The sequence below is a fragment of the Sphingomonas sp. GW821-FHT02B09 genome (genome assembly GCF_059421875.1).
This window is the reverse complement of the sequence record NZ_JBWKVV010000002.1, coordinates 1,065,085-1,173,962: the sequence shown is the minus strand read 5'-3', so window position 1 is coordinate 1,173,962 and position 108,878 is coordinate 1,065,085. Positions and strand designations below refer to the sequence as shown.

The 108,878-nt window shown below is 68.2% G+C and carries 123 protein-coding genes and 2 tRNA genes (2 of these 125 only partly in view); 66 read left to right on the top strand and 59 right to left on the bottom strand.

The genetic code is table 11. The annotated features are described in order from the left end of the window. Window positions 1-927: the 3' portion of a chorismate synthase gene (gene aroC, locus AC07U4_RS13575; RefSeq protein ID WP_495195712.1), read on the top strand. The gene continues 144 nt to the left of window position 1, outside the view; the window shows 927 of its 1,071 coding nt (coding positions 145-1,071); the start codon falls outside the window, past its left edge; its stop codon occupies window positions 925-927. Between the two features lie 69 nt (window positions 928-996). Continuing rightward, window positions 997-1,464: a hypothetical protein gene (locus tag AC07U4_RS13570; protein WP_495195711.1), complete on the top strand. Its 468-nt coding sequence runs from the start codon at window positions 997-999 to the stop codon at window positions 1,462-1,464. A gap of 63 nt (window positions 1,465-1,527) precedes the next feature. On the opposite strand, the gene AC07U4_RS13565 is transcribed toward AC07U4_RS13570, so the two are convergent. Next, complete coding sequence (locus AC07U4_RS13565) at window positions 1,528-2,817, bottom strand: adenylosuccinate synthase (RefSeq protein ID WP_038662727.1); 1,290 nt, start codon at window positions 2,815-2,817, stop codon at window positions 1,528-1,530. A gap of 262 nt (window positions 2,818-3,079) precedes the next feature. Continuing rightward, complete coding sequence (locus AC07U4_RS13560) at window positions 3,080-3,277, bottom strand: hypothetical protein (protein WP_495195710.1); 198 nt, start codon at window positions 3,275-3,277, stop codon at window positions 3,080-3,082. A gap of 23 nt (window positions 3,278-3,300) precedes the next feature. Between AC07U4_RS13560 and AC07U4_RS13555 the strand changes: the two genes are divergently transcribed. Beyond that, on the top strand, window positions 3,301-4,494 hold the full coding sequence (locus AC07U4_RS13555; RefSeq protein ID WP_495195709.1) for a hypothetical protein: 1,194 nt from the start codon (window positions 3,301-3,303) through the stop codon (window positions 4,492-4,494). Between the two features lie 13 nt (window positions 4,495-4,507). Here AC07U4_RS13555 and AC07U4_RS13550 read toward each other — a convergent pair whose 3' ends face one another. From AC07U4_RS13550 to AC07U4_RS13540, 3 genes are all read right to left on the bottom strand, one after another. After that, window positions 4,508-5,611 (bottom strand): ATP phosphoribosyltransferase regulatory subunit, encoded by a 1,104-nt coding sequence (locus AC07U4_RS13550; protein ID WP_495195708.1) that lies wholly within the window; start codon window positions 5,609-5,611, stop codon window positions 4,508-4,510. 84 nt (window positions 5,612-5,695) lie between these two features. Further along, window positions 5,696-7,273 (bottom strand): phosphoglycerate dehydrogenase, encoded by a 1,578-nt coding sequence (serA, locus tag AC07U4_RS13545; protein WP_495195707.1) that lies wholly within the window; start codon window positions 7,271-7,273, stop codon window positions 5,696-5,698. A gap of 125 nt (window positions 7,274-7,398) precedes the next feature. Beyond that, window positions 7,399-8,556, bottom strand: coding sequence for a phosphoserine transaminase (locus AC07U4_RS13540; RefSeq protein ID WP_495195706.1), 1,158 nt, complete (start codon window positions 8,554-8,556; stop codon window positions 7,399-7,401). Window positions 8,557-8,734: 178 nt separating this feature from the next. On the opposite strand from AC07U4_RS13540, the gene AC07U4_RS13535 reads away from it, so the two are divergent. Both AC07U4_RS13535 and AC07U4_RS13530 read left to right on the top strand, forming a co-directional pair. Beyond that, window positions 8,735-9,355 (top strand): extensin family protein, encoded by a 621-nt coding sequence (locus AC07U4_RS13535; protein ID WP_495195871.1) that lies wholly within the window; start codon window positions 8,735-8,737, stop codon window positions 9,353-9,355. A 43-nt stretch (window positions 9,356-9,398) separates the two neighbouring features. Then, complete coding sequence (locus AC07U4_RS13530; RefSeq protein ID WP_038662739.1) at window positions 9,399-10,274, top strand: LOG family protein; 876 nt, start codon at window positions 9,399-9,401, stop codon at window positions 10,272-10,274. A gap of 256 nt (window positions 10,275-10,530) precedes the next feature. On the opposite strand, the gene AC07U4_RS13525 is transcribed toward AC07U4_RS13530, so the two are convergent. After that, window positions 10,531-11,229: a c-type cytochrome gene (locus AC07U4_RS13525; protein WP_038662742.1), complete on the bottom strand. Its 699-nt coding sequence runs from the start codon at window positions 11,227-11,229 to the stop codon at window positions 10,531-10,533. 115 nt (window positions 11,230-11,344) lie between these two features. On the opposite strand from AC07U4_RS13525, the gene AC07U4_RS13520 reads away from it, so the two are divergent. Next, a complete protein-coding gene (locus AC07U4_RS13520) occupies window positions 11,345-12,235 on the top strand; it encodes a prephenate dehydratase (RefSeq protein WP_495179784.1) in 891 nt (296 codons plus the stop codon). A 37-nt stretch (window positions 12,236-12,272) separates the two neighbouring features. Here AC07U4_RS13520 and AC07U4_RS13515 read toward each other — a convergent pair whose 3' ends face one another. After that, window positions 12,273-13,037: a hypothetical protein gene (locus AC07U4_RS13515; protein ID WP_038662744.1), complete on the bottom strand. Its 765-nt coding sequence runs from the start codon at window positions 13,035-13,037 to the stop codon at window positions 12,273-12,275. An 89-nt stretch (window positions 13,038-13,126) separates the two neighbouring features. On the opposite strand from AC07U4_RS13515, the gene AC07U4_RS13510 reads away from it, so the two are divergent. Beyond that, complete coding sequence (locus AC07U4_RS13510) at window positions 13,127-13,828, top strand: HAD family hydrolase (RefSeq protein ID WP_495195705.1); 702 nt, start codon at window positions 13,127-13,129, stop codon at window positions 13,826-13,828. Between the two features lie 3 nt (window positions 13,829-13,831). On the opposite strand, the gene AC07U4_RS13505 is transcribed toward AC07U4_RS13510, so the two are convergent. The 7 genes from AC07U4_RS13505 to AC07U4_RS13475 form a co-directional block, all read right to left on the bottom strand. Then, window positions 13,832-14,581, bottom strand: a complete 750-nt coding sequence (locus tag AC07U4_RS13505) for a nucleotidyltransferase family protein (RefSeq protein WP_495195704.1) — start codon at window positions 14,579-14,581, stop codon at window positions 13,832-13,834. After that, window positions 14,578-15,492, bottom strand: coding sequence for a hypothetical protein (locus AC07U4_RS13500; RefSeq protein WP_495195703.1), 915 nt, complete (start codon window positions 15,490-15,492; stop codon window positions 14,578-14,580). The genes AC07U4_RS13505 and AC07U4_RS13500 overlap by 4 nt, the downstream gene beginning before the upstream one ends. Next, a complete protein-coding gene (locus tag AC07U4_RS13495; RefSeq protein WP_495195702.1) occupies window positions 15,489-16,547 on the bottom strand; it encodes a diacylglycerol/lipid kinase family protein in 1,059 nt (352 codons plus the stop codon). Before AC07U4_RS13495 ends, AC07U4_RS13500 begins: the two co-directional genes overlap by 4 nt. 120 nt (window positions 16,548-16,667) lie before the next feature. Beyond that, the gene (locus AC07U4_RS13490) at window positions 16,668-18,020 is read right to left on the bottom strand and encodes a lipopolysaccharide biosynthesis protein (RefSeq protein WP_495195701.1); all 1,353 of its coding nucleotides are present in this window, start codon (window positions 18,018-18,020) and stop codon (window positions 16,668-16,670) included. Further along, window positions 18,017-19,138: a CDP-alcohol phosphatidyltransferase family protein gene (locus AC07U4_RS13485; RefSeq protein WP_495195700.1), complete on the bottom strand. Its 1,122-nt coding sequence runs from the start codon at window positions 19,136-19,138 to the stop codon at window positions 18,017-18,019. Before AC07U4_RS13485 ends, AC07U4_RS13490 begins: the two co-directional genes overlap by 4 nt. A gap of 386 nt (window positions 19,139-19,524) precedes the next feature. Beyond that, window positions 19,525-19,600 (bottom strand) — tRNA-Ala (locus AC07U4_RS13480). An 83-nt stretch (window positions 19,601-19,683) separates the two neighbouring features. Then, complete coding sequence (locus AC07U4_RS13475; protein ID WP_037534617.1) at window positions 19,684-20,004, bottom strand: TIGR02300 family protein; 321 nt, start codon at window positions 20,002-20,004, stop codon at window positions 19,684-19,686. A 108-nt stretch (window positions 20,005-20,112) separates the two neighbouring features. On the opposite strand from AC07U4_RS13475, the gene aroA reads away from it, so the two are divergent. From aroA to AC07U4_RS13430, 9 genes are all read left to right on the top strand, one after another. Beyond that, complete coding sequence (gene aroA / locus AC07U4_RS13470) at window positions 20,113-21,444, top strand: 3-phosphoshikimate 1-carboxyvinyltransferase (RefSeq protein ID WP_495195699.1); 1,332 nt, start codon at window positions 20,113-20,115, stop codon at window positions 21,442-21,444. Beyond that, the gene (locus AC07U4_RS13465; RefSeq protein ID WP_495195698.1) at window positions 21,441-22,103 is read left to right on the top strand and encodes a (d)CMP kinase; all 663 of its coding nucleotides are present in this window, start codon (window positions 21,441-21,443) and stop codon (window positions 22,101-22,103) included. Before aroA ends, AC07U4_RS13465 begins: the two co-directional genes overlap by 4 nt. Window positions 22,104-22,178: 75 nt before the next feature. Continuing rightward, window positions 22,179-22,496, top strand: coding sequence for a type II toxin-antitoxin system RelE/ParE family toxin (locus tag AC07U4_RS13460; RefSeq protein ID WP_495195697.1), 318 nt, complete (start codon window positions 22,179-22,181; stop codon window positions 22,494-22,496). Then, window positions 22,496-22,780, top strand: coding sequence for a helix-turn-helix domain-containing protein (locus AC07U4_RS13455; RefSeq protein WP_137899157.1), 285 nt, complete (start codon window positions 22,496-22,498; stop codon window positions 22,778-22,780). Before AC07U4_RS13460 ends, AC07U4_RS13455 begins: the two co-directional genes overlap by 1 nt. Window positions 22,781-23,059: 279 nt before the next feature. Next, on the top strand, window positions 23,060-24,781 hold the full coding sequence (rpsA, locus tag AC07U4_RS13450; RefSeq protein ID WP_038662762.1) for a 30S ribosomal protein S1: 1,722 nt from the start codon (window positions 23,060-23,062) through the stop codon (window positions 24,779-24,781). A 132-nt stretch (window positions 24,782-24,913) separates the two neighbouring features. Beyond that, window positions 24,914-25,192, top strand: a complete 279-nt coding sequence (locus AC07U4_RS13445; RefSeq protein WP_052075619.1) for an integration host factor subunit beta — start codon at window positions 24,914-24,916, stop codon at window positions 25,190-25,192. A gap of 63 nt (window positions 25,193-25,255) precedes the next feature. Beyond that, window positions 25,256-25,339: transfer RNA gene (locus AC07U4_RS13440), tRNA-Leu, on the top strand. Between the two features lie 5 nt (window positions 25,340-25,344). Continuing rightward, complete coding sequence (locus tag AC07U4_RS13435) at window positions 25,345-26,775, top strand: ABC transporter substrate-binding protein (RefSeq protein ID WP_495195696.1); 1,431 nt, start codon at window positions 25,345-25,347, stop codon at window positions 26,773-26,775. A 5-nt stretch (window positions 26,776-26,780) separates the two neighbouring features. Next, window positions 26,781-27,209, top strand: coding sequence for a DUF4112 domain-containing protein (locus AC07U4_RS13430; protein WP_495195695.1), 429 nt, complete (start codon window positions 26,781-26,783; stop codon window positions 27,207-27,209). Window positions 27,210-27,212: 3 nt separating this feature from the next. Here the strand turns inward: AC07U4_RS13430 and AC07U4_RS13425 are convergent, their stop codons facing one another. From AC07U4_RS13425 to nadC, 3 genes are all read right to left on the bottom strand, one after another. Then, window positions 27,213-27,929 carry a ribonuclease T2 family protein gene (locus AC07U4_RS13425; RefSeq protein ID WP_495195694.1) on the bottom strand — a complete coding sequence of 239 codons (717 nt, stop codon included), beginning with the start codon at window positions 27,927-27,929 and terminating at the stop codon, window positions 27,213-27,215. Beyond that, window positions 27,923-28,390, bottom strand: coding sequence for a hypothetical protein (locus tag AC07U4_RS13420; RefSeq protein ID WP_052075621.1), 468 nt, complete (start codon window positions 28,388-28,390; stop codon window positions 27,923-27,925). Before AC07U4_RS13420 ends, AC07U4_RS13425 begins: the two co-directional genes overlap by 7 nt. A 62-nt stretch (window positions 28,391-28,452) precedes the next feature. Then, entirely contained in the window at window positions 28,453-29,301 is an 849-nt protein-coding gene (gene nadC / locus AC07U4_RS13415) for a carboxylating nicotinate-nucleotide diphosphorylase (RefSeq protein WP_495195693.1), read from the bottom strand. 77 nt (window positions 29,302-29,378) lie between these two features. Here nadC and AC07U4_RS13410 point away from each other — a divergent pair, with 77 nt between their 5' ends. After that, window positions 29,379-29,525 (top strand): hypothetical protein, encoded by a 147-nt coding sequence (locus tag AC07U4_RS13410; protein WP_169742543.1) that lies wholly within the window; start codon window positions 29,379-29,381, stop codon window positions 29,523-29,525. 4 nt (window positions 29,526-29,529) lie between these two features. On the opposite strand, the gene nadA is transcribed toward AC07U4_RS13410, so the two are convergent. The 8 genes from nadA to AC07U4_RS13370 form a co-directional block, all read right to left on the bottom strand. After that, window positions 29,530-30,543, bottom strand: coding sequence for a quinolinate synthase NadA (nadA, locus tag AC07U4_RS13405; protein WP_038662770.1), 1,014 nt, complete (start codon window positions 30,541-30,543; stop codon window positions 29,530-29,532). A 45-nt stretch (window positions 30,544-30,588) separates the two neighbouring features. Next, window positions 30,589-31,323: a DUF4230 domain-containing protein gene (locus tag AC07U4_RS13400; protein WP_495195692.1), complete on the bottom strand. Its 735-nt coding sequence runs from the start codon at window positions 31,321-31,323 to the stop codon at window positions 30,589-30,591. Beyond that, window positions 31,320-32,177 (bottom strand): MBL fold metallo-hydrolase, encoded by an 858-nt coding sequence (locus tag AC07U4_RS13395; RefSeq protein WP_495195691.1) that lies wholly within the window; start codon window positions 32,175-32,177, stop codon window positions 31,320-31,322. The genes AC07U4_RS13400 and AC07U4_RS13395 overlap by 4 nt, the downstream gene beginning before the upstream one ends. 254 nt (window positions 32,178-32,431) lie before the next feature. Beyond that, the gene (locus tag AC07U4_RS13390) at window positions 32,432-33,958 is read right to left on the bottom strand and encodes a M56 family metallopeptidase (protein ID WP_495195690.1); all 1,527 of its coding nucleotides are present in this window, start codon (window positions 33,956-33,958) and stop codon (window positions 32,432-32,434) included. Then, window positions 33,955-34,323 (bottom strand): BlaI/MecI/CopY family transcriptional regulator, encoded by a 369-nt coding sequence (locus AC07U4_RS13385; protein ID WP_038662781.1) that lies wholly within the window; start codon window positions 34,321-34,323, stop codon window positions 33,955-33,957. Before AC07U4_RS13385 ends, AC07U4_RS13390 begins: the two co-directional genes overlap by 4 nt. 256 nt (window positions 34,324-34,579) lie before the next feature. Beyond that, window positions 34,580-34,906 (bottom strand): Grx4 family monothiol glutaredoxin, encoded by a 327-nt coding sequence (grxD, locus tag AC07U4_RS13380; protein ID WP_038662784.1) that lies wholly within the window; start codon window positions 34,904-34,906, stop codon window positions 34,580-34,582. 11 nt (window positions 34,907-34,917) lie between these two features. Next, window positions 34,918-35,148, bottom strand: a complete 231-nt coding sequence (locus tag AC07U4_RS13375; RefSeq protein ID WP_038662786.1) for a BolA family protein — start codon at window positions 35,146-35,148, stop codon at window positions 34,918-34,920. After that, window positions 35,148-35,477 (bottom strand): DUF1476 domain-containing protein, encoded by a 330-nt coding sequence (locus tag AC07U4_RS13370; RefSeq protein ID WP_038662790.1) that lies wholly within the window; start codon window positions 35,475-35,477, stop codon window positions 35,148-35,150. The genes AC07U4_RS13375 and AC07U4_RS13370 overlap by 1 nt, the downstream gene beginning before the upstream one ends. A gap of 172 nt (window positions 35,478-35,649) precedes the next feature. Here AC07U4_RS13370 and AC07U4_RS13365 point away from each other — a divergent pair, with 172 nt between their 5' ends. Then, window positions 35,650-35,787 (top strand): hypothetical protein, encoded by a 138-nt coding sequence (locus tag AC07U4_RS13365; RefSeq protein ID WP_169742544.1) that lies wholly within the window; start codon window positions 35,650-35,652, stop codon window positions 35,785-35,787. Between the two features lie 3 nt (window positions 35,788-35,790). Here AC07U4_RS13365 and AC07U4_RS13360 read toward each other — a convergent pair whose 3' ends face one another. From AC07U4_RS13360 to AC07U4_RS13300, 13 genes are all read right to left on the bottom strand, one after another. Beyond that, window positions 35,791-36,789: an NADPH:quinone oxidoreductase family protein gene (locus AC07U4_RS13360; protein ID WP_495195689.1), complete on the bottom strand. Its 999-nt coding sequence runs from the start codon at window positions 36,787-36,789 to the stop codon at window positions 35,791-35,793. Continuing rightward, window positions 36,752-37,381 (bottom strand): 3-isopropylmalate dehydratase small subunit, encoded by a 630-nt coding sequence (gene leuD / locus AC07U4_RS13355; protein WP_038662792.1) that lies wholly within the window; start codon window positions 37,379-37,381, stop codon window positions 36,752-36,754. The genes AC07U4_RS13360 and leuD overlap by 38 nt, the downstream gene beginning before the upstream one ends. 115 nt (window positions 37,382-37,496) lie before the next feature. After that, window positions 37,497-38,936, bottom strand: a complete 1,440-nt coding sequence (gene leuC / locus AC07U4_RS13350; RefSeq protein WP_495195688.1) for a 3-isopropylmalate dehydratase large subunit — start codon at window positions 38,934-38,936, stop codon at window positions 37,497-37,499. 67 nt (window positions 38,937-39,003) lie between these two features. Then, window positions 39,004-39,690 (bottom strand): glutathione S-transferase family protein, encoded by a 687-nt coding sequence (locus AC07U4_RS13345; protein ID WP_038662799.1) that lies wholly within the window; start codon window positions 39,688-39,690, stop codon window positions 39,004-39,006. Window positions 39,691-39,750: 60 nt separating this feature from the next. Then, the gene (locus AC07U4_RS13340) at window positions 39,751-40,107 is read right to left on the bottom strand and encodes a nucleotidyltransferase domain-containing protein (RefSeq protein WP_052075622.1); all 357 of its coding nucleotides are present in this window, start codon (window positions 40,105-40,107) and stop codon (window positions 39,751-39,753) included. Beyond that, a complete protein-coding gene (locus tag AC07U4_RS13335; RefSeq protein WP_495195687.1) occupies window positions 40,100-40,498 on the bottom strand; it encodes a nucleotidyltransferase substrate binding protein in 399 nt (132 codons plus the stop codon). The genes AC07U4_RS13340 and AC07U4_RS13335 overlap by 8 nt, the downstream gene beginning before the upstream one ends. 32 nt (window positions 40,499-40,530) lie before the next feature. Continuing rightward, window positions 40,531-41,181, bottom strand: coding sequence for a CoA transferase subunit B (locus AC07U4_RS13330; RefSeq protein ID WP_038662805.1), 651 nt, complete (start codon window positions 41,179-41,181; stop codon window positions 40,531-40,533). After that, window positions 41,181-41,504 carry a DUF5076 domain-containing protein gene (locus AC07U4_RS13325; RefSeq protein WP_038662809.1) on the bottom strand — a complete coding sequence of 108 codons (324 nt, stop codon included), beginning with the start codon at window positions 41,502-41,504 and terminating at the stop codon, window positions 41,181-41,183. Before AC07U4_RS13325 ends, AC07U4_RS13330 begins: the two co-directional genes overlap by 1 nt. Beyond that, window positions 41,501-42,448, bottom strand: coding sequence for an HAD family acid phosphatase (locus AC07U4_RS13320; protein ID WP_495195686.1), 948 nt, complete (start codon window positions 42,446-42,448; stop codon window positions 41,501-41,503). The genes AC07U4_RS13325 and AC07U4_RS13320 overlap by 4 nt, the downstream gene beginning before the upstream one ends. Continuing rightward, window positions 42,445-43,152 carry a CoA transferase subunit A gene (locus tag AC07U4_RS13315; protein ID WP_495195685.1) on the bottom strand — a complete coding sequence of 236 codons (708 nt, stop codon included), beginning with the start codon at window positions 43,150-43,152 and terminating at the stop codon, window positions 42,445-42,447. Before AC07U4_RS13315 ends, AC07U4_RS13320 begins: the two co-directional genes overlap by 4 nt. Before the next feature lie 152 nt (window positions 43,153-43,304). Further along, entirely contained in the window at window positions 43,305-45,962 is a 2,658-nt protein-coding gene (gene ppdK, locus AC07U4_RS13310; protein WP_495195684.1) for a pyruvate, phosphate dikinase, read from the bottom strand. 76 nt (window positions 45,963-46,038) lie between these two features. Beyond that, window positions 46,039-48,231 (bottom strand): glycine--tRNA ligase subunit beta, encoded by a 2,193-nt coding sequence (gene glyS / locus AC07U4_RS13305; RefSeq protein WP_495195683.1) that lies wholly within the window; start codon window positions 48,229-48,231, stop codon window positions 46,039-46,041. Beyond that, window positions 48,231-49,100, bottom strand: a complete 870-nt coding sequence (locus AC07U4_RS13300; protein ID WP_171009503.1) for a glycine--tRNA ligase subunit alpha — start codon at window positions 49,098-49,100, stop codon at window positions 48,231-48,233. The genes glyS and AC07U4_RS13300 overlap by 1 nt, the downstream gene beginning before the upstream one ends. 95 nt (window positions 49,101-49,195) lie before the next feature. Here AC07U4_RS13300 and AC07U4_RS13295 point away from each other — a divergent pair, with 95 nt between their 5' ends. The 8 genes from AC07U4_RS13295 to AC07U4_RS13260 all read left to right on the top strand — a co-directional run bounded on the left by AC07U4_RS13295 (window position 49,196) and on the right by AC07U4_RS13260 (window position 53,991). After that, on the top strand, window positions 49,196-50,116 hold the full coding sequence (locus AC07U4_RS13295) for a TraB/GumN family protein (RefSeq protein ID WP_495179150.1): 921 nt from the start codon (window positions 49,196-49,198) through the stop codon (window positions 50,114-50,116). Window positions 50,117-50,407: 291 nt separating this feature from the next. Continuing rightward, on the top strand, window positions 50,408-51,091 hold the full coding sequence (locus AC07U4_RS13290) for a 50S ribosomal protein L25/general stress protein Ctc (RefSeq protein WP_038662828.1): 684 nt from the start codon (window positions 50,408-50,410) through the stop codon (window positions 51,089-51,091). Between the two features lie 222 nt (window positions 51,092-51,313). Beyond that, the gene (gene pth, locus AC07U4_RS13285; RefSeq protein WP_495195682.1) at window positions 51,314-51,883 is read left to right on the top strand and encodes an aminoacyl-tRNA hydrolase; all 570 of its coding nucleotides are present in this window, start codon (window positions 51,314-51,316) and stop codon (window positions 51,881-51,883) included. After that, window positions 51,880-52,482: a TIGR02466 family protein gene (locus tag AC07U4_RS13280; RefSeq protein WP_495195681.1), complete on the top strand. Its 603-nt coding sequence runs from the start codon at window positions 51,880-51,882 to the stop codon at window positions 52,480-52,482. Before pth ends, AC07U4_RS13280 begins: the two co-directional genes overlap by 4 nt. A gap of 6 nt (window positions 52,483-52,488) precedes the next feature. Further along, window positions 52,489-52,866 (top strand): 5'-nucleotidase, encoded by a 378-nt coding sequence (locus tag AC07U4_RS13275; protein ID WP_495179153.1) that lies wholly within the window; start codon window positions 52,489-52,491, stop codon window positions 52,864-52,866. Between the two features lie 57 nt (window positions 52,867-52,923). Next, the gene (locus AC07U4_RS13270) at window positions 52,924-53,076 is read left to right on the top strand and encodes a hypothetical protein (protein WP_495195680.1); all 153 of its coding nucleotides are present in this window, start codon (window positions 52,924-52,926) and stop codon (window positions 53,074-53,076) included. Window positions 53,077-53,161: 85 nt separating this feature from the next. Then, window positions 53,162-53,467, top strand: coding sequence for a glycine zipper 2TM domain-containing protein (locus AC07U4_RS13265; protein ID WP_495195679.1), 306 nt, complete (start codon window positions 53,162-53,164; stop codon window positions 53,465-53,467). Between the two features lie 98 nt (window positions 53,468-53,565). Continuing rightward, on the top strand, window positions 53,566-53,991 hold the full coding sequence (locus AC07U4_RS13260; protein ID WP_495195678.1) for an OsmC family protein: 426 nt from the start codon (window positions 53,566-53,568) through the stop codon (window positions 53,989-53,991). A gap of 43 nt (window positions 53,992-54,034) precedes the next feature. Here the strand turns inward: AC07U4_RS13260 and AC07U4_RS13255 are convergent, their stop codons facing one another. Beyond that, the gene (locus AC07U4_RS13255) at window positions 54,035-54,256 is read right to left on the bottom strand and encodes a hypothetical protein (RefSeq protein WP_038662840.1); all 222 of its coding nucleotides are present in this window, start codon (window positions 54,254-54,256) and stop codon (window positions 54,035-54,037) included. A gap of 109 nt (window positions 54,257-54,365) precedes the next feature. Here AC07U4_RS13255 and AC07U4_RS13250 point away from each other — a divergent pair, with 109 nt between their 5' ends. From AC07U4_RS13250 to AC07U4_RS13220, 7 genes are all read left to right on the top strand, one after another. After that, complete coding sequence (locus AC07U4_RS13250; RefSeq protein ID WP_495195677.1) at window positions 54,366-55,085, top strand: hypothetical protein; 720 nt, start codon at window positions 54,366-54,368, stop codon at window positions 55,083-55,085. Window positions 55,086-55,204: 119 nt separating this feature from the next. Beyond that, on the top strand, window positions 55,205-56,281 hold the full coding sequence (locus AC07U4_RS13245; protein WP_495195676.1) for an extracellular catalytic domain type 1 short-chain-length polyhydroxyalkanoate depolymerase: 1,077 nt from the start codon (window positions 55,205-55,207) through the stop codon (window positions 56,279-56,281). A 287-nt stretch (window positions 56,282-56,568) separates the two neighbouring features. Beyond that, window positions 56,569-56,958 (top strand): fluoride efflux transporter CrcB, encoded by a 390-nt coding sequence (crcB, locus tag AC07U4_RS13240; protein ID WP_495195675.1) that lies wholly within the window; start codon window positions 56,569-56,571, stop codon window positions 56,956-56,958. Beyond that, on the top strand, window positions 56,955-58,082 hold the full coding sequence (locus AC07U4_RS13235) for an RluA family pseudouridine synthase (RefSeq protein ID WP_137899368.1): 1,128 nt from the start codon (window positions 56,955-56,957) through the stop codon (window positions 58,080-58,082). Before crcB ends, AC07U4_RS13235 begins: the two co-directional genes overlap by 4 nt. 447 nt (window positions 58,083-58,529) lie before the next feature. Next, window positions 58,530-59,183, top strand: coding sequence for an HAD-IA family hydrolase (locus AC07U4_RS13230; RefSeq protein WP_038662851.1), 654 nt, complete (start codon window positions 58,530-58,532; stop codon window positions 59,181-59,183). Then, window positions 59,180-59,398, top strand: coding sequence for a hypothetical protein (locus AC07U4_RS13225; protein ID WP_137899366.1), 219 nt, complete (start codon window positions 59,180-59,182; stop codon window positions 59,396-59,398). Before AC07U4_RS13230 ends, AC07U4_RS13225 begins: the two co-directional genes overlap by 4 nt. Beyond that, a complete protein-coding gene (locus AC07U4_RS13220; RefSeq protein ID WP_495195674.1) occupies window positions 59,395-60,087 on the top strand; it encodes an ATP12 family chaperone protein in 693 nt (230 codons plus the stop codon). Before AC07U4_RS13225 ends, AC07U4_RS13220 begins: the two co-directional genes overlap by 4 nt. Here the strand turns inward: AC07U4_RS13220 and gmk are convergent. The 4 genes from gmk to fumC form a co-directional block, all read right to left on the bottom strand. Further along, window positions 60,071-60,727 (bottom strand): guanylate kinase, encoded by a 657-nt coding sequence (gene gmk / locus AC07U4_RS13215; protein ID WP_038662860.1) that lies wholly within the window; start codon window positions 60,725-60,727, stop codon window positions 60,071-60,073. The two genes, AC07U4_RS13220 and gmk, sit on opposite strands and share 17 nt — an antisense overlap. Window positions 60,728-60,828: 101 nt before the next feature. After that, window positions 60,829-61,026 (bottom strand): hypothetical protein, encoded by a 198-nt coding sequence (locus AC07U4_RS13210; RefSeq protein WP_038662863.1) that lies wholly within the window; start codon window positions 61,024-61,026, stop codon window positions 60,829-60,831. Continuing rightward, complete coding sequence (locus AC07U4_RS13205) at window positions 61,023-61,238, bottom strand: hypothetical protein (RefSeq protein ID WP_495179161.1); 216 nt, start codon at window positions 61,236-61,238, stop codon at window positions 61,023-61,025. The genes AC07U4_RS13210 and AC07U4_RS13205 overlap by 4 nt, the downstream gene beginning before the upstream one ends. A 95-nt stretch (window positions 61,239-61,333) precedes the next feature. Further along, window positions 61,334-62,722 (bottom strand): class II fumarate hydratase, encoded by a 1,389-nt coding sequence (fumC, locus tag AC07U4_RS13200; protein WP_495195673.1) that lies wholly within the window; start codon window positions 62,720-62,722, stop codon window positions 61,334-61,336. 64 nt (window positions 62,723-62,786) lie between these two features. Here fumC and AC07U4_RS13195 point away from each other — a divergent pair, with 64 nt between their 5' ends. Continuing rightward, complete coding sequence (locus AC07U4_RS13195; RefSeq protein ID WP_495195672.1) at window positions 62,787-63,362, top strand: hypothetical protein; 576 nt, start codon at window positions 62,787-62,789, stop codon at window positions 63,360-63,362. Window positions 63,363-63,415: 53 nt separating this feature from the next. On the opposite strand, the gene AC07U4_RS13190 is transcribed toward AC07U4_RS13195, so the two are convergent. Both AC07U4_RS13190 and AC07U4_RS13185 read right to left on the bottom strand, forming a co-directional pair. Beyond that, window positions 63,416-63,829, bottom strand: a complete 414-nt coding sequence (locus AC07U4_RS13190; RefSeq protein ID WP_495195671.1) for a GNAT family N-acetyltransferase — start codon at window positions 63,827-63,829, stop codon at window positions 63,416-63,418. A 2-nt stretch (window positions 63,830-63,831) separates the two neighbouring features. Continuing rightward, window positions 63,832-64,317, bottom strand: coding sequence for an SspB family protein (locus AC07U4_RS13185; protein ID WP_038662873.1), 486 nt, complete (start codon window positions 64,315-64,317; stop codon window positions 63,832-63,834). A 75-nt stretch (window positions 64,318-64,392) separates the two neighbouring features. Here AC07U4_RS13185 and hisB point away from each other — a divergent pair, with 75 nt between their 5' ends. The 10 genes from hisB to AC07U4_RS13135 all read left to right on the top strand — a co-directional run bounded on the left by hisB (window position 64,393) and on the right by AC07U4_RS13135 (window position 70,601). Further along, window positions 64,393-64,980, top strand: coding sequence for an imidazoleglycerol-phosphate dehydratase HisB (gene hisB / locus AC07U4_RS13180; RefSeq protein ID WP_038662876.1), 588 nt, complete (start codon window positions 64,393-64,395; stop codon window positions 64,978-64,980). Beyond that, complete coding sequence (locus AC07U4_RS13175) at window positions 64,977-65,294, top strand: YciI family protein (protein ID WP_495195670.1); 318 nt, start codon at window positions 64,977-64,979, stop codon at window positions 65,292-65,294. The genes hisB and AC07U4_RS13175 overlap by 4 nt, the downstream gene beginning before the upstream one ends. Beyond that, window positions 65,291-65,896: an imidazole glycerol phosphate synthase subunit HisH gene (gene hisH / locus AC07U4_RS13170; protein ID WP_495195669.1), complete on the top strand. Its 606-nt coding sequence runs from the start codon at window positions 65,291-65,293 to the stop codon at window positions 65,894-65,896. Before AC07U4_RS13175 ends, hisH begins: the two co-directional genes overlap by 4 nt. Then, window positions 65,893-66,630: a 1-(5-phosphoribosyl)-5-[(5-phosphoribosylamino)methylideneamino]imidazole-4-carboxamide isomerase gene (gene hisA / locus AC07U4_RS13165; RefSeq protein ID WP_495195668.1), complete on the top strand. Its 738-nt coding sequence runs from the start codon at window positions 65,893-65,895 to the stop codon at window positions 66,628-66,630. The genes hisH and hisA overlap by 4 nt, the downstream gene beginning before the upstream one ends. Before the next feature lie 166 nt (window positions 66,631-66,796). Beyond that, window positions 66,797-67,567, top strand: a complete 771-nt coding sequence (gene hisF / locus AC07U4_RS13160) for an imidazole glycerol phosphate synthase subunit HisF (RefSeq protein ID WP_038662889.1) — start codon at window positions 66,797-66,799, stop codon at window positions 67,565-67,567. Window positions 67,568-67,601: 34 nt separating this feature from the next. Further along, the gene (locus tag AC07U4_RS13155; protein WP_495195667.1) at window positions 67,602-67,976 is read left to right on the top strand and encodes an STAS/SEC14 domain-containing protein; all 375 of its coding nucleotides are present in this window, start codon (window positions 67,602-67,604) and stop codon (window positions 67,974-67,976) included. After that, a complete protein-coding gene (locus AC07U4_RS13150) occupies window positions 67,973-68,134 on the top strand; it encodes a hypothetical protein (RefSeq protein WP_169742546.1) in 162 nt (53 codons plus the stop codon). The genes AC07U4_RS13155 and AC07U4_RS13150 overlap by 4 nt, the downstream gene beginning before the upstream one ends. A gap of 31 nt (window positions 68,135-68,165) precedes the next feature. Beyond that, window positions 68,166-68,474: a phosphoribosyl-ATP diphosphatase gene (locus AC07U4_RS13145; RefSeq protein ID WP_495195666.1), complete on the top strand. Its 309-nt coding sequence runs from the start codon at window positions 68,166-68,168 to the stop codon at window positions 68,472-68,474. Between the two features lie 8 nt (window positions 68,475-68,482). Further along, window positions 68,483-68,860, top strand: a complete 378-nt coding sequence (locus AC07U4_RS13140) for a histidine triad nucleotide-binding protein (protein WP_137899359.1) — start codon at window positions 68,483-68,485, stop codon at window positions 68,858-68,860. A 148-nt stretch (window positions 68,861-69,008) separates the two neighbouring features. Then, window positions 69,009-70,601, top strand: coding sequence for an amino acid permease (locus AC07U4_RS13135; RefSeq protein WP_038662902.1), 1,593 nt, complete (start codon window positions 69,009-69,011; stop codon window positions 70,599-70,601). Window positions 70,602-70,859: 258 nt separating this feature from the next. On the opposite strand, the gene AC07U4_RS13130 is transcribed toward AC07U4_RS13135, so the two are convergent. Further along, the gene (locus tag AC07U4_RS13130) at window positions 70,860-71,858 is read right to left on the bottom strand and encodes an adenosine kinase (protein ID WP_495195665.1); all 999 of its coding nucleotides are present in this window, start codon (window positions 71,856-71,858) and stop codon (window positions 70,860-70,862) included. Window positions 71,859-71,964: 106 nt separating this feature from the next. Here AC07U4_RS13130 and AC07U4_RS13125 point away from each other — a divergent pair, with 106 nt between their 5' ends. After that, entirely contained in the window at window positions 71,965-72,651 is a 687-nt protein-coding gene (locus AC07U4_RS13125) for an EI24 domain-containing protein (RefSeq protein ID WP_495195870.1), read from the top strand. Next, window positions 72,648-73,013, top strand: coding sequence for a hypothetical protein (locus AC07U4_RS13120; RefSeq protein ID WP_038662910.1), 366 nt, complete (start codon window positions 72,648-72,650; stop codon window positions 73,011-73,013). The genes AC07U4_RS13125 and AC07U4_RS13120 overlap by 4 nt, the downstream gene beginning before the upstream one ends. A 201-nt stretch (window positions 73,014-73,214) precedes the next feature. Here AC07U4_RS13120 and AC07U4_RS13115 read toward each other — a convergent pair whose 3' ends face one another. After that, window positions 73,215-74,057: an energy transducer TonB gene (locus AC07U4_RS13115; RefSeq protein WP_495195664.1), complete on the bottom strand. Its 843-nt coding sequence runs from the start codon at window positions 74,055-74,057 to the stop codon at window positions 73,215-73,217. Between the two features lie 500 nt (window positions 74,058-74,557). After that, window positions 74,558-75,607 carry a tRNA epoxyqueuosine(34) reductase QueG gene (gene queG, locus AC07U4_RS13110; RefSeq protein ID WP_495195663.1) on the bottom strand — a complete coding sequence of 350 codons (1,050 nt, stop codon included), beginning with the start codon at window positions 75,605-75,607 and terminating at the stop codon, window positions 74,558-74,560. Window positions 75,608-75,694: 87 nt separating this feature from the next. Here queG and AC07U4_RS13105 point away from each other — a divergent pair, with 87 nt between their 5' ends. From AC07U4_RS13105 to msrB, 4 genes are all read left to right on the top strand, one after another. Continuing rightward, window positions 75,695-76,615 (top strand): ABC transporter ATP-binding protein, encoded by a 921-nt coding sequence (locus tag AC07U4_RS13105; protein ID WP_495195662.1) that lies wholly within the window; start codon window positions 75,695-75,697, stop codon window positions 76,613-76,615. Then, window positions 76,612-77,838: an ABC transporter permease gene (locus tag AC07U4_RS13100; protein WP_495195661.1), complete on the top strand. Its 1,227-nt coding sequence runs from the start codon at window positions 76,612-76,614 to the stop codon at window positions 77,836-77,838. The genes AC07U4_RS13105 and AC07U4_RS13100 overlap by 4 nt, the downstream gene beginning before the upstream one ends. 135 nt (window positions 77,839-77,973) lie before the next feature. Then, window positions 77,974-78,975: an endonuclease/exonuclease/phosphatase family protein gene (locus AC07U4_RS13095; protein ID WP_495195660.1), complete on the top strand. Its 1,002-nt coding sequence runs from the start codon at window positions 77,974-77,976 to the stop codon at window positions 78,973-78,975. A 231-nt stretch (window positions 78,976-79,206) separates the two neighbouring features. After that, on the top strand, window positions 79,207-79,701 hold the full coding sequence (gene msrB / locus AC07U4_RS13090; protein WP_038662923.1) for a peptide-methionine (R)-S-oxide reductase MsrB: 495 nt from the start codon (window positions 79,207-79,209) through the stop codon (window positions 79,699-79,701). 191 nt (window positions 79,702-79,892) lie between these two features. Here msrB and AC07U4_RS13085 read toward each other — a convergent pair whose 3' ends face one another. Next, entirely contained in the window at window positions 79,893-80,453 is a 561-nt protein-coding gene (locus AC07U4_RS13085) for a CHAP domain-containing protein (RefSeq protein ID WP_495195659.1), read from the bottom strand. A gap of 513 nt (window positions 80,454-80,966) precedes the next feature. On the opposite strand from AC07U4_RS13085, the gene AC07U4_RS13080 reads away from it, so the two are divergent. Beyond that, window positions 80,967-82,112 carry an acyl-CoA dehydrogenase family protein gene (locus AC07U4_RS13080; protein WP_495179178.1) on the top strand — a complete coding sequence of 382 codons (1,146 nt, stop codon included), beginning with the start codon at window positions 80,967-80,969 and terminating at the stop codon, window positions 82,110-82,112. 196 nt (window positions 82,113-82,308) lie between these two features. Continuing rightward, complete coding sequence (locus AC07U4_RS13075) at window positions 82,309-83,097, top strand: SDR family oxidoreductase (RefSeq protein ID WP_495195658.1); 789 nt, start codon at window positions 82,309-82,311, stop codon at window positions 83,095-83,097. Between the two features lie 124 nt (window positions 83,098-83,221). On the opposite strand, the gene AC07U4_RS13070 is transcribed toward AC07U4_RS13075, so the two are convergent. After that, window positions 83,222-85,480: an NADP-dependent malic enzyme gene (locus AC07U4_RS13070; protein ID WP_137899347.1), complete on the bottom strand. Its 2,259-nt coding sequence runs from the start codon at window positions 85,478-85,480 to the stop codon at window positions 83,222-83,224. Between the two features lie 87 nt (window positions 85,481-85,567). Between AC07U4_RS13070 and AC07U4_RS13065 the strand changes: the two genes are divergently transcribed. From AC07U4_RS13065 to AC07U4_RS13050, 4 genes are all read left to right on the top strand, one after another. Continuing rightward, window positions 85,568-85,756 (top strand): hypothetical protein, encoded by a 189-nt coding sequence (locus tag AC07U4_RS13065; protein ID WP_038662940.1) that lies wholly within the window; start codon window positions 85,568-85,570, stop codon window positions 85,754-85,756. Next, a complete protein-coding gene (locus AC07U4_RS13060; RefSeq protein WP_495195657.1) occupies window positions 85,749-86,021 on the top strand; it encodes a type II toxin-antitoxin system RelE/ParE family toxin in 273 nt (90 codons plus the stop codon). The genes AC07U4_RS13065 and AC07U4_RS13060 overlap by 8 nt, the downstream gene beginning before the upstream one ends. 28 nt (window positions 86,022-86,049) lie before the next feature. Beyond that, entirely contained in the window at window positions 86,050-88,629 is a 2,580-nt protein-coding gene (mutS, locus tag AC07U4_RS13055; RefSeq protein WP_495195869.1) for a DNA mismatch repair protein MutS, read from the top strand. 229 nt (window positions 88,630-88,858) lie between these two features. Beyond that, window positions 88,859-91,603, top strand: a complete 2,745-nt coding sequence (locus AC07U4_RS13050) for a [protein-PII] uridylyltransferase (RefSeq protein WP_495179181.1) — start codon at window positions 88,859-88,861, stop codon at window positions 91,601-91,603. Between the two features lie 83 nt (window positions 91,604-91,686). Here the strand turns inward: AC07U4_RS13050 and AC07U4_RS13045 are convergent, their stop codons facing one another. From AC07U4_RS13045 to AC07U4_RS13030, 4 genes are all read right to left on the bottom strand, one after another. Then, window positions 91,687-94,521, bottom strand: a complete 2,835-nt coding sequence (locus AC07U4_RS13045) for a TonB-dependent receptor (RefSeq protein WP_495179182.1) — start codon at window positions 94,519-94,521, stop codon at window positions 91,687-91,689. Window positions 94,522-94,727: 206 nt separating this feature from the next. Next, window positions 94,728-95,261, bottom strand: a complete 534-nt coding sequence (infC, locus tag AC07U4_RS13040) for a translation initiation factor IF-3 (protein WP_037534495.1) — start codon at window positions 95,259-95,261, stop codon at window positions 94,728-94,730. Between the two features lie 273 nt (window positions 95,262-95,534). Next, a complete protein-coding gene (gene thrS, locus AC07U4_RS13035) occupies window positions 95,535-97,526 on the bottom strand; it encodes a threonine--tRNA ligase (RefSeq protein ID WP_495195656.1) in 1,992 nt (663 codons plus the stop codon). Between the two features lie 205 nt (window positions 97,527-97,731). After that, complete coding sequence (locus AC07U4_RS13030) at window positions 97,732-98,547, bottom strand: LD-carboxypeptidase (protein WP_495179184.1); 816 nt, start codon at window positions 98,545-98,547, stop codon at window positions 97,732-97,734. A 65-nt stretch (window positions 98,548-98,612) separates the two neighbouring features. Between AC07U4_RS13030 and AC07U4_RS13025 the strand changes: the two genes are divergently transcribed. The 10 genes from AC07U4_RS13025 to AC07U4_RS12980 all read left to right on the top strand — a co-directional run bounded on the left by AC07U4_RS13025 (window position 98,613) and on the right by AC07U4_RS12980 (window position 104,771). Beyond that, window positions 98,613-100,040 carry a glutamate ligase domain-containing protein gene (locus tag AC07U4_RS13025; protein ID WP_495195655.1) on the top strand — a complete coding sequence of 476 codons (1,428 nt, stop codon included), beginning with the start codon at window positions 98,613-98,615 and terminating at the stop codon, window positions 100,038-100,040. A gap of 24 nt (window positions 100,041-100,064) precedes the next feature. Then, on the top strand, window positions 100,065-100,301 hold the full coding sequence (locus tag AC07U4_RS13020; RefSeq protein ID WP_495195654.1) for a DUF6356 family protein: 237 nt from the start codon (window positions 100,065-100,067) through the stop codon (window positions 100,299-100,301). A gap of 74 nt (window positions 100,302-100,375) precedes the next feature. Beyond that, window positions 100,376-100,789: a hypothetical protein gene (locus AC07U4_RS13015; RefSeq protein WP_495195653.1), complete on the top strand. Its 414-nt coding sequence runs from the start codon at window positions 100,376-100,378 to the stop codon at window positions 100,787-100,789. Then, window positions 100,786-100,989, top strand: a complete 204-nt coding sequence (locus tag AC07U4_RS13010) for a helix-turn-helix transcriptional regulator (protein ID WP_137899507.1) — start codon at window positions 100,786-100,788, stop codon at window positions 100,987-100,989. The genes AC07U4_RS13015 and AC07U4_RS13010 overlap by 4 nt, the downstream gene beginning before the upstream one ends. A gap of 200 nt (window positions 100,990-101,189) precedes the next feature. After that, entirely contained in the window at window positions 101,190-101,903 is a 714-nt protein-coding gene (locus AC07U4_RS13005; RefSeq protein WP_495195652.1) for an alpha/beta fold hydrolase, read from the top strand. After that, window positions 101,900-102,688, top strand: coding sequence for a tetratricopeptide repeat protein (locus tag AC07U4_RS13000; protein WP_495195651.1), 789 nt, complete (start codon window positions 101,900-101,902; stop codon window positions 102,686-102,688). Before AC07U4_RS13005 ends, AC07U4_RS13000 begins: the two co-directional genes overlap by 4 nt. Before the next feature lie 98 nt (window positions 102,689-102,786). After that, window positions 102,787-103,236: a VOC family protein gene (locus AC07U4_RS12995; RefSeq protein ID WP_495195650.1), complete on the top strand. Its 450-nt coding sequence runs from the start codon at window positions 102,787-102,789 to the stop codon at window positions 103,234-103,236. A gap of 1 nt (window position 103,237) precedes the next feature. Then, window positions 103,238-103,966: a hydroxyacylglutathione hydrolase gene (gloB, locus tag AC07U4_RS12990; protein WP_495195649.1), complete on the top strand. Its 729-nt coding sequence runs from the start codon at window positions 103,238-103,240 to the stop codon at window positions 103,964-103,966. Window positions 103,967-104,001: 35 nt separating this feature from the next. Further along, window positions 104,002-104,418, top strand: coding sequence for a hypothetical protein (locus tag AC07U4_RS12985; protein ID WP_495195648.1), 417 nt, complete (start codon window positions 104,002-104,004; stop codon window positions 104,416-104,418). Next, entirely contained in the window at window positions 104,415-104,771 is a 357-nt protein-coding gene (locus AC07U4_RS12980; RefSeq protein WP_245640709.1) for a hypothetical protein, read from the top strand. Before AC07U4_RS12985 ends, AC07U4_RS12980 begins: the two co-directional genes overlap by 4 nt. 200 nt (window positions 104,772-104,971) lie before the next feature. Here the strand turns inward: AC07U4_RS12980 and hslU are convergent, their stop codons facing one another. The 5 genes from hslU to sdhA form a co-directional block, all read right to left on the bottom strand. Beyond that, window positions 104,972-106,264, bottom strand: a complete 1,293-nt coding sequence (hslU, locus tag AC07U4_RS12975; protein WP_495195647.1) for an ATP-dependent protease ATPase subunit HslU — start codon at window positions 106,262-106,264, stop codon at window positions 104,972-104,974. A gap of 84 nt (window positions 106,265-106,348) precedes the next feature. After that, a complete protein-coding gene (gene hslV, locus AC07U4_RS12970; protein WP_495195646.1) occupies window positions 106,349-106,894 on the bottom strand; it encodes an ATP-dependent protease subunit HslV in 546 nt (181 codons plus the stop codon). 345 nt (window positions 106,895-107,239) lie between these two features. Then, entirely contained in the window at window positions 107,240-107,500 is a 261-nt protein-coding gene (locus tag AC07U4_RS12965; RefSeq protein ID WP_495179197.1) for a 3TM-type holin, read from the bottom strand. Next, window positions 107,497-108,036, bottom strand: coding sequence for a glycoside hydrolase family 108 protein (locus AC07U4_RS12960; RefSeq protein WP_495179198.1), 540 nt, complete (start codon window positions 108,034-108,036; stop codon window positions 107,497-107,499). The genes AC07U4_RS12965 and AC07U4_RS12960 overlap by 4 nt, the downstream gene beginning before the upstream one ends. A gap of 206 nt (window positions 108,037-108,242) precedes the next feature. Then, window positions 108,243-108,878 carry the 3' end of a succinate dehydrogenase flavoprotein subunit gene (sdhA, locus tag AC07U4_RS12955; RefSeq protein ID WP_038663000.1) on the bottom strand. The gene runs 1,167 nt beyond the window's last position, so only the last 636 of its 1,803 coding nucleotides appear in the window; its start codon lies beyond the right edge, outside the window; it ends in the stop codon at window positions 108,243-108,245.

The following is a 108,878-nucleotide window of genomic DNA, read 5'->3' as shown; positions in this document are numbered from 1 at the left end:
CGTCCCGGCACGTCGCGCTTCACCACGCAGCGCCGCGAGCCGGATCAGGTGCGCATCCTGTCGGGCGTGTTCGAGGGCCGCACCACCGGCACGCCGATCAGCCTGATGATCGAAAACGTCGACCAGCGGTCGAAAGATTATTCCGAGGTCGCGCTCGCCTATCGCCCCGGCCATGCCGATTACGCCTATGACGCCAAATACGGGTTCCGCGACTATCGCGGCGGCGGACGCTCGTCGGCGCGCGAGACCGCGTCGCGCGTCGCGGCGGGCGCGGTGGCGCGCGCGGTGATCCCGCAGGTGCGCATCCGCGGCTGGGTCGAGGCGATCGGCGGCGACGCCATCGATTATGCCGCGTTCGACGATGCCGCGATCGACGCCAATCCCTTCTTCTGCCCCGATCCCGCCGCCGCCGCGCGCTGGGAGGCGCTGGTCGATGGCGCACGCAAGGCGGGATCGTCCCTCGGCGCGGTCGTCGCCTGCGAGGCGACGGGCGTTCCCGCCGGCTGGGGCGCGCCGCTTTATGCCAAGCTCGACGCCGAGCTGGCGCACGCCTGTATGGGCATCAACGCGGTCAAGGGCGTCGAGATCGGCGACGGCTTCGCCGCCGCGGCGCTGACCGGCGAGGCCAATGCCGATGCGATGCGTCCGGGCGCGGACGGCCCCGATTTCCTCGCCAACCATGCCGGCGGCATCACCGGCGGTATCGCCACCGGCCAGCCGATCCGGCTGCGCGTCGCGTTCAAGCCGACCAGTTCGATCCTGATCCCGGTCGAGACGATCGATCGCACCGGCCAGGCTGCGGATATCGTCACCAAGGGGCGCCACGACCCCTGCGTCGGCATCCGCGGCGTGCCCGTGGTCGAGGCGATGACGGCATTGGTGCTTGCCGACCAGGCGTTGCTGCATCGGGGCCAGACGGGACGCTAATCGTTAACCAAATGGAACACTCTCTAACCCAACCCGTTGGGGCCGTGCAAGAATTTGCAGGAGAGAACGATGCGTAAGATCATTCCAATCATGGCAGCAGCCATGCTGATCCCCGCCGCAGCCTATGCACAGACGACGACGGGTGGCACCGCAGGCGGAACGATGGGCGGCACGACATCCGGCAGCCCCACGGGAACGATGGGCGGCGCGATGGGCGGTCAGACGACGACCTCGCCGACCGATTCGTCGGCTACGTCGGGCAGCATGACGCAGAGCCGTTCGGCCAAGAAGTCGCGCAGCAGCCGTAGCGGCCGCTCGACCGGCACTGGTTCGACGTCGACCACCGACAGCGGCTCGACGACGGGCACGATGGGCGGCTCGACCGACACGATGGGCGGCACCACGGGCACCGGCACGGGTTCGACCACCGGCACGATGGGCGGCGGCACGACCGGCACCATGGGTGGCACCTCGACCACCGGCACGATGGGCGGCACGGCCGGGTCGACCACCGGCGGCACCCCGACGCCGCAATAAGCATCCTGACCGATGAAGAAAAAGCCGGGCGGGTCACACCGCCCGGCTTTTTCGTGTCTGTCGTCAGTCGGCGAAGGGATCACGGACGAGGATCGTATCCTCGCGCTCGGGACTGGTCGAAACCAGCGCCACCGGGCAGCGGATCAGCTCCTCGACGCGACGGATATACTTGATCGCCTGCGCCGGCAGGTCGGCCCAGCTGCGCGCACCCGCAGTCGATTCCTGCCAGCCTTCCATGACTTCGTAGATCGGCTCGACCGCCGCCTGATCTGCGGCATGCGCCGGGAAATAGTCGAGCTCCTGACCGCGGAGGCGATAGCCGGTGCAGATCTTCACCTGCTCGAAGCCGTCGAGCACGTCGATCTTTGTCAGCGCGATCCCGGTGATGCCGCCGACCGCCGCCGACTGGCGCAGCAGCACCGTGTCGATCCAGCCGCAGCGCCGCTTGCGCCCGGTCACCGTGCCGAATTCGTGACCACGCACGCCGAGCCGCTCGCCCGTTTCATCCTCCAGCTCCGTCGGGAAGGGTCCCGAGCCGACGCGGGTGGTATAGGCTTTGGCGATGCCGAGCACGAAGCCCACCGCCGCCGGCCCCAAGCCCGACCCGCCTGCCGCGGTGCCGGCGATCGTGTTGGACGAGGTGACGAACGGATAGGTGCCGTGATCGACGTCGAGCAGCACGCCCTGCGCGCCCTCGAACAGGATGCGCTTGCCCGCGGCGCGCGCTTCGTTGAGGTCACGCCACACCGGCTTGGCGAAGGGCAACACGAAGCCGGCGATGTCGCGCAGTTCGGCGATCAGGCCCTCGCGGTCGATCGCCGGCGAGCCGAAGCCGGCGCGCAACGCGTCGTGATGCGCGAGCAGCCGGTCGAGCTGTGGGCCGAGATCGTCGAGATGCGCGAGATCGCAGACGCGGATCGCCCGGCGGCCGACCTTGTCCTCATAGGCGGGGCCGATGCCGCGCCGCGTGGTGCCGATCTTGCCGGCGCCCGACGCATCCTCACGCAACCCGTCGAGATCGCGGTGCAGCGGCAGGATCAGCGCGCAATTGTCGGCGATGCGCAAAGTTTCCGGCGTCGCCGAGACGCCCTGCGCCGCCAGCCGCTCGATCTCCGCCTTGAGCGCCCAGGGGTCGAGCACGACGCCGTTGCCGATCACGCTCGGCGTGCCGCGGACGATGCCCGAGGGCAAAAGCGACAATTTATAGACGTTGTCGCCGACGACGAGCGTGTGGCCGGCATTATGCCCACCCTGGAAACGCACCACCATATCAGCACGCTCAGCGAGCCAATCGACGATCTTGCCCTTGCCTTCGTCGCCCCATTGCGCGCCGATGACTGCTACATTGGCCATGGATACAGGTCTCCGCCTGCCGGCGTTGATCCGTGCGCCCTTCGACAGGACTCGGCACACGAACGGTCCTGAGATGCGAAGGCGCGCCTAACGGGGTGCGCCCGCAGGGTCAACCGTTAGGCGGACGATTGTCATCGCGACGCGGGTTCGCTATAAACGTGATGCCGAACGACATGGCTTTGCCATTGGATGAACCCCCGTCATTGCCGTGACGGGGGTTCTTTCGTTTGGGGACGCGTTGCCGCGCGCCCCCGCCCGTGGCCTACCGGTGACGCGCCACCTCGACAACCTTCAGCAGAAGGGTACCGAAGCCGAACAACGCCCCCAGGAAAAGGCACAAGTCGCCGAACGACATGATGCTCGCCATCGGATCGACGGCAGGATCGCCGCCGCCGACAGGATAAGCGACGCCTCCCCTCGTCTCTAAGTGCCGTTTCGGATACGAAACAATGTCGCGCACAAGGGTGTTCCCTCTATAATCTGATGATGCTCTTGCGTCTTTTCGCCGCCCTCGTGCTGCTCGTCAGCCCCACCCTCGCCGCCGCGCGCAGCGACGACGACCGACCATTGAGTCGACATGATGCCGAGGCTGCGATCGTCCGGATCGCGGCGGAACGTCGGCACGACGGCGAGACCGTATGGCGCGCGCTGCTCGCGGCGAAGGCGGTCACGCTCGGCGACAAGACCATGCGTTTCGAGACGCGCACCTACGGCGAGGCGCCGCCGCATGGCCATAGCCTGTGGATCTCGCTGCATGGCGGCGGCAACGCCCCTGCCGAGGTCAACGACCAGCAGTGGCGCAATCAGGTCGATCTCTATCGGCCGGCGGAGGGCATCTATCTCGCACCGCGGGCGCCGACCAATACGTGGAACCTGTGGCACGAGGGGCATATCGATCCGATGCTCCAGCAACTGATCGACGCGGAAGTGGCGATCAACGGCGTCGATCCTGATCGCGTATACCTGATGGGCTATTCGGCTGGTGGCGACGGCGTATGGCGGCTCGCGCCGCGGCTTGCCGACCGCTTTGCGGCGGCGGCGATGATGGCGGGGCATCCGGGCGATGTGTCGCTGCTGCCGCTGCGCAACCTGCCCTTCGCGCTGTTCGTCGGCGGCGCGGACAGCGCCTATGATCGCAACAAACTCGCCGTCGAGAAAACGCAGGAACTGGAACGGCTGCACACGGCCGACCCAGACGGATATGTGTATCTGTCGCGTATTTATCCAGAGTCGCCGCATTGGATGAACCGACGCGATGCGGAAGCGGTGCCGTGGATGGCGCAATTCACCCGCAATCCCTGGCCCCGTCGCGTCGTCTGGCGGCAGATCAAGAATTGGGTGCAGGACGATCCACTGCACGAACGCTTTTACTGGCTGCAGCTTCCCAGTATCGATCCGGGCAGTTCAGATTTCGCGATCGTCGCACAGGTCGAGGGCCAGCAAATTCGGCTCGACGGCAATATTCCGAATGGGTTGGAGCTAAGACTGTCCGATCGCCTGATCGATCTCGATCGACCAATAACCATAAAGGTGAATAATTATCTTTGCTTCCACGGGCGCTTGCAACGAAAGCTCGCGTTGATACGCGACTCTCTTGCCGACCGGTTCGACCCAGCGAGCGTGCAAACCGCAAGTTGGGTCATGCCCGAACCCCGGAAGCGTCGTTGCACTCACTAAGTTCTCCCCCCGCTTAGTCCCGCGCCCGCGCCTTGCCGTCGACGTAGAGGTGCGTGCAGAGCTGCGCTTCGGGCGTGTCGGCGGGCGTCAGCGCGGCGACCGCGACCCAGCCGGCGGCACGCATCGCGGTGCCCGCCTCGGGCGGCGTGCCGAACGGCAGGAACAGCCGGCGGCGATCGACGGCGCCCGCGGTCGCGAGGATCGCATCGGCATAGAGCGAGAAACCGGTCGCCGCCTCTTCCGCGCCATCCTCGTGCATCACCGCATAGGTACCACCGCGGCCGACCTCGCGCGCCGCGCCGGCGATGAACAGCGAAAAGCCGAGCCACGACTGATACTCGAAGCCATGCCGCTCGGTCGGGTCGAGCGTCAGCGCGACGCCCTCCCCCAGGCCCGCGGCGATCGCGGCGAGCCCGTCGAGCCGGCTGGCGAGCACCTGCCCGGTATCGAAGGCGCGCAACCGTGCGATCGCGCTGTCGAACGGACCCGCCGCCTCGATCAGCGGCAGATAGCCGGGCGCGATCGCCGCGACCGCGCCGGCATCCTTGGCGTCGAGCCGGTCCTGCAACAACGCGATCCGATCGGCGGCGACCGGCAACGGCCCCGCCGCCAGCGTATCCACCAGATCGGGCAAGGTGAAATCGATCGAGAGGCCGGTCGCCCCCGCCGCAGCCAGCGCCGAGACGGCCACCGCAACCACCTCCTGCGCGGCGGGGATCGAATCGAGGCCGATCAGCTCGCAGCCAATCTGCCGCCATTCGCGCGCCGGCGCGAGTTCGGGGCTGCGCAGCTTGAGCACCGGGCCGGCATAGGACAATCGCACCGGCCGCGGGTGGTGGCCCATGCGCGTCGCCGCGATCCGCGCGATCTGCGCGGTGACGTCGGGACGGATCGCGAGCGTACGCTGCGACACCGGATCGACGTAGCGCACCGCATCGGTCAGCGCGCCGTCCTTGAGCCGCGAGCCCAAGGCATCGGCATATTCGACCAGCGGCGGATCGGCGCGCTCATAGCCGTAGAGGCGCGCCGCTTCGAGCACGCGCGTCTCGACGGCGGCGGCGGCATCGGCGTGCGGCGGCAATCGGTCGCGAAAGCCTTCGGGAAGCAGGGGTGTCATCGTGCGCCTCCCCTATCCATGGGCGGGAACGGGGGCAACGCCGTATCGCGACGGCGTCGCCCCTGCCCCGTCAGCATCGAGCGATCAGAACGTCAGGCCCATCGCGGTCTTGACGCCGGGCAGCGCCTTGACCTTGGCGAGGAGTTCGCCGTCCACCGACTCGTCGACCGAGAGCAGCAGCACCGCCTCGCCGCCCGCCGAGCGGCGGCCGAGGTGGAAGGTGCCGATATTGACCCCCGCCTCGCCCAGCGCGGTGCCGAGCCGGCCGATGAAGCCCGGCGCATCCTCGTTGACGACATAGAGCATCGGCCCGACCAGATCGGCCTCGACCTTGATGCCGAACAGTTCGACGAGGCGCGGCGCCTGATCGCCGAACAGCGTACCCGCGACCGAGCGCTCGCCGTCGGCAGTCTTTACCGAGACGCGCAGCAGCGTGTGGTAATCGCCCTCGCGCTCGGTGCGCACCTCGCGCACCTCGACGCCGCGGTCGCGCGCCAGCAGCGGCGCGTTGACCATGTTGACCGTGTCGGTCTGGTTGCGCAGGAAACCGGCCAGCACCGCGCTGGTGATCGGCTTGGCGTTCAGTTCCGCCGCCGCGCCCTCGGTATGGACCGAGATGCGCGTGATCGCGCCGGTGGTGAGCTGGCCGACGAGGCTGCCGAGCTTTTCGGCGAGCGCCATATAGGGCTTGAGCTTGGGCGCTTCCTCCGCCGAGAGGCTCGGCATGTTGAGCGCGTTGGTGACGCCGCCCGAGACGAGGAAGTCGGCCATCTGCTCGGCGACCTGGATCGCGACGTTGACCTGCGCCTCGGTGGTCGACGCGCCGAGATGCGGCGTGCTGACGAAATTGGGCGTACCGAACAGCGGCGAGGCCTTGGCCGGTTCCTCGACGAACACGTCGAGCGCGGCGCCGCCGATATGGCCGCTGTCGAGCCCTGCCTTGAGCGCCGCCTCGTCGATCAGGCCGCCGCGCGCGCAGTTGATGATCCGCACGCCCTTCTTGGTCTTGGCCAGCGCCTCGGCGGAGAGGATGTTGCGCGTCTGGTCGGTCAGCGGCGTGTGCAGCGTGATGAAGTCGGCGCGCGCCAGCAATTCGTCGAGCGTCACCTTCTCGACGCCCATCTCCACCGCGCGCTCGGGGGTGAGGAACGGATCGAACGCCACCACCTTCATCTTGAGCCCGCGCGCGCGGTCGGCGACGATCGAGCCGATATTGCCCGCGCCGATCAGGCCGAGCGTCTTGGCGGTCAGCTCGACGCCCATGAAGCGGTTCTTCTCCCACTTGCCCGCCTGGGTCGAGGCATCGGCCTCGGGGAGCTGGCGGGCGAGCGCGAACATCAGCGCGATGGCATGTTCGGCGGTGGTGATCGAATTGCCGAACGGCGTGTTCATCACCACCACGCCCTTGGCGCTGGCGGCGGGGATATCGACATTGTCGACGCCGATGCCGGCGCGGCCGACGACCTTCAGATTGGTCGCATGTTCGAGGATCGCCTTGGTCACCTTGGTCGAGCTGCGGATCGCGAGGCCGTCATACTGGCCGATGATCGCGATCAGTTCGTCAGGGGTCTTGCCGGTGATCTCGTCGACCTCGACGCCACGCTCGCGGAAGATCTGCGCGGCCTTGGGGTCCATTTTGTCGCTGATGAGGACTTTGGGCATGGGTAATTCCTTCAAACAACGATCGTCATCCCCGCGAAGGCGGGGATCCATAGCCGCTGACGTTGCGGCTCCTTCGACGACCTGCGTGTATGGATCCCCGCCTGCGCGGGGATGACGGTTTGGCGTTAGGCCGCAGCCTTGGCGGTGGCGTAGGCCCAGTCGAGCCACGGGCCGAGCGCCTCGATATCGGCGGTGTCGACCGTCGCGCCGCACCAGATGCGCAGGCCCGGCGGCGCGTCGCGATAGCCGGCGACGTCATAGGCGGCGCCTTCCTTCTCGAGCGCCGACGCCATCGCCTTGATGAACGCCTCGTCGGCGCCTTTGACGGTGAGGCAGACGCTGGTCTTCGACCGCGTCGCCGGATCGGCGGCGAGATGGCCGAGCCAGTCGCGCTCCGCCACGATCTTGTCGAGCGCCGCGGCATTGGCGTCCGAGCGGCCGATCAGGCCGCGTTCGCCGAGCGACTTCGCCCATTCGAGGCTGACGATGACGTCCTCGACCGCGAGCATCGACGGCGTGTTGATCGTCTCGCCCTTGAACACGCCCTCGGTCAGCTTGCCCTTGGAGACGAGGCGGAACACCTTCGGCAGCGGCCAGGCCGGCGTATAGCTTTCCAGCCGCTCGACCGCACGCGGGCCGAGGATCAGCACGCCATGGCCGCCCTCGCCGCCCAGCACCTTCTGCCAACTGAACGTCGCGACGTCGATCTTCGCCCAGTCGATGTCATAGGCGAACACGCCCGAGGTCGCGTCGGCGAAGCTGAGGCCCTCACGGTCCGCCGGGATCCAGTCGGCGTTCGGCACGCGCACGCCGCTGGTGGTGCCGTTCCAGGTGAACAGCACGTCGTTCGACCAGTCGACCGCGTTCAGGTCGGGGAGCTGGCCGTAATCGGCGCGGATGACGGTGGGATCGATCTTGAGCTGCTTGACCGCATCGGTCACCCAGCCCTCGCCGAAGCTCTCCCAGGCGAGCGTCGTGACCGGCCGTGCGCCCAGCATCGTCCACATCGCCATTTCGAACGCGCCGGTGTCCGAGCCGGGGACGATGCCGATCCGGTGCGTGTCGGGCAGACCGAGCGTCTCGCGCATCAGGTCAATGGCATATTGGAGGCGCTGCTTGCCGATCTTCGAGCGATGCGAGCGGCCGAGCGAGTCGGTGGCGAGCTGCGACGCGTCCCAGCCGGGTGGCTTGGCGCAGGGACCGGAGCTGAAAAAGGGACGAGCCGGCTTCGTGGCTGGCTTGGACGCACCCCGGACGTCGGGGGCGGTAACAGAATCCGTCAATGTATCTCTCCTCACAGAGAGCACGCGCCGCGTTGGGGCGGCGTGGCCCGTCGACCGCCCTAGAGACGGTCGGTGCATCGTGCAAGCCGGGATCGTGCCGGGCCGGGCTTGTTTGTAGCGGACCGTCTGGCGCATGATTGCAGCCGTGTTCCAGTATTTGCGTCTCATCGGCACCGTGATGGTGCTGACCCTGCTCGCCGCCTGCGGCCGGACCGAACGTCCCGCCCCGACGCGCGAATCGATCGTCACCGTCTCCGCGCGGCAGACCGCGCAATGCCTCGCCGACCTGCGCACGATGGGGGTCGGCTATCGTTCGCTGCCCGACAAGGATTTCGGCAACGGCTGCGGCCTGTCGGGGGCGGTGCAGTTGCTCGACATCGGCGTGCCGGTGACCGGCATCACCGCGATCCGCTGCGGCGAGGCGCGTGCCTTTTCCGGCTGGGTGCGCAACGCGCTGGCGCCGGCGGCGTATCAGATCCTCGGGAGCGAGCTCGCCAGCGTGCAGGGTATGGGCAGCTATGCATGCCGCAACGTCATCGGCACGCGCCGTGGTGGCGACCGGCGGTCGGGCCATGCGATCGCCAATGCGGTCGACGTCGGCGGCGTCACGCTCAAGGACGGGCGGCGGGTGACGATCCTCAATGACTGGACCTCGCCCGACCCGCAGGTGCAGCGCTTCCTGTCGACGATCCACGCCTCGGCCTGCAAGCGCTTCGGCACGGTGCTGTCGCCGGCCTATAATGCGGCGCATCGCAACCACTTGCACCTCGAGGACGATCGTGCCGGAATGTGCCGCTGAATCGGGCGTTGAGCCCCTTCGGGCTTTGCTCTAACGCCCGCGGATGACCGATACACGCCTTCCCGAACGGGTCTTCCCCCGCGCCAGCCAGGACGCCGCCAGCGCGCAGCAGGCGATCTCGACGCCGCAGACAGAACATCCCGCCTACAAGCTCGCCTTCCAGGACATGGACTTCCTGTTGCGCGAGGATTTGCGTCCCGTCCGCTTCCAGCTCGAGCTGCTCAAGCCCGAATTGCTGCTCGAGGAGGCGAAGATCGCCTCGACCTTCGTGATGTACGGCTCGGCGCGCATCCCCGAGCCGGCCAAGGCGCAGGCGATGCTCGACATCGCCAGCGACGACACCGCGCGCGCGATCGCCGAGCGGCTCGTCGCCAAGAGCCGCTATTACGACGTCGCGCGCGAACTGGCGCAGATCGCCAGCCGCGTGCCGCGCGACCAGCACGGCATGCGCCAGTTCGTCGTCTGCTCGGGCGGCGGCCCGTCGATCATGGAGGCCGCCAACCGCGGCGCGACCGACGTCGGCGCCGAATCGATCGGCCTGAACATCGTCCTGCCGCACGAACAGGCCCCCAATCCGTACGTCACGCCGTCGCTGAGCTTCCAGTTCCACTATTTCGCGCTCCGCAAGATGCACTTCCTGCTGCGCGCCCGCGCGCTCGCGGCGTTCCCGGGCGGCTTCGGCACGTTCGACGAGCTGTTCGAACTGCTGACGCTGATCCAGACCGGCAAGATCAAGCCGATTCCCGTGCTGCTGTTCGGTCGCGAATTCTGGGAGAAGGTCGTCAACTTCCAGGCGCTGGTCGACGAGGGCGTCGTCAGCCAGCGCGACCTCGGCATCTTCACCTATGTCGAAACCGCCGAAGAGGCATGGGACGTGGTCCGCGCCTTCTACGAGGAACAGGCGAAGAAGGACGGGTAAGCGGGACGCCTACCCCCACTAGGTCATCCCCGCAAAGGCGGGGATCCAGACGCGCGGGTCGGGCTTCGGCCGCATCGTCAGCGTGTATGGATCCCCGCCTCCGCGGGGATGACGATCAAGTGGGCGCCGTCACCTCCGTCTCGCCCCGCCCTCACCCCTCGGCGCTACGCGCCTTCCCCTCTCCCAGCGGGAGAGGGGACTAGACGACGAAGCCGGCGCGGGGTCGGAACGCGTGGTGGATCAGCGATGACCCCGCTTACTTCCCCGCCTTGGCGCCTTCCTTGGCGGCGTTGGGATCGACCGACGGTGCGCCCGACGCCGGCGTGCCGGTGTTGCCGAGGTTGTTGACCGCATCGGTGTTGGTCACCGAATCCTTGCCTTCCGGCGCCTTGGCGTCGGGCTTGGCCGCGGCAGCCCCGGCCGCCGGCGCCGCGGGCAGCGGCAGGTTCGAACCCTGCGAATTGAGATAGGCGATCACGTTGGCGCGATCCTGCGGATTGCCGAGGCCGGCGAAGGTCATCTTGGTGCCGGGCGCGAACTTGCGCGGGCTGGTCAGCCACGCGTTCATCTTGTCGAAGTCCCAATTGCCGCCGACGCCCTTCAGCGCGTCGGAGAAGGCGAAGCCACCCTTGCCCTGACCGATGCCCTCGCCGAGCGTACCGTACAGGTTCGGGCCGATGCCATTGGCGCCGCCCTGCGTCACGGTGTGACAGGCCGCGCACTTCTTGAACACTTCCGCACCCTTGGCGACGTCGGCGGTCGGCAGCAGCGTGGCGATCGGCACTTCGGCGGCAGCACCGCCCGCCCCGCCCTCGGCCTCGACGCCTTCGATGGCATAGCCGGGCTTTTCGGGGCGTTCGCTGTGGAAGGCCATGCCGCCGACGATCGACAGACCGAGCGCAATCCCGCAGGCTGCCAGCGTCCACCCGGCGATCGTGTTGGTGCGGTTATCCATCTGCCTAACGCTGCCCCTATTTTTTGCTATGCGCCGTGATCCCATAGGAAACGGCGGGTTGCTCCGCAAGCGCGCGCTTGCTGGCCGGCGGCCGGGGCTTTACCGGCTCGGCGCGATGGAGACCTACGCCGCCCCCGCCCGCCCGATCGTCGCCGCGATGACCGCCGCCGCCGCAGCAGCCCCCGAGCGCGCGGTCGCCTTCCAGGGCGCGCCCGGCGCCAACAGCCATGTCGCGGTCGCCGAGGCCTTCCCCGACGGCCTGCCGCTGCCTTGCTTCACCTTCGAGGATGCGATCGACGCGGTGCGCGACGGCCGCGCCGATTGCGCGATGATCCCGATCGAGAATTCGCTGCACGGCCGCGTCGCCGACATCCATTTCCTACTGCCGGAATCGGGGCTGGTCATCACCGGCGAGCATTTCCTGCCGATCCGCCACGCGCTGATGGGCTCCGGCAGCCGCGACGAGGTCGAGGAGGCGATGAGCCATCCGCAGGCGCTCGGCCAGTGCCGTCACTGGCTGAAGGCGCACGGCATCCATCAGGTGTCCTATCCCGACACCGCCGGCGCCGCGGCCTATGTCGCCGAGCGCGGCGACCCGCGCATCGCCGCGCTCGCACCACCGGGCGCGGCGGCGCTGTACGGGCTCAACCTGCTCGGCGTCGACATCGCCGACGCGGACCACAATACGACCCGCTTCGTCGTGCTGGCGCGCGGCGGCAAGCCGCCGGTCGGCGACGGCCCGTGGATGACGACGCTGATCTTCGAGGTGAAGAACGTCCCTGCCGCGCTGTACAAGGCGATGGGCGGCTTCGCGACCAACGGCGTCAACATGACCAAGCTGGAAAGCTACCAGCGGTCGGGGACGTTCGCCGCGACCGAATTCTACGCGGACATCGAGGGCAAACCCGGCGATCCCGCGGTCGACAATGCGCTGGAGGAACTGGGCTTTCACTCCAAATGGCTGCGGCTGCTCGGCACGTACCGCCGCGCGCGGGAGCGGGGGTGACGAATACCTCCCTCGCGAAGCGGGGCACCTGGGACGCTCACTTCGTAAAGCTGATCCGAATGCGCACCCAGGCGCCGATCTGCGGCTTGCCGTTGATCCGCGGCGGGCGGACCTTGAACTGCCACGCCGCCTCGCGGATGCTGCGCGCCAGCCCCGATCCCGGCTGCGAATCGCCGAGCTGGACGCAATCCTCCACCGCATATCGCGCGGCGGTGCGGCAGGCGATCTCCGCCCAGGCGCCTTTGGGGACGTTGGGCGGCAGATAGGGCGAGAGCTGCGACTGCGCCGGCTCGACATACCATTCGGCGTTGTAGAGCCGCTGACCACCCGGCCCGACCCCCGCCGCCGCGCTCGAATCGCCCGCATCGCCGTCACCCGCGCCATCCGCCGCGGCGAGCTGCTTGCCGGCGCTGCCGCCCGATTTGCGCGACGGCAGCTTGCCGACATCCGACGCGGCGAAATCGTTCTTGTTGAGCACCAGATAGCCGGGGAACGGCGTATCGACCGGCGGCGGCACGGAGGTGTCGGGCGCCGGCGTCTTGGGGGCGGCGGGCGGTTCGGGCGCGGTGCGGCGGCTCGCCTTGGCGGCGGCGCGCGCGGGCGCCTTGGTCGACTTGGTCGCGGTCGATTCATTGTCGCCGACCGGCAGCATGTTGACGGTCAGCGACCGCCCCGGCTCCTTGGTCTGGTCGAACACCGGCGCGAGCTGCCACAGCAGGAACGCGATCAGCAGATGCGCGGCGATCGTCAGCGCGAGGGAAATTGCCCGGCGACGGTCCGACGAAGGCTGATAGGACCGCATGGGACGCTGCGCGTAGCGCGCGGATCGGCGCGCCGCAACCGCTTCCGCGCCGCCATGCCAATGCCACCTTCGCTTGTCATCGCAACGTCATGCAGCCGACAGTCTACCCTCCTGAAACGCTTCGACGAATCGCGATCTACGACCTCGACCGGACGATCACCCGCGCGCCGACCTGGACGCCGTTCCTGCTCCATGCCGTGCTGCGTCACGCGCCATGGCGGCTGGCGCTGCTGCCGGTCGTGCTCGGCGCCGCCGCGCTCAAGGGCGCGGGGCTGATCCACCGCGACCGGCTGAAGCAGGTGATGCACCGCGCCGCGCTCGGCACGCTGTCACCGGCGCGGGCGGAGCGGCTCGCGGCGGACTGGCTCGTCCGCTTCGGTCCGGCGCAGATCCGCCGCAAGGCGCGCGCGCAGATCGCCGCCGACCGCGCCGCCGGCTATCGCATCGTCGTCGCCACCGCCGCCTATCGCTTCTATGCCGAGGCGATCGCGCGCGACATCGCCGCCGACGCGCTGATCGCCACCGCCACCGCGATCGACGCGCGCGGCCACCTGCTGCCGCGGATCGCGGGCGGCAATTGCTACGGCCCCGCCAAGCGCGCGATGATCGAGGCCTGGCTGGCGGCGGAGGGCATCGACCGCGCCGCCGCATACGTCCGCGTCTATTCGGACCATATCTCCGACGTGCCCAGCTTCGACTGGGCGGACGAGGCGATCGTGGTCAACCCGCATGCGGCGCTGCACCGCGTCGCCGAGGAGCGCGGCTGGCGGATCGTCGACTGGAACGACTGAGCGTCAGCTCCGCTCGACCAGCCCGCGCACCAGATCGAGGTCCGCCGGCTTGTCGACGTCGACCGCGGCCAGCCCGTGCCGCGCCGCCACCGCCGCCGCCCGCACCCCGACCAGCGCGCCCAGCCGCCCCAGCGCCGCATCGAGCGTCAGCCGCCCGGTGACATAGCGCAGCAGCGTCCCCGACCCCAGCCGCCGGACGATCCGCCACGGCCGCTTGCGATCCCGCTCGACCGACATCCACAGGCCGACCGCCGCCTCCGCCGCGGGAGTGCGCAACAGGAACAGGTTGCACCCCGACCAGCCGCCATCGGCGAAGCGCAGATAGGTGCGCCGCGTCGGCGGTGCGTCGCGTTCGACCGTGTCGCGTCGCGCGAGCAGCGCGGCGGCATCCGCGTCGGCCGGCGCATCGGCGAGGAAGTCGGTGATCCATTCGGGCCGCAGCAGAGCATGGTCGGCAGTGGTGACCAGCAACGGCGCGCCGAGCGCGCGCAGCCCCTGCAACGTGCTGAGGCTCGGCCCCGCCGCCGCATCGATCGGCTCGGCGCCCAGCCGCAGCGCCTCCGCCCGCACCGCCGGGGCATTGGCGGACACCGCGATCTGCGCCGCGCCCGCCGCGCGCAACGCGACGATCACGCGTTCCAGCATCGTCGCGCCGCCGATCCGGATCAGCGTCTTGTCCGTCACGCCGGCATAGTCCGCCAGCGGATCGACGCCGCCACGCGATCCCGCCAGTACCAGGGCGTTGAAGCTCATGACGCGCGCGTCTGCCACACCCGCCACATCACGCCGGGCGCAGCGAGAATGGGATGCCGCTCGCGCCAGCGCGTCAGCGGCAGGTCGACGCCGGTATGGCGCTGCAGCTTCCATAACCCGTACCGGCCCGCGCCTTCGAAGGTGAACGCGGCCTTCATCAGCCGCGCCACGTTGAGCCATTTGCCGAGCCGTTGGCGCAGCCACCAGGCGGCGAGCGTCGCACGCACGTCGCGCTCGGCGACGACGGGCGCATATTCTCCGCCCCGCCGCTCGTGGCCGATCCCCGCCCCCTGCCACGCCAGCGGCAGCAGCGCGTCGAACCGGTCGGGCACGAAGGCGAGGATCTGCCGCTCGCGCCCCGGCGCCTCGACGCGCAGCTCGGCCGAATAGGTCTGGCGGAACAGTGCCAGCCAGAAATCGGCCGGCCGGCCGTGCTGCGGCCCGAGCACCGCGGCGAATCGCGCCGCGGTCGCCGTCGCATAGGTCACCGCGCGCACCACCCGCGCCTGCACCAGCGGATCGGCCGCCCAGACCAACGCGGCAGGCTGCGCGAAGCGCGTCCAGATCGTCGTGTCGATCGTCCGCCCCTCGACCGCGCGGCAGAAGGTGTCGAGCGGCATCGCCGCCACCTTGGCGCGGATCACCCGCGTGCCCAGCGTGATCTCGTGGAAGCTGACGTCGGGCCACAGCGTCCGCGTCGCCCAAGCCCGCAGGCCCCAGCCGCGCACCGGCGGGGTCAGAACGTAGAAGTCGAGCACACCGTCCAGATCGCCGGTGCGCAGCACCGATCCGTAGAACAGCACCGCGACGCCGCCGAGCCGCCGCGTCACCTCACGCGCGGCGGCGGCGATCGGCGCGCTCACCGCCGCCTCCAGCTCGTCGGCGACGAACGACAGCAGCGTCTGCGTCACGGGGCGGCGAACCGGATCGACGCTCCCGCCCGGATGGTCAGGTCGCCGCCGGTGAACAATTCGCCGTCGAGGATGAAGCCCTCGTCCGCGGTGACGCGGAGCTGGTGCGGATCGGTGCGCGCGAAGCCCTTGGCGACCGCCGGACTGCCCGGCGTGCCGGTCAGGATCGGCGACAGCATCCGGAACAGGTGGCGCGGTGGCGCGTCGACCGTCAGCAGCTTGAGCCCGGGCCGCGGCCGCCCGAACGGCTTCAGCCCGACCGGCATCCGCTCCAGCGTCGAGGCGAGCAGCAGATAGAGCTGCCGCGTCACCGGCGCACGACCGTCCTCGCCGATGCGGATCGTCGTGCCGCGTCGCCATTCGTTGTCGGCACCGCCGAACATCGTCTGCGCCATGCTCCAGCCGAGCGACAGCGCCACCGCGACGCCGTTGAACGCGCCGACGCGATGCGTGCTCTGCGCCAGCTCGGTGGCGCGGACGAAGCCGCCCATGCCGAGCAGGAAACCGCGCGCCGCGGGCCGTTTGTCCTGCCCCCGCAGGATCTCGACCGGCGCCCGCTGCACGAAGCGCCCGGCGCGTGCCGCCGCGATCGCGTCGCGCACCGTCCAGTCGTCGGGAATGCCGAGGTCGAGCGCCAGCGCATTGGTTTTGCCCGACGGGATGATCGCCATCGCCGGCAGCGTCTCGAACACCCGCGCCGCCGCGGTCATCACGTCGCGCAACGTGCCGTCGCCGCCATTGACCACCAGCAGCCCGATGTCGCGCGCCGCATAATCGCGCAGCGTCTCTTCCAGCGCCTCGAACGTGTCAGGCGCGGCATAGGAGACGTCGGGCCAGTGATCGAGCCGCATGCCCTGCTTGAGGTTGCGATGGCTCCGCCCGTTGGCGATCACGCCGACGCGCAGCGGCGCGGGCGCGGGGACCGGCGCGCGGGGCGTCGGCAGGCGACCGGTGCGCGGCGCATCCGCCAGCGCATTGCGGCGGCACAGCACGTCGCCGACGCGGCCCGCCAGCGTCTGCCCGACCGGCAATCGTCCATCAATCCGAGTCGCCAACCTGCGCCCTTCCGTCACGAGTTCTTCATCAAACTGTCACAGAGGAAATGGGCAGGATTGCGGCCCCAACAAGAAATTGAGCCGATATTTACGGTATTTCGCTCGGGCAGCCTGTCGCGATCAAACTCGCGCCCGATCGGTTGGTTTCACTCGCAGCAGGGATTGCGTCGCCAGCCCGAGCAGGATCGCGACGACCAGCGCGTTGACCAGCACCGCGATCGACACGCCGATCACCTCCAGTGATGGGCTCAGCCAGAAGCTCACCGCGAACAGCGCGACGATGCCGACGACGCGCGCGATGAAGGTCGCGCCGATCCGGTTGGCGGCGAGCAGCAGCGGCTCGAAGCCGACGGTGACGAGATCGATACACCCCGCCGCGGCGAGCCACAGCAGGATCGGATAGGCGCGGCCGAACTCCTTGCCGCCCATCAGCGTCAGCACCGGATGGCCGAGCAGCACGACGAGCAGGAAGGCAACCGCGCCGACGATGGTCGCCATCAGGAAAGAGCGCAGGATCATCCGCCGCACCCGCGCGAGCCCCCCCGCGGCGACCGCGCGCACGATCTCCGGAAAGGCGGCGCGGGCAAGCAATTGCGACACCTTGGTCAGCGCCTGCGCCAGTTGCAGCGCGAGCCGGAACGCGCCCGCCGAGGCGGTGCCGACGGTGCCGCCGACCAGCAGCAGCGGGATCTGCTTGCTCGACAGGCCGAGCGACGAACTGGCGTTGGTGGCGAGCGAGAAGCGGATGATGCCGGGATGGTCGACGACGACGTCGCGCACCCCGACGCCACGCGCGAACAGCAGTTTGAGGTCGCCGGTCCGCGCCAGCGCCGCCCAATAGGCCGCGGCGGTCAGCACCTCGGCCAGCCCCCAGGCGACGAGGAAGCCGCTGACTGAGGGGACGAAGATCGCCGCGGTGGCCGCGCCGAGCAGCCGCATCACCGGTGTCACGCTGTCCGCCGCAGCGGCGAAGGAGAAGCGGTCGCGCAGCCGCAGGATGCCGAGCGGGGTCGAGCGGATCGACAGCAATTGGGCGATCGTGAACAGCATCGTCGCGCGCATATGGACCGGGCGCACGCCGAGCGGCTCGCCCCAGATGCGGATGATGATCGCGGCGAGGATCACGCCGAGGATCGCGCTGGCGAGATCGAGCAGCCCGCACGCCTTGAACAGCCGCGCCAGCCGCGTCTCGCCGCCTGGGGCGAGATGCTCGGTGCCGTAGCGGACGATGATCTGCCACGTCTGGAAGCCGACGACGGTGGCCAGCGCCTGGCTCGCGCCGGTGATCAGCGCGAAGCGGCCGAATCCCGACACGCCGAGCGTGCGTGTGACGATCGCCAGATAGACGAGGCTGAGCACCGCGAGCACGCCGCGGCTCGCCAGCATCCAGCCGAGGTTGCGCGCGATCGCGCGCATCGGCCCGCCGGGGAACATGCCCGCCTCGATCCCGGCATCCGGTATTTCGGGACTCATGCCAGCCAGCTCACGATCCTCCGCCCGCGCGCCCTGGCCGCCATCGCCTGCCCCAGTCGGACGAGATGGACGACGAGCGACAGCATCGTCCACACCGCCACCGCGACGATCCCCCAGTCGGGCCGCCCGATCAGCAGCCCGGCGAACAGGATCACCATATTCGGGTTGCGCCGCGCGGTGACGAGCCGGAAGCGGCTATCGAACCGCTCCCAGACGTGGATATGCATCCCGAATTTGGCGATGAACGCCCCCTCGATCAGCCGCTGCGCGACATAGCCGAACAGCATCGCCGCGATCACCGCGACGAACGTGTCATGATCGAGCGGCCGGCCGTAGGCGGCGCACCCCGTCGCCCAGGCCCACCACCAGAAGGGCGGATGGACGAGGTCGACGCCATGGTCCCAGGCGTTGCCCAGCGCGGACGAGGTGATCGTGCAGCGCGCCAGTTTGCCGTCGACGGTGTCGAGCACCATGAAGACGAGGCCGATCGCCAGCCCGCTCCAGAACCAGCCGTACCAGAAGGCGACCGTCGCGATGATGCACAGCACCGAACCGATCGCGGTCACCTGATTGGGCGAGATGCCGGCGCGCGCGCACAGCCGGGTCAGCCATAACGCCCATTCGGGCCAGAGATATTTGGTGAGGAGGTCGGTCACGCCCTTGTAGGCGCCGGTATAGCTCGCGCGTTCGATCGCGGGGACGCTGGCCGGGGTCAGCCGCTCGGCGAACGGCCGTTCGCGCTTGCGCAAGGCCTCGTTGAAGATACCGTTCTCGTCCTCCGCCTCGATCACCGCCAGCCCCTCCGCCGCGAGCGGTCGGTCGGCCAGCATCGCCGCCCGCACCCGGTCGGCCTGATCGGCGGCGACATGGGCGAGGACCGGCACGCCCGCGCGGGTCATCACCGTCCCCGGCAGGCCGAGCAGATGCGGCAGCCACGACGGATCGAAGGCGAAGGCGAGATTGGCGAGCAGCACGTCGCCGCCGGCAGCCTCTCCGAACGGCAGCTTGCGCGCGACGGCCATCCGCCGCAGCCGTTCGGCATTGGTCATGCCCCAGATCGGCACGGGATTGTCGCCGACCGGGACGACGGTCGGCGGGGTCGAGAGATTGGCAACCATCCCCGCCGGATAGCGTCACCCGCGCGATCCGGATAGCCGTTGGTGGTCGCAGCGTTCCGGTTCATGCAGCGCCGGCAAGCCGCTTTTGATCTGCGCGAAGGCGTGGAGGCACAAGAAGGCCGTCACGTCACCTGCTCCGTCATCCCGAACATGGCTCGGGGCCCCTCTCCAGCGATGTCCAAGCGGGAAAGGAAGACGCACCCTCGCGGCCCGTTGCCCCACGACAACAGGTCGAAACCACGACGAAGGCTTGAAGTAAGCCGGCAACGACCGGCACGGCGCAAGACGAGCCTAAACAGAAACGGCGCCCGTCACCGGAGTGACAGTCGCTGGACCAACCCGATGCTTTGGGATTTCTACCGCCCGCAGCGGCAGAACGAAACGAATGGTGGAGCCGAGGGGGATCGAACCCCTGACCTCTGCAATGCCATTGCAGCGCTCTCCCAGCTGAGCTACGGCCCCATTCGTTTCGGGAGGCGCCCCACTAGCGGGGGCACCGGGGCATGGCAAGCGCTGAATCGATGCCTGCCATGCCTTTTTTCAGATCAATGTTCGTCTTCGTCGTTCGGCGCTTCCACGCCCAGATCGTCGTCGCCACCGAGATCGACTTCGTCATCGGCCGAGGGCTCTTCCTCTTCGCCCAGCGCTTCCAGATCCTCGTCCTCGCCTTCCAGGTCGCGATCGGCTTCCTTGGTGTCGGGCTTGGCCTGCTCGAACGGCAGCGGCTGCTTGGATTTCAGGATCGGCTCCGGATTCCACGTCGTGCCGCAATTGATGCAGGTGACGGGGTCGTCCTTCTCGAGGTCGTAGAAGCGCGTGGCGCATTTCGGGCACGTACGCTTCGTGCCCCATTCCGGCTTGATCATGCCGTGTTGTGCCTTTCGGAATTGGGTGTCGCAGGCAAAGGTTGCCCCAGCCCGTGACTTGGTGGGCGCCTTGCCATAGCGCAAGGTGGCTGTCAAAGCCCTCGACCCATGGCGCACTCCCTTCCCCAGGAACTGAGCGTGGCCCCGCGCGGGCCCCTCACCGGCACCCTCCAGGTCCCCGGCGACAAGTCGATCAGCCACCGCTCGCTGATGTTCTCGGCGCTGGCGGTCGGCACCAGCCACATCACCGGCCTGCTCGAAGGCGAGGACGTGCTCGCCACCGCCGCGGCGCTGCGCGCGATGGGCGCGACGATCGAGCGGACCGGCGACGGCGCGTGGCGCGTCGACGGCGTCGGCGTCGGCGGCCTGCTGCAACCCGCGACCGCGCTGGAGATGGGCAACAGCGGCACCTCGACGCGGCTGCTGATGGGCCTCGTCGCGAGCCATCCGATCACCGCCACCTTCACCGGCGACGCCTCGCTGTCGGGCCGGCCGATGGGCCGCGTCATCGAACCTTTGTCGCAGATGGGCGCCGACGTCACCGCCAGCCCCGGCGGCAAGCTGCCGCTGATGCTGCGCGGCATGTGCCCGGCGGTGCCGATCACCTATACGCTCCCGGTTGCCTCGGCGCAGGTCAAGTCGGCGGTGCTGCTCGCCGGGCTCAACACGCCCGGCATCACCCGCGTCATCGAGCCGGTCGCGACCCGCGACCATAGCGAGCGGATGCTGCGCGGCTTCGGCGCCGACATCACCATCGAGGAGAGTGACGCCGGCCGCATCATCGCGATCCGCGGCGAGGCCGAACTCAGGCCGCAGACGATCACCGTCCCCGGCGATCCCTCCTCGGCCGCCTTCTGGCTAGTCGCCGCGTCGATCGTCCCCGGCTCCGACCTCGTCGTCCGCAACGTCGGGCTCAACGTCACCCGCACCGGACTGGTCGCGGCGCTGCGGCTGATGGGCGCGGACATCACCGAACTCGACCGGCGTGAGGTCGGCGGCGAGCCGGTCGCCGACCTGCGCGTCCGCCACGCCCCCCTCACCGCGATCGATGTGCCGCCCGATCTCGCGCCGAGCATGATCGACGAATATCCGGTGCTGTTCGTCGCCGCCGCCTTCGCCAAGGGCCGCACCGTCGCGCGCGGCGCACACGAGCTGCGCGTCAAGGAATCCGACCGGATCGCCGCGATGAAGGCGGCGCTGGAGGCCTGCGGCGTCCCGTGCGAGGAATATGAGGACGGTCTCGCGATCACCGGCACCGGCGGCGACGCCATCCCGGGCGGCGGCCGCATCGCCTCGCAGCTCGATCACCGCATCGCGATGAGTATGACGGTCGCCGGCCTGCATGCGGCACGTCCCGTCACGATCGACGACGTCGCGCCGGTGGCGACCAGCTATCCCGTCTTCTATAAGACATTGGACGAAGTGTCGGAGGAAGCATGATCATCGCAGTGGACGGCCCAGCAGCGTCGGGCAAAGGCACCATCGCCAGGGCGCTCGCGCAGCATTACGGCCTCCCGCACCTCGACACCGGACTGCTCTATCGTGCCGTGGCGTTCAACGTGCAGCGGATGGAGCTCAACCCCGCCAGGGAAGCCGATGCAGTCGCCGCCTGCGATTTCGACGAGGCGCTGCTCGACGATCTCGTGCTGCGCACCGACGACATCGGCCAGCTCGCCTCGATCGTCTCGGTCCATCCGCTGGTGCGCGCCTCGCTGCTGCAGCGCCAGAAGCGCTTCGCCCGCCAGCCCGGCGGCGCGGTGCTCGACGGTCGCGACATCGGCACGGTGATCGCGCCCGACGCCGACGCCAAATTGTTCGTCAAGGCGACCCCGCAGATCCGCGCGCAGCGCCGCCACAAGGAATTGCTCGGCAAGGGCATCGACGTCACCTTCGTCAAGGTACTGATGGACATCCGCGCCCGCGACACGCGCGACAGCGCCCGTTCCACCGCGCCGCTCAGCATGGCCGCCGACGCCGCTTTGCTCGACACCAGCCAGATGACGATCGAGGCGAGCATCGCCCGCGCGATCGCCATGGTCGACGCCCGCACCGCCACCCGCGCCCGCCAGCAGCCGAGCGCCGGCGCCAGCCCGGTCTGACGACGCCGGCACTCCTCGCGGCAACCCGGTTCCGACGTCATTGCCGGCATGTATCGTTTCTGATACACCATCACCGTGAAACCGATCACCTTCGTCGGCGACAGTCTCGATCGTCTTCGGGAATTCCCGGAGGATGCACGGGCCTCGGCGGGGCACCAGCTTCACCAAGTACAGCAGGGCCGCCTGCCGGACGACTGGAAGCCGATGACGACGATCGGCCAAGGCGTCTGTGAAATCCGGATACGCGAGCAATCGGGTGCGTTCCGCGTGATCTACCTTGCAACCTTGCCGGATGCGGTGCTCGTCCTCCACGCCTTTCGGAAGAAGACCCAGAAAACGCCGCAGCGCGATATCGACCTTGCCAGACACCGCTTGAGCCTATGGAGGTCATGATGACCGAAGCGCAGACATTCGACAGCGTGTTCGACGCACTGGCCGATACCCCGGCAGAAGCGGCGAATCTCCAGGCCCGATCCGAGCTGCTGTCGACGTTGAAGAGCCATATCCGGTCCTGGAACGTCGCGCAGGACATCGCTGCCGCCCGGCTCGGCATCACCCGTCCGCGCCTCAACGACCTGTTGCAGGGCAAGATGGCCAAATTCTCGCTCGACGCGCTCGTCAACATCGCCACGGCGGCGGGCCTGACCGTCCACATCCACGTCGCTAGGGCTGCCTGACGCGCCACGACCCGCCGCCGGACGCGTCCGTGCCGTTACCTTGCCAAAACGCGGGCTTTCGATTATGGCCCGCCGGTCCTGCGAGCTGATGTTCGTGGAGGTAGGCGCGTCCGGCCGGGCCGTTCGCGCCCTTTTCGCAAGCAGCGCATCGCATTCCTCCGCCTGCCGACGCTTAATGGATGCCGCGACCGGCATGGGGTCGCCGCGGCGTTTTCAGCCAAGACCAGCGGATCCAACCGCTTGGCCGGAAACAGATAAACCCGAGGACACTCTAACCCTATGGCTACCCAGCCCACTCCTACCCGCGACGATTTCGCCGCAATGCTCGATGACATGTTCGGCGGCGCCGACAGCTTCGAGGGCCGTGTCGTTCACGGTACCGTCACCGCGATCGAGAACGACCTTGCCGTCATCGACGTCGGCCTGAAGTCCGAAGGCCGCGTGCCGCTGCGCGAATTTGCCGCACCGGGCCAGAAGGCCGACCTGAAGGTCGGCGACGAGGTCGAGGTCTATGTCGACCGCGTCGAGAACATGCATGGCGAAGCGATGCTCAGCCGCGATCGCGCCCGCCGCGAAGCCGCCTGGGACAAGCTCGAGCTCGAGTTCAGCAAGACCGCGCGCGTCGAGGGCGTGATCTTCGGCCGCGTCAAGGGCGGCTTCACCGTCGACCTGTCGGGCGCCGTCGCGTTCCTGCCGGGCAGCCAGGTCGATATCCGCCCCGTCCGCGACGTCACGCCGCTGATGGACATCCCCCAGCCGTTCCAGATCCTCAAGATGGACCGCAAGCGCGGGAACATCGTCGTGTCGCGTCGCGCGGTGCTGGAAGAGACCCGCGCCGAGCAGCGTTCGGGCCTGATCCAGAGCCTCGCCGAGGGTCAGATCATCGACGGCGTCGTCAAGAACATCACCGATTACGGTGCGTTCGTCGACCTCGGCGGTATCGACGGCCTGCTCCACGTCACCGACCTCAGCTACAAGCGCGTCAATCATCCGTCCGAGATGATCGCGATCGGCGACACGGTGAAGGTGCAGATCATCCGCATCAACAAGGACACGCAGCGCATCAGCCTCGGCATGAAGCAGCTCGAGTCGGATCCGTGGGACGGCGCGAGCGCCAAGTATCCGATCGGCGCCAAGCTGTCGGGCCGCGTCACGAACATCACCGAATATGGTGCGTTCGTCGAGCTGGAAGCGGGCATCGAAGGCCTCGTCCACGTTTCGGAAATGTCCTGGACCAAGAAGAACGTCCATCCAGGCAAGATCGTCTCGACCTCGCAGGAAGTCGATGTCGTCGTGCTCGAGGTCGACGAGGACAAGCGTCGCATCAGCCTCGGCCTCAAGCAGGCGCAGAACAATCCGTGGGAAGCGTTCGCCGCCGCCCATCCGATCGGTTCGACCGTCGAGGGCGAAGTCAAGAATGCGACCGAATTCGGTCTGTTCATCGGTCTGGACAACGACGTCGACGGCATGGTCCACATGTCGGACATCGCCTGGGGCGTGTCGGGTGAGGATGCCCTCAACCTGCACCGCAAGGGCGAGACCGTGCAGGCGGTGGTGCTCGACATCGACGCCGAGAAGGAGCGCATTAGCCTCGGCATGAAGCAGCTCGAGCGCGGCGGCCCGTCGGCCGGCGGCATCGCGGCATCGGGCGATCGCCTGAACAAGAATGCGATCGTCACCGTGACCGTCCTCGAAGTCCGCGACGCGGGCCTCGAAGTGCAGCAGGGCGACGATGGCGCGACCGGCTTCATCAAGCGCACGGATCTGGGTCGCGACCGCGACGAGCAGCGTCCGGAGCGTTTCCAGGTCGGCCAGAAGTTCGACGCGATGGTGACCGGCTTCGACCGGTCGAAGAAGCCTACCTTCTCGATCAAGGCAATGCAGATCTCCGAAGAGAAGCAGGCGGTTGCGCAGTACGGTTCGTCCGACTCGGGCGCGACGCTCGGCAACATCCTCGGCGAGGCCCTCAAGGCCCGCGTCGCGGACGCCGACAAGAAGTAAGACGGCTCGGGCTGGAGTGGTTTCGTACCGCTCCAGCCCAAGTTTCTATGTTTAAGTTCATTTTGGCCCTATACGCGGACCCCATTGATCTCTATCAAGCCACGGTTGCATCAACCGGGGGGGAGTTTTGCGATGATCCGTTCTGAACTTGTTCAAAAATTGTGTGAGCTGAACCCGAACCTGTCGGGAGCCGAGGTCGACGCCATCGTCTCGACCTTCTTCGACGAGATCGCACGGCGCCTCGCCTCCAACGGCCGCGTCGAGCTGCGTGGCTTCGGCGCCTTTTCCACCCGCGCCCGCGATGCCCGCATCGGCCGCAATCCGCGCACCGGCGAGACCGTTGAGGTCGAGGCCAAGCGCGTCCCCTATTTCAAGCCCGGCAAGGAAATGCGCGCGCGCCTCAACGTCTGATCGCGCTTCCCGCCCGTAGCGGGTTGACGGTCGGCGCTGGTTGCGCTTGTCGTGCAACCGTGTGCGGACGTGGCGAAATCGGTAGACGCTTCCGACTTAAAATCGGCTTCCTTTGGAGTACGGGTTCGAGTCCCGTCGTCCGCACCATCCTGTTGCTGCTGGGGATCGGCGCGTCTGCGCTGGCCGGCTGCGACCAGCGCCCCGATTCGGGGCCGGTGATCGTCAGCGCGATCGGCGCACCGCCACGCCCGGCCGATCCCGCCCGTACCCGGCTCGACACGCCGTCGCGGCTGCTGCTCGATGCCACGGCCGAGGGGCTGGTGCGGTTCGACGGCAGCGGCCAGATCGAACCCGGGCTCGCCGAACGCTGGATCGTGATCGATCAGGGGATGAGCTACATCTTCCGGCTGCGCGAGGCGCAGTGGAGCGACGGCAGCAAGGTCGATGCCGATCAGGTCGTCGCGCAATTGCGCCATCAGCTCGCGCGGGGATCGCGCAACCCGCTCCTGCCCTTCCTGACGGCGGTCGACGAGATCGTGACGATGACGCCGCAGGTCATCGAGGTGCGGCTGCTGCGCCCGCGACCCGACCTGCTCAAGCTGTTCGCCCAGCCTGAACTGGCGCTGTGGCGCAGCGGCACCGTCGGCGGCGCCGGACCGATGCGCATCGTCCGCGGCACGCGCAGCCCCTTGCTTCGCCCCGCCTTCGATCCCGGCCGCGCCGATCCCGACGATCAGCGCCGGACGCGCCCCGAACAGGACGTCCGCCTGATCGGCGAGCGCGCCGCCCGCGCCATCGTCCGCTTCGCGGCGCGCGACTCCGATTATGTCGCCGGCGGCACCTTCCTCGACTGGCCGCTGATCGGCCTGGCGTCGATCGCCCCCGCCAACGTCCGTCTCGATCCCGCCGCCGGGCTGTTCGGCTTCGCGATCCTCAAGCGCGACGGCTTCCTCGCGGACGCCGGCAACCGCGCCGCACTCAGCGGCGCGATCGACCGCGCCGCGGTCACCGCCGCGGTGATGCCCAATTGGGAACCGGCCGAACGCCTCCTGCCCGACATGCTCGATTCGACCGCGCCGCCGGCGCTGCCCGGCTGGTCGCTGCTCACCCCCGAACAGCGCGTCGCCGCCGCGCAGACGCGCGTCGCCGACTATGGCGCGCCGGTCGTGCTGCGCATCGCGCTGCCGCGCGGGCCGGGTGCGACGCTGGTCTATGCGCAGGTCGCCGCGTCGCTGCTCACCGTCGGCATCACGCCGCAGCGCGTCGGCCCCGACGACGACGCCGAATTGCGGCTGGTCGATCAGGTCGCCCCCTATGACAGCGCACGCTGGTATCTCGCCAATGCCTGCGTCGTCTGCGTCGAGGCCGCACAGGGCGCGCTGGTCGCCGCCCGCGCGGCACCGACGCTCGCCGAACGCTCGCGGCTGATCGCGGTCGCCGATGCCGCGCTGGCGACGGATACGCCGTTCATTCCGATCGCGCGGCCGCTGCGCTGGTCGCTGGTCGCGATGCGGCTGCGCCAATGGCGTCCCAACGCCCGCGCCTGGCACCCGTTGAACCGGCTGCGCGACGACACCAATTAAGGTGGATGACCACCACTCGCCCTCGCCCGCTGCACGCGCGTCCGCTGCTCGACTCCTTGCCGGTCGGCCGTGACGCAGCCTCGGTCCGCATCCGGCTCGAAGCGATGGAGCGGGTGATGGAGGGGCTGTTCACCATCCCCGGTACCAACCGCAAGCTCGGGCTCGACGTGATCCTCGATCTCGTGCCGGTCGTCGGCACCACGATCGCCGCGCTCATCGGGTCGTGGCTGGTATGGGAAGCCCGCAATCTCGGCATGTCGAAGCTGCAGATGGCGCGGATGTTCGGCAACGTCGGTATCGACTGGGCGCTGGGCATCATCCCCTTCGTCGGCGCGGTCCCAGATTTCTTCTTCCGGTCGAACACCCGCAACCTGCGGATCATCCGCCGCCACCTCGACAAGCATCATCCGGCGACGGCGACGATCATCGGCTGACGTTCAGCGGCCGCCGCGCCAGATTTTCACCGTCGCGTCGGCGGAAAGACCGCCTTGGTGCGCCGGACAGCGTTGATAGCGGAACGTCTTGTCGAGGCAGATCCAGATCTCGTCGAGCCAGCCCTGTTTGGTCGCCGTCACCCGCATCATGTCCGGCCCGAGCCCCGGATTGCTGCGCGACACCGCCGCCGCCAGCCCGCCGGCGGTCAGCGGCCCGCGCGACAAGGCATCCATGTCGGGATAGCGCAGCCTGCCGTACAGGCGGGTCGAGGTGGCGAAATAGCGGTCGGGCTTGTAGCCGGCCATGCAGGTGCCGTGCTTCGACCATTCGTGCTGCATCAGCTGCGCCGACGGCGTGCTGCAGATATGCTTCTGGATCACCGCACGCGGCAGCAAGGGGGTCGCCTGGCAATATTGCGGCCAATCCTTGCCGATGCCGTCGGGCCACAGCCCGTGCAGCGTGAAGCCGAAGCGGTTGCCCGCCGCGCACTGGAAGCGCGCGCCGCCGTCGCGGTCGTGATCGCGGCAATATTGCGGAGCCCAGGTGATCGCCAGCGTATAACCGCCGATCGGCAGCAATCGCCGCGGCTGGCTGTCGCTCGGCAGGTCCGGGTGCGGCCGTTCGAGGCTCGTCGGGGCGGCGCATTGATAGGCCTGCGCCTGCACCGCGGCGGGGGTCGCCGCGAGCAGCGCGACGAGCGCGAACCGCGCGATCACCATCGCGGCGCGTCCGGCGTTTCGACCACGTCGAGATCGTCGTCTTCGTCCAGCCCTTCGCCGAACCACGCCTTGGCGTCCGGCTTGAACAGCATCACCGCCGCGGCGACGTAGAGGATGTTGGCGACCAGTCCGAGCGCGAGCTGCGCGTTGATCGCCGACCGGCCCAGTGCGATCAGCACGATCGCCGAGAGGACAGCGAACACGCCGAAGGCTGCGAACACCACCTGCACCCATTTCGCCACCACGCTCGGGCGGCGGACGATGAAGAACCAGATCAGCACCGTGATCGCGAGCCCGAGCACCTGCATCGCCGGCAACAGCCACGACATGCTCGCGAGCATCGGATTGGAGGCCAAAGCGGCCTGCGACGTGCGCCAGTTCAGCCCGGTATTGATCAGGCCGAGGATCACCGACGCCCAATAGAATTGCTCGAAGCGGACGATGGATGGCGGTTTGGTCACGACAACTCCCCTTGCTGCTCGATCTCAGCCTAGCCGTCCCGACGGGGCGTGCAAGCCGCCGCTCATATCACCGTGAAATCGAGGCCGATATCCGCCGCGGGCGCCGATTGGGTCAGCCGCCCGACCGAGACGTAGGTGACGCCGCTCTCCGCGATCGCCCGGACCGTGTCGAGCCGCACTCCGCCCGAGGCCTCGGTCGGCACGCGTCCGCCGACCAAGGCCACCGCCTCGCGCAGCAGCGCCGGCGGCATGTTGTCGAGCAGCAGATGCGTCGCCCCCGCGTCCAGCGCGGACGCGATCTGGTCGAGCCGGTCGACCTCGACGATGATCCGCGCGATCCCCGCCGCGACCGCCCGCTGCACCGCCGGTGCGATGCCGCCGGCGACCGCGACGTGATTGTCCTTGATCATCGCCGCATCCCACAGGCCGAGCCGGTGGTTCTGCGCACCGCCGGTACGCGTCGCGTATTTCTCCAGCCGGCGTAGCCCCGGGATCGTCTTGCGCGTGTCGAGCAGCACCGCGCCAGTCTCCGCGATCGCATCGACATAGGCGCGGGTCAGCGTCGCGATTCCCGAGAGATGCTGCACCGTGTTGAGCGCCGAACGCTCGGCGGTGAGCAGCGCCCGCGCCGATCCCTCCAGCCGCATCAGCTCGCTATGCGCCGCCACCCGGGCGCCATCCTCGACCAGCCGGGTGATCCGCACCGCCGGGTCGAGCGCGCGGAAAAACGCTTCCGCGATGCCGAGCCCGGCGACGACGATCGCGTCGCGCGTGTCCATCACCCCGGTGAAGCGCGCCTCCGCCGGAATCACCGCCGCCGAAGTGATGTCGCCGCCTTCGCCCAGATCCTCCGCCAAAGTCGCGGCGACGAAGCCGTCGAGGTCGAATCCGTCTAGAGTAAAGCGCGACATACGTATACGATCCTGTCATATGGCGTCGCGGACCCTATTGTCATGGGTCCGCCGCCGAATCACGGGGAAGCAGGGCGATGACCGAACGCGAGGCCTTGGAGGAGCTCCACCAGTTGCTCGCCGCCGCGTTGCAGAAGGCGGACGAGCTGGAGCTGATCCTGGTCGGCATCCACATCAACGAAGCCCGTCACCTGCTCGCCCCGACCACCGCGACCTCGCACTGACGGATCAGTCGCCGGTGACCGGCACCACGCGGAACGGCGTCGGGCCGAGATCGCCCTGCCCGACCGTCGCCGAGGCCATCGACAGCATCGCGTCGAGGCTCTTCTTCGCCTTGACGCGCAGGCCCTCCTCGATCTCGATGCGCGGCGTCAGGTCGCGCAGCGCGACGTAGAGCTTCTCCATCGTATTGAGCGCCATATACGGGCAGATGTTGCAGTTGCAGTTGCCGTCCGCCCCCGGCGCGCCGATGAAATTCTTCAGCGGCATCGCCTTTTCCATCTGGTGGATGATGTGCGGCTCGGTCGCGACGATCAGCGTCTCGCCGGGCATGGCATTGGCGAATTCGAGGATGCCGCGCGTCGATCCGACGTAATCGGCATGGTCGAGGATCACCGCCGGACATTCGGGATGCGCGGCGACCGGCGCACCGGGGTTCTGCGCCTTCAGCTTCATCAGCTCGGTTTCGCTGAACGCCTCGTGGACGATGCACACGCCCGGCCACAGCAGCAGCTCGCGCCCGGTCTTGCGCTGGAGATAGCCGCCGAGATTGCGGTCGGGGCCGAAGATGATCTTCTGGTCGCGCGGCAATTGCGCCAGGATCGTCTCCGCCGACGACGAGGTGACGATGACGTCGCTCAGCGCCTTTACCTCGGTCGAGCAGTTGATGTAGGTCAGCGCGATATGATCGGGATGCGCGGCGCGGAACGCGGCAAACTGGTCGGGCGGGCAACTGTCCTCCAGGCTGCAACCGGCATCCATGTCGGGCAGCACGACGATCTTGTCGGGGCTTAGGATCTTCGCGGTCTCCGCCATGAAGCGCACCCCGCAAAAGGCGATCACGTCGGCATCGGTCGCCTGCGCCTTGCGGCTGAGGTCGAGGCTGTCGCCGACGAAATCGGCGAGGTCCTGCAACTCCGGCTTCTGATAATAATGCGCGAGGATCACCGCGTTGCGCTCCTTGCGGAGGCGCTCGATCTCGGCGCGCAGGTCGAGCCCGGCGAAGCTGTTGGTCAGTTCCATAACGCCCTCGTTAGGCGATTGCGCGCCGCCCCTCAACGCCCGCCGTCATCGAGAATTGCCAAGCACTTCCGCCAGCGACCGGCTCGCGTCCCAGCGCTCGGTCGCGGCGGTGGGATCGTCGGCGAAAGTCACCTTGACGCTGGCGTCGATCCCGGCGGCGCGCAGTGGCATGACGAAGCTGTTCTCGACCGCGCGCCGGGTCGCGTCGCGCGCAAGCTTCATCGGCGTCGCATCGCGCGCCTGCCGCACCAGCTCGGCCTGTCCGGCGCGGCGATTCGCGGTGTCGAGCGCGGTGTCGGCGTCGGTCAGCCGCGACAGGATGCCGCCGCTGCCATATTCGCGGATCGCGGTGAGATCGACCTGCGGCCCGTCGAGCTCGATCGGCGGCAACCGTACCGACAGCGTCCGGCTGTCGGGGTCCCAGGCGACGTCGCGCTGGGTCAGCTTGCCGAGGTCGACCTCGTAGCGGACGAGACCGGGCATGATCAGCGTCTTCTCGGTCGACAGGCCGAGCTGCGACTGGCGCGACGTGCTCACCGCGACGAAGCGCGCGGCGAAGGCGGACAGGCGGTTCTGTTCGCGCAGCCCTTGCAGGCTCGCGCTGGCGACGGTGGTCGGATCGGGCGACAGCCGGCGCTCGACGTAGCGCTGCACGCCCCACAGGCCGATCAGCACGGCAAGCGCGAGCAGCACGATGATCCCCGCCGCCTTGCCGAGGAACGAACCGGTCGACGACCGGACCGCCGGCGTCGCGGGGGCGTCGGGCATGGGATCGCTCATTCGCTGCTCCGCCATACGTCACCCTCCTCGCTCACCCGTTGCCGTCTTTGCAGATCATAGAGGTGCGCGAGCACCGATCGTTGCGCCGCCGGGATCAAACGCGGGTCGAGCCCGACGTACATCCGCCGCGTCATCTCCTCCAGCGCCAGCGGCGCCTCGCGCACCAGCCGCAGGATCTGCCCCTCGCGCTGCTTGCGATGCCCCAGCATGCCGCGCACCAGCCGCTGCGGCTGGTCCACCGCCTCGCCATGGCCGGGATAATAGATGCGATCGTCGCGGCCGAGCAGCTTGTCGAGGCTCGCCATATACTGCCCCATGTCGCCGTCGGGCGGCGAGATCACGCTCGTCGCCCAGCCCATTACGTGATCGCCGGAGAACAGCGCCTTCGTCTCGGGCAGCGCGAAGGCGAGATGGTTCGACGTATGGCCCGGCGTCGCCAGTGCGGTCAGCGTCCAGCCGTCGCCGGCGACGCTCTCGCCCTCGGCCAGCACGCGATCAGGCGCATAGGCCGCGTCGAACGCCGCATCCAGCCCGGGCGTCTCGCTGGCAACATGCACCGGCGCGGCACCGACGATCGGCGCGCCGGTCGCGGCGGCGAGCGGCCGGCTGGCGGGACTGTGGTCGCGATGATGATGGGTGATGACGATCGCACGGACCGGCCGGCCGGCGATCACCCGCAGCAGCGTCTCGACGTGCGCGGCATCGTCGGGTCCCGGATCGATCACCGCAAGATCGCAGCCGCCGACGACATGCGTCTGCGTACCGCCATAGGTATAAGGCGACGGATTGGGCGCGAGCACACGGGTGACGAGCGGCTCGAGCTGGATCGGGATACCGGTCGGATGCTCGGCCATTGGGTCGGATGTGGCGCGATGCGCCGCGGAGCGCAAGAGGCGATGACCGGTGGGGGTGCCACCCGGCGGCGGCGGTCGCCCCGAACACGCCGCCACGCGGCGGCCGAATCCGCCTGCCCGGATAATGGCGAGACCTGTGTAAAACTGTCCCAGTGCTCCCGCGAAGGCGGGAGCACAGGAGTCCCATACGCGATCGGACATCGCTCTGCCTGGCCCCGGGTTCCCGCTTTCGCGGGAACACCGGATGGGCCGCATCAATCCTTGTCGGGCGAAGCCATTTCCGCGCGCAATTCCGCCAGTGCCGAATCCATCTCGGCCAGCGCCTCCTTGCGCCCGCTGGCGGGGATGAGCTGGTTGGCGGCGATGCTGGCCCGCGAGGCCTCGACGCTCGCCAGCGCGCTCGCCATCGCGTTGCGGCGGATTTCGGCGGCATTGACCGTGGCGGCAGCGCTGGCGGCGGTCGCAACGCGGATACGGTTGGTGCAGATCACCATCGTCCGCTTTCCGCCCTTCCGGCCCTGCACGACGAATTGCTGCGCCTCGCCATCCCGGCCGAGGCTGCAATTGCGCTCGCTGACCTCGGGCACGGTCCGCATCGACCGGTCGACCATCGCCTGGAGCTCGCGAGCGTCAGGGTGGCCGTTCTCCGTCGTGCTATGCGTGCTGCTGTCCGTGGTGGTCCGCTTGACGACGATGCGGCGGACGCTCGGTGCCGGCTTCGCGGCATCCGCCATCGCCGGCATGGCCGGCATTGCCGGCATCTCCGGCGTTTCCGGCGTTTCCGGCATCTCGGGCATGTCGAGCGCGGCCGACGCCGCCTGCAGGTCGATCCCCATCGTGTTGCCGACCCGATGGCTGATCGCCGCGGCGGCGCTGGTGCCCGAGGCGGTCACGCCGAGCCCGCCGAGCACGACGGTCGAGACCAGCGCACCACCCAGAACGAGGCGGCGGCGCGAACGCGGCGAGGTGGACAGCATGCGGAGTCTCCCTTTCAGATCGTCGATGGTGTGCAGATGACAGGCCGCGGAGACCGCGCCGCCATGCGCCGCCTTGACGATGGCGCAGGCATAAGCGTGGCGGTCGATCGTCGATCGGCCGGCGAGGACGCGGGCATCATTGGCGAGTTCCTGATCGGCGCGGAAGGCGCGAAACGCACGCCAGGCGACCGGATTGAACCAGTGCAGCGCCAGCACGCCGAGCGCGATCCAATTGGCGATCAGGTCGCCGCGCTGGTGGTGGCCGATCTCATGCTCCAGCGCCAGCTCCCGCTCGTCGGCGTCGTAGCGGTCGGCGAAGTCGAGCGGAAAGGCGACGTAGCGGCGCATCACGCCGAAGGCGAGCGGCCCGGCCGCCGCCTCGCTGGCGATGATGTGCACGCCGCGCACCTCCTCGATGCTCGCCGCGGTGCCGAGCAGGCGGCGGCAGTGGCGCCGATGGCTGGTCAGGTGCCAGACGAGGAAGCCGAGCGCGCCAGCCGCCCACAGCAGGCCGACGATCCAGCCGATCGCCGGCGCGGCGACCGCCACCGGCGCCACCGTATCGTTCGCGGCGCCATCGGCGACGAGGATGGTGAGCGTGTCGCTGGCGCGGCTGATCGGCGTCGCCGCCACCTCCTGCCACGCCGCGGGCAGCGGTGGCAGCAGCAGGCGCAGCAATGGCAGCGCCCACAGGGCATAAGCGACCTGCGGCCCGAAGGCGTTGCGCACCGGCGCGCGCACCAGCATGACCAGCGCCATCAGGAGCGTGGAGGCGATCAGCGCCTCGACCAGCCAGCCGATCACTGCTTGAGGTCCTTCAACAGCGCCTCGATCTCGGCGATGTCGGTCGCGGTGAGTTCGTCGCGCTCGGCGAGATGCGCGACCAGCGGCGTCAATTTACCGCCGAACAGGCGGTCGATCAGCCGCTTAGATTCGCCCGAAACGTAATCGCCACGCGCGACAAGCGGGCGATAGAGATAGCGGCGGCCATCCTCCTCATGCGCGATCGCGGTTTTGGCGAGCAGCCGGCCGAGCAGCGTCTTGACGGTGTTGGCGCTCCACCCGCGGGCGGGATCGACGCGTTCGGCCACGTCCTGCGCGGTGAGCGGCGCCTCGTCCCACAGCACCTCCATGACCGCATGTTCGGCATCGCTGATTCGTTCGACCACGGCTACGCTCCTGTTGGACTACAGGTGTAATCGTACCGTTTACGGACGTAGTCAAGAGGGGTGCGGCGATGTCGGGATTGCTTACAGGTCGGTGCGGCACGAGACGGCCGTTAACCGTATAATCAACGGAAACCTGCGGCTCCGCACGATTGGCACGGCGTCTGCATATCGAGAGCCAGCCGAGCGTCACGACGCTTCAGCAGGGTGGGGTCATCGCTTTTCCGCGTCTCGCGACCCCACCCGCACCCGGCACCGGTCAGGCTGCGGCCGTATCGCCCTTCAACAGCGTCGCCAGTTCGCCGCTCTCATACATCTCCATCATGATGTCCGATCCGCCGACGAATTCGCCGCCGACGTAAAGCTGCGGGATCGTCGGCCAGTCCGAATAGGCCTTGATGCCCTGGCGGATGCCCTGGTCCTGCAGCACGTCGACGCTCTCATAGTCGACGTTGAGGTGGTCGAGGATCGCGACCGCGCGGCTGGAGAAGCCGCATTGCGGGAACAGCGGGCTGCCCTTCATGAACAATACCACGGCATTGTTCTTCACGACGGCGTCGATGCGGGCGTTGGTGTCGTCAGTCATGGTCATCATCCTCAGGCGGCGGCGGTCTTGAGCTGCAGGGCGTGGAGTTCGCCGCCCATGCGCTGGCCGAGCGCCGCATATACGGCTTGGTGTTGCTTGCGGAGCGGCAGACCGGCGAAGCTCGCCGATACGACGCGGGCGGCATAATGATCGCCGTCGCCGGCGAGGTCGGTGATCTCGACCTCGGCGTCGGGGATGGCGGCGCGGATCAGCGCGGCGATGTCGTCGGCGGCCATCGGCATCAGCCCTGCTCCGCCTGGATCAGCTGCCGCCGCGCCTCGATCATCTTCTCGGCGAGCGCGCGGCGCACCGCGGCATCGTCGGTCTCGACGCCGGCGGCGGTCAGGTCGCCCAACAGCTTGCGCACGACGTCCTCCTCGCCCGATTCCTCGAAGTCCGCCTGGACCACCGCCTTGGCATAGGAATCGGTCTCTTCGGGGGTCAGCCCCATCTGCGCCGCGGCCCATTGGCCGAGCAGGCGATTGCGGCGCGCAGTGATGCGAAACGCCATCTCCTCCTCACGCGCGAACGCCGCCTCATGGGCGCGCTCACGGTCGTCGAACATGGACATCGTCACTCACCCCGTTTTTTGCTCCTCCGCACATAGGGGCGCGTCTGCGCACGCGCAACGGATGCCCGGAACCGCAAGCCCCATGCCGGGCATAAGTCGTTCGGAACAAAAGAGTTAACGATGCGATAACTATGTGAGGGCGAGCACCCCGCTCGACCGCAGGAGAAGGATCATGATCAAGAGGCCCGTCCCCGCCGGAGGCCATTCGCAGCCCACCCGCGCCGCGCCGCTCACCGGCATCGTCGTCGGATCGGCGATATCGCTGTTGCTCTGGGCGTTGATGCTCGCGATCTTCTTCGCGATCCGCTGACCGTCAGCCGACCGCGACCACCAGCTTCCCGATCGCGCCGCGCGCCGCCATCTTCGCGATCGCGTCGCCGCCGCGCTCCAGCGGAAAGGTCTCGGTCACCTTCGGCGCGATCTTCCCGTCGCGCCACAATTCGAACAGCCGCGCGACATGCGCCGCATTGGCCTGTGGATCGCGTGCCGCGAAAGCGCCCCAGAACACGCCGCAGACGTCGCAGCTCTTGAGCAACGTCAGATTGAGCGGCAGCTTCGGGATGCCGGCCGGAAAGCCGACGACGAGATAGCGCCCTTCCCAGCCGATCGCGCGCAGCGCCGGCTCGGCATAATCGCCGCCGACCGGATCGTAGATCACATCGAACCCGCCGCGCCCGCCCGCCGCCTTGAACCGTTCGGCGAGCGCCTTCGACGCCTCCTTGTCGAACGGCGCGCGACCGTAGACGACCGTCTCGTCCGCGCCAGCGGCGGTCGCCGCCGCCGCCTTCTCCTCCGACGACACCGCCGCGACGACGCGTGCGCCATAGGCCTTGCCGAGTTCGATCGCCGCCAGCCCGACGCCGCCGGCCGCACCGAGCACCAGCAGCGACTGGCCCGCCTGCAACCGCCCGCGGTCGAGCAAGGCATGGATCGTCGTGGCATAGGTGAGGATCAGCGCCGCGCCCTCGGCGAAGTCGCGCTCGGCGGGCAGGCGATAGAGCCGCTGCGGCTCGGTGACGATGCTGGTGGCGAGGCCGCCATGGCCGATCACCCCCATCACGCGGTCGCCGACCTGCCAGTCGCTGACGCCCTCGCCGAGCGCGTCGATCACGCCGGCGATCTCGCCGCCCGGCGCGAACGGGCGCGGCGGCTTGAACTGATATTTGTCCTCGATGATCAGGACGTCGGGATAGTTGATCGCGCAGGCCTTGACCGCGACCCGTACCTGCCCCTTGGCCGGCGCCGCATCGGGCAGCTCGGTGAGTTCTAGAGTGTCAGGTCCGCCCGACGCCGTCGACAGCAATGCCCGCATAACCGCTCCTGCTCGCGATCCAGGGGCGATGTTGATCCACCGCGCCCTCGAATTTCGAAATCGCGGTATCCCTTGCCATCGTCAGGCCGATCTCGTCCAGCCCCTCCATCAGGCATTGCCGGCGGAACGGATCGAGGTCGAAGGCGAAGCGGTCCTGATAGGGCGTCGTCACTGTCATCGTCTCGAGATCGACGGTGACCGGCTGGTCCTTCGCCACCTCGACGAGACGATCCACCGCCTCCTGCGGCAGCACCACCGGCACGATGCCGTTCTTGAACGCATTGCCCGAGAAGATGTCGGAAAAGCTCGGTGCGATCACCGCGCGCACCCCCATGTCGGCGAGCGCCCAGGCGGCATGTTCGCGACTCGACCCGCAACCGAAATTGTCGCCGGCGATAAGGATCGGCGCACCGGCATAGCGCGGATCGTCGAAGACGTTGCCCGGCTGCGCGCGCACCGTCTCGAACGCGCCGCGCGCCAGCCCCGAGCGCGTGATGGTCTTGAGCCAATGCGCCGGGATGATGATGTCGGTGTCGATATTCTTGGCACCCCAGGGGTAAGCGGTGCCGGTAACGGTCGTGACGGGCTGCATGTCGGCGCCTTCTAGCGTTCGGTCTTGACCGGATGCGCGAGGACGCGCGCGCCCGCGACATAGGCGGCGACGCCGCTCATCATCGCGCCCGCCACCAGCAATACCAATACCTTCTTCATCGCGTCGCTCCCATCAGATCCCGTACGTCGGCGAGCCGCCCGGTCACCGCCGCCGCCGCCGCCATCGCCGGCGACAACAGGTGTGTGCGCGCGCCAGGTCCCTGTCGACCCACGAAATTCCGGTTCGACGTGGACGCACACCGCTCCCCCGCAGGCACCTTGTCGGGGTTCATCGCGAGGCACATCGAACAGCCCGGCTCGCGCCATTCGAACCCGGCCTGCACGAACACCCGGTCGAGCCCCTCGGCCTCCGCCTGCCGCTTGACCAGCCCCGATCCCGGCACGACCATCGCGCGCACGCCGTCGGCGACGTGCCGCCCCTCGGCGACCGCGGCGGCGGCGCGCAGATCCTCGATCCGGCTGTTGGTGCAGCTGCCGATGAAGACGTGCTGGACGGGAACGTCCTGCATCGCCGTCCCCGGCGTCAGCCCCATATAATCGAGGCTGCGCTGCGCCGCCGCGCGCTTGGCGGGATCGGCGAAACTCTCGGGCTCCGGTACGACGCCGGTGATCGGCACGACGTCCTCGGGGCTCGTCCCCCAGGTCAGCGCCGGCGCGATATCGGTCGCGTCGAGCGCCACGCTCTTGTCGTAGGTCGCGGCGGGATCGGTGGCGAGGCTGCGCCACCAGGCGACGGCCTTGTCCCACGCCTCGCCCTGCGGCGCCATCGGCCGCCCCTTCAGATAGGCGAAGGTCACGTCGTCGGGCGCGACCAGCCCGGCGCGCGCGCCGCCCTCGATCGACATGTTGGCGACGGTCATCCGCCCCTCGATCGACATGGCGCGGATCACCTCGCCGGTATATTCGATGACATGGCCGGTGCCGCCCGCCGCGCCGATCCGCCCCATGATCGCGAGGATCACGTCCTTGGGGCTGACGCCGAAGCCGAGCGTGCCGTCAACGCGCACCTCCATCGTCTTCGACTGGCTGAGCAGCAGCGTCTGCGTCGCGAGCACATGCTCGACCTCGCTGGTGCCGATGCCGAACGCCAATGCGCCCAAGGCGCCATGCGTCGAGGTATGGCTGTCGCCGCACACCAGGGTCGTGCCGGGCAGCGTGAAGCCCAGTTCCGGCCCGACGACATGGACGATGCCCTGCTCCGCCGCGGTCGCATCGATATAGTCGACACCGAATTCGGCGGTATTGCGGCGCAGTGCATCGAGCTGCTGCGCGCTTTCCGGATCGGCGATCGGCAGCATCCGCCCGGCGGCATCGACGCGCGGCGTCGTCGGCAGGTTGTGATCGGGCACCGCGAGCGTCAGCTCGGGCCGCCGCACGCGCCGGCCAGCGACACGAAGCCCCTCGAACGCCTGCGGGCTGGTCACCTCATGGACGAGGTGCCGGTCGATGTAGATGAGGCAGGTGCCGTCGTCGCGCCGTTCGACGACATGAGCAGCCCAGATCTTTTCGTACAGCGTTTGCGGTCGGGAAGCCATGATGCGCGCCCGTTAACGGAAATGATGCGCGAGCGAAAGCCTGTGCGACAGATTGTTGCCTGTGATATTAAAGCGCGCGATGATCTTCGAAGATCGTGCCGCACGCGCGCATCTCGTCTTCATGCGCCGGCTCGCGCCATGTTTCCGTCAGCGCCGCCGCTTCCCATGCCTTGATCGCGGGATGCGCGAAAAGGCTTTCGCACCAGCGACTTCCGGCATCGCCAACGTCGATCCCGAAGGTCCGCACGCGAAACGCGACCGGCGCGTAAAAGGCCTCGACCGCGGTGAAGCGATCCCCCGCCAGCCACGGACCGCCGAAGCGATCGAGCCCTTCCGCCCATAATTCCTTGACCCGCGCAACATCGCGATCGAGCGCCGGCGACGCCGGATGCGGAGCCGCGCGGACGCCGATGTTCATCATCCGCTCGTTGCGCAGCGCCGAAAAGCCGCCATGCATTTCGGTCACCGCACACATCGCCCAGGCGCGCGCCGCCGCGTCCCGCGGCCAGACGCCGTCGTGCCGTTCGGCGAGATACAATGTGATGCCGAGCGAGTCCCAGACCGTGCGATCGCCGTCGACCAGCACCGGCACCTGCCCACTCGGCGAAAAGGCGCGGAACGCCTCCCAGTTATTTGCCGCCGTAAAGGGTTCGATCCGATCCTCGAACGGAATGCCGAGCGCCGTCATCAACGCCCACGGCCGCAGCGACCAGCTCGAATAATTGCGATTGGCGGTGATCAGCACGTAACCCATGGCTGCAGGTCCCATCTCGACTATCTATTCATAGCGGGGAATCGTCCGACCGGCTGCTGCCTAGCCCCTGATTCCGGTCTGAACGACCTCGGTCCGAAGATCGGCACGTATGAAAAGCGTCTTGGCTACCCGGTCGATATGCCGTCGCAACGCTGCGGCCAGTTCGGGACCATAAAGGATCACATCCACCGATACGGCGAGGCTGCTTTCACCGAACAATGTCGCCAATCGTGCCAAAGTCCTGCCATCGATATCGCCCCATAATATGAGATCGATATCGGACGCCGGACGCGCGGTCCCGAGCGCCCGCGATCCGAACACGCCGACCCGATCGATCCGATCGGCGAAGGGCGCGAGCACGGACCGTACGATGGCCCGGTCCCGTTCCGACATCACGATGCCGTCCGCGTCAGCCAAGCTTTGCCCGTTCGAGCATCAGCATCAGGTGCAAATCTTCGAATCGCTCGAGGAAGCGCGCCCGGATATCAGCGACCACCCGCTCGAACGCCTGCCGGCGGTAGACGTGCGACATTTCGTTACGCGCATCCAGCGCGTCCATCCAGATCGGCCCTTCCTCGATATAGCCGAAGGCGAATGCCGTGCGGAGCACGTCGCCGGGTCCGCTGCGCTCCAGCGTGACCTTACGCCAGACCAGAAAGTCCTTCAGCGTCTTCCAGGCGAGTTCGAACGTATATTCGAACCGCTGGATAACCCCCTCCTGCACGATCGGGTGAACATCGCCGTCGAGCAGCTCCACGCCCTCCCGCAGCAACACCAAAGCCCCGTCGAAATTGGCGAACCGCTGCACCCAGCGGGGCGTATCGGGGGCGCCGAGATCCATTACCGGTCGAACCGCGCCGTCGTCTTCGCCGCCACCTCATCCGCGGTCACGCCCGGCGCCAGCTCGATCAGCCGGAACGGCGATTGGTGATCCGGCCGCCGGAACACCGCGAGGTCGGTGACGATCATGTCGACCACGTTCTTGCCGGTCAGCGGCAGCGTGCAGGCGGGGATGAACTTGGGGCTGCCGTCCTTGGCATTGTGATCCATCACGACGATGATCTGCTTGACCCCGGCGACGAGGTCCATCGCGCCACCCATCCCCTTGATCATCTTGCCGGGGATCATCCAGTTGGCGATGTCGCCGCCCTCGCTCACCTCCATCGCGCCGAGCACCGTCAGGTCGATATGCCCGCCGCGGATCATCGCGAAGCTCTGCTCGCTGCCGAAATAGGCGCTTTGCGGCAATTCGCTGATCGTCTGCTTGCCGGCGTTGATGAGGTCGGGGTCGACCTCGTCGTCATAGGGAAACGGGCCGATGCCGAGCATGCCGTTCTCCGACTGCAAGGTCACCGTGATCCCGGCGGGGATATTGTTGGCGACCAAAGTCGGGATGCCGATGCCGAGGTTGACGTAATAGCCGTCACGCAGCTCCTGCGCGGCGCGCGCCGCCATCTGGTTGCGGTCCCAGCCCTTCGCTTGCGTGGCCATCAGTTCAGTCCTCCGGGATGGTTGGCGATCGTCGCGACGGCGTCGGGATCGAGGTCGGGGCGCGCGCCGTCGAGGCCGCGCCAGATCAGCGCCGCGGCTTCCGCCTCGGCCATGCCGAGCGCCTGCGCATGCGCCTTGGCGGCGTGGCCGATCGTGTCGGCCATCAGCACGCCGAACATCTCGGCGTCGCCGAGCACGCCGGCATCGATCACCACGGTCGAGCCCGACCGGTCGGTGATCCAGATCCGCGCGACCTCGGCCGATCTGGCGCCGAGATTGGGGATGGCGGACAAGGGGATGGCGCGCGGCTTCGACGGTTTCACGGCGTATCGCTCCAGCGTTTGTCGAGGGGAAACACCTCGTCGAACCCGCCCTTGAGCCCGCTGCCGTAGACCGGGTTGGGCAGCACGAACCAGCCGTTGCCCCACAGATCGGCGATCGCGCCGCTGTCGGCGACACGGCGGCGCTCGGCGGCGGAGGGGATCGCGTTGAACAGGTCGCTGAAATCGCCGAGCTGGTCGCCCGCCATCGCGACGACGCAATAGCGCGCGGCGATCGCGCTGCGGCGCGCGTCCTTGCCGCTCGGCCCGTCGCGCAGGAACAGGTCGGTGCCGGGGGTGAAATCGCCCAGCCCCGCCGCCTTCAGCCCGGCGACCGTGCCCGCGGCGGTGGCGGCGCCGCGATTGCTGTTGATGATGACCGTGATGTTGGCGGCACGCAGCGCGGCGAACGCCTCGACCGCGCCCGGCACCGGCGCGACCGCCTTGGCGCCGGTCCGCTCCCAGCGCGCCCATTGCGCCGGATCGAACGGCGCGGCGGGATCGCGCGCCGCCAGCGCCTCGATGCCGAGGTTGAGCACCACCGTCTCGTCCGCGTCGAACACCGCCGCGCGCGGCTTGCCCTCGCACGCCTGCCATTGCGGCGCGGCGAGCGTCGCGCCCGGCCTGAGCACGACGCTGTCGCCCGCCGCGCGGCGATAGCTGGCATAGGATACGAGCGCGCGGAACGCCTGCCGGCTCAGCGCCGCCGCCTCCGCCGAACCGTAGAGATACTGGAATTGCGGCGGCACCGCCCGCGTCTCCGCAGCCGCGCCCGCGACCGCGCCGGTCGGCGGTGGCAGCGCGGTCAGCCCGGTGATCCGCACCAGCCTGCCGTCGGCGGTATAGGTCTGGCCCGGCGCCGGCAGCGTCGCGACAGGCGTGCGCTTGCCGCCGCAGCCCGCCAGCAGCGCCGCCGCCGCCAGCGCGAACCCCGCCCGCCGCATCACGCCGCCTCGCGCGCCCGCACCGTGCGGAATTCGATCTTCTTGTCGTAAGGGCTACCGACGATCATCCGCTTCACATAGATGCCGGGCAGATGGATGTGATCGGGATCGAGGCTGCCGACCGGCACCACTTCCTCGACCTCGGCGACGCAGACCTTGCCCGCGGTCGCCATCGGCTGGTTGAAGTTGCGCGCGGTCTTGCGGAAGATGAGGTTGCCGCTTTCGTCCGCCTTCCAGCCCTTGATGATGCTGAGGTCGGCGCGGATGCCGCGTTCGAGGATATAGTCCTCGCCGTCGAAGCTCTTCACCTCCTTGCCCTCGGCCACCAGAGTGCCGACGCCGGTCTTCGTGTAGAAGCCGGGAATGCCCGCACCACCGGCGCGGCAGCGTTCGGCGAGCGTGCCCTGCGGGCAGAATTCCACCTCCAGCTCACCGCTCAGATATTGCCGCTCGAACTCCTTGTTCTCGCCGACATAGCTCGAGATCATCTTCCTGACCTGCCGCGTGCGCAGCAGCTTGCCGAGCCCCTCGCCGTCGATGCCGGCATTGTTGCTGGCGATGGTCAGGCCCGTGACGCCCGATGCCTGGATCGCGTCGATCAGCCGTTCGGGGATGCCACACAGGCCGAAGCCGCCCGCGCAGATCGTCATGCCGTCGTGCAGCAGGCCGTCGAGCGCCGCCGCCGCATCGGGATAGAGCTTGTTCATCGCCCGTGACTCTCCTGTCTTTGCCGCGGCGATAGCGGGACGGGCGCCGCAGCGTCAATCGAGACCCCGTGTTCCTGCGGACGCAGGAACCCAGAGCCAAGAAGCGCAGCGCCCGCGACCCTGGGCTCCTGCGTTCGCAGGAGCACTGACGCTTACTTCAGCGCCGCCTGTGCCGCCGCCAGCCGCGCGATCGGCACGCGGTACGGCGAGGCCGAGACGTAATCCAGGCCCACCTTCTCGCAGAAGGCGATGCTCGCCGGATCGCCGCCATGTTCGCCGCAGATACCGAGCTTGATGTCCGGCCGGGTCGCACGGCCGCGATCCGCCGCCATCTGCACCAGCTCGCCGACGCCCTCGATATCGAGGCTGACGAACGGGTCCTTGGCGTAGATGCCCTGCTCGACATAGGCGCCGAGGAAACGCGCCGCATCGTCGCGGCTGACGCCCAAAGTCGTCTGGGTCAGGTCGTTGGTCCCGAACGAGAAGAACTCGCCCGTCTCGGCGATCTCGCCCGCCTTCAGCGCCGCGCGCGGCAGCTCGATCATCGTGCCGACCAGATAGTCGATCGTCTTGCCGCGCTCGGCGAACACCACCTGCGCGGCCTTGTCGACCACCGTCTTCATCAGGTCGAGCTCGCGCTTGGTCGCGACAAGCGGGATCATCACTTCCGGAATCGGCGCCTTCCCCGACTTCTCCGCGACGTCGAGCGCCGCCTCGAAGATCGCCCGTGCCTGCGTCTCGTAGATCTCCGGATAGGTCACGCCCAACCGGCAGCCGCGATGGCCGAGCATCGGGTTGAATTCGTGCAATTCGGTGGCGCGTCGCTTCAGTTCGTCAATAGCGACCCCCGCCGCCGCGGCGACCTCGGCGAATTCATTCTCCTCGTGCGGCAGGAATTCGTGCAGCGGCGGATCGAGCAGCCGCACCGTCACCGGCAGGCCCGCCATCACCTCGAAGATCGCGGTGAAGTCGCTGCGCTGCGCCGGCAGCAGTTTCTCGAGCGCGGCACGGCGGCCCGTCTCGTCCTGCGCGAGGATCATCTGGCGCACCGCCGTGATCCGGTCGGCGTCGAAGAACATATGTTCGGTACGGCACAGGCCGACGCCCTCGGCGCCGAAATCGCGCGCGGTCTGGCAGTCGAGCGGCGTTTCGGCGTTGGCGCGGACCTTGAGCCGGCGCACGCCGTCGGCCCATTCCATCAGCACGCCGAAATCGCCGGCCAGTTCGGGCTCCACGGTGGCCACCGAGCCGAACATCACCTCGCCGCTGGTGCCGTCGATCGTGATCGTGTCGCCCTCGCGCACCTCACGCCCGGCGACCTTCATCACCTTGTCCTTGGCCGAGATCGACAGCGATCCCGCGCCAGAGACGCAGGGCCGGCCCATGCCGCGCGCCACCACCGCGGCGTGGCTGGTCATGCCGCCGCGCGCGGTGAGGATGCCGGTCGCGGCATGCATACCATGAATGTCTTCCGGCGACGTCTCGACGCGCACGAGGATGACGGACTCGCCCGCCGCCTTGCGCTTCTCGGCGGTGTCGGCGTCGAACACGACGGTGCCCGAGGCGGCGCCCGGCGAAGCGGGCAGGCCCTTGGCGATCACGTCGCGCGGCGCATCGGGATCGAGCGTCGGGTGGAGGAGCTGGTCGAGCGCCATCGGATCGACGCGCAGGATCGCCTCGTTGCGGGTGATGAGCCCCTCGTTCGCCATATCGACCGCGATCTTCAGCGCCGCCTTGGCGGTCCGCTTGCCCGAGCGCGTCTGGAGCATCCAGAGCTTGCCCTGTTCGACGGTGAACTCGATGTCCTGCATGTCGCGATAATGCGTCTCGAGCCGGTCGAACACCGCCGCCAGCTCGGCATAGACTTCGGGCATCGCCTCTTCCATCGACGCGGGCTTGGCGCCCGCCTCCTCGCGCGCCGCCTTCGTCAGATATTGCGGCGTGCGGATCCCGGCGACGACGTCCTCGCCCTGCGCGTTGATGAGGAATTCGCCGTAATAGGCGCGGTCGCCCTTCGACGGATCGCGGGTGAAGGCGACGCCGGTCGCCGACGTCTCGCCCATATTGCCGAACACCATCGCCTGGACGTTGACCGCGGTGCCCCAGTCGGCGGGAATGTCGTTCAGGCGGCGATAGACCTTCGCCCGCTCCGACTGCCACGAGCCGAACACCGCGCCGACCGCGCCCCACAATTGGTCGTGCACGTCCTGCGGAAAGGGCTTGCCCCATTCCGTCTCGACCAGCCCCTTATATTCGGCGACCAGCGCCTTGAGGTCGGTCGCGCTCAGCTCGGTATCCAGCGTGAAGCCGTTGTCTTCCTTGGCGATCTCCAGCGCTTCCTCGAACGCGCCGTGATCGAGTTCGAGCACCACGTCGGCATACATCTGGATGAAGCGGCGATAGCTGTCCCACGCGAACCGCTCGTCGCCCGATTTCGCGGCGAGCCCCTCGACCGTCGCATCGTTGAGCCCGAGGTTGAGGACGGTGTCCATCATCCCCGGCATCGACACGCGCGCGCCCGAGCGCACCGAGACGAGCAGCGGATTGGCCGCATCGCCGAAGGTGTTGCCGGTGATCCCCTCGATATGCGCGATCCCCTGCGCCACCTCGTCGCGCAGGCTTTGCGGGAATTGCTCGCCCTCGTCGTAATAGGTCGTGCACATCGCGGTCGAGATGGTGAAGCCCGGCGGCACCGGCAGGCCGATCGACGCCATCTCGGCGAGGTTCGAGCCCTTGCCGCCGAGCAGATTCTTGTCGCCCTTCCCGCCGTCCGAAACGCCGCCACCGAAACGGTACACGTATTGGGTCATCGCTGGTCCTTAGCTACGGTCTGATGCCTGCCCCGGGGAGGATGGTAAGCCTATCGTACGCCTGAGAAAGGTGTCGCTATCCCTCGATCTTCGAGAAATCGGCGACGGCATGCACCGCCGCGCGCACCCGGTCCAGCAGCGCGAGCCGCGCGGCGCGCTTGGCCGGATCGGGATCGTTGACGATCACGCCCTCGAAGAACGCGTCGATCGGCGCACGCAGCGACGCAAGCGCCGCCATCGCGCCCTCGAAATCCTCCGCCGCGACCGCCGCGGTGGCGGCGGGCTCGGCCGCGTCGAGCGCGGCGATCAGCGCCGCCTCAGCGGGTTCGGGGGTATAGCCGAGTGCCTGCACCGCGCCGTCGCCGGCGGGCGCATGGCCTTCCTTCTTGAGGATATTGGCGGCGCGCTTGTAACCCGCGAGCAGGTTGGCGCCGTCCTCGGTCGCGACGAACGCCTGCAAGGCGTGGACGCGGGCAAGCAGCCGGACGAGATCGTCCTCGCCGCCGAGCGCGAACACCGCGTCGATCAGATCGTGACGGACGCCAGCTTCGCGCTGCTGGACCTTGAGGCGGTCGGCAAAGAAATCGAGCACCGCACGATCCGCCACCCGCCCGAGCGGAAAGCGCAGACCATTGTCGAGGATCAGCGCGACCACGCCGAGCGCCGACCGCCGGAGCGCGAACGGATCCTTCGACCCGCTCGGCCGCAGGTCGGCAGCGAAGAATTGCGTGATGCTGTCGAGCTTGTCCGCCAGCGACACCGCCACCGTCACCGGCGCGGTCGGCACGTCGTCGCCCTGCCCGACCGGCTTGTAATGGTCGCGCACTGCCTCGGCGACCTCCCGCGGCTCGCCCTGCGCGGCGGCGTAATAGCCGCCGATCAGGCCCTGCAATTCCGGGAATTCGCCGACCATGCCGGTGACGAGGTCCGCCTTGGCGAGCCGCGCCGCCCGCTCCGCCCTATCGGCGAGCGTCATTCCCTCTCCCGTCGGGAGAGGGAGGGGCCCGCCCGGCGCAGCCGGGTGGGAGGGTGAGGGCGACGCGACCGGCGTTTCGCCCCCGCCCTCACCCCGCGGCGCTGGCGCGCCTTGCCCCTCTCCCGCCGGGAGAGGGGAAGACACGATCCCCTCTTCGACCAGCCACCGCGCCAGCTTCGCCACGCGATCGACCTTGTCGGCGACCGTGCCGAGCTTCTCGTGGAAGACGATGTTCGCCAGCTTCGCCGCCTGCGCTTCGAGCGGCGTCTTGAGATCGGTCTCGTAGAAGAAGCGCGCATCGGACAGCCGCGCCGCGAGCACCTTGCGATTGCCCTCGACGATCTGCGCGCCGCCGTCGGTCGCCTCGATATTGGCGGTGCAGACGAAGGCATTGGCGAGCGCACCGTCCGCATCGCGGCAGACGAAATATTTCTGGTTCACCCGCGCGGTGAGCTGGATCACCTCGGGCGGCACGGTCAGGAAGTCGGCGTCGAACCGCCCGAGCAGCGGCACCGGCCATTCGGTCAGCCCGGCATTCTCCGCGACCAGTCCCTCGTCCTCGACCAGCACCAGCCCCGCCCCGGCGGCCAGCGCGGTGGCGCGCGTGCGGATCAGCGCACGGCGCTCGTCCTGATCGACGATGACGTGGCAGGCGCGCAACTTCTCGACGTAATCCTCCGCCGAACCGATCGTGATCTGCCCCGGATGGTGGAAGCGATGCCCGAAGGTCGCGAAGCCGGAGCGGATCCCCGCGATCTCGACCTCGACCAGCTCCTCGCCGAACAGCGCGACGATGCCGTGCAACGGCCGCACCCAGCGCAGCGACTCGGTCGAGGCGGAGGCCGCCCCCCAGCGCATCGACTTGGGCCACGGAAAGCCGCGGATGATCGCCGGGATCGCCTCGGCGAGCAGCGCGGTGGTGGCGCGGCCGGGCCGATCCAAATGGGCGATCAGCACACCTTCACGCTCAACTAACTGCGAAAATGACAACTGATTCTTGCGCAGAAAGCCGTCGATGGCTTGTGTCGGCGCAGAAGCTTTTGGACCTTTCAATTCAATCGTAGCATTTGGGCTACGAACGGGAAGCCCTTTAGCAATCAGCGTCAGCCGCCTCGGCGTAACCAAGGTTCTGATACTTTCGACTTCAAGACCTTCTCGTCCGATCGCGCCACGAAAAAGCCGATCGAGGTCGGCCCGTGCAGAGTCTTGCATTCTAGCAGGAACTTCTTCCGAGCGGATCTCTAACAGAAAATCTTCCGTTCGCTCACCCGAACTAATGAAATGAGCCTCCATCACGCCGCCCATCCGTTCTTGTCCATCCACGCCGCGCAGGCGCCCTTGGCGAGGTCGCGGACGCGGCCGATATAGGCCTGCCGCTCGGCGACCGAGATCACGCCGCGCGCCTGCAACAGGTTGAACGTGTGGCTCGCCTTGATCGCCTGTTCATAGGCCGGGATCGGCAGCCCGGCGGCGAGGCTGTTCTCGCATTCCGCCGCGGCCTTCCTGAACAGGTCGAACAGGCTGGCGGTATCGGCGACCTCGAAATTCCACGTCGACATCTGCCGCTCGTTTTCGAGGAAGACGTCGCCATAAGTGACGCCGCTGTCGTTGAACGCGAGGTCGTAGACGTTGTCGACGTCCTGGATATACATCGCCAGCCGTTCGAGCCCGTAGGTCAGCTCGCCTGCGACCGGCTTCATGTCGAACCCGCCCATCTGCTGGAAATAGGTGAACTGCGTCACCTCCATGCCGTCGCACCAGACTTCCCAGCCCAGCCCCCAGGCGCCCAGCGTCGGCGATTCCCAATCGTCCTCGACGAAGCGGATGTCGTGGCGCGTCATGTCGACGCCGATCGCCGCGAGGCTGCCGAGATACAGCTCCTGCAGGTCGGGCGGCGACGGCTTCAGGATCACCTGATATTGGTAATAATGCTGCAGCCGGTTGGGATTCTCGCCATAGCGGCCGTCGGTCGGCCGGCGGCACGGCTGGACGAAGGCGGCGTTCCACGTATCGGGCCCCAACGCGCGCAGCGTCGTCGCCGGATGGAACGTCCCCGCGCCCATCTCCATGTCATAGGGCTGGAGGATCACGCAACCCCGGTCGCTCCAATAGTCGTGGAGCGTCAGGATCATCTTTTGGAAGGAAAGCGGTGTGGCGGCCATCGTCCCGAGGCTTTGGCCGATGAGGCCGCGTCTAGCAAGTGGTGCGGCGCGGCATTAGCTATGGCGCCGGACTTACTGATGGATAGCGTCCCCGCATGATACGAACCCTTCGGCCCGCCCTGCGGCCAGCTTTGTCGGCGCTCGCGCTCTGCCTGTCGCTCCCCGCCTGCGCGCAGCAGCCCGCCCAGCCGGCGCGCGCCGCCAACGACGCCGATCCGGCGCTCTGGGTGGTGAAGGACAAGGACACGACGGTGTATCTGTTCGGCACGATCCACGTGCTCAAGCCCGGCCTCACCTGGTTCGACGAGGCGGTGAAGACCGCGTTCGACCGGTCGGACGAGGTCAAGCTGGAGATCGTCATGCCCGACGCCGCGGCGATGCAGGGGCTGGTGCAGGCGACCGGCGTCGCCGCGCCCGGCACGCCGCCGCTGACCCAGCGCCTGCCCGAGGCCAAGCGTGCCGCCTTCACCAAGGCGGTGACCGATCTCGGCCTGCCCGCGAACGCGCTCGACACATTCAAGCCGTGGCTGGCGGCGACGCAGCTCTCGGTCGCGCCCTTGTCGAAGCTCGGCTATGACAGCGACAACGGCCCCGAACAGGTCATCACCGCCGCGGCGAAACAGGCGAACAAGCCGCTGACCGGGCTGGAGACGCCCGAACAGCAATTGGGCTTCTTCGGCAGCCTGTCGGACAAGGCGCAGCTCGACTTCCTCGTCAGCACGGTCGACGAACTGCCCAAGCTGAACGACCAGATGGCGTCGATGGTCGACGATTGGGCGAAGGGCGATCCCGACGCGCTCGCCCGGGAGATGAACGACGAACTGAAAAGCTCGCCCGAGGTCGCCAAGGTCCTCCTCACCGACCGCAACGCGCGCTGGGCGGCATGGATCAAGCAGCGCATGACGCGGCCGGGGACGGTGTTCGTCGCGGTCGGCGCCGGGCATCTCGCGGGACCGGAGTCGGTGCAGGCGCACCTCGCAAAACTGGGCGTAAAGGCCGAACGGGTTAAATACTGACGCCGCCTCAAATGCCCCGTCACCCCGGACTTGTTCCGGGGTCCACTCCGCGGCGAGGAGAGCCGCTGGAAGTGTGAGCGAGCGCCTGTGGCCCGGTAGACCCCGGAACGAGTCCGGGGTGACGGATGTATTCAGGTGAGGTTACGAGCCGCGACAGGACGCTCCGCCCGCCGCCGCCCCCACCTTGCCTTTTCACCCCCCATCGGCTAAGCGCCCCCGCTTCCGGCCATGGTCATCCCTGGAGGCGTGGCGCGGGAAAGACACTTTAGCACGTTTCGGAAGGTTATCTGCATGAGCGACACCATTACGCTCGCAGCCGAGACGCGCGACCGGGTTGGCAAGGGAGCCTCCCGGGCGCTGCGTCGTGACGGCCGCGTCCCCGCCGTGATCTACGGCCAGAACAAGGAACCGACTTCGGTTCACCTCGAAGAGAAGGCGCTGACCAAGGCGCTGATGACCGGTCACTTCATGACCTCGGTCATCATGATCGACGGACAGCGGACGCTGGCCAAGGACGTGACCTTCCACCCCGTCACCGATCGCCCGATCCACGTCGATTTCCTGCGCATCGGCGAGCACACCGAAGTCACCGTCGCGGTGCCGATCGTGTTCACCGACGAAGACGATGCCCCCGGCATCAAGCGCGGTAACGGCGTGCTTAACATCACCCGCCACGAGATCGAGCTGGTCGTCGACGCCGCCGACATCCCGAGCGAGATCAGCATCTCGCTGAAGGGCCTCGAGATCGGCGATTCGATTCATATCAGCGACGTCAAGCTGCCCAAGGGCGCCAAGCCGGCGATCGACGACCGCGACTTCGCGATCGCCACGATCGTGCCGCCGACCGTCCCGACCGCGCAGGACGAGGCGCTCGACGCCGAGGTCGCCGAGACCCAGGCCGCCGAGGCTGCTGCCGACGCCGAGCCGAACGACGACGACAACGACGACGACAAGATCACCACCCAGAAGAACTAAGCTGGGGGGCCGCCACGGCGGCGTCGGAACCGGGGCAGGGCAGCGGCAACGCTACCCTGCCCTTTTTCGTGGCCGGGCCGCTATCCCACCCACCCCGTCACCCCGGACTTGTTCCGGGGTCCACCGGGCGGCTAGGAGCAGAACCAGAGCCTCCAGCCGTTCTCCCAGCCGCGGAGTGGACCCCGGAACAAGTCCGGGGTGACGAGGAAGAATAGGAACGTCATGCAGATCTGGGCCGGTCTCGGCAATCCGGGGCCGCAATATGCGATGCACCGGCACAATGTCGGCTTCATGGCGATCGACCTGATCGCCGACATGCACGGCTTCGCGCCGGTCCGTAAGCAGTTCCAGGGCTGGACGCAGGAGGGCCGCGTCGGCACCCAGAAGGTGCTGCTGCTCAAGCCCGCCACCTTCATGAACGAGAGCGGCCGCGCGATCGGCGAGGCGCTGCGCTTCTACAAGCTCGGCCCCGAAGCGCTCACCGTCTTCCACGACGAGCTCGACCTCGCGCCGTTCAAGGTCAAGGTGAAGCGCGGCGGCGGCACCGCCGGGCATAACGGGCTGCGCTCGACCGACCAGCATCTCGGCCCCGACTTCCGCCGCGTGCGCATCGGCATCGGCCATCCCGGCCACAAGGACCGCGTCACCGGCTACGTCCTCGGCAATTACGCCAAGACCGAACTCGATCCGCTCGCCGACATGCTCGGCGCGATCGGGGCGGAGGCGCCGTGGCTCGCCGCGGACGACGACGTCCGCTTCATGAACGACGTTGCCCTGAGGCTCGCCCAATGACCGTCCGTACCCTGTTCGCCACCCGCTTCTACGAGGACGATCTCGGCGACGCCGCATTGCTCGAGGAGCTGGAGGAGGCCTGCCTCGACCTCGCGCGCGAGGATCGCGCCGGCGTCGCCTGGTCGAAGGCGCACGGCTATCGCGGCTATACCTCCTATGCCTCGCTCAACGACCTGCCGTCGCGCGACCCGCGCTTCGCCGATCTGGTAAAGCTACTCAACAAGCATGTCGCGCGCTTCGCCGACGCCTGCGCCTTCGATCTCGGCGGTCGCAAGCTCAAGCTCGACAGTTTGTGGGTCAACGTTCTGAAGCCCGGCGGCAATCATTCGGGCCATATCCATCCGCACAGCGCGGTCAGCGGCACGATCTATGTCGCGACGCCGCCGGGCGCAGGCGCGCTCAGGCTCGAGGATCCGCGGCTGCCGATGATGATGGCCGCCCCCACCCGCCGCGCCGACGCCGACGAGAGCCACGCCACCTTCGTCTATGCCGAGCCGAAGCCGGGCAGCGTCTTCCTGTGGGAGAGCTGGCTGCGCCACGAGGTCGTCCCCAATGCCGCCAAGGGCGAACGGATCAGCATCAGCTTCAACTATCGCTGAGCGGTCATGCGGCTGCCGCAATTGGCCGGCAGCTTCGCCGCATCGGGAGGCGATACGATGCGGCTGGCGATCATGATGGCGTTGCAGGCGGCACCGGTGGCGGGACCGCCGCTGCCCGCCGAACTTCGCCCGATCAGACCCGCGCCGGCGCCGTCGGCCGTGCCCTGCGGCACCCCCGACCGGCGCGGCGACATCGTCGTCTGCGGCCGGGCGGCGGGCGCCGACCGTCTGCCGCGGCTCGACGAGACCCGCTACGCCGAACGCCCGATCCGCGCCGTCACGACGCTCGGCAAGACCCGCCTTTCGGCCGAGGCGGAACAAGGCAGCCTGCCGAATGGCCAGAGCGCCCCGCGTGCGATGCTCCGCCTCAAGATGCCGTTCTGACGGCGCGCGGCCGCGCCCCTCATCCATCATTCATCCCGTCCCGCTACCACCGTCCCCATGCGTTTCACCAAACAGCAGATCGGCCTTGCCGCCGTCGTCCTGCTCGCGCCCGGCGGCTTCGTTTTGGGTGCGACCCTGCTCGCCAATCGATACCGCAAGCGTCTCGCGACGAAGGCAAATGAGCCCCCCGACCCCCCGGTCGTTTCCTGAACGGAACGTTGTTTCAGGTTCATGCAACCGCGCCTAACAGGATGACGTTGATGCAACACGATTTTCAAAAAACGGGAGTGTTACCATGCGAAATCTGATGCTTGCGATGGGCTGTGCGGCGATGGTGGTGCCGGCGACGATGATCGTCCCGGTGTCGAAGGCCGAAGCGCAGCGCCATAAGTATCGCGAATGGCGCGACGATCGCGGCCGTATCCGCTGCCGCAAGCCCGACGGCACTACCGGCGCCGTGGTCGGCGCGGTCGGCGGCGCGCTGCTCGGCCGGACAATCGACACCCGCGGCGACCGCACGGTCGGCACGCTCGGTGGCGCGGTCGCCGGTGGCCTGCTCGGCCGCGAGATCGACCGCGGCGGCAAGCGTCGCTGCCGCTGAACCGAGACCTTTTTCGGTCGACGGGGGCGTCGCGAGGCAACTCGCGGCGCCCCTTTTGCGTATCGCTTCGGACCAATCCCACGATGGAGACCGACGATATGGTAACGCGCAGCGCTTCGGCGAGCTACGAAGGCCTCGGCAAGGACGGCAAGGGCAAGATCACGACCCAGTCGGGCGTCCTGTCCGACACGCAATATGGCTTCAACACCCGCTTCGAGGATGGCGCCGGCACCAATCCGGAAGAACTGATCGCCGCCGCCCACGCCGGCTGCTTCACGATGGCGCTCGCCTTCGCGCTGGCCGGTGCGGGCCACAGCCAGGGCGATCTCAAGACCGACGCCAAGGTCACGCTCGACAAGGACGGCGACGGCTTCACCATCACCAAATCGGCGCTGACCCTCACCGGCCACGTCGAGGGCATCGATCAGGCCGAGTTCGAGCGGATCGCCAACGAGGCCAAGGCCGGCTGCCCGGTCTCCAAGGTGCTGACCTGCGAGATCACGCTCGCCACCACCTTCGGCTGATCCCGGCGCGTCCCTGGCGAAAGGCCAGGGACGCATTCTCTGGTCAGAAGATCCCGCCGCCCAGGCTCAGCCGGATCGCGAAGATCACGATCAGCACCAGATTGAGGTTGCGCCCGCCGTTCGACGACGACAGCGCGCCGAATGCCGCGCCGACGATGCCGATCGGAATGACGAGCCAGTTCATCCAGCCGAGCAGCGGAATGAACGCGACCAGCCCGAGCACCAAAGTGACGAAGCCGATCGCGATGGAGACGATGTTGAGCATGGCCCGAATATGGCCTTCGTCCCCGCACGGGACAAGCCGGGCCGACGTGACGTAGTGTTAACCGGATTCACCGGTGGCGTCTTAACGGTGGCTGCGCCATCTCATTGCGGTGACTGCGATTCGCCCCCTTCTCTTGCTCGCGCTGGCGCTGACCGCGTGCAGCAAGCAGCCTGCCTCGCAGCAGGATCTCGACAGCCTCGACCAGGAACTCACCGCCGCCGGCCCCGGCAACCAGCGCGATCCCGCGCTGACCGCGGCGCTGCGCGACCAGATCATGGTCGATCCGGCGCTGACGCAAAGCGCCAATACCAACGTCGTCCGCCCGCCGAGCCGCCCCGATCCGCTGTCCGCGCCACCCGAACCGGTGATCGCCACCCTCGACCGCGTCGCGGCGGCCGACCTCAAGCCGACCCCCGCCGCCAAAGGCGACTGCCCCGCCTGCCGCAAGGCCGACGGCGCGCTGACCCTGGGCGAACTCGCCAGCCGGCAATCGGCGGCCGGCGCCCCCTGCGCGGCGCGCGTCACCTATTCGGCCGGCTGGGCCAATCGCTTGCCCGCCGCGGTGCCGCTCTACCCGGACGCCCGCGTCCGCGAGGCGGCGGGCAACGACGCCTGCGGCCTGCGCGTCGTCAGCTTCGCGAGCAGCGCCCCGGTCGGCCGCATTCTCGACTGGTATAACGCCCGCGTCACTCGCGCCGGCTATTCGGCCGAACATCAGGCATCGGGCGCGCAGCACGTTCTCGGCGGCACCCGCGGCGACGCCGCTTACGTCGTCTACGTCAGCGCCGATCCCGCCGGCGGCAGCCAAGTCGACCTGATCGTCCGCTAAATCTTCCTTGCCCGCAGGGTGGGAAGACGCGCCGCCTTGCTATCCCATCACCCCCGACCATATTGTGCAATGCAGCATCACACGCTTGGTGGCGGTCCTGTCCCTTTCGGAGTGCGCGCATGCGACGTTTGTCAGACACGATCAGCCGGCTCGCCGCGGCACAGGGCCAGCAGCAGCCCTGGACGGGCGGCAGCGATCGGCTCGGCCAGCTCAGCGGCTTCGGCCGCAATCCCGGCAATCTGCTCGCGCGTACCTATGTCCCCGATTCCGTGACGGCAAAGCCGGCGCTGGTCGTCGTGCTGCACGGCTGTACGCAGACCGCCGCGGGCTATGATGCCGGTGCCGGCTGGTCGCGGCTCGCCGACGAGCATGGCTTCGTCCTGCTCTTCCCCGAGCAGCAGCGCGTCAACAATCCCAACCTCTGCTTCAACTGGTTCGCGCCCGAAGACGTCAGCCACGACCATGGCGAAGCCTTTTCGATCCGCGAGATGATCGCGGCGATGATCGACGCGCACGACGTCGATCCCGCCCGCGTCTTCGTCAACGGCCTGTCCGCGGGCGGCGCGATGACCGCGGTGATGCTGGCGACCTATCCCGAAGTGTTCGCCGGCGGCGCGATCCTCGGCGGCCTGCCGTACGGCACCGCGAGCGGGGTGATGCAGGCGCTCGACCGGATGCGCGGCCACAACATGCCCGACGCCGTCGCGCTCGGCACGCTGGCGCGCGACGCCTCGGCGCATCGCGGCGTTTGGCCGACGCTGTCGATCTGGCACGGCGACGCCGACGCGACGGTCGACCAGACCAATGCCGAGGCGCTGCTGACCCAATGGCGCGCGCTGCATCAGGTCGCGGCGCGGCCCGACGTCAAGGCGGCGCAGGGCAATCACGCCTATCGCGGCTGGCAGGATGCCGCCGGCCGGGTGGTGATCGAGGATCACCGCATCCACGGCATGGGCCACGGCACCCCGATCGCCGCGCACGGCCCGGAGGCATGCGGCACGCCCGGCCCGTTCATGCTCGACGTCGGCCTGTCCTCGACGCGCCGCATCGCCGCCTTCTGGGGCATCGCCCCGGCACTGGCCGCGCCGTCGCGCGGCACCGCCAGACTGACGCGGATCGCCACGCCGACGCGCGAACCGACCGGCGTCGCCGGCGTCATCAACGACGCACTCCGCGCCGCCGGGTTGCTGCGCTAGGACGCTCCCCCCGGTTGATGGCTGCAAAAGCCGTCGCTTGACGCCACCTTATCGGCGACGCGAGCCGGAATACGCATAGCGTTACCCCACCAGTGCTCCTGCGAACGCAGGAGCCCAGGAGTCCCGTTCGTCACAGACGTTGCTCTGCTTGACCCTGGGTCCCCGCCTGCGCGGGGACACGTGGAGGGCGAGGAAGCGTTCCGCGATCCCCGGCCCCGCGCCCCGCCGCACGCGCACCGCAAACCCCCGCATTCCCTTGCACCCAATAGTCCTCTAGGGCTGGCGCCATGCCTCTTCTGTTCGTCATGATCGGCGGTGCCCTCGGCTCCGCCGCGCGTTATCTCACCGGCCGCGCCGCGCTTACCGCGTTCGGGCCGGACTTTCCCTACGGCACGCTCGCCGTCAATCTCGTCGGCGGGCTGCTGATGGGCGTGCTCACCGCGATCCTCGCCCGCTCCGGCAGCCTCGCCGAACCGTGGCGCCTGTTCCTCGGCGTCGGCGTGCTAGGCGGCTTCACCACTTTCTCGAGCTTCAGCCTCGACGCCGTCGCGATGATCGAGCGCGGCGCACTCGCCCCCGCCTTCGGCTACGTGCTGGTGTCGGTGGTCGGCTCGATCGCCGCGCTGTTCGCCGGGCTCGCTGCCACCCGCGCCCTGCTTGCCGGAGCCAGCGCATGAGCGACGCCAAGAACGACACCCGCGACGGCGTCCGCCAGTTCAACGTCGGCTATGACGACGACGGCATCCGCCTCGACCGCTGGTTCAAGCGCCACCTGCCCGAGACGAGCTTCACCACCGTCGCCAAATGGGCGCGCACCGGCCAGTTGCGCGTCGACGGCTCGCGCGTCACGCCGGGCGACCGGATCAAGGCCGGCCAGACGCTGCGCGTGCCGCCGCCCGAACCGGTGATCGAGGACACCCCCGACGCCCCCCGCCCCAAGCGCGAACGCCCGCCGCTGAGCGAGGATCAGATCGCCTATGCGCGCGAGATGGTGATCCACAAGGACCTGCAGGCACTCGTGCTCAACAAGCCGCCCGGCCTCGCGACGCAGGGCGGCACCAAGACCTCCGAACATGTCGACGGCCTGCTCGACGCGCTGCAATATGACGCGGAGGGGCGGCCCAAGCTCGTCCACCGTCTCGACAAGGACACGTCGGGCGCGCTGCTCGTCGCGCGCACCAGCCGCGCCGCCGCCTTCTTCGCCAAGGCCTTCTCGGGCCGCACCGCGCGCAAGGTCTATTGGGCGCTGGTCGTCGGCGTCCCCTCGATCGACGACGGCATGGTCGACCTGCCGATCGGCAAGCAGCCCGGCACCGGCGGCGAGAAGATGCACGTCGACGAGGAGAATGGCCAGGCCGCGCGCAGCCGCTATCGCGTCGTCGAGCGCGCCGGCAACCGCTGCGCCTGGGTCGAGCTGCAACCCTTCACCGGCCGCACCCACCAGCTGCGCGTCCATATGGCGGCGATCGGTCATCCGATCGTCGGCGACGGCAAATATGGCGGCGCCGCGGCGTTCCTGACCGGCGGCGTCAGTCGCAAGATGCACCTGCACAGCCGTCGCATCCGCGTCGACCATCCCGACGGCGGCAGCATCGACGAGACCGCCGACCTGCCGACGCATTTCGCCGAGAGCCTCGCCACGCTGGGCTTCGACATCGCCAAGGGCGACGCGATGCCGTTCGAGGAACCGAAGAAAGGCCCGCCCCCCAAGGCGGTGCTCAAGCAGCGCGCCAAGGCGCACGCCAAATCGATGCGCAAGGAACACCGCGGCGAACGCCGCCGCCGCGGCAGCCCCGACTGAGTTGGGGGGGGGGGGGCCTGACGAGGCGCGCCCCTTCACCCCAAACTACCCGTCACCCCGGACTTGTTCCGGGGTCCACCGCGCCGCAAGCGCGCGCTTCCTCCTCCAGCCGACCTCCTCGCCGCTGAGTGGACCCCGGAACGAGTCCGGGGTGACGGGGTGGGTCAGACACTGTCCGGCACCCCCGAACGCGCCAAAACGCAAAGCACGCGGGTCTGTCCTACACCCCGCCGACCGGCGTATGACCGAACGATGCACACCCCGCCCGCCCTCATCGTCCCGCCCGCGCGGCAGCACAAAGGCCCCGTCACGCCTTCGGGATATCCCGCCCCCATCATATCAAAAACGGAAACGATACCCCCGGATCGTTTCCGTTAAGGTGTCCATGTTGTCCATGTCGTCCAACACCCTCTTCACCGCTCCGACGCCGCCCGCTACGGCAACACGATGACCAAACTCGCCGTATTCGACTGCGATGGCACGCTCGTCGACAGCCAGGCCAACATCTGCCAGGCGATGGAGGCGACGTTCCGCATTGCCGACCTGCCCGCGCCGCCGCGCGCGGCGATCCGCCGCATCGTCGGACTGAGCCTCGTCGAGGCGGTCCGCGCCTTGCTCCCCGACGCGGACGATGCGCTCCACCGCAGGATGGCCGCCGATTACAAGGAGGCGTTCTTCGAGCTGCGCACCAGCGGCGCGATGACCGAAGAGCCTTTGTTCGAGGGCATCGCCGCGGTGATCGAGACGCTGGCCGCGCGCGGCTGGCAGCTCGGCGTGGCGACCGGCAAGTCGGATCGCGGCCTCGCCCGCGTGCTCGACCACCACGGCCTGACCGATCGCTTCGTCACCCTTCAGACCGCCGACCGCCACCCCTCCAAACCCGATCCGGCGATGCTGCTCGCCGCGATGGCGGAGGTCGACGCGACGCCCGAGCAGACCGCGATGATCGGCGACACCAGCTTCGACATGGCGATGGCCAAGGCGGCGGGCGCGCGCGCGGTCGGCGTCGCCTGGGGCTATCACGACGTCCACGATCTGGTCCGCGGCGGCGCGCAGGTCGTCGCGACGCGCACCGCGGCGTTGCTGGAGATCCTGGCATGACCCCCGACGACACGCGCGCGCGCAAGCGGTGGCTGGCGATCGTCGGCAGCCGGCTGGCGGGCAGCGCCGGCGCGGTGTTCGGCCTGATCCTCGCCGCCCGCTCGCACGACTGGCCGGTCAAGGTGCTCGGCGTCGCGATCACGCTGTCGGCGCTGGCGGTGATCGCGATCGTGCCGGCGAGCCTCGCCCACCGCTGGCGGACGCCTCGATCATGAAGCGCTTCTGGACCGAGGTGACGATCGACGCCGACCGCGTCGTCACGCTCGACGGCCGACCGGTGCGCACCCCCGGCCGCGTGCCGCTCGCGCTGCCGACCGATGCGCTCGCCGCCGCGGTCGCCGACGAATGGCGCGCGGTGGCGGAAACGATCGATCCGCGCGCGATGCCGCTGACCGGCCTCGCCAATGCCGCGATCGACCGGGTCGCGCCCGACCCCGCCGCCTTCGCCGCCGGCCTTTCGGCGTACGGCGAGAGCGACCTGCTTTATTATCGCGCGCTGTCACCCGATCTGCTGATCGCGCGGCAGCAGGCGGCGTGGGACCCGTGGCTCGACTGGGCGCGCACCCGCTACGACGTGCATTTCGAGACCACCGCCGGGGTCATGCACCGCGCGCAGCCCCCCGCGACACTTGCGCGACTCGCCGAGGCGGTGGCGGCGCTCGATCCTTTCGGTCTCGCCGGCCTGTCGCCGCTGGTGACGATCACCGGCTCGCTGATCCTCGCGCTGGCACTGATCGAACGGGCCGGCGATCCCGACACGCTCTGGACCGCGGCGAATATCGACGAGGATTTCCAGGCCGAACTCTGGGGCGCGGATTCGCTGGCCGTGCAGGCGCTCGCCAACAAGCGCCGCGACTATGACGCCGCGGTCGCCTTCCTCGCCGCGCTCAGGCCGTCCGCGTGAGCTTGCGGATGAAGCCGATCAGCCCGGTCTGACGCGAGCGCTTGAGCCGCTCGGCGGCGAGGATCGTCTTCACCCCCGCGAAACATTGCTCGACGTCGTCGTTGACGAGGACGTAATCGTAGCCATCCCAATGACTTACCTCATTGGCGGCACGCGCCATCCGCGCCTCGATCACCTGGGCCGAATCGGTGTTGCGGTTGGTCAGCCGCGCGCGCAGCTCCTCCATCGACGGCGGGAAGATGAACACCCGCACCACGTCGCCGCCGGCGATCTGGAAGAGCTGCTGCGCGCCCTGCCAGTCGATGTCGAACAGCACGTCCTTGCCCGCGGCAAGCATCGTCTCGATCTGCGCCCGCGGCGTGCCGTAGCGATGGTCGAAGACGTGCGCCCATTCGAGGAACTCGTCCGCCGCGACCATGCGGCGGAATTCCTCGAGATCGACGAAATGATAGTCCTTGCCGTCGACCTCGCCCGGCCGCATCGGCCGCGTCGTCACCGACACCGACATGCCGAGTTCAGGCTCGTCGGCGAGCAATTTGCGCGCGATGGTCGACTTGCCCGCACCGGATGGCGAGGACAGCACGAACAGCACGCCACGACGGCGAAAATGGTGCGGGTCGGCGGAATGGGTGGTCGGCATGCGCGCTAGTGGCGTCTGCCGGGGCCGGGCGTCAAGCGCAGCCGGCTGAAAAGTCGAGAAAGCGAAGATCCTCCCGCGCCGTGCACGAGAGGATCGTCCGATCAGATATCGCGCGACTGGCGCCGGCGGTCATACGCCTTCTTGGCGACATAGCCGCCGCCGAGGATCAGGCCGAGCGGCCCCATCCGCCGCATCGCGCCCATCGACAGCGCGCCGATCGCCGCACCCTTCAGGCCGCCACGACCATCGCGACGGTCCATTTCACGCCCGACGAGCGCGCCGATAATCTTGCCGATCATGAGTCTACCTTTCCGAAAACCTGGTCCTTGAGTTCCGCCGCGCCGCGCAGCACCGCCCAGCCGACCGCATAGGTGACGGCGAGCGGCAGCACGATCTTGAGCACGTTGGCAGTCACCGCACCGATGATCGCGCCATCGGCGACGCCATCGTCGTCGCCCGACATCGAATCGATCGCCGCGCCGATCAGCGCGCCCGTGGTGGTGGTGCTCACGTCCGTCCCCTCCTAGCGTTGCGGCCATGGAAGCGCGCGAACGGCGGGGAAGTTCCTCGCAACGGGGCCGTTCCGGAACGTTTCGCCCGGTAGGATCAGCGCCCGATCATCGTCTCCGGCCGCACCAGCCGGTCGAACGTCGCCTCGTCGACCAGCCCGAGTTCGAGCCCCGCCTGTTTCAACGTCTGCCCCTTCTGATGCGCGTGCTTGGCGATCTTCGCGGCATTGTCATAGCCGACTTCGGGCGCCAGCGCGGTGACGAGCATCAGCGATTGCTCGACCAGCTGTCCGATCCGCTCGCGATTCGCTTTCAGCCCGTCGACGGTCCGCTCGGCAAAACTCTGCATCCCGACGCTGAGCAAGGCGATCGAGCGCAGCACGTTGGCGCCGATCAGCGGCTTGAAGACGTTGAGCTCCATATGCCCCTGCAAGCCACCGACGGTGACCGCGACATTGTTGCCCATCACCTGCGCGGCGACCATCGTCAGCATCTCGGCCTGCGTCGGATTGACCTTGCCCGGCATGATCGAGCTGCCCGGCTCGTTGGCAGGCAGTTCGAGTTCGCCGAGACCCGAGCGCGGCCCCGATCCGAGCAGACGGATGTCGTTGGCGATCTTGGTCAGCGCCACCGCGAGCACGTTGAGCGTGCCGTGCAGGTCGACCAGCCCGTCGTTCGACGCCAGCGCCTCGAACTTATTGGGCGCGGTGACGAACGGCAGACCGGTGAGCGCCGCGATCTCCGCCGCGACCGCCTCGGCGAATCCCTCGGGTGCGTTCAGCCCGGTGCCGACCGCGGTGCCGCCCTGCGCGAGCGGCATGATGTTGCGCTCCAGCGTGCCGGCGATCCGGTCGCGCGCATTGGCGAGCTGCTGGACGTAGCCCGAAAATTCCTGCCCCAACGTCAGCGGCGTCGCATCCTGAAGGTGCGTGCGGCCGATCTTGACCAGATCGTCCCATTCACGCGCCTTGTCCGCGAGCGCATCGTGCAACCGGTCGAGCGCGGGATAAAGCTGCCGCGTCACCCCCAGCGCCGCGGCGACGTGGAGCGCGGTCGGGAAGCTGTCATTGGACGACTGCCCCCGGTTGACGTCGTCATTGGGGTGGACGGGCGTCTTGCCGCCGCGGGTGCCGGCGAGTTGCTCGTTGGCGCGGCCGGCGATTACCTCGTTGACGTTCATGTTCGACTGCGTGCCGCTGCCGGTCTGCCAGATGACCAGCGGAAATTGATCGTCGAGCTGCCCCGCGGCGATTTCGGTGGCCGCGGCCTCGATCGCATCCGCCTTGTCCGCCGCCAGCCCATGCCGCCGGTTCACCCGCGCCGCCGCCTGCTTTACGATCGCCAGCGCATGGACGATCTCGACCGGCATCCGCTCGCGCGGTCCGAAAGGGAAATTCTCGAGACTACGCTCGGTCTGCGCCCCCCAATAGGCGTCGGCGGGAACGTCGATCGGGCCGATCGAATCGGTTTCGGTGCGCGTGCTCATGCGACGTAATATCAAATGCGGCGCCACTTGATTCAAGGCCTGCCCGAAGGCAGCATGCCGCATCATGCTATGGCTCGCCCTCCTTGCCGCGCAGGCGGCCCCGTCCAGCCCGTGCCAGTACGATCGCGCACGTCTGTTGGCGCTGGATCAGAACGCATTCGATCAGGACATGACCGGCGGCTGGCGCAAGCTCGAAGAGGACGGCTGCGAGGCCGAGGCGGCCGACCTCGTGCGCGATTGGCGGATCGCGCATAACGCCAGAGACAGCATTCTATTTTGGCACGAGGGGCAGCTTCGCGCCGACCTCGGTCAGACCGAGAAGGCAATCGCGCTGTTTCGGCAATCCTACAAATCCGTGAAACAGGATCACGGAATGGGCTGGAACTTCTACGTCGACGGGACGATCGCCTTCCTGCGGCGCGACCATGCGGCATTCGACGCTGCCAAAACGAAGCTTGCGGCGCTGCCACGACCTGCGAACTTCACGTTCGAGGGACCGGACGGCAAACCGGTGTCGGTCAAATGGCCGCTCAACATGAACGTCTTGGAGGGATTAAACCGCTGCTGGGACAAGCCTTACAAGATCGCCTACGCGTGTGCGACGCCGCTGATGCGGATCAAGGCGCCAGAAACGAAGTGACGCAACATCCAGCGTGCAGGACGGGCGTCGGATATTAAAGTCCCGCGCCGAAATCAGGAAATGCGCTTCGAAAGAAAGAACCGTGCCTCGCCCGGCGGGTAATCGTCGATCCGGCCGAAGCAGCCGTAACCCAGCTTTTCGTAGAAGCCTCGCGCCTGGAAACTGAACGTGTCGAGCCACAGGCCGACACAATCCAGCCGCCTCGCCTCGGACTCGGCGGCGAGCATCAGCGCGCGGCCGTGCCCGTGCCCCCGCATCGATGCCGGCACCACCAGATACTGCACGAACAGCCAGCGATAGCTTACCATGCCCCACAAACCGCCGACGATCGAGCCATCGTCGGCGCGGATCACGATGGCGATCGGATGGCGTTCGGTCGGACCGACCGCGGCGTCGTTGAATGCGACCAGTGGCGTGAGAATCGCGTCGCGCTCCAAGTCTCCGGGCGCGGCGACGACCTCGATCACGCTTACTTCTTCCGCTTGAAATCCACGCTCACGACGTTCGAACCGTCCGCCGCGGGCGTGGCGGTCGGGCCGTCGTTCTCGGCCTCGTCATGCGGCTCGGGGCCGTCATCGGGATCCTCGGTCGCCTGGAAGCGCAGCTCGAAATTGACCGCCGGATCGTGGAAGCCGGTGATCGCCGAATAGGGGATCACGAGCTTCGACGGCACCTGGTTGAAACTCAGCCCGACCGAGAACTTCCGCTCGTCGACCAGCAGGTCCCAATAGCGGTTCTGCAGCACGATCGTCATCTCGTCCGGAAAGCGCTCGATCAAGCGCTGCGGGATGTCGACGCCGGGCGCCTGCGTCTTGAAGGTGATGTAGAAATGATGCTCGCCGGGCAGCCCGCCCGATTCGGCGACGGAGCCGAGCACGCGGCCCACGACGGCACGCAGCGCCTCCTGGACGATCTCGTCATACGGGATAAGGCTATCGGGAAGGCCGTCGGTCATGCCCCTTGGGTAGCGTATCGCCCGGTCGGGTCAAGATTGTGCGTGACGACGCACGCTCCTATGGGACGAGCCGACATGCGCATCGCCACGATCAACCGCTCCACCGCCGAAACGCGGATCGACGTCACCGTCAACCTCGACGGCACCGGCGTCTATTCGATCAAGACCGGCATCGGCTTCCTCGACCATATGGTCGAACAGCTCAGCCGCCACGGCCTGATCGACATCGACCTCAAGGTCGACGGCGACCTCCACATCGACGGCCACCACACCGTCGAGGATTCGGCGCTGGCGCTCGGCCAGGCGGTGGCGCAGGCGCTCGGCGACAAGCGGGGTATCCGCCGCTACGGCGACGCGCTCTCGCCGATGGACGAGACGCTGACCCGCGTCGCGCTCGACATCTCGGGGCGGCCATGGCTGGTGTGGAAGACCGCCTTCACCGTCTCGCGGCTCGGCGAGCTCGACACCGAACTGATCGAACATTGGTTCCACAGCTTCGCGCAGACCGCCGGTATCACGCTCCACGTCGAGACGCTGTACGGCAGCAACAACCATCACATCGTCGAGGCGGCGTACAAGGGCCTCGCCCGCGCGCTGCGCACCGCGGTCGAGATCGACCCGCGCAAGTCGGATGCCATACCCTCGACCAAGGGCGTGCTATGAGCGAGCCCTTCGTCCGCCCCGGCACCAATATGTGCGTCGTGTCGCTGACCTATGGCGACGATCTCGACGCGATCGACGCGGCGATGAGCGATCACGTCGACTGGCTGTCGGATGCCTATGCCAACGGGCTGCTGCTCGCCTCCGGCCGCAAGCAGCCGCGTACCGGCGGCATCATCATCGCGATCGGCGGCAAGACAGTGACCGAGGAGCTGATCGCCAAGGATCCGTTCGTCTCGCGCGGACTGGCGACGGCGGAGATCATCCCCTTCACCGCAAGCATGGCGGCGACGCCGCTCGCCGATCTGCTGTCATGACCATCGCGCTGATCGATTACGGCGCGGGCAACCTTCATTCGGTCGAGAATGCGCTGCGGGCGGCGGGGGCGACCGACCTGACCGTCACCGCCGATGCCGATGTGGTGGCAAAGGCCGACCGCATCGTGCTGCCCGGCGTCGGCGCGTTCGGCGCCTGCGCCAATGCGCTGCGCGGCGTGCCGGGGATGGTCGAGGCAATGGACCGCCGCGTCCGGCAGGAGGGCGCGCCCTTCCTCGGCGTCTGCGTCGGCATGCAGCTGATGGCCGATATCGGCGAAGAGATGGGCCAGCATCGCGGGCTCGGCTGGGTTAGAGGCCGCGTGCGCCGGCTCGAACCCGGCACGATGGAGGCCAAGGTGCCGCATATGGGCTGGAACGACGTGGTGCCGCTCGGCGCGCATCCGCTGGTGCCTGCGGGCGAGGCCTATTTCCTGCACAGCTATGCCTATGAGGGTGAGGACGTGATCGCGACCAGCGACCATGCCGGCCCGGTCACCGCGGCGATCGCCCGCGACACGATGCTCGGCGTGCAGTTCCACCCCGAAAAGAGCCAGCGCTACGGGCTGGCGATGCTTGCCAAATTCCTGGAGTGGCGGCCATGAGCCTCATCGTCTTCCCCGCCATCGACCTCAAGGGCGGTCAGGTCGTGCGCCTCGCCGAGGGCGATATGGATCGCGCCACCGTCTATGGCGACGATCCCGCCGCGCAGGCGATGCTGTTCGCCGAGGCCGGTGCGCAGCATCTCCACGTCGTCGACCTCGACGGCGCCTTCGCCGGCGAATCGGTCAACGGCGAGGCGGTGCGAAGCATCGTCGAGCGCTTTCCCGGCCACGTCCAGCTCGGCGGCGGCATCCGCAACCGCGCCAGCGTCGAGCGCTGGTTCGACCTCGGCGTCTCGCGCGTCGTGATCGGCACCGCGGCGCTGGAGGACCCCGATTTCGTCCGCGGCGCCGCGCGCGATTTTCCCGGCGGTGTCGTCGTCGCGGTCGATGCGCGCGACGGCATGGTCGCGACCAAGGGCTGGGCGGACGTCTCGACCACCAGCGTCGTCGATCTCGCGCGGCGGTTCGAGGATGCGGGGGTGGCGTCGCTGCTGTTCACCGACGTCGGCCGCGATGGGCTGCTAAAGGGCTGCAACGTCGAGGCGACGGTCGATCTCGCCCGCTCCGTATCGATCCCGGTGATCGCCAGCGGCGGCGTCAAGGGCATCGCCGAGATCCACGTCCTCGCGCTCCACGTCCGCGACGGCGTCGAGGGCGTCATCACCGGCCGCGCGCTGTATGACGGGCGGCTCGATCTCGCCGCCGCACTGAGCGTCGCGCAGGGAGCGGAATGATGATCGCGCGAAGCCGCGAAGACGCGACGATGTCCGGCGTGCGGACGCCGTGGCCTGTCATCGCCGAAGGCGGGATATGGTCTGCCGGCCACCAGCGCCTGCCTGGGGCACGCCCTCTTCGCGTCTTCGCGGCTTCGCGTGAACTCACCTGCTCAAGGGTTCCCGCATGACCGTTCGCGCCCGCGTGATCCCCTGTCTCGACGTCGCCAACGGCCGCGTCGTCAAGGGCGTCAATTTCGTCGAGCTGCGCGATGCCGGCGATCCGGTCGAACAGGCGCGCGCCTATGACGCCGCCGGCGCGGACGAACTCTGCTTCCTCGACATCACCGCCTCCCACGAGGATCGCGGCACGATCCTCGACGTCGTGCGGCGCACCGCGGCGGTATGCTTCATGCCGCTCACCGTCGGCGGCGGCGTGCGCAGCGCCGAGGACGCGCGCGCGCTGCTGCTCGCCGGTGCGGACAAGGTCGCGGTCAATTCCGCCGCGGTCGCCCGGCCCGAGGTCGTCGCCGACATCGCCGAACGGTTCGGCAGCCAATGCTGCGTCGCCTCGGTCGATGCGCGCCGCGTCGGCGAGCGGTGGGAGGTGTTCACGCATGGCGGCCGCCGCCCAACCGGGCTCGATGCGATCGACCACGCCCTCCACCTCGCGGAACTCGGCGCGGGCGAATTGCTGGTGACCTCGATGGATCGCGACGGCACCCGCAGCGGCTACGACCTCGAGCTGGTCCGCGCGATCGCCGACCGGGTCAGCGTGCCGGTGGTGGCAAGTGGCGGCGTCGGCGGGCTCGGCGATCTCGTCGCCGGCATCCGCGACGGCCATGCCAGCGCGGTGCTCGCCGCCTCGATCTTCCACTTCGGCGAGGCGAGCGTCGCCGATGCGCACGACGCGCTGGCGGCGGCGGGCATCCCGGTGCGGCGACCGGTCAAAGTTTAGGGCTTCCGCAAGGGTTTGCGGCGATGATCGGGGCATGTACGCGATCACCTTCCGCCACGATCTCAATCTGCTTGATATCCGCTGGACCGGCCTGTTCGATGAGGCCGGGGTCGACGCCTATGCGGACGAATTGCTGCGCCGCTTTCGCGAGGCAGGCTTCCGGATCGGCTATCGGCTGCGCATGGATATGAGCGGCTGCAGCGTCCAGCCGGTCGAGGCGGCGGCGGCGATCAACCGGCGGCTCGGCAACTTCCCGCGTGCCAGCCGCATCGCGATCGTCACCGGCAGCGCGATCACCCGCTTGCAGGTCAAGCGCTTCATGACCCAGCCCTATCTGCGCATCTTCGCCGCCGCCGGCGAGGCACTCGACTGGCTGGTGGCGGGCGACGGCGAGGTCGCCGCGGCATGATCGTGCCGACCGCCTCGTCGGTCGCCGGCGGCCATTCGGGGGTCGTCCATCGCAAGACCGGCCCCGAATGGTCCGACCTCGCATTGTTCGTCGTCGCGGCGATCGGCGTCTGGCTCGTGCGGCGCGCGTTGCGGCGGCGGTTCATCAAGAAGGATTGACCGGCCCCCACGTCCCGCGCCAAGCGGAGACATGGACCCGCTCGACCGCCTGGAAGCCACCATCCGCGCCCGCCGCGACGCCGCCGAGCCCGGCAGCTCCTATGTCGCCAGCCTGTTCGCCAAGGGCCGCCCCAAGATCGCGCAGAAGGTCGGCGAGGAGGCCACCGAGACGGTGATCGCCGCGCTCGCCGAACCGGACAAGCTCGCCTCGGAGGCGGCCGACCTCGTCTTCCACCTGCTCGTGCTGCTCGCCGATGCCGGGCTGGGACTGGACGACGTCCGCGCCGAACTCGCCCGCCGCGAAGGCGTGTCGGGCCATGACGAGAAAGCCGCGCGCTAGGAGGATCTATGCCGATCGACGCTACCCTGCCCTATGACGACCAGAACGTCTTCGCCAAGATCCTGCGCGGCGAGATCCCGTCGAAGCGGGTCTATGAAGACGATCATGCGGTCGCCTTCCACGACATCGCGCCGGTCGCGCCGCTCCACATCCTGGTGATCCCACGCGGACCGTATGTGTCGTGGGACGATTTCAGCACGCGCGCGTCGGACGCGGAGATCGCCGGCTTCGTCCGCGCGATCGGCCATGTCGCACGCGAGCACGGCCTCGTCGCACCGGGCTATCGATTGCTCGCCAATATCGGCGGCGACGCGGGACAGGAGGTGCCGCACCTCCACGTCCATCTGTTCGGCGGCAGGCCGCTGGGGCCGATGCTGGCGGGTTGATTCCGCGATGCATGCGTCCCCGCCACGGATGTGATCCCGGGTGCCGTCCCGAGATAAGGGATTGCACCTGTCCCATTTGGGGTTAGCATCGGTCGCTTCACCATGCGGCGGCGATCAACGACCGTGCGCATATGGGGGGAAGAGCTGCATGATTTTCGGGCGCGTCAAACCACTCGACGCCATTCTCGCCACCGCCGAAAAACGCGGGCTGCACCGCTCGCTCGGCGCGTTCCAGTTGACCATGTTGGGAATCGGCGCCGTCATCGGCACCGGCATCTTCGTTCTCACCTCCGAGGCCGCACAGAAGGCCGGCCCGGGCATGTTGCTGTCGTTCGTCGTCGCCGGCTTCGTCTGCGCGGTCGCCGCGCTCTGCTATTCCGAGCTGGCCTCGATGGTGCCGGTGTCGGGCTCGGCCTATACCTATTCCTATGCCGTCGTCGGTGAGATCCTCGCCTGGATGGTCGGCTGGGCATTGATCCTCGAATATGCGGTCGGCGCGAGCGCGGTCGCGGTCGGCTGGTCGAACCATGCGGTCGGGCTGCTGCGCGGTCTCGGCGTCGCCTTCCCCGCATCGATCAGCAACGCCGATGCGCTGATGGCGCATATGCAGATCGCCTTCGGCGCAACCCCGAACGTCGATCTGCAGACCGCGATGGCGGTCGGCGGCTGGGTCAACGTCCCCGCGGTGATCGTCGTCGGCTTCGTCACCTGGCTGCTCATCATCGGCACGACCGAGAGCGCGCGCGTCAATTCGGTGCTGGTGCTCATCAAGATCGCCGCGCTCACCGCCTTCGTCGCGCTGACCATCCCCGTCGCCAAGGCGACCAATTTCGACCCGTTCCTGCCGACGGGCGGCGTCGGCGTGTTCGGCGCGGCGGCCTCGATCTTCTTCGCCTATGTCGGCTTCGACGCGGTCTCGACCGCCGCCGAGGAGACCAAGAACCCGCAGCGCAACGTGCCGATCGGGCTGATCGGCAGCCTCGTGATCTGCACCATCTTCTACCTGCTCGTCGCCAGCGGCGCGATCGGCGCCATCGGCGCACAGCCGGTGACCACCGCCGGACAGGTGCTCGCACCGGGCTCGGCAGAGATGGCCGGTCGCTGCGCCAGCATCGTCGCAACCGGCGTCACCGAACCCCTGGTTTGTTCGAAGGAGGCGCTCGTCCACGTCCTCGACACGATCGGCTGGCCTGCGATCGGCCGCCTCGTCGGTCTTGCTGCGGTGCTGGCGCTGCCCTCGGTGGTTTTGATGATGATGTTCGGCCAGACGCGCATCTTCTTCACCATGGCACGCGATGGCCTGCTTCCCGAGAAGCTGGCGTCGGTGCATCCGAAGTTCCGGACCCCGCACGTCGTCACGGTCGTCACCGGCATCGCCGCGGCGATCGCGGCGGCGGTGTTGCCGGTCGGCAAGCTCGCCGATTATTCCAACGCGGGGACGCTGTTCGCCTTCTTCATGGTGGCGGTATCGGTGATGGTGCTGCGCAAGACCGATCCGGGTCGCAAGCGGCCGTTCCGCACCCCGGCGGTCTATATCGTCGCGCCGCTCGCGATCATCGGCTGCGTCGGCCTCTATCTCTCGCTGCCGCTGACCGCCAAGCTGGTGCTGCCGATCTGGGGCCTCATCGGGCTGGTGATCTATTTCGGCTACAGCCGCAGCCGGTCGTACGTCGGCCGCGGGATTTTCGACACCGTCGACGATCCGGCGATGCAGCCGGAGCGGGCGAAGCCGCTCGACTGATCCGGGAACAGGCTTTTCATGGGGCCGGGGGAGCGATCCCCCGGCCTTTTTCGTGCGTGCGAAGACGCGAAGAGGTCGCGTCCGGGGCGCATGGCCCGTTTTCCTAAACAGCAGAATGGGAGCGGGCCGCCGCCGCGGCCACCACATCTTCGGGGAGAGGTCGCGCGTCGGGCGGGTTCGTCTCGTACCGTTGATGCTGGTGAGGATCGCGCCCGCGGCGGGGATACCCCCTCTCCCGGCGGGAGAGGGGGACGTGGCTCAGCCGAGCTTGGCGGCGGCGAGCGCCTTCATGTCGACATTGGGGCGGGCGCCGAAGTGGCTGATGATCTCCGCGGCGCAGATCGCGCCGAGCTTGAGCGATGCTTCCAGCCCCTTGCCCTGCGCCTGGCCGTGCAGGAAGCCCGCCGCGAACAGGTCGCCCGCGCCGGTCGTGTCGACGACCTTGTCGATCGGCTCGGCGGTGACCTCGGCGCGGCTGCCGTGCTGGATCGCGCAGGCGCCAGCCTCGCCGCGCGTGACCACCAGCGTCGGCACCTGCGCCGACAGCTTGGCGACCGCCGCGTCGAAATCCTCGGTCTCGGCGAGTGCGGTCAATTCGCCCTCATTGGCGAACAGGATGTCGATCAGGCCGTTGGCGATGAGCTGGCGGAAGTCGCCGCCGTGGCGGCCGATGCAGAACACGTCGGACAGCGTGAAGGCGACCTTGCGGCCCGCCTTGCGTGCCGCCTCGATCGCCGCGCGCATCGCGGCGCGGGGCTCCTCGGGATCCCACAGATAGCCTTCGAGATACAGGATCGCCGCATCCTCGATCACCGACAGGTCGAGCGCCGCCTCGGGCAGGAATTGCGATGCGCCGAGGTAGGTGTTCATCGTCCGCTGGCCGTCGGGCGTCACGAAGATCAGGCAGCGCGCGGTGGTCGGCTGGCCGGGGCGCACCGCGGTGGCGAAATCAACGCCGGCGGCGCGGATGTCGTGCGCGAAGACCTCGCCGAGCTGGTCGTCGGCGACCTGACCGATGAACGCCGTGCGGCCGCCGAGCGCCGCGATCCCCGCGACGGTGTTCGCCGCCGATCCGCCCGACACTTCGCGGCCCGGCCCCATCTTGGCGTAGAGCGCATCGGCATCCTCGGGCGAGAACATCAATTGCATCGAGCCCTTGGCGACGCCGATCGAGTCGATGAAGGCGTCGTCGGCCTGGGAAAGCACGTCGACGATCGCATTGCCGATCGCGACCACGTCATATTTGGGCTGGGACAAGGATATAGCTCCGGGGAAAACGTAAAGGCCGTCCCTAGGGCCGGCACGCCCCCCACGCAACGTGGCGGTGGTTGACGCGCCCGCCCCCGCAAGCCACCCCGGCACGATGTTGCGCGCTCTCACCCTCTCGATTGGCCAGCTCGGCCAGCCCGCCATCCTGCGCGTGCTCGGCAAGTCGCTGCTGGTGACGCTGGCGATCTTCGCCGTGCTGGGCGTCGGGCTCTACCTCGGCCTGCGCGCGCTGCTTGCGGCATGGGTCGGCGCATGGGGCGACGGCCTTGCCGGCGCGGCGGCGGTGGTGCTGATCGGGCTTGGCGCGTGGCTGCTGTTCCGGGTCATCGCGGTCGCGGTGCTCGGCGTGTTCGGCGACGAGGTGGTCGCCGCGGTCGAGGCGCGCCATTATCCCGCCGCGCACGCCGCCGCGCGCCCGGTGCGCCTCACCCGGTCGCTGCGCATGGGGCTCGGCTCGGCGGGGCGGGCGGTCGCGGTCAACCTGCTGATGGTGCCCGTCTATCTGGCGCTGCTGTTCACCGCGGTCGGACCGGCGATCGCCTTCTTCCTCGTCAATGCGCTGCTGCTCGGCCGCGACCTCGGCGAGATGGTGGCGAGCCGCCATATGGACGATGCGACGATGCGGGGCTGGCGCGAGGCGACGCGGGCGCAACGGTTCGTACTGGGGCTTGTCGGCACCGGGCTGTTCGTGGTTCCGCTGGTCAATCTGGTCGCGCCGATCCTCGGCGCGGCGATGGCGACGCATCTGTTCCATGCGTCGCGACGGGGGAAGCGCGCATGAAGGCACTGGCGGCATTGGCACTTGCGCTGTTGGCGGGCGCCTGCGCCGCGCCGGGCGCGGTCGCGCCGGCGGTGACGAGCCGCCCGGTCGTTCCCTATACCAGCGCCGGCCTGGAACGCGTGATCGGCCAGGACGAAGCGGGGCTGGTGACGCTGTTCGGCAAGCCCGACGCCGACATCCGCGAGGGCGCCGCGCGCAAGCTCCAGTTCGCGGGGCCGATCTGCGTGCTCGACGCCTATCTCTACCCCAAGGGATCGGAGGCGCCGCGCGTCACCTATCTCGACGCGCGCGAGCCCGACGGCAGCACGATCGACCGCGCGAGCTGCGTCGCCGCGCTGGTCCGACGCGACGGCGGAAAATAGGTCAGCATGCGTTCAACGTGGACAAGTTGAACACCTTAATGGAAACGATCACCCCCTATCGTTTCCGTTTTTGCACCAATGAGACAGAGCGGGTCGATTGCCCGCCTGTTACCGTATCGACCATATGTAGGACAGCGCGATCATTTTTCCTTTAGTAACCAAGTAGTTATGCCGGGATCGTTGCAATTGCCCGGGCCGTCGTTACTGCACGGTGAAGGATAGATCGCCCGGCCGCCAATTGACCCGGCGTGCCCATAGCGAGGCGATCGGACGGCCGTCCGCACCGATCGCTGGCCGAAACCGGGCACGTTCCATCACCAGCCGGCAGGTGGTCTCCTCGAAGGCCTTGTCACCCCCGGACATATAGACCTCGCACTTCTTCACCGCGCCATCGACCCCGATGACCAGCCGGATTCCGACGAGGCCGCCGGCGCCTTGATGTCCCTGCTTCTCGGGATAATCCGACGACCTGAACCAGCGCGAGACGTCGTTCGCCGGTTCTGGCGCCGATCGCTGCCGCCGCATCTGGGCAAGATCCACGCCCCATCCCTTCACCAGATCATCGGCGCAGGCGTCGAGCGCCGCGAGCGGAGCCTTCATCATGCCGAGGTCGAGCGCCAACCGGTAGCCGCGGACGAAAGCCACGCTCAGAACTGTCGGCTTGCCTTGGCTCACGTCACTACGCAGCGCCTTGGGAAGATCGACGTCCGTGTGGAACCGGATGCTGCCAAGCAGGCGTTCGTCCGCGGCAACGCCCCGCGCATGCATGCCCGGCACCTGCGCGACAGTGGAGGTACCGACCGCCACGGGAACCTCTTCCCGCGTGGTCGGCATTTCCCGGCCGCCGAGCGCCATCACGAGCTCGTCGATATCGTTGGCGCGGGCCAATTGCAGGGTGACCAGATGCCGGCCTTCACCGAAACTGCGGATCAGCCGGCAGTCGCCGGACGCATAGTCGATCTGCCACTTGGAGCTCGGCGCCAGCGGCTTCGGCAGTTCTTGCGCCGCGGCGTCGCCGTGCACGAGCGCCAAGGTTACCAGCACCGGCACTATCCGCCCGATACGCACTTTCCCGCCCCGCTCTACGCAACAACAGTAAAATATCCATTGGTGCCACGAGAGTCAACTCACTGTCACAACACCATGATTTTCAAAGGTATCTTGATATCGGATCAAATTCGAGACTGAGCACGATTGGTAACGATCTTTCCTATGCTCGCCTCTCGCCTCATTCAGAGAGGCGGGTGGATCATGTTGATTGCATTGCCGGGCGCGCTGCTTTCGCCCGGACAGACTGCGGGCACGGCTGCATTTCCCAAAGCACATTGATCTGTGTAGGCCTACCCGGCCCTCTTGCCCGCTCGCGCGGCAGGCCGTTCGACCGGATGCCAGTCTGACGATAGATACTATTCCCGACAGCGACTCCCGACAGCGACAGTTACAATGTCGCTGTCGTAGACGCCGAGATGACCGGTTCGCCCTGTACGGGGCGTCGCCATGTTTCGCGTCATTTTGGCAAGACGGCCATCGTAATCGACCGGCGATTATCGCAGCCGACCCACCGCCCAGCCCGCCGCCTCCGCCACCACCGGGTCGGCATCGTCGCGCAGTCGCTCCAGCACCGGCAGCAATGCCGGCGCACCGCTGTTGCCCGCGGCGATCGCCGCGTTGCGGACCATGCGGTTGCGGCCGATGCGCTTGATCGGGGAGCCCGCGAATACCTGGCGGAAGTCGGCGTCGTCGAGCGCGAGCAGGTCGGCGAGCGCCGGTACGGTCAGTTCCGCGCGCGGCTGGAACGCCATGTTCGCCGCCGCCGTCGCCGCGAACTTGTTCCACGGGCAGACCGCTAGGCAATCGTCGCAGCCGTAGATGCGGTTGCCGATCGCGGCGCGGAATTCGTGCGGGATCGGGCCGGCATGCTCGATCGTGAGATAGGAGATGCACCGCCGCGCATCGAGCCGGTAGGGCGTGGGAAAGGCGTCGGTCGGGCAGGCACGCTGGCAGGCGTCGCACGAACCGCAACTGTCGCGCCCCGGCGTATCGGGCGCAAGGTCCAGCGTCGTGTAGATCGCGCCGAGGAACAGCCAGCTGCCATGCGCGCGGCTGACCAGATTGGTGTGCTTGCCCTGCCAGCCGAGCCCCGCCGCCTCGCTGAGCGGTTTCTCCATCACCGGCGCGGTGTCGACGAACACCTTGAGGTCGCAGCCCGCCTCCTGCGCCAGCCAGCCGCCGAGCGCTTTCAGCGCCTTCTTGACGACGTCGTGGTAATCGCCGCCCTGCGCATAGACCGAGATGCGACCGCGCTCCCCCTCCCCCGCCAGCCGCAGCGGATCGGCGGCCGGGGCGTAGCTCATGCCGAGCGCGACGATGCTGCGCACCTCGGGCCACAATCCGGCGGGCGAGCCGCGATGATGCGCGCGCTCCTCCATCCAGATCATGTCGCCGTGGCGGCCTTCGTCCAGCCATTCGCGCAGCCGCGCGGCGGTTTGCGGCGCGGCGTCGGCGCGCGCGAAGCCGCAGGCGACGAAGCCGAGTTCGGCCGCCTTCGCCTTGATCCGGCGCTCGATTTCGGCTTGCTGCTTGTGTTGGGACACGTCCGCCCGCTACCACAGGCGCCACGGCAACACACGCATCCCGTTCGGGATGGGTGGCGCAGCCTGGGGCGGACGGGGGACGGGTGTTTGGCTGACGATCTGGCGGTGTTCGCCGAGCATCTGGTGAAGCGCTTCGGCGAACGGCGCGTCGTCGACGGCATCGATCTCGCAGTGCCGCGCGGTGCGATCTACGGCGTGCTCGGCCCCAATGGCGCGGGCAAGACGACGACGCTGCGCACCTTGCTCGGGATTATCGAGCCCGACGAGGGGCGCCGTTCGGTGCTCGGCCATTTCGCGCCGCGCGAGGCGAGCGACCGCGTCGGCTATCTGCCAGAGGAACGCGGCCTGTATCCGTCGATGAAGGCGCGCGACGCGATCGCCTTCATGGGCGCGCTGCGCGGGCTTGACCGGCGCACCGGGCGTATGCGCGCCGCCGAGCTGATGGAGGCGGCGGGACTCGGCCATGCGGTCGACGAGAAGATCAAGAAACTGTCCAAGGGCATGGCGCAATTGGTGCAATTGCTCGGCTCGGTAGTGCATCGCCCCGATCTGCTGGTGCTCGACGAGCCCTTCTCCGGGCTCGATCCGGTCAATCAGGAGAAGCTGGAGGCGCTGATCCTCGCCGAGCGCGACCGCGGCGCGACGGTGCTGTTCTCAACGCATATCATGGCGCATGCCGAGCGCGTCTGCGACCGGCTGGCGATCATCGCCGGGGGCAAGCGGCGGTTCGAGGGGACGGTGGACGATGCGCGCGGCACGCTACCGAGCCGGGTGCGCTATCTGCCGACGCGGCCCGATGCCGCCATCGCCGAAGTGCTGCCGCATGACGCGGTGCCGGACGGGGCCGGCTGGCGCTTCCAGCTGCCGGCAGAGGGAATCGAGGGGTTGCTGGTGACGCTGATCGACCGCGGTTATGGCATCGGCGGGCTGTCGATCGAACGGCCCGGGCTGCACGACGCCTTCGTCCGCATCGTCGGCAAGGCCGCCGACGCAGGAGACGCGGCATGAGCAACGCGGTTCGCACCTTCCGTCAGGCGCTGACCATCGCGCGGCGCGATTTCGTCGCGACCGTGTTCACGCCGGTCTTCCTGCTGTTCCTGCTCGCGCCGGTGCTGCTCGGCTCCTTCTCGGCGATCGGCGGCATCGGTGCGGCTAGCGTCGCGGACAGCCGCGCCGACAAGTCGCGGATCGTCGCGATCCTGCCCGATACGACGGCGCGGACGATGGCGGCGGCGGACACGCGGCTGCGCACCGCCTTCCGCCGCGATGACGAGGCGCCGCCGGTGCTCGTCACCCAGCGGCCCGATCGCGACCCCGCCGCACAGGCGCGCGCCGCCTTCGCCAGCGACGCGTTCGAGGCGAGCGCGGTGCTCTACGGTCCGCTCGACCGGCCGCAGGTGCTGTACGGGCCGCGCGGCGGGCGGGCGGCGGATTATCTCGCGCTGCTCGCCGCCGAGACGATCGCGGCGGACCGGCTGGGCGGCGTGGTGCCGCGGATCGCCGCGACCAAGACGCCGACCGAGCGGCCGCGGGGATCGGCCGGCAATCGCCGCCAGTCCGCCTCGTTCGCGGTGTTCGGCGTGTTCCTGCTCAACCTGTTCCTCGCCAGCCAGGTGGTCGGCACGATGGCCGAGGAACGCAACAACAAGGTGATCGAGGTGCTCGCCGCCGCGGTGCCGCTGGAGAGCGTGTTCCTCGGCAAGCTGCTCGGCATGTTCGGGGTCGCGGTGCTGTTCGTGGTGTTCTGGGGGACGATCATCTCGCGGCTCGGCATGCTGCTGCCGCCCGAGGTGGCGTCGTCGCTGGCGATCCAGGCGGCGGTCGGCATGCCGGCGTTCGTCGCGCTGTTCCTCGTCTATTTCACGATGGCCTATCTGCTGCTCGGCTCGGCGTTCCTCGTGGTCGGCGCGCAGGCGTCGACGCCGCGCGAGATCCAGATGCTCGCACTGCCGATCTCGATCGTGCAGATGGGGATGCTGGCGCTGGCGCTCGCCGGTACCAGCCGCCCGGACAGCTGGGTCGCCACCGCGGCGCAGCTCTTCCCACTGTCGTCGCCGTTCGCGATGGCGGGCCGCGCCGCGACCTCGCCGGAATGGTGGCCGCATGTCGCCGCGATCGCGTGGCAATTGCTGTGGGTGACGATCTTCATCACGCTCGGCGCGCGGTTGTTCCGGCGCGGCGTGCTGCAATCGGGGAGCGCCAAGCCGTTCTGGAAGCGCCGGACAGGCTGATCGCGTCGTCCGGGGCGGGCTGCCACCGGCCCGGGACGAGGATATTCACGCAGATGACGCGCTTGTCATCACGCCTACGTCACCGCGTCACACGCGCGAGCCTAGAGAAGGTTCCAGCGTGAGGGGAGTGGGACGATGCGGCGGATACCTGGGGTCGTGATGTTGGCGGCGGTGCTGCTGGTCACCGGTCTCGCCGAGCCCAAGTCGGTGATGGCGGTGGAGCGCAACGTACTCCACGCCGCCCCCGCCGCCGGGCCCGTCACCTTGCTGTCCTACAATGTCGAAGGCCTGCCCTGGCCGCTGACCCATGGCCGCGGCGCCGCCGCCGCGTCGATCGCCGCCGAGCTGCGCGCGATGCACGATCGCGGCGACGGGCCGCAGGTGGTCGCGGTGCAGGAGGCGTTCGGCGACGCGCAGAAGGCGATCGGCACCAATGCGGGGTATCGCTACGTCGCCTATGGCCCGAGCGCCGACGAGGCGGGTGCCCCGGCGACGACGCCGGCCGAACGCGCCTTCCTCGCCAAGGCCAGCCTGTGGCATGGAGAGACCGAGGGCGCGCGCGAGGACAGCGGGCTCGCCATCTTCTCCGACTATCCAATCGTCTGGGCCAAGCGCGTCGCCTATCCGCGCTTCGCCTGCGCGGGCTACGACTGCCTCGCCAACAAGGGGATGCTGGCGGTGGCGCTGCGCGTGCCCGGCCGTACCGCGCCGCTGGTGGTGGTCGACACGCATCTCAACGCGCGTGCCGCCTCGGGCGTCGGCAGCGACCGCAGCCTGTTCGCCTATCAGCGCCAGGCCGATGCGCTGCGCGCGTTCATCGGTTCGGTCGGCGGCGATGGCGCCTCGGTGGTGCTCGCCGGCGACTTCAACGTCGGCAACGATCCCGCACGCCAGGCCTATCTGGCGCAGGCGCTGGTCGGCGGCGACGGCCTGACGATCGCCGCGTCGGAGACCGCCTGCGGCGCCTCGTGCCGGGCGATCGCGCCGACGCCGACGCTCGCGCACGCCAAGACCGTCGTCGCCTATCGCGGCACGATCGCCGCCGAGGGGCAGACGCGCAGCTTCGGGACGCTCGCCGACGGCGACCGGCTGTCGGATCATATCGGCGTGATGCGCAGCTTCGGCCTCGGCGCCTGATCCGGCCGGCGGGGTGACGCGTCCGGGCGATTACCCAAACCGATTCGTCACCCCGGACTCGTTCCGGGGTCCACCGGGCCGCAGGGTCGTGGCTGGAGCCTCAAGCCGTTCTCCCCGCCGCGGAGTGGACCCCGGAACGAGTCCGGGGTGACGGAGTGGGGATCCGCACCCTGCGACGTTCCCGCTCCGGCGGGGGATGCGGGGTGCCGTGGGGGTATCTATATCCCGGTAATGGTTCACGATCCTTCCCGCCGCTCGCTTCTGTCGCTCGCCGCCGCCGGTATCGCCGGGGCGGCGCTATGGGGCTGCCGCAGCGCGCCCGCCGCCGCCGCCGAGCGCTTCCCCGTCGCGATGAGCGATGCCGCGTGGCGCAAGAAGCTCGGCGATCAGGCCTGGGCGGTGCTGCGTCACGAGAGCACCGAACGGCCGTTCAGCAGCCCGCTCAACGACGAGCATCGCGCCGGCATCTTCGCGTGCAAGGGCTGTGCGCAGCCCGCGTTCTCGTCGAAGACCAAGTTCGAGAGCGGCACCGGCTGGCCGAGCTTCTACGCGCCGCTGCCGCGCGCGGTGGGAACGCGGGTCGACGGCTCGTTGATGATGCAGCGGACCGAAGTGCATTGCAGCCGCTGTGGCGGCCATCTGGGCCATGTCTTCGACGACGGACCGAAGCCGACCGGGAAGCGCTATTGCATGAACGGCGTGGCGATGACGTTCCGGGCGGCCTGAGAGGCGACCGACCCGCCGTCATCCCGGCGAACGAGACGCACCGGCCCCTCTCATACCGTCATCCCCGCGGAGGCGGGGATCCAGACGCGCGGGTCCCCGCTTGAGCGGATACGTCAGCGTATATGGATCCCCGCCTCCGCGGGGATGACGGCTTTCTTGGGGAGAGCGAACCTCTGCCCCGTACTTCCTGCTTACCGGCCCGCGACCGGAACCACCGGCACGGCGGCCGCGGTGGCGATGATGCTGGTGTCGACGGCGGCGTCGCTCGCAGGAGCGGCATCGGTATCGAGGGCGGGGGCATGGCCCGAATAGATGAAGCCGTTGGTCGGATAGCTCGACGTGCCGAGACCGCCGTTGGGACCGTACCAAACCTTGACCTCGCTCCAGTCGCCCGCCGCCGAGACGTCGATCGCGCGGACGTTGCGCTCGATGCCGCCGGGGCGCGACCAATTGGCGTGGGTCAGCAGCACTTCGCGGTCGCTGACGACCTGCGAGACCATCGCGACGTGACCGACGCGCATGCGGCGGGTCGACTGGAAGGCGAGCACCGCGCCGACCTTGGGCGCATGGCCACGTTCGTAGCGGCCGGCGGCCTGGCCCCACCAGGTATTGGCGTTGCCGTGCAGGTCGATGCCCGAAATTTCGCGGGCATAAGGCGCACATTGCCAGAACTGCGCGAACGCAGGGGTCGCCGCCATCAGGGCGCAGGAGAACACCAGCGCAAAACGCGCTGCCAACGTCTTCACAGTCATTTGCTGACCCCCCGGTCAAAACCCGTTCGTCGAGGATGTCGCTAGCCGGGGGTTCGAAAATCTCCAATGGCCGCAGGAACCATAAGAGACGAACGGTGTTGCGGCGCCGATGAGACGACGGAATGCGTCCGAAGGCTTGTCCCTTTATCGGGAATGAACGGCATAAAATCGTGGAATCGGGCTGATTTCCTGCCCTTTATCGACGCGGTCGCGGCGGTGACGATCGATAGACCGGGATCGTGAGGCTCGGTCCGTCACCGCATGGACACCGTCACCCCGGACTCGTTCCGGGGTCCACCGGGCCGCAAGCGTCACAGCTGCCCTTCCTGTCGTTCTCCTCGCCGCAGGGTGGACCCCGGAACAAGTCCGGGGTGACGGGGTGGGCTTGGCTCCCTTGCGACCAATCCAGTATGGCCTCGCCCAAGAGCGCAACCGTACTTTTTAGAATTTCGGGTTTGCAGCGCTCGCCACTCCGCATTACCTCTCGGGCAACGAAATGGCAGTGGAAGCGACATGGCTCTCGATCCCGAAACCTTCGATGCGCTGATCGACACCGTGCGGCGGTTCGTCGCCGAACGGCTCCGTCCGCTCGAGGCGGAGGTCGAGGCGGCGGACGCGATCCCCGAGGCGGTGGTCGCCGAGATGAAGGACATGGGCCTGTTCGGCCTGTCGATCGCCGAGGATTATGGCGGGCTCGGCCTCAACATGGTCGAGGAATGCCGCGTCGCGATCGAGATGGGGCGGACGACGCCCGCCTTCCGCTCGGCGTTCGGCACCAACGTCGGCATCGGCAGCCAGGGGCTGGTGATGGCGGGCAGCGCCGAACAGAAGGCCGAATGGCTGCCGAAGATCGCCAGCGGCGAGATCGTCACCAGCTTCGCGCTCACCGAACCCGATGTCGGCAGCGATTCGGGATCGGTGAAGACGCGCGCGGTCCGCGACGGCGACGTCTACCGGCTATCCGGGACGAAGCGCTACATCACCAATGCCGATCGTGCGCAGCTGTTCACCGTGATGGCGCGCACCGGTGAGGAGAAGGGCGGCCGCGGCGTCTCCGCCTTTCTCGTGCCGAAAGACCTGCCGGGGATCACGATCGGCGAGCCCGAGAAGAAGATGGGGCAGAAGGGCGCCAAGGTCGCCGACGTGCATTTCGACGACGTCCCCGTCCCCGCCGCCAACCGGCTCGGCGCGGAGGGCGAGGGCTTCAAGATCGCGATGCGCGTGCTCGACCGCGGCCGGCTGCATATCAGCGCGGTCTGCGTCGGCGTCGCCGAGCGACTGATCGCCGACAGCGTCGCTTATGCCGGCAGCCGCACGCAATTCGGTCAGCCGATCGCCAGCCACCAGCTGATCCAGGGCATGATCGCCGATATGAAGACCGAGGCTTTGGTCGCGCGGGCGATGGTGATGGAGACCGCGGCGGCGAAGGATCGCGGTGACGATGTCGTGCTCGAATCGGCGGCGGCGAAATATTTCGCCAGCGAGATGGTCGGCCGCGTCGCCGACAAGGCGGTGCAGATCTATGGCGGTGCCGGTTATATCGCCGATTACGGTATCGAGCGGCTGTATCGCGACGTCCGCCTGTTCCGCATCTACGAAGGCACCAGCCAGATCCAGCAGGTCATCATCGCCCGCGAGACGATCAAGCGCGGCGGGTGAGGTTTGTGAGGCGGTACGGCGCCCTCCCCTCCATCGTCATCCCCGCGCAGGCGGGGATCCAGACGTGCGGTCCCTGCTTGAGCCGGGCCGTCAGCGTTTATGGATCCCCGCCTGCGCGGGGATGACAGAAGCCCGGGCTGGGCAGACACAATCATCGTCACCCCAAAGCGGGGACGATCCATTTGGAGAGAGACATATGGACACCAACACCCTGTTCCGGCTCGACGGCCGGGTCGCGCTGGTCACCGGCGGCAGTCGCGGTATCGGCAAGATGATCGCGGCGGGCTTCGTCGCGCAGGGCGCCAAAGTCTATATCTCGTCGCGCAAGGCCGACATCTGCGAGGCCGCAGCCGAAGAGCTCGGGCCGAATTGCATCGCGCTGCCGCAGGACGTCAGCACCGTCGCCGGCTGCAAGGCGCTCGCCGCGCAGCTCGTTGAGCGCGAGGAGCAACTCGACATCCTCGTCAACAATGCCGGCGCGGCCTGGGGCGTGCCGTTCGAGGAGTTTTCGGAGGCCGGCTGGGACAAGGTGATGGACCTCAACGTCAAATCCCCCTTCTTCCTGACGCAGGCGCTGCACGGGCTGCTCAAGGCTTCGGGGTCGCGGGAACGGCCGGCCAAGGTCATCAACATCACCTCGATCGACGGCCAGCGGCTCAATGCGTGGGAGACGTACAGCTATCATGCGTCGAAGTCGGCGCTGATCTTCCTCACCAAGCGGATGGCGGCGCGGCTGGTGCGCGACGGCATCAACGTCACTTCAATCGCACCCGGCGCCTTCCCGAGCGACATGAACAAAGCCGCCCGCGACCATGGCGACGCGATCGCGCGCGGTATCCCGGCGGGCCGGATCGGGGTGGACGAGGATATGGCGGGCGCGGCGATCTATCTCGCCAGCCGCGCGGGGGATTATGTGGTGGGCGAGACGATCACCGTCGACGGCGGGCTGGTCCATGCCGCGCTGGGGACGAGCATCGACGCCTAGACGCGACCGACGCGCATCACCCTCACCCTCCCGGCGCTTCGCGCCTCCTTCCCTCTCCCGGCGGGAGAGGGAAAAGACGCCGAAGGCGGCGAAGGGTGAGGCCGAGCCGCACCCCGCCCTGCGATTATCGCGCGATGCCGCCCGCGGCGAGCACCGCCAGCGTCACCAGCTCGCTCGCGGTCGAGGTCATCGGCGCGATCTGCACCGGCTTCTCCATGCCGATCAGCATCGGCCCGATGACGCTGTCGCCACCCAGTTCGCGCAGCAATTTGGCGGAGATATGCGCGGATTGCAGCCCCGGCATGATGAGGATGTTCGCCGGACCGGACAGGCGCGCGAACGGATAATTGGCGAGCTGGCGCGGGTTGAGCGCGACGTCGGGCGGCATCTCGCCTTCATATTCGAAGCCGACGTTGCGCCCGTCGAGCACCGACACCGCCTCGCGGATATTGTCGACCCACGCGCCCTTCGGGTTGCCGAAGGTCGAATAGCTCAGCATCGCGACGCGCGGTTCGTGGCCCATGCGGCGCGCGACCTGCGCGGTCTGTTCGGCGAAATCGGCGAGCTGTTCGCCGGTCGGCCGTTCGTTCACCGTCGTGTCAGCGATGAAGACGGTGTGGCTCTGGCCGACGAGGACGTGGATGCCGAACGGGGTGCGCCCCGCCTCGGGATCGATCACGCGCTTCACCTGCCGCATCGATTCGGCCCAAGTGCGGGTGATGCCGGTGATCATCACGTCTGCCTCGCCCAGTTGCAGCAAGGCCGCACCGAAGACGTTGCGATCCTGGTTGATCATCCGCTCGACGTCGCGGCGCAGATAGCCGCGGCGCTGCAACCGGCTGTAGACGAAATCGACCATCTTCGGGACGAGCGGCGAATGGCGGCTGTTGTGGACCTCATACTCCTGCGGATTGGCGACGCCGAGCGCCTTCAACCGGTCGTAGACGTCGTCGCGGCCGACCAGCACCGGCGTGCCATAGCCGCCTTCCTTGAACGAGATGGCGGCGCGCAGCACCACCTCTTCCTCGCCCTCGGCGAACAGCACGCGCTTCGGCCGCGCCCGCGCGCCCTCATAAGCAAGGCTGAGCACCGAGGTGGTCGGGTTCAGCCGCGCGCGCAGCGTCTGGCGATAGGCGTCCATGTCGAGGATCGGCTTGATCGCCACCCCCGAATCCATCGCCGCTTTGGCCACCGCCGACGGCACCAGCTCCATCAGCCGCGGATCGAACGGCGACGGGATGATATATTCGGGGCCGAAGCTGTGCTGCACGCCGTAAGCGACCGCCACTTCCTCGGGTACGCGCTGGCGGGCGAGTTCGGCGATCGCATTGGCGGCGGCGATCTTCATCGCATCGTTGATGCCGGTGGCGCGCACGTCGAGCGCGCCGCGGAAGATGAAGGGGAAGCAGATCACGTTGTTGACCTGGTTCGGATAGTCCGACCGGCCGGTGGCGACGATCGCATCGGGGCGCGCCGCCTTGGCGAGCTCGGGGCGGATCTCGGGCTCTGGATTGGCCATCGCGAAGATGATCGGCGACGGCGCCATATGCTCGACCATCTCGGGCTTGAGCGCGCCCGCGGCGGACAGGCCGAGGAACACGTCCGCGCCCTCCAGCGCCTCGGTCAGCGTGCGCTTAGTCGTATTGGCCGCATGCGCCGACTGCCACTGGTTCACGTCGTCGCGACCCTGATAGATGACGCCGGTCTTGTCGCACATGATGACGTTGTCGTGGCGCACGCCCATCGCCTTCATCAGCTCGGTGCAGGCGATCGCCGCCGCGCCCGCGCCGTTGACGACGAGCTTGACGTCGGCGAGGCGGCGGCCGGTCAGCAGGCAGGCGTTGATGAGCCCCGCCGAGGCGATGATCGCGGTGCCGTGCTGGTCGTCATGGAAAACCGGGATGTTCATCCGCTCGCGCAGCGTCTGCTCGATGATGAAACATTCGGGCGCCTTGATATCCTCGAGGTTGATGCCGCCGAAGGTCGGCTCCATCAGCTCGACCGCGTCGATGAAGCGGTTGACGTCCTCGGTCTTCAGCTCGATGTCGATCGAGTCGACGTCGGCGAAGCGCTTGAAGAGCACCGCCTTGCCTTCCATCACCGGCTTGGACGCGAGCGCGCCGAGATTGCCCATGCCGAGGATCGCGGTGCCGTTGGAGATGACGGCGACGAGATTGCCCTTGGCGGTATAGTCATAGGCCATCGCGGGATCGTCGGCGATCGCCTGCACCGGCACGGCGACGCCGGGCGAATAGGCGAGCGCGAGGTCGCGCTGCGTCGCCATCGGCTTGGACGCGATGATCTCGATCTTGCCGGGCCGTCCCTCGGAATGGAACAGGAGCGCCTCGCGCTCGGAGAATTGGACGGACGCTTCGTCGGACATGGGACCTCGCTGACGGGCTGACGCTACGGCTCTTGACCGGTTCGGGCCGGGCTTTCAACCCGCGGCGGTAGGGGTTATGTTGCTGGCATGACGCCCGAGGCACAGATACCGCCCCGTAATGCGCGCCGACCGACGCGCGACGACTTCGTTCGGGCGAAGGCTGGCTATGCGTCGGGATACGGCGTCGATCATGTCGTAGTCGGCGAATGGCTGCGGACCTGGGGCGAGCCGGGCCAGGTGCCTTTCGCGGAATGGCTTGCGCAGCAGGATGGCTAGCGTCATCTGGCGCCAAGAGGCGCTCGATGAGCTTGATGCGATCATTGTCTACATCAAAGGTTTCGATCCGAGCGCTGCCGTGAGAACCGGTGGCCGTCTGATCGCTCTCGGGCAAAGCCTGGTTGATTTTCCTCGACGGGGACGACCGATGGGCGACGGCCTACGGGAGCTGACCTCGGTACCGCCGTATATCATTCGCTATCACGTCGTGGACGAGGCCGTTCACATCCTTTCCGTCCGCCACGGCGCCCGTCTTCTGGATTGACCCTTCCCCGATGACCACCCCCACCCCGATGATGGCGCAATATCTCGCGCTGAAGGCCGAGGCGGAGGATTGCCTCCTCTTCTATCGCATGGGCGATTTCTTCGAACTGTTCTTCGACGACGCGCGGATCGCCAGCGGCGTGCTCGATATCGCGCTGACCTCGCGCGGCGAGCATGACGGCGAGAAGATCCCGATGTGCGGCGTGCCGGTCCATGCCGCCACCGCCTACCTCCAGCGGCTCATCAAGGCGGGGCATCGCGTCGCGATCGCCGAACAGACCGAGACGCCCGCCGAGGCCAAGGCGCGCGGCGGCTACAAGGCGCTGGTATCGCGCGGCATCGTCCGCGTCGTCACCGCCGGCACGCTGACCGAGGAAGCGCTGCTCGACGCGCGCAGCGACAATTGGTGCGTTGCGATCGGCGAGGCGGCGGGCGCGGTGGCGCTCGCCGCCGCCGACGTCTCGACCGGGCGGTTCGAGGTGATCGACTGTTCCATCGACGCGCTCGGTGCCGAGCTGGCGCGGCTCGGCGCGGCGGAGGTGGTGGCGTCCGAAGCCTCGGACCAGGCCGCCGCCGCGACGACGCTGCGGCCGAAGCAGACGTTCGACAGCGGCAGCGGTGAGACGCGATTGAAGACGCTGTTCGGCGTCGCGACGCTCGACGGCTTCGGCCAGTTCAGCCGCGCCGGGCTCGCCGCGGCGGGCGGGCTGATTGCCTATCTCGAACATACCGCCAAGGGCGCCCTGCCCTTCCTGCGCCCGCCGCGGCTCAGCCAGGCCGCCGAGACGATGGCGATCGACGCGGCGACGCGCGACAGCCTCGAACTGACCTGCACCACCGGCGGCCAGCGCAAGGGCAGCCTGCTCGACTGTATCGACCGCACGGTGACGGGCGCCGGCGCGCGATTGCTGGCGAGCGACCTCGGTGCGCCGCTGATGGACAAGGCGGCGATCGACGCGAGGCTCGATCTCGTCCAGCATTTCCATGACGCCACCGGCCAGCGCGAACAGGTCCGTGCGGCGTTGCGGGCGCTGCCCGATATTGGCCGGGCGCTCGGGCGGCTGGCGGCGGGACGCGGGTCGCCGCGCGATCTGGGGCAGCTTCGCGACGGGCTCGACGGGGCGTGGCATCTCGGCGAGCGGCTGGCGCAGATCGATGCGCCGCTTGCGCTGCTCGACCGCGTCACGCCGCGGCTGCGCGGCCATGGCGCGCTGATCGACCTGCTCAAGCGCGCGCTCGTCCCCTCGCCGCCGATCGAGGCGAGCGACGGCGGCTATATCGCCGCGGGCTATGACGTCGCGCTCGACGAACTGCGCGACACCGGCGCGGGCGGCCGCCGTGCGATCGCCGCGCTGGAGGCGGAGATGAAGGCGGCGACCGGCATCGCCACGCTCAAGATCCGCCACAACAACGTGCTCGGCTATCACGTCGAGGTGCCGGCGCGGTCCGCCGATCCGCTGATGAAGCCCGACAGCGGCTTCACCCATCGCCAGACGCTGGCCGGCGTCGTCCGCTTCAACACCCCGGCGCTGCACGAGGTCGCCGCGCGCGTGTCGCAGGCGGGGGCGCATGCGCTCGCCGCCGAGGCCGCGCATCTGGAGGAGCTGACCGCCGCCGCGCTGACCCACCGCGAGGCGATCGCCGCCACCGCCGACGCGCTCGCCCGGATCGACGTCGCCGCGGCGCTCGCCGAGCGGGCGGCGGAGGGGCAATGGGCGCGGCCGGCGCTCGCCGACCATCCCTGTTTCGACGTCGTCGGCGGGCGGCATCCGGTGGTCGAGGCGGCGGTGGTGAAATCGGGCGACCGGTTCGTCGCCAACGACTGTACGCTCACCCCCGATTCGCGGCTGTGGCTGGTGACGGGGCCGAACATGGGCGGCAAGTCGACCTTCCTGCGCCAGAATGCGCTGATCGCGGTGCTCGCGCAGACCGGCAGCTACGTTCCCGCCACCAAGGCGACGCTCGGCATGGTCGACCGGTTGTTCAGCCGCGTCGGCGCGTCGGACAATCTCGCGCGCGGCCGGTCGACCTTCATGGTCGAGATGGTCGAGACCGCGGCGATCCTCGCGCAGGCGACGCCGAACAGCTTCGTCATCCTCGACGAGGTCGGTCGCGGCACCTCGACCTATGACGGGCTCGCCATCGCCTGGGCGGTGGTCGAGGCGATCCACGAGGACAATCGCTGCCGCTGCCTGTTCGCGACGCATTACCACGAGCTGACCCGGCTGGCGGAGCGCTGCGAGGCGCTGACGCTGCACCACGTCCGCGCGCGCGAGTGGAAGGGCGAGCTGGTGCTGCTCCACGAGCTGAGCACCGGGCCGGCGGACCGGAGCTATGGGTTGGCGGTGGCGCGGCTGGCGGGGATGCCGGCGGCGACGGTGGCGCGCGCCAAGGCGGTGCTGGCGAAGCTGGAGGCGGGCCGGGCGAAGACCGGCGGCCTTGCGGCGGGGCTCGACGACCTGCCGCTGTTCGCCGCGGCGCAGGTGGCGGAGGAGGAGACGTGCGACGCGATCCGCGCCGAAGTCGAGTCGCTCGACGTCGATGCGCTGACCCCGCGCGAGGCGCTCGATACGCTGTACCGGCTGAAGGCGCTAGCGCGGGAGGGGTGACGCAAAGTCCTCCCCCGCAAGGGGAGGGGGACCGCTCGGCGCCAGCCGAGTGGTGGAGGGGGAGGACGGGGCGAGAGCCCTGATTACGAAACTCCCGCCCTGTCCTCCCCCTCCGTCACGCCTCCGGCGCGCCACCTCCCCCTGGCGGGGGAGGAATTGCGGTTGCCTCATCATGCCCCCCTCCAAACCCCATGTCCCCTTAACCCTCGCGCGGTTATACCCCGCCGCCATGCAGCGCCGTTTCGACCACCTTCCCAACCGCCGCGCGATCGTCGATCGCCGCGCGCTTGCCGAACAGATCGCCGCGATCGACGCGACCGGCATCGCGCTTCGCACGCAGGCCACCGCGATCCTCAAGGAGGCGCTCGCCGAAGGCCGCGCCGAGATCCAGCGCCGGCTCGCCACGCATCCGTCGCGCGGGCTCGAGGCGTCGAACGCGCAGGCCTATCTCACCGACCAGTTGTTGCGCGTGCTGTTCGACCTCGCGACGCAGCGGCTCCACCCGCTCCACAACCCGACCGCGGGCGAGCGGCTGACGCTGATCGCGGTGGGCGGCTATGGCCGCGCCGAGATGGCGCCCTTCTCCGACGTCGACATCGGTTTCCTCACCCCCGGCAAGCAGACGCCCTGGGCCGAGCAGGTCATCGAATCGATGCTCTATGCGCTCTGGGACCTCGCGCTGAAGATCGGTCATTCCAGCCGCTCGCTCGACGAGATGGTGCGGCAGGCGAAAGGTGACGTGACGATCCGCACCGCCTTGCTCGAAGCGCGCTACGTTACCGGCGACGTGGCACTCTACGACGAGGCGGCGAAACGCTTCAAGGCGGAGGTGCAGCACGGCACCGAGCGCCAGTTCATCGCCGACAAGCTTGCCGAGCGCGACGCGCGCCACCGCAAGATGGGCGACACGCGCTATGTCGTCGAACCCAACGTCAAGGAGGGCAAGGGCGGCCTGCGCGACCTCCACACCTTGTTCTGGATCGGCAAATATATTCACGACGTGCAGCGCGGCGCCGATCTCGTTGAGGTCGGCCTGCTGACCAAGGCCGAATATCGCCTGTTCCACCGCGCCGACAATTTCCTCCAGGCGGTGCGCTGCCACCTGCACAGCGTCACCCGCCGCGCCGAGGATCGGCTGACCTTCGACGTCCAGCGCGAGATCGCGACGCGGATGCGCTTCTCCGACCGGCCCGGCAAACCGGCGGTCGAGCGCTTCATGCAATATTACTTCCTACAGGCGAAGACGGTCGGCAACCTCACCGGCGTGTTCCTCGCGCATCTCGACGAGCGGTTCGCGGCGCGCGGGCGGCGGTTCGGGCTGCCGACGATCCGGCGGCGGCCGGATAAATTACACGGCTTCGTGCTCGACCGCGGCCGGCTCGCACTGCCGCGCGACGATTATTTCAGCGAAGACCCGGTGCGGCTGATCGAGATTTTCCAGCTGGCCGATCTGCACGGCGTCGAGATCCATCCGCTGGCGATGCGCGCCGCGGCGCGCGACGCCAAGCTCATCGCGCGCCATCGCCGCGATCCGCGTGCCAATGCCTTGTTCCTCGACGTGCTGACGTCCCCACGCGATCCCGAGCTGGTGCTGCGCTGGATGAACGAGGCGGGGGTGTTCGGCCGCTTCGTGCCCGACTTCGGTCGCGTCGTCGCGCAGATGCAGTTCGACATGTACCATCATTACACGGTCGACGAACATACGATCCGCGCGATCGGCCTGCTGGCGCGGATCGACAAGGGCGAACTCAAGGACGATCACCCGCTCGCCTCGGCGATCATCAAGCATATCGTGTCGCGGCGCGTGCTCTATGTCGCGGTGCTGCTGCACGATATCGCCAAGGGGCGTGACGGCGACCATTCGATCCTCGGCGCGGAGGTGGCGGAACGGCTCTGCCCGCGCTTCGGCCTGTCGCCCGCCGAGACCGAGACGGTGGCGTGGCTGGTGCGCTGGCACCTGCTGATGTCGGCGACCGCGTTCAAGCGCGACCTGTCGGACTTCAAGACGATCCTCGATTTCTGCGAGGTCGTGCAGAGCCCCGAACGGCTGCGGCTGCTGCTGGTGCTGACCATCGTCGATATCCGCGCGGTCGGCCCCGGTACGTGGAACGGCTGGAAGCGCCAGTTGCTCGCCGACCTCTACGAGGGCGCGGAGGAGGTGCTGCGGCTCGGCCACAAACAGCGCGGGCGCGCCGAGCGGATCGCGACGCGGCAGGAGACGCTACAGGCGACGCTCGGCTGGGAACCGGCGCGGTTCGACGCCTTCGTACGCCGCTTCCCGGAGGCCTATTGGATCGCCGAGCCCGACGACGTGCTTGCCCACAACGCGCGCTTCATCGCGGCGGCGGGTGACGCGCAACTCTCGATCGACGCGCAGGTCTATGCGACGCGCGGCGCGACGCTGGTGACGATCTACGCCGCCGATCATCCCGGCCTGTTCTACCGGATCGCCGGGGCGATCCACGTCGCGGGCGGCAACATCATCGATGCGCGCATCCACACGACGCGCGACGGCATGGCGATCGACAATTTCCTCGTCCAGGACCCGTTCGGGCGGCCGTTCGACGATCTCGACCAGTTGAAACGGCTCAAGATGGCGATCGAGGATGCGCTGGCGAATCGCGGCAAGCTCACCGACCGGCTCGTCGCCAAGCCGGCGGCGCGCACCCGTGCGGATGCGTTCGAGATCGAACCCAACGTGCTGATCGACAATCATGCCTCGAACCGCTTCACGGTGATCGAGGTCAATGCACGCGACCGGCCGGCGCTGCTCAACCAGCTCGCGCAGGCGCTGTTCCAGTCGAAGGTGACGCTGCATTCGGCGCATGTCGCCACTTATGGCGAGCGCGCGGTCGACACCTTCTACGTCACCGACCTGACCGGCGACCGGATCACCGCGGCGGCGCGGCTGAAGACACTGGAACGCCGCCTGCGCACCGCCGCGAGCGGCGAAACCGTCGAGATGGCGGCGTAAAAAGGGCCGGCGCGCATCGCTGCGGCCGGCCCCTCCCCCGGTAATGCCGGCGGCAACGGGCCAGTCCCCGTTGCCGCTGCGGATCAGAAGCGCGCGCGGATCGTCGCGCCATAGGTGCGCGGCTCGGCGAGATATTGCGAGAAGAGCTGGCGGCCGCCGGGATATTGCGCGTCCTGGAATGCCGCATTGGCCGCGCCTTCCTGGAACGGCGAGTTGAACGCGACCTGCGCGTAATCGACGTTGGTCAGGTTCTGCCCCCAGAATTCCAGGCTGATCCGCTCGTCCGGCATGCGCAGCCCGATGCGGGCGTTGACGATCGCATAGCCGTCCTGCGCCTTTTGCGGGAACAGGTCGGAGCCGGTGTTATAGTCGCTGGTCATGCGCGTATCGACGTAGAACAGCGCCGAATAGCCGCCGCCGAGCTGCGGGGTCCACGAGGCCGACGAGGTCGCGACGATGTCCGCCGAATTGGACAGCGTCCGCCCCGGCAGCAGGCGCAGCGCCTGGTCGAGCGGCGCGCCCGAGGAACTGCCGACGAGCTGGCTGCGATATTTGGTGTCGGTGACGGTCAGGCCGAGGCTGACGCGGAAGTCGCGTGCCGGGACCAGCGAGGCCTCCAGCTCGACGCCCTTGGCACGGACGCCGTAACCGACGTCGCCCGACGGGCAGACGCCGCTGCTGGTCGCCGCGGCATTGTAGTTGCTCGCCGCCGGGAATTTGCTCTGGTCGCGGTCGCCGCCGTTGAGGCTCGACGAACAGCCGTTGATATTCTGCACGAGGAAGACCGTGCCGTTGAAGGTGTTCAGCTGGAAATTGCTGAAATCCTGGATGAACGCCGCCGCGGACAAGGTGAACGGGCCGGTGCCGTATTTCGCGCCGACTTCGTAGGAATTGACCGTCTCGGGCGCGAATTGCAGCGAATTGGCGAGCGCCTGCGCGCCGCCGAGCTGGGCGAAGGTCTGCACCGGCTGCTTGAGTGCCGAACGATCGAGGTTGAAGCCGCCTGCCTTATAGCCGCGCGAATAGCTGCCGTAGAGCAGCAGATCGTCGATCGGCTTCCACGACAGGATCGCGGTGCCGGTGAACCGGTCTTCCTTGCGGCGGCTGTTGATCGACACGCCGTTGAGCTCGGCGGTGTTGTTGCCCTGACAGGCGAGGCCGATGATGCCGGCGGCGGTCGGCGCCAAAGCGGGGTTCGCGAGCAGCGACCGCAGCGAGCTCTGGATCGCGGTGCAGCCGGTGTTGTCGTTGGTGAAGCTGGCGTCGAACTTCTTGCGTTCGTTGGTGTAACGCGCGCCGAGCGTCAGATCGACGGTGTCGGTGACGTGGAAGATATTGTGCGTGAACAGCGCCCAGTTGCGGCTGTTCTGATTGTAGACGTCGCGGGTCGAGCCCTTGTCGTTGATGCCGTCGAGCGTGGCGATCGCATTGACGATGAGTGGCCCCGCGGCACCGAAGGGCGAGGCGACGCCGGGGACGCCGCCGCTGAGCACCGCGCGGCCCGTGGCGCTGAGACAGCCGGTGCTTCCCGGCGCGTAGAATTGCGCGAGCGCGCTGCCCGAAACGAGGCGGCAGGTGGCGAAGCGGCCGTACTGGCTGCCGAAGCGCAGGTTGTCGAGGACGCGCAGATCCTCGTTGGCGAAGAAGCCGCCGACCAACCAGTCGAGCTTGTCGGCGAACAGCGAACCGTTGAGGCGCAGTTCCTGCGTGAAGGTGCGGAATCGGCGCGCCGAATTGCCGTTGGCCGCGCGATAGAGGATATCGACGCGGCTATAGTCGGTGTCCGAGCCCTGATCCGAATCGTAATCGCGGTACGCGGTGATCGAGGTCAGCTTGGTGGTGCCGATCGTCCAGTCGAGCTGGCCGGAGACGCCCCAGTCCTTGGTGATGCCGGCGAAGCTGCGGCCGGCGCTCACCGAGACGTCGCGGCTGTAGCCGGGGCTGGTGACGAGGCCGAGCGGCTGGCCGAGGTCGCGTATGACGTTGACGATGTTGTTGCCGTTGGCGCCCGCCGCGAGGCCGGCGTTGACCGACGCGACGGGGTTGTTGAGGTTGCCCACCGCCTCGTTGACGCTGCGGTCGACATAGGTGGCGGCGCAGCATTTCTCGTCGCGATGCGTATAGTCGCCGATCAGGCGGAAGCGGACGTCGTTGCTCGGCTCGAACAGCAACTGGCCGCGGACGAAATAGCGGTTGCGATTGTTGACGTCGGTGTTGTTCGTATAATCGCGGTAGAAACCGTCGCGCTTGACGTAGACGCCGTCGACCCGCGCCGCGATCGTCTTGCTGAGCGGCAGGTTGAGATTGCCGGCGAAACGGTAGAAATCGTAATTGCCGTAGGTCGCTTCGGCACCGCCGCTGAAGCCCTGAAACGACGGCGCCTTGCTGATGATGCTGATCAAGCCGGCCGAGGAATTGCGGCCGCCGAGCGTGCCCTGCGGGCCGCGCAGCACCTCGACGCGATCGATCTCGCCGAGTTCGGTGAGGCCGATACCGGACCGCGAGCGGTAGACGCCATCGATGAACACCGCGACCGAGCTTTCCAAGCCGGGATTGTCGCCCACCGTGCCGATGCCGCGGATGCGCGCCGAGCCGTTCGCCTCCGAACCGGTCGACGACACCAGCAGCGACGGCGCGAGCTGGTTGAGCTGGCGGATGTCGCTAGCGCCGGAATTCTGCAGCGTTTCCGCGGTGATCGCCGAAACCGCGACCGGCACGTCGGCCAGCGCCTGGGCGCGGCCCTGCGCGGTGATGACGATATCGCCCTGATCACCCTCGTCCTGCGCGACCGACCCCGCCGCAGTCGGCGAGGTCGTCTGGGTCGCCGGGCTTGACGGCTCGGGCGAATTGTTCTGCGCCATGACGGGCGAGGCAATCGCGATCGTCGCAGCCGACAGCAGATACGCAGTAAGGCGCATGGTCATCCTCTCCTGTTCCGATTTCGGTTTTCGAATATCGGGTTTTCTTTTGAGGCTAGGATCGCGCAGGCGTGAGCGTCTAGTAATTTGTCGTTGCCGTATGCATTTTCGAATGGACTGTCGCCCATACGCAACACCGGGCCCGTTGCCGGACCCGGTGTTCAAAAACCTGCCTGACGCTACGGAAAGCGCCGGATCGGCCGGAATTACTTGGGCGCGAGCACCATCAGCATCTGACGGCCTTCCATACGCGGATAGGCCTCGACCTTGGCGACCTCGGCGACCTGTTCGGCGACGCGCTGCAGCACCGCCATGCCGAGCTGGCCGTGGCTCAGCTCGCGACCACGGAAGCGCATCGTGACCTTGACCTTGTCGCCCTCCTCGATGAACTCGACGACCTTCTTCATCTTGGTGTCGTAATCGTGGTCGTCGATGTTCGGACGCATCTTGATCTCCTTGATCTCCTGCGTCTTCTGCGACTTGCGGGCGAGGTTCGCCTTCTTCTGCGCCTCGTACTTGAACTTGCCGACATCGAGGAACTTGGCGACGGGCGGATCCGCGTTCGGCGACACCTCGACCAGATCCAGGCCGAGTTCCTGCGCCTGCGCCATCGCCTCGCGCGTGTACATCACGCCGAGATTCTCGCCCTCATGGTCGATCACGCGAACCTTGGGGCTGACGATCCACTCGTTGAAACGAGGGCCATTCATTGGCGGCGCCTGATTCGGTCGGCGCATCATGGGAGGACGTATGGGTATAGCTCCTGTGGTGGTTTGAATTAGATATAAGCTTTCCGGAGCGTTTGCGGAAGATGCCTGTGCAAGATGATGCATCATTGACGGCCGAAAGCCTCGGCCTCACGGCTTGGGACGACGCCATCGCCTTCCCCTGACCGATGCGCAATGTGCCGTGTTATGCCGAGGTCATCCTGTTCGCTGGCCCGGTAGCGCAGAGGACGCGATGCGACTCCCGGGCCGATACGAATTAGTCGACGGCTGGCTGATACCTAAGCGTTAGCGCAGATCGGGCGGAGTCGCCTCCTCGCGCAGCATAGCGACCACCTCGTCGACCGTCACGATCTGCTGCGCCTGGGTGCCGAGACGGCGGACGGCGAGCTTGCCCTCTTCCGCCTCGCGCTTGCCGACGACGAGCAGCACCGGGACCTTCGCCACCGAATGTTCGCGCACCTTGTAGTTGATCTTCTCGTTGCGCAGGTCGGTCTCGACCCGGATGCCCGCCTTGCGCAGCGTCGCCGCCACCTGCTCGGCATAGCCGTCGGCGTCCGAGACGATCGTCGCGACCACCGCCTGCACCGGCGACAGCCAGAGCGGGAAACGCCCGGCGTGATGCTCGATCAGGATGCCGATGAACCGCTCGAACGTGCCGAGGATCGCGCGGTGCAGCATGATCGGGCGGTGGCGGTTGCCGTCCTCGCCGACATAGCTCGCATCGAGTCGCTCGGGCAGCACGGTGTCGGTCTGGATCGTGCCGACCTGCCACGTCCGGCCGATCGCGTCGGTCAGGTGGAATTCGAGCTTGGGCGCGTAAAAGGCGCCCTCGCCCGGCAATTCCTCCCAGCCGTATTCGGGCGTGTCGCGACCTGTCGCGGCGACCGCGTCGCGCAGCGACTGTTCCGCCCAATCCCACATCTCCTCTGAGCCGAAGCGCTTCTCGGGACGCAGCGCCAGCTTGATCGCATAAGAGTCGAAGCCGAGATGCTTGTAAACCGAATCGAGCAATTCGCAGAACTTGCGCACCTCATCGACGAGCTGGTCCTCGCGCACGAAGATATGCGCGTCGTCCTGCGTGAACTGGCGGACGCGCATGATGCCATGCAGCGCGCCGTGCGGCTCGTTGCGGTGGCAGCAGCCGAATTCGGCCATGCGGATCGGCAGGTCGCGATAGCTCTTGATCCCCTGTTTGAAGATCAGCACGTGCGCCGGGCAGTTCATCGGCTTGAGCGCCATCAGATCGCCCTCGCCCGACAGCACCGCGCCCTCATCCTCGGTATTGGGTACCTCGTCGGGGACGACGAACATGTTCTCGCGATACTTGCCCCAGTGGCCGGATTGCTCCCACTGTTTGGCGTCCATCAACTGCGGCGTCTTCACCTCGGCATAATCGGCGGCGTCGAGCCGGCGGCGCATATAGGCTTCGAGCTGGCGCCACAGGATGAAGCCCTTGGGGTGCCAGAAGACCGAACCCTGCGCCTCCGACTGGAGGTGGAACAGGTCCATCTCCTGGCCGATCTTGCGATGGTCGCGCTTGGCTGCCTCCTCCAGCATGAAGAGATGCTGGTCGAGCTGCTTCTTGTTGAGCCAGCCGGTGCCGTAGATGCGGCTCAGCATCGCGTTCTTCTGGTCGCCGCGCCAATAGGCGCCCGACACGCGCGTCAGCTTGAAGGCTTGTGGATCGAGCTTGCCGGTCGAGGCCATATGCGGCCCGCGGCACATGTCGAGCCATGCACCCTGACGATAGATCGTCAGTTCCTCATTGTCGGGCAGTTCGGCGGCCCATTCGGCCTTGAACGTCTCGCCCTGCTGCGTCCAGGTCTCGATCAGCTGTTCGCGCGTCCACACTTCGCGCGTGAACGGCTCGTTCCGCGCGATGATGCGACGCATCTCCGCCTCGATCGCGGGCAGGTCCTCCTCGGTGAAGGGGCGATCCTTGGGCGCGAAGTCGTAATAGAAACCGTCGTCGGTCGCCGGGCCGAAGGTGATCTGCGTGCCGGGGAACAGATGCTGCACCGCCTCGGCCATGACGTGCGCGAGATCGTGGCGGACGAGTTCGAGCGCGTCGGCCTCGTCCTTCGCGGTGACCAGCGCCAGCTGCGTGTCGCCCTCGAACGGCCGGTTGAGATCGCGCACCTGACCGTCGATCCGCGCGGCCAGCGCTGCCTTGGCGAGGCCCGGACCGATCGCGGCGGCGACGTCCGCCGGGGTAGTCCCGGGCGCAACCTCGCGGACGGAACCGTCGGGCAGCGTGATACGGAACATGGCGGACATGATGGACTTTCAGGTTGGTTGAGGAAGCCGCGAATAAAGCGGCGCAGGGTATATAGGCAAGCGTTGCCGTAATTCCTCCCCGGCACGGGGAGGTGGCACCGCGAAGCGGTGACGGAGGGGGGGCTCCAAAAGCGCAGCATTCGCGGCGAGCCCCCTCCACCACTCGGCTGCGCCGAGCGGTCCCCCTCCCCGTGCCGGGGAGGATTTAGGCGATGCCGAACGGCACCACGCAATTGGTCTGGGTATGACCGATCTCCGCCCGGCCGAGATACGGCACGCCGAGATCCCCGCACCAGCGCCGGATCATATATTCCAGCGTATCGCCCCATTCGGGTTCGTTGGGCTGGACCGCGGTCACCGCGCCGAGGCGGACGCCGGCGATCCCCTTGAGCTGCGTCGCATGGCCCATATGAAACAGCAGCCGATCGATATTGTACATCGGCTCCGACACTTCCTCGATCATCAGGACATGGTCGGTGAGGTCGGGCAGCCAGGGCGTGCCGATCAGCGCGCCGAGGATCGACAGGTTGAACGCCGCCGCCGGGCGGCCGTCGAGCCCCGGCTCCAGCCCCTGCCGGTCGCCGCGCGCCAGCCAGCCGAGCGACCGCGCGACCGTCTGGTCCCCGCCCTTGCGGCGGATGTCGCTCGCCATCGGGCCGTGGCAGGGCCGGCCGATCCGCCGCGCATAGAGCGCACCGAGCAGGAACCCCATGTCGGAATAGCCGAGATAGCTCTTGTGCCGCGCCGCCGGGCCGAGCTGCGGCATCACCAGCGGCAGGATGCGGTTCGAGCCATAGCCACCGCGCAGGAACCAGATCGCATCGAAGCCGGGATCGTTGGCGAATTCGAGGAAGGCCGAGGCGCGCCGCGCGTCGTCGCCGGCGAAATGGCCCGCGGTCTCCCAGCATTGCGGATGGACGACCAGATCGACCTCGGGATAGGCCAGCGCGGCGAAGGCGATGAACGGCGCCTCGGCATCCTTGTTGCCGATGCTCGCCGGCGCCACCACCCCTATCCGCATCGTCCCGTCGCTCCGCCTCGCCGCAGAGCCTTGCCCCTGCGCGGCCGCGTCGATAGCGCAGCGTCATGGCGAACGGCAATCTTTCCGGCCCGGTAGCGGGCAAGCGCTTCTTCCTCGTCGGTATCGGCGGATCGGGGATGATGCCGTTGGCGACGATCCTGTCGGGGCGCGGCGCGATCGTCGCCGGTTCCGACCGCGGACTCGACCAGGGGCGCGTGCCGGCCAAGTTCGACGCGTTGCGCGCCCGCGGCATCGCACTGTTCCCGCAGGACGGCAGCGGTGTGGTGTCCGCCGAGCAGATCGTCGTCGCCTCCGCCGCGGTCGAGGACAGCGTCGCGGACATGGTCGAGGCCGCGCGCCTCGGCTGCGCGCGGGCGAGCCGCGCCGACTTGCTCAGCACCCTGTTCAATCAAAGCGCGCTGCCGATCGGCGTCGCCGGGACCAGCGGCAAGTCGACCGTCACCGGCATGATCGGCTGGATCCTCCACGCCGCCGGCCGTGATCCGACGGTGATGAACGGCGCGGTGATGAAGAATTTCGCGCATCCGCAAGCCCCCTTCGCCAGCGCGCTGGTCGGCGACGGCGAGCCGTTCGTCAGCGAGGTCGACGAGAGCGACGGCTTGATCGCGCACTATCGCCCGCGGATCGCGGTGCTCAACAACGTCAGCCTCGACCACAAGGGGATCGACGAATTGCGCGGCCTGTTCGCCGGCTTCATCGCCAAGGCGGAGACGGCGATCGTCAACCTCGACAATGACGAGGCGGCGGCGCTCGCCGCGGCGCTGCCGCCGACGCATGTCGCGACCTTCGGCCTCGACCGCGACGCCGATTTCGCCGCGCGCAACATCGTCGAGGCGCCATTTGCGGCGCGCTTCGACCTGATCGCCGCGGGCAATGCGGCGATCCCGGTGCGGCTGCAGGTGCCGGGGCGGCACAACGTCTCCAACGCGCTTGCGGCGATCGCCGCCACGGTCGCCGCGGGCGTGCCGCTCGCCGTCGCGGTCGATGCGATCGGCGGATTTACCGGGCTGCGCCGCCGCTTCGACCTCGTCGGCGAGGCGGCCGGCGTCGCGGTGATCGACGATTTCGGTCACAACCCCGACAAGATCGCCGCGACGATCGACACGCTGCGCGCCTTTCCCGGCCGGCTACTGCTGCTGTTCCAGCCGCACGGCTATGGCCCGCTCAAGGTGATGCGGCGCGAGCTGGTCGAAACGCTTGGCCAGAAGCTGGCGCCCGACGACGTGCTGGTACTGCCCGACCCGGTCTATCACGGCGGCACCGTCGCACGCGAGGTGACCAGCGCGGACATCGTCGCCGACCTCACCGCCGCCGGCCGCGATGCGCGCCATGTCGCCGATCGCGCGGCGGCGGCGGCGATGCTGGTCGCCGAGGCGCGCGAAGGCGACCGGATCGTCGTGATGGGCGCACGCGACGACACGCTGAGCCTGCTCGCCGCCGAGATGCTGGAGTCGCTGCGCGCGCGGGGCTAGACTGGCGTGCAGGAGGTACGCGTCATGAAGCTCTTCACCCAGCATCCCGCCTCGGTCGGGGAAAGCTATACCGAGCATCTCGGCGTCGCGTCGCGCTTCGGGCTGCGCATGATCGGCGGCGGCGTCGCCGCGCTGATCCACGGCGTGCTGCCCTTCCTCTTCACCACCACCGGCAGCCGCACGATCACCGCGCTCCACGCCGAGATCGTCGCCAAGCGCGCGCACGAGACGGAGCAACGATCGGTCGAATTCGTCATCTGACTGTCAAGCGCGCTTGACGTAAAGCCTGCTTTCCATGTAAAGCCTCCTTCACAACGATTCGAGGGAGGACGTACATGGCCGGAACACCCGCACAGCGCCGCTACAATCGGCGCATCATCATTCTGTCGCTCATCTATGCCGCGGTGCTGCTGCCGGTCTGCTGGCTGTTCGCCCGGCATCTCGTCAGCGGTCCCGTCGCCTATCTGCTGGGCATATTGCCGGCCTTGCCGGTATCGGGCTTCTTCGCCGTCATCGGCATCTATTTCACCGAGGAACGGGACGAATATCAGCGCCTGCTGATGGCGCGACAGACGATCATCGCGACCGGGATCGCGATGACCGTCGCGACCTTCTGGGGCTTCCTCGAGAATTTCGATCTGGTGCCGCACCTCGTCGGCTATGCCTGGCCGATCGTCTGGTTCGGGGGTCTCGGCATCGGCTTCTTCATCAACGCCGCGATCGAACGGTCCGCGGGAGACGCCGCGTGATCAACCACCTGCGTGATCTGCGTGGGACCCGCGGCTGGTCGCAACAGCATCTCGCCGACCAGCTTGAGGTCAGCCGGCAGAGCGTCAATGCGATCGAGACCGGCCGGTACGATCCGTCGCTGCCGCTCGCGTTCAAGATCGCCGAACTCTTCGACCTCGCGATCGAAGACATTTTCGTCAGCCCGTCGAAGGAGCAATGACGTGATTGCCTATCCCGGCCCGCGCCGCGGCGATCACGCTCGGTTGTCTGAATCACACAGATGTCCATACGCGACAGCCCTGCCCTGACGGGAGAGGATTCCACCCCCTGAACCTCGCTCCCGCCTAGTAACCTCCAGCCGTCCCCGCCTCCAACCCAAGCAAGGATGACGCGCCACCTCGCGCGCGATACACAGCCGCCATGACAGATCCCCGCCCCCGCCTCGCCTATCACCACACGCCCGGCGCCGGGCCGACGATCGTCTTCCTGCCGGGCTATGCCTCGGACATGCAGGGCGCCAAGGTCCTGGCGCTGGAGGCATGGGCGCGCGCCGACGGTCGCGCGTTCCTGCGCTTCGATTACGGCGGCTGCGGGCAGAGCGAGGGCACGTTCGAGGAGCAGACGCTCGCCGGATGGCGCGACGACGTGCTGGCGATGCTCGATCAGGTCGCGACCGGGCCGGTGGTGCTGGTCGGCTCGTCGCTGGGCGGCTGGCTGATGCTGCTCGTCGCCAAGCTGCGCGCCGAACAGGTGGTCGGGCTGGTCGGCATCGCGCCGGCACCCGACTTCACCGACTGGGGCTTCACCACCGAGGAGAAGATGGCGATCCTCACAGAGGGACGACTCGAGCGCGCCAATCCCTACGGCCCGGCGCCGACCGTCTATACCCGCGTCTTCTTCCAGTCGGGCGAGGCCAACCGCCTGATGTTCGGGACGATCCCCGTCGATGGCCGGGTGCGGCTGGTGCAGGGCCAGGCGGACAAGGACGTGCCGTGGCATCGCACCGTGCGGCTCGGCGAGATGATCCGTTCAGCCGACGTGCAGACGCTGCTCATCAAGGACGGCGACCACCGGCTGTCGCGCGCGTCCGATATCGCGTTGATCGTCCGGGCGACCGAGGATGTGTTGCGATGATCCTGATCCTTGCCGCGGTGCAGGCCGCCGCCGCGCCCGCACCGAAGGCGACCGTCCCCAACGTCGATCCGCGCGCCGCGCGCTACGATCGCTGCCGCCAGCTCGCGGTCAGCGACCCCGCCGCGGCGCGCGTCGAGGCGACGCGCTGGGCGGCGAGCGGCGGCGCGTGGTTCGCCCGGCAATGCGCCGGGCTGGCGCTGGCGCAACAGGGCGAATTCGCCGCTGCCGCGAGCGAATTCACCGCCGCCGCCAAGGCCGCCGACGCAGCGCGCGACAAGCGCGCCGCCAATTATTGGGCGCAGGCGGGCAACGCCCGGCTGGCGGCGGGCGACGTGCCCGGCGCGCGTGCGGCGCTCGACACCGCGCTGGTCGCGGGAACGCTGGATGGGCTGGCGCTCGGCGAGGCGCAGCTCGACCATGCGCGCGTCCTCGTCGCCGCGGGCGAGCTGCCGGCGGCGCGACGCGACATCGATCTGGCGCTCGCCGGGGCGGGCGACGATCCGCTCGCCTGGCTGCTCTCGGCGACGCTGGCGCGGCGGATGGGCAATATGACGCGGGCCAAGACGGACATCGCCGAGGCGCTGCGCCGTTCGCCCGACGACGCCTCGGTGCAGCTCGAAGCGGGCAATATCGCCGCCTCGACGCAGGACGAAGCAGGCGCGCGCGCCGCCTGGACGGAAGCGGCGCGGCTCGCCCCCAATTTGCCGGCGGGCCAGCACGCGCGTGCCGCGCTGGCGCAATTCGGCGACGCGCCGGTGTCGGCGAAGGTGCCGGCGGGACGGTAACCGCTGATGGCGCCGGGTTCGGAGGCTTCACCCGGACACCCTCTGGTGCCCCGTGCGTTGGCGCCTTAAATCCGGACCATCAACCGCAGGACTCACGCATGCACTATCTCCACACGATGATCCGCGTCAGCGATCCCGACGCGACGATCGCCTTCTTCCGCGTGCTCGGACTCGAGGAAGTGCGGCGGATCGAGAATGAGGCGGGGCGGTTCACGCTGATCTTCCTCGCCACCGCCGACGACCGCAAGATCGGCGATCGCCGCGCCGAGGTCGAGCTGACCTACAATTGGCCCGCCGAGGACGGTACGCCGCCGGAAACCTATAGCGGCGGCCGCAATTTCGGCCATCTCGCCTATCGCGTCGACAATATCTACGACAGCTGTCAGCGGCTGATGGACTCCGGCGTGACGATCAACCGGCCGCCGCGCGACGGCAATATGGCGTTCGTGAAGACCCCCGACGGCATCTCGATCGAGCTGTTGCAGGCGGGCGACGCGCTCGCCCCCGCCGAGCCCTGGGCGTCGATGCCGAACACCGGGAGCTGGTGACATGACGCTGGCGATCGTCCGCGTCCCCGTGCTGACCGACAATTATGCCTGGCTGATCCACGATCCCGTCAGCGGCGAGACGGTGGCGGTCGATCCCGGCGAGGCGGCACCGGTACAGGCCGCCGCCGCCGAGCGGGGCTGGACGATCGACCAGGTGTGGACGACGCACTGGCACCCCGACCATATTGGCGGCAACGCCGCTTTGCAGGCGGCGGGCGCGCGGATCACCGGTCCGGCCGCCGAGGCCGCCAAGATCCCGACGCTCGATTCGACCGTCGGCGAGGGCGACACGGTGCGGATCGGCACCGAGGTCGCGCACGTGTGGCACGTGCCGGGCCATACCGCCGGCCATATCGCCTTCCACCTCGCCGGGGCGGAGGCAATCTTCACCGGCGATACGCTGTTCGCGCTCGGCTGCGGGCGATTGTTCGAAGGCACGCCGGCGGAGATGTTCGCCAACATGCAGCGCTATGCGACGCTGCCCGACACGACCCAGGTCTATTGTGGCCACGAATATACCCAGTCGAACGGTCGCTTCGCACTGACCGTCGAGCCGGACAATGCGGCGCTGGCGACGCGGATGACCACGGTCGATGCAGCGCGGGCGGCGGGCGAGGCGACGGTGCCGACGACGATCGCGCTGGAGCGGGCGACCAACCCCTTCCTGCGTGCCACCGACGTCGGAGAGTTCGCCAAGCAACGCGAATCAAAGGATAACTTCCGCGGCTGAAACGTTCCGGTCGCGGTGCAGGAGACGTGCTGATGATGACCGTGAGACCTTTCGTCGCGTTGCTCGCCGTCTGTGCGGCGGGCTGCACCCAGACCCCGAAGCAGGTCGCCGCGGCAGAGCAGGCGAGCGCCGTCGCCGCCACCGATCTGGCCAAGGAACTGGCCGGGCTGACGCCGGGCAGGTCCGGGACCTGCATGCCGCAGTTTCCGAGCACGCAGGTCAAGGCCTATGGGCCGACGATCGTCTATGTCGTCAGCAACGGCGTCAAATACCGCAGCGATACCGCCGGCGGTTGCGAGCGGATCGCGCGCGGCGATATTCTCATTACGCGCACGCCCACCGGCCAATTGTGCCAGGGCGACATCGCCACGACGGTCGATTCGGCGTCGCGCACGTTCAGCGGCAGTTGCTCGTTCGGGCCGTTCGTCCGCTACAGCCGGGACGGGAAATGATCCGCCCGCTGCTGATCGCCGCGCTGGCGCTGCCGCTGCTCGCCGCCAAGTCCGATCCCCTCGCCGGGCGGGTGGCGGAAGCCCCCGCCAATTGCATCAGCCTGACGTCGATGCAGGGGCCGTCGATCGTCGACGCGCACACGATCCTCTACACGCAGGGCGCGCGCGTGTGGAAGACCGGCCCGGTCGGCGCCTGTCCGTCGCTGGCACCGTTCACCACCCTGGTGATCGACGTCTATGGCGGACAATTGTGCAAGAACGACCGCTTCCGCGTGATTACGCCGGGAATGACGATCCCGTCGGGCTATTGCCGCTTCACCGAATTCACCCCGTATGTGCGGGTGAAAAAATAGCGTTCGAACCGTTCGCCCCGAGCTTGGTGAAGGGCCTCGCGGCTTTCTGTGTTTCGACAGGCTCAGCACGAACGGGATGAGGCTGGTCTTTCATCCCACCGTTTGCCCTGAGCCTGTCGAAGGGCGATCCCGCACACGGGACCGCCGCTGCGTGACGGATGCTTCGACAGGCTCGGTGATCGGGTCCGCGACCGCGCCGATTACAGCACGAACCGGCTGAGGTCGGTATTGCGCGCAATCCCGGCGAGCTGCTTGTCGACATAGGCCGCATCGACCGTCACCGGCTCGCTGCGATCCTCGGCGTCGAAGCTCACCTCCTCCAGCAGCTTCTCCATCACCGTCTGCAACCGCCGCGCGCCGATATTCTCGACCTGCCCGTTCACCTCGGCGGCGATGCGCGCGATCGCGGCGATGCCGTCGTCGGTGAAGCTCACCTCGGCGCCCTCGGTCGCCAGCAGCGCCTTGTATTGCGCGGGCAGCGACGCCTTTGTGTCCGACAGGATCGCGATGAAATCCTCCTCGGTCAGCCCCTTCAGCTCGACGCGGATCGGCAGGCGGCCCTGCAATTCCGGCAGTAGGTCGCTCGGCTTGGCGACGTGGAACGCGCCGCTGGCGATGAACAGGATATGGTCGGTCTTCATCGGCCCGTATTTGGTCGCCACCGTCGTACCCTCGATCAGCGGCAGCAGGTCGCGCTGCACGCCCTCGCGGCTGACCGAACCGCCGCGCACGTCGCTGACCGCGATCTTGTCGATCTCGTCGAGGAAGACGATGCCGTTCGCCTCCGCGTCGGCGAGCGCGGTGCGGCTGACCTCGTCCTGGTCGAGGCGCTTGTCCGCCTCTTCCTCGACGAGCTTGTCCCATGCCGCGCGGACCGACAGCTTGCGGCGCTTGAGCGGCTGGCCGCCGCCGAACGACTTCATCATCTCCGACAGGTTGATCATCTGCGGTCCCGCGCCCGGCACCTCGAACGGCGTCGCCGCAGCCTGTTCCAGCTCGATCTCGATCTCGGTCGCGTCGAGATGGCCGTCGGCGAAGCGCTGCTTGAAGCTCTCGCGCGTCGCCGCGCTCGAATCCTTGCCGACCAGCGCATCGAGCAGGCGCTTCATCGCCGCCTCCTCGGCCTTGTCCTTCACCGCGACGCGGCGGCGCTCCTTCTCCAGCCGGATCGCCTCCTCGACGAGGTCGCGGGCGATCTGTTCGACGTCGCGGCCGACATAGCCGACCTCGGTGAACTTGGTCGCCTCGACCTTGACGAAGGGCGCGTCGGCGAGCTTCGCCAGCCGGCGGCTGATCTCGGTCTTGCCGCAGCCGGTCGGCCCGATCATCAGGATGTTCTTGGGCGTCACCTCGTCGCGCAGGTCGGCGGAGAGCTGCTGGCGGCGCCAGCGGTTGCGCATCGCCACCGCGACCGCACGCTTGGCGTCGGCTTGCCCGATGATATGGGCGTCGAGAGCGGCGACGATCGCCTTGGGGGTGAGGTTCTGGTTCATGGTCTGCCGGGTTGCCCGAGGCCAAGATAACGGCCTGGGATCAAGGAAAGGTCACGGAAAGTCAGGGGTCCAAACGGCGACGGATCAGCTCGTGCTGTCCATCACCTCGATCGTCGTGCGATCGTTGGTGTAGACGCAGACCTCGGCGGCGATCGCCATCGCCTTGCGGCAGACGGTCTCGGCATCGGCCTCATAATCGACCAGCGCGCGCGCCGCGGCGAGCGCGTAATTGCCGCCCGAGCCGATCGCGGCGACGCCGTTTTCGGGTTCGAGCACGTCGCCGTTGCCGGTGAGGATCAGCGTCACGTCCGTGTCGGCGACGATCATCATCGCCTCGAGGTTGCGCAGATATTTGTCGGTGCGCCAATCCTTGGCCAGCTCGACCGCGGCGCGCATCAGCTTGCCCTGATGGCGTTCCAGCTTCGCCTCCAGCCGCTCGAACAGCGTGAAGGCGTCGGCGGTGGCGCCGGCGAAACCGCCGATCACCTGTCCGTCGGCGCCGAGACGGCGGACCTTCTTGGCATTGGGCTTCATCACGGTCTGGCCCATCGAGACCTGGCCGTCGCCGATGACGACGACCTTGCCGTTGCGCCGGACCGACAGGATGGTGGTGCCATGCCAGACGGGCATGGAATGGGAATCGCTCATGGTTGGCGATGTAGGATGAAGTTGCGGCGGGGCAACCACACGGTCGAACGGCGTCGGGTGGAGATTGCGAAGATGGCTCGCGCAGAGACGCGGAGACGCAGAGGCGGTGCTCGTACCGACACAGCGCCCCCGCCCCCCATCGTCATCCCGGCGAACGCCGGGACCCATGGTTGCGGTGAGGCCGATGTTGCGCGTACCATCACCGGGAGCGCGTCCATGGGTCCCGACGTTCGTCGGGATAACGGCGGGAGCGAGCGAGCGACGATGAGGGGGCGTGCTGCTCTCGCCACCCATGCAACCTCTCCGCGCCTCCGCGCCTCCGGGCGCCTATCGGTCCACCCCTCTCACCTTCCCCCACGTCCGCGCGGCGGTATAGCCGAGATAGCCCGTCCCGAAGAGCGCGTAGAGCGGTTCGGGGATCGCCGACAGATAGGCGCCCATCGCCCGCGCCATCGCCGCCGCGACATCGGGACGGACCGCCGCGACGATCCCCATCGGGATCGACCACAGCAGCAGCGCATACATCACGTACAGGAACGCCGGCCGCGCCCGCGTCACCCAGCGATCGGGCGGCGGAGCGGCGGTCATGCGACGCGTCCCGCCAGCCAGCCGTACAGGAACGCCTCGTCGGCGGGCCGGCGCTCGGCAAGCGAGAGGTAGCGTTCGCCCTGCAAGGCGTCGACCGCCTTGATCAGCACCGCCTCACCGGCCCGGCCGCGATGCGCGAGAAAAGCATCAAGCGCGGCGAGCGTCCGCGCGCCGATCGTCCGGTCGAGCGCGAGATCGGGATAGTCGCGCGCATCGCGGTTGAGCGCGTTGAGCGCGCGCTGGAGGAAGCCGATCGCGGTCGCCGTCCCCATGTTGACGCCGGTGTCGAACAATTCCGCCGCCAGCGCCGGCGCGCGCGTCGCGACCTGATCGAAGCCGGGCGCCTGCCAGTAGACGCGCTCGTAGATGTCCGCCGCCACCGCCTGCGGCAGATCGCGGATCGCGCCGTGATAGCCGTTGGCGCGGGCGACCGCGGCGGTGATCCCCCAGCGCGTCGGGCCGCCGCGGTCGGCGGGATGATCGACATAGCCGCCTTCGCGGTCGATCAGCTGGTCGATGAGGGTCCGGATCGTCATGGCGCGCTCCCTTGCCGTTGCGGGGCAAACGGGGACCATGGCTTTTCCAAATAGGACAGCGGATCTTTGACGGTGGCCGGAAGGCGAGGCCGATCAGAAACTTGGCCGGTCACGCCGCGACGGCCCATCCAACACCCGATTCGCCCCCGGCAGCCCCGCCAACGGGACCACCGGGGCCAAGGGGCCGCCAGATCGGGCCGGGTGCCTCAATACACCCGCTTCTTCGGCTTGATGTAATCGACGTCGTCGGTGAGCGTGTAATCGTGCACCGGACGGTAATCGATCGCGGTGGCGCCGCCGACGCCGCCCCAGCCGGTGAAGCTGGTGATCGTGTGCTTCATCCACTCGCCGTCGTCGCGATCCGGATAATCCTCGTTGACGTGGGCGCCGCGCGATTCCTTGCGGTTCGCCGCCGAATCGATCGTCACCACCGCCTGCGCGGCGAGATTGTCGAGTTCGAGCGTCTCGATGAGGTCGGTGTTCCAGATCAGGCTGCGGTCGTTGACCGAGACGTCGGCGATCTGGCCGTAGATGTCCTTCATCAGCGCCTGGCCCTCGGTAAGCAGGGCATTGTCACGGAACACCGCGCAATGCTTCTGCATCGTCCGCTGCATCTGGCCGCGGATCTCCGCGGTCGGGATGCTGCCGGTGGCGTTGCGGAACTTGTCGAGGCGGGTCAGCGACAGCTCCTCCGAGCCCTTGGGCAGCGGATTGTGCGTGCCGTTGGGCTTGCAGATGTCGGCGATCCGCTTGCCGGTGGCGCGGCCGAACACGACGAGATCGATCAGCGAGTTGGAACCGAGCCGGTTGGCGCCATGGACCGAGACGCACGCCGCCTCGCC

Excerpts from the sequence above, each read along its gene's own strand:
- AC07U4_RS13525 (WP_038662742.1), bottom strand. The coding sequence starts at position 11,229 with ATGGATAACCGCACCAACACGATCGCCGGGTGGACGCTGGCAGCCTGC.
- AC07U4_RS13000 (WP_495195651.1), top strand. The coding sequence starts at position 101,900 with ATGATCCTGATCCTTGCCGCGGTGCAGGCCGCCGCCGCGCCCGCACCG.
- grxD (WP_038662784.1), bottom strand. The coding sequence starts at position 34,906 with ATGACTGACGACACCAACGCCCGCATCGACGCCGTCGTGAAGAACAAT.
- hslU (WP_495195647.1), bottom strand. The coding sequence starts at position 106,264 with ATGAACCAGAACCTCACCCCCAAGGCGATCGTCGCCGCTCTCGACGCC.
- AC07U4_RS13095 (WP_495195660.1), top strand. The coding sequence starts at position 77,974 with ATGCGGCGGATACCTGGGGTCGTGATGTTGGCGGCGGTGCTGCTGGTC.
- fumC (WP_495195673.1), bottom strand. The coding sequence starts at position 62,722 with ATGAGCACGCGCACCGAAACCGATTCGATCGGCCCGATCGACGTTCCC.
- AC07U4_RS13345 (WP_038662799.1), bottom strand. The coding sequence starts at position 39,690 with ATGGGTTACGTGCTGATCACCGCCAATCGCAATTATTCGAGCTGGTCG.
- AC07U4_RS13400 (WP_495195692.1), bottom strand. The coding sequence starts at position 31,323 with ATGAGCGATCCCATGCCCGACGCCCCCGCGACGCCGGCGGTCCGGTCG.
- AC07U4_RS13300 (WP_171009503.1), bottom strand. The coding sequence starts at position 49,100 with ATGGCCGCCACACCGCTTTCCTTCCAAAAGATGATCCTGACGCTCCAC.
- AC07U4_RS13155 (WP_495195667.1), top strand. The coding sequence starts at position 67,602 with ATGTACGCGATCACCTTCCGCCACGATCTCAATCTGCTTGATATCCGC.
- gmk (WP_038662860.1), bottom strand. The coding sequence starts at position 60,727 with ATGCCGACCACCCATTCCGCCGACCCGCACCATTTTCGCCGTCGTGGC.
- serA (WP_495195707.1), bottom strand. The coding sequence starts at position 7,273 with ATGCCCAAAGTCCTCATCAGCGACAAAATGGACCCCAAGGCCGCGCAG.
- AC07U4_RS13280 (WP_495195681.1), top strand. The coding sequence starts at position 51,880 with ATGACCGTCCGTACCCTGTTCGCCACCCGCTTCTACGAGGACGATCTC.
- AC07U4_RS13265 (WP_495195679.1), top strand. The coding sequence starts at position 53,162 with ATGCGAAATCTGATGCTTGCGATGGGCTGTGCGGCGATGGTGGTGCCG.
- leuC (WP_495195688.1), bottom strand. The coding sequence starts at position 38,936 with ATGGCTTCCCGACCGCAAACGCTGTACGAAAAGATCTGGGCTGCTCAT.
- AC07U4_RS13100 (WP_495195661.1), top strand. The coding sequence starts at position 76,612 with ATGAGCAACGCGGTTCGCACCTTCCGTCAGGCGCTGACCATCGCGCGG.
- leuD (WP_038662792.1), bottom strand. The coding sequence starts at position 37,381 with ATGCAGCCCGTCACGACCGTTACCGGCACCGCTTACCCCTGGGGTGCC.
- AC07U4_RS13065 (WP_038662940.1), top strand. The coding sequence starts at position 85,568 with ATGACGCCCGAGGCACAGATACCGCCCCGTAATGCGCGCCGACCGACG.
- thrS (WP_495195656.1), bottom strand. The coding sequence starts at position 97,526 with ATGTCCGCCATGTTCCGTATCACGCTGCCCGACGGTTCCGTCCGCGAG.
- AC07U4_RS13430 (WP_495195695.1), top strand. The coding sequence starts at position 26,781 with ATGACCACCACTCGCCCTCGCCCGCTGCACGCGCGTCCGCTGCTCGAC.
- rpsA (WP_038662762.1), top strand. The coding sequence starts at position 23,060 with ATGGCTACCCAGCCCACTCCTACCCGCGACGATTTCGCCGCAATGCTC.
- msrB (WP_038662923.1), top strand. The coding sequence starts at position 79,207 with ATGGTTCACGATCCTTCCCGCCGCTCGCTTCTGTCGCTCGCCGCCGCC.
- AC07U4_RS13455 (WP_137899157.1), top strand. The coding sequence starts at position 22,496 with ATGACCGAAGCGCAGACATTCGACAGCGTGTTCGACGCACTGGCCGAT.
- AC07U4_RS13020 (WP_495195654.1), top strand. The coding sequence starts at position 100,065 with ATGAAGCTCTTCACCCAGCATCCCGCCTCGGTCGGGGAAAGCTATACC.
- hisF (WP_038662889.1), top strand. The coding sequence starts at position 66,797 with ATGACCGTTCGCGCCCGCGTGATCCCCTGTCTCGACGTCGCCAACGGC.
- AC07U4_RS13085 (WP_495195659.1), bottom strand. The coding sequence starts at position 80,453 with ATGACTGTGAAGACGTTGGCAGCGCGTTTTGCGCTGGTGTTCTCCTGC.
- hslV (WP_495195646.1), bottom strand. The coding sequence starts at position 106,894 with ATGCCCGTCTGGCATGGCACCACCATCCTGTCGGTCCGGCGCAACGGC.
- AC07U4_RS12980 (WP_245640709.1), top strand. The coding sequence starts at position 104,415 with ATGATCCGCCCGCTGCTGATCGCCGCGCTGGCGCTGCCGCTGCTCGCC.
- AC07U4_RS13050 (WP_495179181.1), top strand. The coding sequence starts at position 88,859 with ATGCAGCGCCGTTTCGACCACCTTCCCAACCGCCGCGCGATCGTCGAT.
- hisA (WP_495195668.1), top strand. The coding sequence starts at position 65,893 with ATGAGCCTCATCGTCTTCCCCGCCATCGACCTCAAGGGCGGTCAGGTC.
- infC (WP_037534495.1), bottom strand. The coding sequence starts at position 95,261 with ATGATGCGCCGACCGAATCAGGCGCCGCCAATGAATGGCCCTCGTTTC.
- AC07U4_RS13425 (WP_495195694.1), bottom strand. The coding sequence starts at position 27,929 with ATGGTGATCGCGCGGTTCGCGCTCGTCGCGCTGCTCGCGGCGACCCCC.
- aroA (WP_495195699.1), top strand. The coding sequence starts at position 20,113 with ATGGCGCACTCCCTTCCCCAGGAACTGAGCGTGGCCCCGCGCGGGCCC.
- AC07U4_RS13175 (WP_495195670.1), top strand. The coding sequence starts at position 64,977 with ATGAGCGAGCCCTTCGTCCGCCCCGGCACCAATATGTGCGTCGTGTCG.
- AC07U4_RS13395 (WP_495195691.1), bottom strand. The coding sequence starts at position 32,177 with ATGGCCGAGCATCCGACCGGTATCCCGATCCAGCTCGAGCCGCTCGTC.
- AC07U4_RS13150 (WP_169742546.1), top strand. The coding sequence starts at position 67,973 with ATGATCGTGCCGACCGCCTCGTCGGTCGCCGGCGGCCATTCGGGGGTC.
- AC07U4_RS13195 (WP_495195672.1), top strand. The coding sequence starts at position 62,787 with ATGCTATGGCTCGCCCTCCTTGCCGCGCAGGCGGCCCCGTCCAGCCCG.
- AC07U4_RS13520 (WP_495179784.1), top strand. The coding sequence starts at position 11,345 with ATGGAGACCTACGCCGCCCCCGCCCGCCCGATCGTCGCCGCGATGACC.
- glyS (WP_495195683.1), bottom strand. The coding sequence starts at position 48,231 with ATGGAGGCTCATTTCATTAGTTCGGGTGAGCGAACGGAAGATTTTCTG.
- AC07U4_RS13255 (WP_038662840.1), bottom strand. The coding sequence starts at position 54,256 with ATGCTCAACATCGTCTCCATCGCGATCGGCTTCGTCACTTTGGTGCTC.
- AC07U4_RS13125 (WP_495195870.1), top strand. The coding sequence starts at position 71,965 with ATGTTGCGCGCTCTCACCCTCTCGATTGGCCAGCTCGGCCAGCCCGCC.
- AC07U4_RS13465 (WP_495195698.1), top strand. The coding sequence starts at position 21,441 with ATGATCATCGCAGTGGACGGCCCAGCAGCGTCGGGCAAAGGCACCATC.
- AC07U4_RS13245 (WP_495195676.1), top strand. The coding sequence starts at position 55,205 with ATGCGACGTTTGTCAGACACGATCAGCCGGCTCGCCGCGGCACAGGGC.
- AC07U4_RS13365 (WP_169742544.1), top strand. The coding sequence starts at position 35,650 with ATGATCAAGAGGCCCGTCCCCGCCGGAGGCCATTCGCAGCCCACCCGC.
- AC07U4_RS13475 (WP_037534617.1), bottom strand. The coding sequence starts at position 20,004 with ATGATCAAGCCGGAATGGGGCACGAAGCGTACGTGCCCGAAATGCGCC.
- AC07U4_RS13080 (WP_495179178.1), top strand. The coding sequence starts at position 80,967 with ATGGCTCTCGATCCCGAAACCTTCGATGCGCTGATCGACACCGTGCGG.
- pth (WP_495195682.1), top strand. The coding sequence starts at position 51,314 with ATGCAGATCTGGGCCGGTCTCGGCAATCCGGGGCCGCAATATGCGATG.
- AC07U4_RS13550 (WP_495195708.1), bottom strand. The coding sequence starts at position 5,611 with ATGACACCCCTGCTTCCCGAAGGCTTTCGCGACCGATTGCCGCCGCAC.
- AC07U4_RS13445 (WP_052075619.1), top strand. The coding sequence starts at position 24,914 with ATGATCCGTTCTGAACTTGTTCAAAAATTGTGTGAGCTGAACCCGAAC.
- AC07U4_RS13060 (WP_495195657.1), top strand. The coding sequence starts at position 85,749 with ATGGCTAGCGTCATCTGGCGCCAAGAGGCGCTCGATGAGCTTGATGCG.
- AC07U4_RS13330 (WP_038662805.1), bottom strand. The coding sequence starts at position 41,181 with ATGGCCACGCAAGCGAAGGGCTGGGACCGCAACCAGATGGCGGCGCGC.
- AC07U4_RS12995 (WP_495195650.1), top strand. The coding sequence starts at position 102,787 with ATGCACTATCTCCACACGATGATCCGCGTCAGCGATCCCGACGCGACG.
- mutS (WP_495195869.1), top strand. The coding sequence starts at position 86,050 with ATGATGGCGCAATATCTCGCGCTGAAGGCCGAGGCGGAGGATTGCCTC.
- AC07U4_RS13260 (WP_495195678.1), top strand. The coding sequence starts at position 53,566 with ATGGTAACGCGCAGCGCTTCGGCGAGCTACGAAGGCCTCGGCAAGGAC.
- gloB (WP_495195649.1), top strand. The coding sequence starts at position 103,238 with ATGACGCTGGCGATCGTCCGCGTCCCCGTGCTGACCGACAATTATGCC.
- AC07U4_RS13045 (WP_495179182.1), bottom strand. The coding sequence starts at position 94,521 with ATGCGCCTTACTGCGTATCTGCTGTCGGCTGCGACGATCGCGATTGCC.
- AC07U4_RS13025 (WP_495195655.1), top strand. The coding sequence starts at position 98,613 with ATGGCGAACGGCAATCTTTCCGGCCCGGTAGCGGGCAAGCGCTTCTTC.
- AC07U4_RS13220 (WP_495195674.1), top strand. The coding sequence starts at position 59,395 with ATGAAGCGCTTCTGGACCGAGGTGACGATCGACGCCGACCGCGTCGTC.
- hisB (WP_038662876.1), top strand. The coding sequence starts at position 64,393 with ATGCGCATCGCCACGATCAACCGCTCCACCGCCGAAACGCGGATCGAC.
- AC07U4_RS13555 (WP_495195709.1), top strand. The coding sequence starts at position 3,301 with ATGATGCTCTTGCGTCTTTTCGCCGCCCTCGTGCTGCTCGTCAGCCCC.
- AC07U4_RS13185 (WP_038662873.1), bottom strand. The coding sequence starts at position 64,317 with ATGACCGACGGCCTTCCCGATAGCCTTATCCCGTATGACGAGATCGTC.
- AC07U4_RS13070 (WP_137899347.1), bottom strand. The coding sequence starts at position 85,480 with ATGTCCGACGAAGCGTCCGTCCAATTCTCCGAGCGCGAGGCGCTCCTG.
- AC07U4_RS13120 (WP_038662910.1), top strand. The coding sequence starts at position 72,648 with ATGAAGGCACTGGCGGCATTGGCACTTGCGCTGTTGGCGGGCGCCTGC.
- AC07U4_RS13235 (WP_137899368.1), top strand. The coding sequence starts at position 56,955 with ATGAGCGACGCCAAGAACGACACCCGCGACGGCGTCCGCCAGTTCAAC.
- AC07U4_RS13005 (WP_495195652.1), top strand. The coding sequence starts at position 101,190 with ATGACAGATCCCCGCCCCCGCCTCGCCTATCACCACACGCCCGGCGCC.
- hisH (WP_495195669.1), top strand. The coding sequence starts at position 65,291 with ATGACCATCGCGCTGATCGATTACGGCGCGGGCAACCTTCATTCGGTC.
- AC07U4_RS13565 (WP_038662727.1), bottom strand. The coding sequence starts at position 2,817 with ATGGCCAATGTAGCAGTCATCGGCGCGCAATGGGGCGACGAAGGCAAG.
- AC07U4_RS13135 (WP_038662902.1), top strand. The coding sequence starts at position 69,009 with ATGATTTTCGGGCGCGTCAAACCACTCGACGCCATTCTCGCCACCGCC.
- AC07U4_RS13145 (WP_495195666.1), top strand. The coding sequence starts at position 68,166 with ATGGACCCGCTCGACCGCCTGGAAGCCACCATCCGCGCCCGCCGCGAC.
- AC07U4_RS13075 (WP_495195658.1), top strand. The coding sequence starts at position 82,309 with ATGGACACCAACACCCTGTTCCGGCTCGACGGCCGGGTCGCGCTGGTC.
- AC07U4_RS13515 (WP_038662744.1), bottom strand. The coding sequence starts at position 13,037 with ATGCGGTCCTATCAGCCTTCGTCGGACCGTCGCCGGGCAATTTCCCTC.
- AC07U4_RS12985 (WP_495195648.1), top strand. The coding sequence starts at position 104,002 with ATGACCGTGAGACCTTTCGTCGCGTTGCTCGCCGTCTGTGCGGCGGGC.
- AC07U4_RS13295 (WP_495179150.1), top strand. The coding sequence starts at position 49,196 with ATGATACGAACCCTTCGGCCCGCCCTGCGGCCAGCTTTGTCGGCGCTC.
- AC07U4_RS13015 (WP_495195653.1), top strand. The coding sequence starts at position 100,376 with ATGGCCGGAACACCCGCACAGCGCCGCTACAATCGGCGCATCATCATT.
- AC07U4_RS13410 (WP_169742543.1), top strand. The coding sequence starts at position 29,379 with ATGACCGAACGCGAGGCCTTGGAGGAGCTCCACCAGTTGCTCGCCGCC.
- ppdK (WP_495195684.1), bottom strand. The coding sequence starts at position 45,962 with ATGACCCAATACGTGTACCGTTTCGGTGGCGGCGTTTCGGACGGCGGG.
- AC07U4_RS13370 (WP_038662790.1), bottom strand. The coding sequence starts at position 35,477 with ATGTCCATGTTCGACGACCGTGAGCGCGCCCATGAGGCGGCGTTCGCG.
- AC07U4_RS13360 (WP_495195689.1), bottom strand. The coding sequence starts at position 36,789 with ATGCGGGCATTGCTGTCGACGGCGTCGGGCGGACCTGACACTCTAGAA.
- AC07U4_RS13510 (WP_495195705.1), top strand. The coding sequence starts at position 13,127 with ATGCAGCCGACAGTCTACCCTCCTGAAACGCTTCGACGAATCGCGATC.
- AC07U4_RS13270 (WP_495195680.1), top strand. The coding sequence starts at position 52,924 with ATGCGTTTCACCAAACAGCAGATCGGCCTTGCCGCCGTCGTCCTGCTC.
- AC07U4_RS13030 (WP_495179184.1), bottom strand. The coding sequence starts at position 98,547 with ATGCGGATAGGGGTGGTGGCGCCGGCGAGCATCGGCAACAAGGATGCC.
- AC07U4_RS12960 (WP_495179198.1), bottom strand. The coding sequence starts at position 108,036 with ATGACGATCCGGACCCTCATCGACCAGCTGATCGACCGCGAAGGCGGC.
- AC07U4_RS13230 (WP_038662851.1), top strand. The coding sequence starts at position 58,530 with ATGACCAAACTCGCCGTATTCGACTGCGATGGCACGCTCGTCGACAGC.
- AC07U4_RS13505 (WP_495195704.1), bottom strand. The coding sequence starts at position 14,581 with ATGAGCTTCAACGCCCTGGTACTGGCGGGATCGCGTGGCGGCGTCGAT.
- AC07U4_RS13490 (WP_495195701.1), bottom strand. The coding sequence starts at position 18,020 with ATGAGTCCCGAAATACCGGATGCCGGGATCGAGGCGGGCATGTTCCCC.
- nadC (WP_495195693.1), bottom strand. The coding sequence starts at position 29,301 with ATGTCGCGCTTTACTCTAGACGGATTCGACCTCGACGGCTTCGTCGCC.
- AC07U4_RS13535 (WP_495195871.1), top strand. The coding sequence starts at position 8,735 with ATGGTGCTGACCCTGCTCGCCGCCTGCGGCCGGACCGAACGTCCCGCC.
- crcB (WP_495195675.1), top strand. The coding sequence starts at position 56,569 with ATGCCTCTTCTGTTCGTCATGATCGGCGGTGCCCTCGGCTCCGCCGCG.
- AC07U4_RS13275 (WP_495179153.1), top strand. The coding sequence starts at position 52,489 with ATGCGGCTGCCGCAATTGGCCGGCAGCTTCGCCGCATCGGGAGGCGAT.
- AC07U4_RS13210 (WP_038662863.1), bottom strand. The coding sequence starts at position 61,026 with ATGATCGGCAAGATTATCGGCGCGCTCGTCGGGCGTGAAATGGACCGT.
- AC07U4_RS13290 (WP_038662828.1), top strand. The coding sequence starts at position 50,408 with ATGAGCGACACCATTACGCTCGCAGCCGAGACGCGCGACCGGGTTGGC.
- AC07U4_RS13140 (WP_137899359.1), top strand. The coding sequence starts at position 68,483 with ATGCCGATCGACGCTACCCTGCCCTATGACGACCAGAACGTCTTCGCC.
- AC07U4_RS13225 (WP_137899366.1), top strand. The coding sequence starts at position 59,180 with ATGACCCCCGACGACACGCGCGCGCGCAAGCGGTGGCTGGCGATCGTC.
- AC07U4_RS13530 (WP_038662739.1), top strand. The coding sequence starts at position 9,399 with ATGACCGATACACGCCTTCCCGAACGGGTCTTCCCCCGCGCCAGCCAG.
- AC07U4_RS13375 (WP_038662786.1), bottom strand. The coding sequence starts at position 35,148 with ATGCCGATGGCCGCCGACGACATCGCCGCGCTGATCCGCGCCGCCATC.
- AC07U4_RS12965 (WP_495179197.1), bottom strand. The coding sequence starts at position 107,500 with ATGACCGCCGCTCCGCCGCCCGATCGCTGGGTGACGCGGGCGCGGCCG.
- nadA (WP_038662770.1), bottom strand. The coding sequence starts at position 30,543 with ATGGAACTGACCAACAGCTTCGCCGGGCTCGACCTGCGCGCCGAGATC.
- AC07U4_RS13315 (WP_495195685.1), bottom strand. The coding sequence starts at position 43,152 with ATGAACAAGCTCTATCCCGATGCGGCGGCGGCGCTCGACGGCCTGCTG.
- AC07U4_RS13570 (WP_495195711.1), top strand. The coding sequence starts at position 997 with ATGCGTAAGATCATTCCAATCATGGCAGCAGCCATGCTGATCCCCGCC.
- AC07U4_RS13485 (WP_495195700.1), bottom strand. The coding sequence starts at position 19,138 with ATGGTTGCCAATCTCTCGACCCCGCCGACCGTCGTCCCGGTCGGCGAC.